This is a genomic window from Streptomyces sp. NPDC002886 (assembly GCF_042888445.1).
GTDB lineage: Bacteria > Actinomycetota > Actinomycetes > Streptomycetales > Streptomycetaceae > Streptomyces.
The window spans coordinates 337,603-451,233 of sequence record NZ_JBIAPV010000004.1 but is presented as its reverse complement, the minus strand read 5'-3'; the positions used below and the strand labels follow the sequence as shown (position 1 = coordinate 451,233).

Here is a 113,631-nt window from a genome sequence, read left to right as displayed (position 1 = left end):
TCGACCTGCTGCGCTCCACCGACCTGACCGGCGGGCCGACACAGCCGGTCGTCGTTCTGGTCAACATCGCCCCGCGCGACGGACATTGGCCCAACGGAGTGCCGTTCTGCTACTTTCGTCACGGGCAGCACCTGGTCATCAGCACGGTCAACCACCGGGTCCTCGCCCCGCTGGTGACCTACCTGGGCCTGGAGGAGGTCCAGGTCACCGATGTCCGCGAGGTGCTGGAAGCCGCCGCGGCAGGCTGGGCCGAGCTGGCGGACGCCGAGGTCGAGGAGATCGTACGGACCCAGTTCCGCAGCCTCTGGTACGTGCCCCTGCTGGCCCGCTGGCTCGCCGACGGCCGCTCGGTTCCCGCGCGCCCGCTGACGGTGCGTCCGCCCGTCGAACAGGAAGTGCGGGTCGCGGTCGTGGACAACTTCGGCAATTGCAAGCTGGACCGGCCGGCCGTCGAACTGCCCGGCTACGACGGCGCGCGGAGCCTGTCCGTCCACAATCGGCGCGACGGCCGCAGTGTCCGGGTGCGCTGTTACGACCGACTGCCCGACGTGCCGCTCGGCGAGCCCGGAATCACCATCGGAAGTTCCGGCATCGGCTTCGCCGAGCTGGTGGTCCGCGGCGGCTCGGCAGCCGAACTGTTCGGTCTGCGCCAGGGTGACCAGGTATTCCGTCTCACCAGCTGACATGTTATCGCCGCGTTACCCAATGACGTCCGTCGAGATTGACACCGCGCTCCACCAGCCGGAATGCTGAATCGCATGTCCGGAACCATCCCGCTGGTACGCCGCCGCCACGTGGACAACGTGCGCTGTGCCGCCGATCTGTGTCGCTGAGCGCACGGCAACGGCCCTTTTCCGTACCCCCTTTTCGGACCCCTTCTAAGGACCTTTCATGTCCCGCACCCGTACCCGTATAGCCATAACGGCATCCGCCGTCGCCGTCGTCCTGACCGCCGCCGCCTGCGCGCCCCAGCCGGTGAGTCCCGCGGGAGCCGCCGGATCCTCCGGCCCCAACTGCACGACCGGCAGTTCCAGCCTCCACAAGAGCGGGCAGTTGACCGTCGCGACCGATTCCCCGGCCTACGCGCCCTGGTTCGACAGCAACACCCCTTCCAACGGGAAGGGGTTCGAGAGCGCGGTCGCCTATGCGGTCGCGGGCAAACTCGGCTTCGGCCGCGACCAGGTGAAGTGGGTCGTCGAACCGTTCGCCCATTCCTACGCCCCCGGGCCGAAGAACTTCGACTTCGACATCAACCAGATCTCCATCACCCCGCAGCGCGCACAGGCGGTGGACTTCTCCACCAGTTACTACACGGCCGACCAGGCCATCCTGACGCTGGACAACTCCGCTTTCGCGAAAGCCACTTCGCTCGGAGAGCTGAAGGACGCCAAGATCGGTGTCCAGGTGGCCACCACCAGCTACCAGGCAGTGCTCGACCAGCTCAAGCCCTCGCGCACGCCGAGCGTCTTCAACACCACCAACGACGAGGTCAACGCGCTGAAGAACGGCCAGATCGACGCGATCGTCACCGACCTGCCGACCGTGTTCTTCCTGGCCGGGTCGGAGCTCGACAACGCCAAGATCGTCGGCCAGTTCGGCTACGCGGGCGGCACCCCCGAAGAGTTCGGCCTGCTCCTGCCCAAGGGCAGCGGGTACACCGCCTGCGTGAACGAGGCCCTGGGCGCGCTCAAGGCCGACGGTACGCTCGCCAAGCTCACCGCAGAGTGGCTGTCCGCCTCGGCGAACGTCCCCGAGCTGAAGCCGTAGCGCGGCGACCGTGAACCTCGAGAAGACGGCCGTGCCGCACGAGCCGGCCACCGCGCCGGCCGACACCTACCGACCGAGCGAGCGCGAGCGGGAGCGGGAGCGTTTCCGCCGCTCCCGCAAGCGGCGCCACACCTGGACCGCCGCCCTGTGCACCCTGCTCGGCCTGGCGGCCATCGCGGCCGCCGCGGTGTCCTCGCCGGGCTGGGAGCGCGTCCACAGCCTGTTCCTGGACGGCACCGAATTCCGGGAGTCGTTCCCCGAACTCCTGCGGGCCTTCTGGCTCAACATCCAGATGTTCCTCATCGCCGAGGTGCTGATCCTGGTCCTGGGGCTGCTGATCGCCCTGGTACGGGTGACCCGCGCTCCCGGCCTGCAGCCGCTCCGGCTGGCCGCGACCGTCTACGTGGACGTCTTCCGCGGCGTTCCCACCCTGCTGCTGGTCTTCCTCGTCGGATTCGGCCTGCCGGCACTGCAGTTGCAGGGCACGCCCTCCGAACCCTGGGTGCTCGGCGTGATCGCCCTGGTCCTCTCCTACAGCGCCTACGTCGGCGAAGTACTGCGCGCCGGACTGAACTCGGTGCACCCCGCGCAGCGCAACGCCGCGCGGGCGCTGGGACTGAACGAACGCAAGACCCTGCGGTACGTGGTGCTGCCACAGGCGGTGCGCAACGTGCTCCCGCCCCTGCTCAACGACTTCATCGCACTGCAGAAGGACACCGCGCTGGTCGCCGTGCTCGGTCCGCTGGAGGCGCTGCGGGCCGCGCAGATCAAGGCCGACTACGACTTCAACTACACCCCGTACCTGGGAGCTGCTCTCTTGTTCATCGCGGTCACCATTCCGTTGACCCGCTTCGCCGACCGGCTCCAGCGCCGGGCGGCGCAGCGTACCTGGGCGGAGACGGGCCGATGAGCCGACCACTGCTGCGGATCCGCGGCGTGCGCAAGCAGTACGGGTCGCGCCTGGTCCTGCGCTCGATCGACCTGGACGTCGCCGAGCACCAGGTCGTCTGCCTCATCGGTGGCTCGGGCTCGGGCAAGTCGACCCTGCTGCGCTGCGTGGACCTGCTGGACGTCGTCGACGACGGCACCGTCCACTTGGGCGACAGGGAACTGACGGACCCCGCACTGGACCCCAATGAGGCCCGGAAGCGGATCGGCATCGTCTTCCAGGCCTACAACCTGTTCCCGCACCTGAGCGTGCTGGACAACATCACGCTCGCCCCGCGCCAGGTCCACGGCGTCCCGCGCAAGCAGGCCGAGGAGTCGGCCCGTGAACTGCTGGCCCGGCTGGGACTCGCGGACAAGGCGCACGAACACCCCGACCGGCTCTCCGGGGGGCAGCAGCAGCGCGCCGCGATCGCCCGCGCACTGGCCACCGAGCCGGAGCTGCTCCTCTTCGACGAGATCACCTCGGCCCTCGACCCCGAGCTGGTGGGCGAGGTTCTGGACGTGGTGGCGGACCTCAAACAGCGCGGCCTGACCATCCTGATGGCCACGCACGAGATGGGCTTCGCCCGGCACGTCGCGGACCGGGTCTGCTTCCTGGAGGACGGCGTGATCGTGGAACAGGGCACCGCGGAGCAAGTGCTCACCGCTCCCAAGGAGCAGGCGACCCAGCGCTTCCTCGCCCGGGTCCTGGACCGCACCTGAAGGCCGCCGCGGGCCGGTCGGGTCGCGGGGTCTGACACGGATGAATGAACCACCGGGGGGCCTGGCCGAGGCTCTGGAGCCGGAGTTCACCGGACCCGATCCGGAAGCGCTCCGGCCGGCCTCCCCGTTGGCGGCCTGCCCGCCAACTGTCGGCCAGGAACCGACGAGTTCGAGCCGTTGACCTCGCGGCGCGGGCCCGGCGGGGGAGAGACGCCCGATCAGGGGCAGGCGAGCACTCCGACAGCTTCGACGTCCGAAGGAGAACGGCCATGCTGATCACTGTCAGTCGCTCCGGAGGGTTCACCGGTGTGGGCAAGATGCGGAAGATCGACACCTCCGTCCGGCGGGACGCCGCGGAATGGGAGGGCCTCGCGCGGCGCGCCGTGCGGCCGGTCGCGGACGGTTTCCACTACCGGATCACGATCGACGGCCAGGCGGTCGAACTCGACGAGGCGGGCTTGACCGACGACCAGCGCGAACTGATCCGTGCGGTCCTCGGCGAAGAGGCCTGACCGCTCCGCCGGCCGGGCTCCCGCAGACCCGCCGATCGGCCGGTGAGGCCGGCCGAAACTGGCCCTGCGTGCGTGGGCGCGAAGGCTCCGTGGCCCGCCGAGCGGGTCACGGAGCCGTGCAAGGAGGAAATCCCAGGTCGCTCCGCGTCACCCGGGCGCGATGCGCCAGTCTGCGGGCGGCGTGCACACTGCGTCGCGCCAGGCAGAGCTCCCCCGCCGAGACCTGGCAGGTCGGGCACGGCTCGGCGAACGCGCCGTGCCGGAAACGGCGGTGCGTCTCGTAGGCGGCGTCCAGCATCGCGTCGAGCGCCGAATGCGGGAGACCGGCGGCTGTACGGGCGGCTGCGTGCACCGGCCCCCGCTGGGTGGCTTCCAGGGTCGGGGTGGTCCTCATGGACGGGTCTCCTTGTGCGGTGGGGAGTCGCCAAGCATTCATGCTGCTGTGGCTGCCGGAGTCGATGCGGCGGTGAGCGCGGCGGCGGCCATCGCCCAGGCGGCCGCGGCTCGGCCCGCGATGTCCGGATCCGCCCGCAGCCGGATGGTGCGCACTCCGCTCTCGGTCATGTGGAAGGGCGGCACGGACACTCCTCGTCCTCGCGATCACCTCGGCTGGGTACCGCGCGGATGCCCGGGTCTCGGACCGGTATGCGCGACCTTCACGGTCGGGCCTGCGGGCCGGAGGGTGTGTGAGCGTCTTCGGCCGGCTGAAGGGGACTCGGCGCGCCCGGGTCGGACGTGGGCGCATGGAACGGGCGGCGCCGGACACACGAGTGTCAACTGGCCCGAACGCAAGGGTAGTCGGGCCGCCGTCGCTACGTACGCCAAGGAGCGAGACGCCATGCCACTGACATTCCGCAAGAGCTTCAGGATCCTGCCGGGTGTCCGGCTCAACATCAACCGCAAGTCGTGGTCGATCACGACCGGTGGCAAGCACGGCCCCCGCCGTACGCACAGCAGCACGGGACGCCGGACCACGTCGTGGGATCTGCCCGGCCCCTTCGGCTGGCGCAAGACCAAGACCCGCCGCGGCTGACCGACCAGGTGCGCCGCAGCCTCCGCCGCGGCCGGGGCTCAGGGAAACGATCAAGGGTGCCGGGCGTTTGGAAATCTCCGCACGGTGCAGACGCTTGCTAACACCAGCTTTATTCACCGAGGTAGGAGACGCATCATGGGCATTCTGGCCTGGATTCTCATAGGGTTGCTCGCGGGCATCATCGCCAAGGCGCTCATGCCGGGCAGAGACCCGGGCGGCATCATCATCACCATGCTCATCGGCATCGCGGGCGGTCTGCTCGGCGGCTGGCTCGGCAAGGTCATCTTCGGTGTCGACTCCATCGACGGCTTCTTCGACCTCTCCACCTGGATCGCGGCCATCGTCGGCTCCCTCATCCTCCTGGTGGTCTACCGGCTGGTCACGGGAAACAGGCGCCACGCCTGACCGGCGCGTCCCCTTCGTACGGAAACGGCTCCCCCTCTCCCGAGGGCGGGGCCGTTCCGCGTTTCCCGGACGACGGACGACCCGGTCACGACCGACCACGATCAGCGCCATCGGTCTGGCAGGGGGAGGATGAGACGGAAGGACTCATTGCGGCTGTCCCGCGTCGCGACCGGCGCAGAGGGGAGAGGGTGATGGGACGAGACGGTGTGCGAAGTGCGTACGAGCTGGTGTTCCCCGGCGTGGCCGAGGGCGGACCGGACATCGTGCGGGTGACCGTCACGGACCGGACGGGGCCGGGAGGCAACCCGGTCTACGAGGACCCCACAGGCATCATCCAGGCGGAGATCAGCGAGCGGTCGGAAGTGCGCGTGCTGGCCACCGGGGCCGGTCAGGAACCGGTTCAGGGGGTCACGGCCCGGCTCTTGTCCGGGTGACTCCGTCACCCCTCCGGGCGCCGGGCTTCAGAGGCCGGGGACGCGCACCGCGAACAGGACGGTGTCGTCCTGTGCCTCCTGGGGCCCGATGGCGTCCAGGAGTGAGCGCAGCAACGCGTGCAGCCGGATCCCCGACGGGGCCGTGGCGAGTTCTCGGGCGAGCCGTTCGACGTTCTCGTCGATGTCCGTGCCGCGTTCCTCGACCAGCCCGTCGGTGTACAGCAGCAGCGTGCTGCCCGGCGCGAGCGAACGGGTTCCGCAGGTGCGGGGCCGGGGCGGCAGGGCGTGGTGCAGCAGGACGTCGTGCTCGGTGAGGCTTTCCACGCTGCCGTCCGGGCTGAGCAGGAGCGGGGCGGGATGGCCGGCGTTGCTCCACTTCAGGTGCCAGTGACCGTCTGCCACCGGACGGATGTGGGCATGGACGGCCGTGCCGCTGGCAGGCAGGTTCAGGCGTCGGCAGGCCCGTTCGAGGGCGCCGAGGGCCTGTTCCGGCCCCTGGCCGGGGTGGTCGTGGTCCGCCTGGCGCAGCATGCTGCGGACCTGTCCCATGAGGGCGGCGGCCCGCATGTCGTGTCCGGTGATGTCGCCGACCGTGAGGGCCAGCGCCCCTGTGACGCCGCTGCCCGGTACGCGGGGCAGCGGGTAGGCGTCGTACCAGTCCCCGCCGACCATGTCGTCGCGAGCGGCGGGCCGGTACAAGGCGGCCAGCTCCAGACCGGGGGTGTCGGGAAGGTCGGTGAGCATGGCCCGCTGGAGCTGGCTGGCCGCCGTGACACGGTCATCGAGGTGCAGTGCGCGTTCGACCGCCTGGGCGGTGTATCCGGCGAGCGTGGTCAGCACCGCCCGTTCGTCCAAGCCGATCTCGTGCGGGGTGTCCCACGCCAGCACGAGGGCGCCGAGTATGCCGTGCGTGCCGCGCAGGGGCAGGCAGGCGGCGGTGTGGAGGTTCAGGGCGTCCCATCCCGGGCTCGCCAGGGTGCCGGAGAGGGCGTCGGGGTCCGCGTGCGACCCCGTGACCACCACCATCCGGTTCTCGCGCACCGCTCGCGAGACCGGCCAGTGCGAGGCGAGGGCGAACCGCTCGGGAACGCCTCCGGGGTGGGCATCGCCATCGACGGGACTCGGCACGCGGTGGAGCGTCCCCCGCCGGAGCATGAGCAGGTCGACCCGAGTGGGCTTGAGATCCCCGCTGACCAGGTCTCCGACCCGTTGGCGTACGTCGTCCAGGCCGCGGGTGTCGGCGAGGTCCTCGGAAGCCCGCAGGAGCAGCTTCGAACGGCTGAGCAGCTCGTGCACCCGGGAGGCCTCTTCCTCGGCCGCTTCGCGCGCCTGACGCCCGATCTCGCTGCGCACCCGCATCCGGGCCTGTGCGCTGCACGCGGCGGCCAGGTCCGAGAGGTCCCGTACCTCGTCCTCGCTCCAGACCCGGAGGTCGGGGTCCATCACGGAGAGGACGCCCAGGAGCTCGCCGGAACCCCCGACCAGCGGGACACCGGCGAACGAGAAGGGCGCGGAGCCGTCACCGGCCCTCGACAGGAACAGGGGCCGCCCGTCCTCCGCGACGCGACGGCAGCACTCCAGTACTGCCTCGTCGGGTCTCGCTTCGGGCGGCCAGCATTCGGGCAGCACGCCGGCGGCCTCGCCGGACGGTTCCAGCCGTACGAGTCCCAGGGGGACCGCGAGCACGCGGGTGGCGAGCCGGGCGAACCGATTCAACCGTCTTCCTTCCCACGCGTCCCCGGGGGCCGGGCCCGCCTCCCTGACCTGCACTCCGCAGGCCAGGGCACCATCGTAGGCCCGAGCGGCCGGGGTCGCGGCAAGCCGTGCGGCCCCTTCCCGGCCGGGGCCTCACAGGCCGGGTTGTCCCGGAGGCGGCCGGCGCAGCAGCTCGTCGTGGAGGAGCCGGCCGACGAGGGCGCCGCCGAACACGACCACGCCGATGCCGACGAGCCAGGTCTGGAGGACGAGGACGGTTCCGAAGGGACCGTAGGTGACGGCGCCGGACGCGATCAGCGGCGAGAAGACGAGCCGGGAGAAGACCCGCAGCCCGAGCAGCCCGAGCATGGTGGCCACCGCCCCGGGGAGCAGGGCGGTCCACGCCACCCGGCCGCCGAGGAGCAGGCGCTGGGACCACCAGAAGAAGAGGGTCCCGATCGCCACCGTGACGAAGCCGCGGGCCGGGGACTCGCGCCACGGCGGGGCGATCGCCGAGAGGAAGAGCACCCCCACCAGCACGACGAGCCACAGCACGTGACGCCACCGGGCCCGCCAGCCGGCCGGAGGCAGGTCCCAGACCCGTTCGTATCCGCTCTGCAGCATCGTGCCGAAGGACAGGCCGAATACGGCGAGCAGCGCGAGGCCGAAGGCGGTCGTGGTCCGCCAGGCCTGGCCGGGCAGGGCGAAGAGCCGCTCGATCTCGGCCCTGGCCGCCGGCGATACGCCGAGTCCGTCTCCCAGCCACTGCGCGAACCCCTGCCCGCTGCGGGTGTCCGCCGCGGACACGACGATGAGCAGCGGGACCAGGGTCAGGAAGCCGAGCGCCGCGAATCCGAGCGAGCGTTGCCACAGGGCGACGTCCCGGACGTGGACCCAGCGGCCTCCGGCCCGCGCGCGGCGGCCGACGCTGCGCATCCGCCCGAAAGGCGACGGCCGACGGGCCCTGCCGGACCCGGTCATCTCGCCGGCGCACGCCCGGATCCGCCGCCACCGCCGCTCCGGCCGGATCCGGGACATCCGCTCAGGGACGTCGGCGGCGGGCGCGGTGACCTGGACGGGTGGGCCGGGGGTGAGGTGTCGGGCATGGCCGCTCCAAGTGCTGCTTTCACGGTAGAACGCTCCCGACCGGGAATCCACCGCGGGGACGGCATGCGGCATCCACGTGTCCGGGCGGTCAGGCCGGGCATACGCGGACCGGGGACGACAGCCGCGTGACGGCCGGTCCGACCCGTCCGGCCGGACCAAGGACGGGGCGACCGCGCCGCACGAACACAGTGAGCCGATGGTCAGGGTGAGGCGAAAGTGAAGATGACGGGAGAGGCCGAGAGCGATCCTCGGTGTGTGGGTATGGGTGTGGGCGTGCGCGGCCCGGTCATGGGCCAGCGGCGCCGACTCGCCCTGGGCGGTGTCCGGGGCGCGGTCGGCAAGGGCCGTGACTTCACCCGCCGGACCTTGCGGGACTGGGGGTGGGACGGGCGGGAGAGCTCCGAGGACGCGCTGCTCCTCGTCTCCGAGCTGGTCACCAACGCCGCCCTGCACGCCCACGGCTGCGAAGAGCTCGTACTGACCTCCGGCGAGAGCCTGCGGATCGAGGTGCGCGACGGAGCGACGGAACTGCCGCGTCCCGGAGCCGTGCGCCGCCCGGGCGTCCCCGGCGGGCACGGCCTGCACCTGGTGCGGCGGCTCTCGGACCGCTGGGGCTCGCAAGCCCACGAGCACGGCAAGGTGGTCTGGGCGGAGATCGAGTCCTTCCGCCTGTCGGACGGGCTTCGGGACCCGAGCGCACCGACCTCCGGGCCGCCGCTCGGGCAGGGGATCGCCACCGGGGCGCCGGCCGACGGCCTCACCTAGGTGGTGCGGGGGCCCTCCTCACGCAGGAGCGTGCCGAGCGGGTCCTCCTCGACGGGATCCGGGCCCGTGCGGCACGCACGAGGGTGGGCGCCGGAGCCGGTCATCGACCGGTGGGCCTGCCGGATGTGAGCCGGGATGCCTCGATCTCCGCCCAGACGGCCTTGCCGTGCTCGTGGGCTTGCGCGCCCCAGCGGTCGGACAGGCGCTCCACGATGTGCAGGCCGTGACCGCCCGGGATGCCGCGCTGTGGGGCAGGGTTGCGGCTGGGCAGTGTGGTCGTGCCGTCGTAGACCTCGATGCGCAGGTTCTCCCCGGCCGTGAGCACGAGCTCGTGACAACCGTCCGCGTGGAGGGAGGCGTTGGTCAGCAGCTCGGACACGAGGAGCAGGGCGTCCTCGGAGGTCTCCGTTCCGTCCCAGCCCCAGTCCCGCAGGGCCTCGCGCGTGAACTCGCGGCTCTTGGCCACGGCGCCGCGGACGCCGGTCAGGGCGAGCCTGCGGCGCTGTCCTACGGCGGGAAGGCCCGCACTCGACGGATCACCCGTCTCAGGTCCGATGATCTCCACCGAGGTCTTCCACCCCCATGTTGGCACTGGTCTGTTCTCCCTGGCCCCGCACCCTGACAGTCTAGGTGACCGCCGTTCTCACGGCGTTGCCACGTGGAGCCGCAGGGTGAGGCCCGTGGCCGCCTCGCTGACGGCCAGGACGAGATCGCCTCGCCGGGCCGGGGCCAGGCCCCGTCCCGCGCGTCCACCCCTCGGCGTACGCGCGCACCTCAGCCAGATCTCCGTGGCCGTAGCGGAGGCGGGGTACGTCGCCCTCGGGCTCGGGCAGGGGGCGGTCGCGGTCCGCGGACACCTCCGGCGCGTCGGCGTATGCGGGGCTCGGCAGGTCCGATTCACCCTCGGCGAAGTCCCGCAGGGCGGCCAGGATGCGGCCGGGGTTGCGGCCCAGCTCGGTCATGTCCGTCCACGTGACGCCGTCGGCGTCCCCGTCGAGGCTCTCCCGCAGGACCTCCAGGCGCGGCCCCGGTACGGCGACCAGCACCGGTGCGCCGGCGACCAGGGACGCGCGTACGAAGCCGCCCACCGCGGCCACGTACTCGGGTGGGTCCCGGTAGAGGAGGGCGCGGCGGACGAAGGCCCCGGGCCCGGCGGACCCAGGAGTGGTGATCATGCTGCGACCTCGATGCTCCGGCCGTTCCCGTAGCGGGTGGGCGGTCGGCGGCATCGAGGTCGCCGGGTTCATTCCCTACTCCGTGAGCATGCCGGCGCGCAGCCGGGCCAGCGTGCGGGACAGGATGCGCGACACCTGCATCTGGGAGATGCCCAGCTCGGCACCGATCTCGGCCTGGGTCTGTTCCTGGCCGAAGCGCATCCGCAGGATGAGCCGGTCGCGTTCGTCCAGCTGCCCCAGCAGGGGCGCGAGGGTGTGGAACTCCTCGAAGAGTTCCATGCCGGGATCGAGGGCGCCGTGGCGTTCCGCCGCCGGCCGGGCACCGCGGCCCGCCGAGGACGCCTCGTCGCTGTCGGTGGTGGCGTCGAGGGAACTGCTCGTGTAGCCGTTCGCGGCCACCAGCCCGTCGATGATCTCGTCCTCGGACAACTTCAGGTGCTGGGCCAGCTCCTTGACCGTCGGCGCCCTGCCCAGGTCGTCGCTCAGGGCCTCCTGGGCCTTGGCGAGCTCCGTACGCAGCTCCTGCAGCCGGCGCGGTACGTGCACGGCCCAGGTGGTGTCGCGGAAATGGCGCTTGATCTCACCGATGATGTAGGGGAGGGCGAGGGTGGAGAACTCGACCTCCCGGTCGAGGTCGTAGCGGTCGATGGCCTTGATCAGGCCGATCGTTCCGACCTGGATGACGTCCTCCATGTCGAGACCCCCGCCGACCACGCGGGCCCTGAAACGCCGCGCCGCGAACTGCACGAGCGAGAGGTTCATCTCGATCAGGGTGTTGCGCGTGTACTGGTACTCGCGGGTCCCCTCCTCCAGCGTGCGCAGCCTCGCGAAGAAGTGCCGCGACAGCTCGCGGGCGTCGGTCGGCGCCATCTCGCGGGCGTTCTCGACTTCGATGTGGTCCATGGCCGGCGTTGGCGCCCCCACGGTGTCCCGGTCCGAAGCCGGAGCTCGTACGTCGGTGGCACGAATGGGTCCTGCGACGGTGGCCGCACGCGACATGGTGGCCACTCCCTCCCGGTTGACTGATCAGCTGCCCGGGCTCGTGTGCCCCGGATCATCGGTCCTACACCCTTCGCACGGCAACTTCTTCGATTTCCGTACCGTGCCGTGCGTCCGGGGGCCGTCCGCAGCCGCGGAGGCCCTTTCCGATCGAACGACCAGGCATACTCCCTTGACGACGACGTTACAGGTGGCGAGCGGGGAGGCGGGCATGACCGGAGCAGGAGACGAGTTGCAGTCAGGTGTGGTCGGGGAGAGCTATCCGGCGGGGACCGGGTGTGTGGTGGAGGCTCGGGGAGAGCTGGACCAGGACACGCTGGCCCCGCTGGAAGAGGCCCTCACCTCCGCCGCGGACCGGTACCCGCTGGTGGTCCTGGACGCCGGCGGCATCACATTCGGCGACTCCTCCTTCCTGAACCTGCTCCTGCGGCTGCACCACCTCACGAACCTGCGCATCGCCGCCCCCGGCGAGCAGTTGCGCCGGCTCTTCGCCGTGACCGGCGCGGATACGGTCCTTTCCGTCCGCGCGAGCGTCGAGGACGCCGTAGGGGCGTGAGCGCGCACGTCCCCGGGCCACCGGTCCCGGTGCGGCGAACCACGGGTCCGCCGGTGGTGCGCGCGGGCTTCCGCCGGCACTACCGGCTCTTGCGCCCCCGCCGAGCACGCTCGAACTCGGCTACGTCCGACATCCAGGGGCCGTGCTGTCCGAGTGCGGCGCAGCCGCCGCGGAAGAAGGCGCTCACCAGCTTCCGGTAGCCGCCCATCCCGTCGACCAGGCCGTACTCGACCCGGTACTCCGGCTCCGCACCGCCTTCGCCCTTGCGGAGCGTCGTGACACGGGCGATGGAGTCCGCGTAGAAGTGGAGCTGGATCCCTTCGCCCAGCTCCTCGTCCTCGATGGTGAACACCTCGTTGTCGGCGGCGGAGCGGTCTGCGACGAACTCCCAGAACTCCGCGGCGGCCGTGCGGGGGCCGTCCCGTCGCCACTTCTTCTCGACGCCCTTGTCGTCGGTGAACGACAGGGCCGTCTTTCTCGCGCTCCCGTCGGAGTCGGAGCAGGAGCCGGAGTCGGCGTGGTGGCCGGTGGCCTCCTCGTCGTCCTCCATCGGGGCGTTCCTGGAGCGGTCCGCGGCCTCCGAGCACATCAGGAAGCTCACGGTGCGCACCGCGTCATCGACGAGCTCGGGGTGTGCACGGCGCACGGCCGCTTCGACCGTCGTCTGCATCCGGTTCCAGTCGCGCTTGTCCGTGGCGTGCTTTCCCCGTCGCGGATCGCGGCCGATCCGCAGGGCGGCGCACGCCTGCTCCGCGGCGGCGATCACCCGCATGACCTCGGGCAGCAGCGCGGGGTCGACGGCGTCGGGCATCCGTCGGGGAACGGTCGAGCCGTGCAGGTACTGGCCCGTGTACCTCAGGATCGCGGCGTCGAGCGGCCCGAGTACCGTGCCGCGCCGGGCGCGACGCCGGTCCGCGTGGTGCTCCTGGGCTCGTTTCCCGTTCGACGTCTCCGTCGCCGCGCGCATCGCCGCGCACACCCGACCGCGCTCGAGCAGACCGATGTCGGCCCCGTGGGCGATGAGCCGGCTCCTGTCCCACGGGATGTGCCGGAAGAGCGCGTCGACGTCCGCGGGCGCGGCGAGGAGGATCGGGTCCAGGAGCGCGACGGCGGCGTTCTCGTCGAGCCGGCCCCTGGTTCCGGAGGCGTCGCACAGCGGAAGGACCGCACTCCACAACAGCAGGTGTCGGGCCAGGTCCTCCCGGATCACCGCGAGATGGGCTTCGCCGATCGGGAACGTGAACGTGCGGGGATCGTGGTTGGCGTCGGCCCCGGCACCGAGCGTCAGCTTCAGCTCGCCGTCCTCGCGGATCACGTTCGGTATCCAGCCGCTCCGGCGGGTGAAAACCATGTCGCTCATGTACTCACTCTTCCTGGGAACGGTACGGGCCGGCGCCGCGGTGATGTCGCGGACCCACCCCGTACCAGCTGTTCACGACCACCGTGCGCATTCGGCGTCAAGGCGTGGGTCGGTGCGCACCCAGACTTCGCCCCCGGCGGCCCCGTCCGGGGCGTCGACCCGTTCGATGCCGAGGAACTCGATCAACTTGAGGAGTTCGGCCCGTTCGGCCCGGTCCTCGTCGATACCGTGCGAGTCGAAGAAGACGTAGTACTGGTCGCTCGGGTCCACGTAGCCCGAATCCGCCCAGATGCGCGCGACTTCCCCGATCGCCGCCGCCTCCGTCGTGATGGTGGCGGCGCGGGCGGCACCGCGGGTCTCCGGTGACGCGTCGAGGTCGGCGGGGTCGGGGAACCACTGGCCGAAGTGGTCGAGGCCGGCGAATCCGTTCTCGAAGAACAGCATCGCGCTCGGAAGGTAGCGGTTGCCCCTGTCGACCCGGAGGTACTCCGACCGGGGGCCCGCATCCTTGATCCGCGAGATCACACCTTGCCCGGGCATGAGTACCAGACTCTGCCCCGACGCTGCGTCGTTGATGGTGTAGGTCTCGGAATCCCGGTCACGGAAGAACGCGGAGAACGCCATGTAGGCCTCCTGAGCGTCGGCCACGGAGGCCTGTTGGTCGTTGCCGTCACCGACGGCGAAGACGAACTGCTTCGGTCCGGGCTTGTAGGGGCGAGCCATGAGCGTCCTTCGTTCACGTGTGTGACAGCTCCGACAGCGTAGTCGCATCAGAAACGGACGGACCCGGCGTTCGTCGAGCGCGCGCGGCATGGAGGAGCCGCCGTACGTGGTCGAGAAAATCGATTGCGCTTGCCCGGCCCGGCGAGTGGCAAACACATGGGACTGGAGTACATGTTTCAGGTGGGGTCGGGCAAGAGTGCTTTCGGAGGTTGATAAACATGGTTCCCCTGCTTCTCGTTCTTCTGCTGATTCTGATCCTCGTCGGTGCGGGTTTCGCCCTGAAAATTCTCTGGTGGGTCGCGATTCTGGTTCTGGCACTGTGGCTGATCGGTTTCGTCGCCCGTCCGAAGGGCGGCAGTGGGCGCTGGTACCGCTGGTAGACACCCCGGCATAGGTGCGGCCGTGTCGTTGTGAACACGGCCCTGATTCGAATCCAGACGTGTGGCGGAACAAAAGCGGGGCATCAGCGGTTCAGGCCGAAAGCAAAAAGGCCGCCCTGTGCGCCGTGAACGCCACGCGGGAACCGCCGGGAATTCACTTTCCTTTCCGGTTCCCGATTTATCGGAGGAGTTGTTTCGCGTGACTGAGAATGTGTGGAGTTACAAGTCGACCTCGGGCCACCTCGCCGGCGCTGATCTGACCGGCTACAAGGTCGAGGCGGCCGACGGCGGCATCGGCAAGGTGGACAAGCACTCCGACGAGGTCGGTGACGCCTACCTGGTCGTGGACACCGGGGTCTGGATCTTCGGCAAGGAAGTGCTCCTGCCGGCGAGCACGGTGACCCGCGTCGACCCGCAGGAGAAGAAGGTCTACGTCGACCGGACCAAGGAGCAGATCAAGAGCGCTCCCGAGTTCCACCGCGACCGGCACCTCGGCAACGCCGGCTACCACGAAGAGCTCGGCTCCTACTACGCGAGCGGTGTCCCCTTCGGCGGCCGCCCCTTCTGACCCGCGCCCATGCCGACGGGCCCGCCCCCACACGGGGGGCGGGCCCGTCGGCATGACGGGACCCGGGCGTTCCCGTGGGGCGACGCCCCGGGCGCCAGTGGTAACAGATCTACGGAGCGTCCCAGTCGAGGCGCAGGACGGCGAGGTCGTCGGTGTGCCGGCCGGCGTTGAGGGTCTGGGCCTCTTCGATGAGACGGTCGACGAAGGCGGCGGGATCGGCCGGAGGCAGGCTTTCGATGAGGCCGAGCAGCCCGTCGACTTCGAGTCTGCCCGGAGCGTCGCCGTTGTGTCCTTCGGTGAGCCCATCGGTGTAGAGGGTGAGCGAGCCGGAGCGCGGCAGCGGGATGACGGTGGGTTGCCAGTTGCCGATCTGCGGGGCGACGCCCAGGGCGATGCCGTGGGTGGCGCGGAGTTCGTGGGTGCCCTGGCTGGTCGTGAGGAGGGGCCCGTGGTGGCCGGCGAGGTGGAGGGTGGCGGTGCGGGCGTTCTGGTCGAGGGTGAGGAGGGCACAGGTCGCGAACAGCGGGAGGCTGCCGCGTTCGGCGACGAGGAGCCGCTCCATGAGGTGGAGGAGTTCGGTGCCGCGGTGTCCGCCGAGGACGAGGGAGCGCCAGCCGATGCGCAGGCACACGCCGAGGGCCGCCGCGTCGGGGCCGTGTCCGCTGACGTCGCCGACCACGGCGTGCAGTAGCCCGTCCTCCTCCACCACGTCGAGGAAATCGCCTCCGAGGAGAGCGCTCTTGGCGCCGGGCAGATAGCGGGTGGTGACGGCTATGGCCGACGTGCCCAGGATCGGCTGTGGCAGCAGGCCGCGTTCGAGGCGGGCGTTCTCTTCCGCGCGGAGGCGAACGGCCTGGGCCTCGGCGCTGACGCGTTCGGTTTCGCTGCGGTAGACGGCGTAGCGGACGGTGCGGTGCAGCAGGTCCGCGTCGACCTTGCCCTTCACGAGGTAGTCCTGGGCTCCGGCGGCCATGGCGTCGGTGCCCGCCTGCGCTTCGGACAGTCCCGTCAGGACGATCACCGCCGTGTGCGGGGCCAGGTCCCGCACGGTGGTGACCGCCTTGGTTCCGGAGATGTCCGGCAGGTGCAGGTCGAGGAGGATGCAGTCGACGGGTCCGCGGGTGAGCTCGGTGCGGGCGTCGTCCAGACTCGTCCGCGTGATCAGCTCGAACCGGAGCCCGGTGTCCTCGAGGAGTTCCTCGACGATGAGGGCGTCACCTTCGTCATCCTCGACGAGGAGGATGCGGTACGCCGTCTCGACGGAGCCGGTACGTGTTTCGGTCACGGCCGCGGCTCCGTGCCGGCGCGAGTGGCCTCCGGCATGCCGGACGGGCCGGGATTCCGCGGGGGCTGGGGTGCGAGGGTGAAGGTGACGCGGGTGCCGTCGTGGTGCTCGGGGTCGACGGCGATAGTGCCGCCCTGGAACTCGACGATCTTCTTGCACATGGCCAGGCCGATGCCGCTGCCGCTGTAGACGTCTTTGGTGTGGAGCCGCTGGAAGATCACGAAGACCTTCTCGGCGTACTCGGGGGCGATGCCGATGCCATTGTCGGTCACCGTGAACCGCCACAGGTCGTCCTCCCGGGCGGCGGTGACGTGGATCTCGGGGGCGTGTCCGGGGCGGCGGAACTTGACGGCGTTGCCGATCAGGTTCTGCCAGAGCATGCCCATCTGGGTGGGGTTGGCGGCGATCGTCGGCAGGGATTCCGAGGTGATCGTGGCACCGGACTCCTCGATGCTCACCTCCAGCGACGACAACGTCCGTGCGAGCACCCTGTTCAGGTCGACTTCCTCGTGGTCGTGGTGGACCCGGCCGACGCGGGAGAAGTCGAGGAGGTCGTTGATCAGGGTCTGCATGCGGTTCGCACCGTCGACGGCGTACTCGATGTACTGGTCGGCCTTGGCGTCGAGCTGTCCGCCGTAGCGTCGTTGGAGGAGCTGCGTGAAACTGGACACTTTTCGGAGCGGTTCCTGCAGGTCGTGGGAAGCGACGTAGGCGAACTGTTCCAGCTCGGCGTTGGACCGCTGGAGGTCGACGGCCTGGGCGTCGAGACGTTGGCGGGCCTCCTCCGTGAAGGCGAGCTCTCGGACGAGACGCCGGCGCATGAAGTCGATCTCCGCACTGAGGCGCCGCAGGTCCGCGGGGCCCGTCGGGGTGATGGGGTGGTCGAAATCACCGGCGGCGATGGCCCGGGCGTCCGACCCGAGCTGTTCCAGCGGTGTCGTGATTCCCCTGCGCATCCCCTCGAAGACGAGGATCGCCAGAAGGGTGATCACCGCGGCGATCGTGAAGAACAACCAGTTCCGCAGGGCCATCGTGGCCATCAGGTCTTCCCTCGCCTTGGCCCGCGAGGCACGCAGCTGCTCCTGCTGGGCCACCATGGACGCGCGCACCGCGTCGAAGGTGGTCTTGCCCTCCGCGGCGCGTTCCGCGACCAGCGGGGAAGCCGAGCCGGCCGGCGAGGCGGCGATCGGCCGGGCGATCCGCTCCTGCCAGGTCTCCACCGCGCTCTGGACGGCATCCAGGTCTGCGAGGCCGGCGCGGTCACCGCGCAGCAGCTCCCGCAGCCGTGCGGAGTACTCCTGCTCCTCGGAGATCCCCTTGCGGTACGGCTCGAGGAAGTCGGTGGCGCCGGTGAGGCCGTAGCCGCGGACTCCGGTCTCCTGGTTGAGCAGGGCGGATTCGAGCCGGAAGGAGGTCGTCAGCGCGGGGGAGCGGGTGTCCACGAGATCCGTGCTCAGTGAGGCCGTACGTCCGAGCACCCATGCTCCGGTCACCCCGAGCAGGATCAGTACCGACGAGGCGGCCGCCACTCCCGAGCGCAGCCAGCGCCGGGTCGTCCACGTGGCGAACTTCCGCGCGCGCGGAAGTTCTGGATCGCCGGTCATGCTGTGAATCCCTCCACGAAGAGCCGCCCAGGAAGGAGCGCGGCCCGCACACTCTAGAGGGAGGCCGACAACTCATGTTGTCGCGGGTAGATCTTGGGCCTAAGGTGCCCGGTATGCCTGGCAAGAACTTCGTTTTGCGGACTGACCCGCAGGAGACGGCCGCAGTCGTGGACGCGGCGGTCGGCGACCTTGCCAGACGTCTCGCCCTCCAACTGCTCCAACCCCCCCACGGTCCGGTACCGCGAGGGTCATCCCCCCAGGAGTCTTCGCCGCAGGGGCAGGCGAGGGCGCTGGCCCTGCTGCACCTACTGGATCACCTCCAGAAGGCAACGGAACGCCTCCAGCAGGAGGCGGCCGGCGCGGCGGCCCGCGCGGGAGCCGGATACCCGCAATTGGGCTCCGCATGCGGGATGACCCGACAGGGTGCACGGCGCCGCTGGCCGGGACTCTTCCACCACACCGACGAAGCACCCATGGAGCATCCGATGATGACCACCCCCGCCCGGCCCTTCGACGTTCTCCTGGTCGAGGACGACATGGCCGACGCCCTGCTCATCGAGGAGGCCCTCTCCGAGCGCGGCGCCCGCAACCTGGTCCAGGTCACCGACGGCGTCGCCGCTCTGGAGCACCTGCGTGCCCCCGACAGCGTTCGCCCCGATCTGATCGTCCTCGACCTCAACATGCCCCGCATGAACGGCCGGGACCTGCTCCGCATCCTGAAGAACGACGAGGCCTTCCAGACCATCCCCGTGGTCGTCCTCACCACCTCCTCCGCACCCGACGACGTCGTCGGTGCCTACAGCGGGCACGCCAACGCGTACGTCACCAAGCCGGTCAACCTGGACGAGTTCGAGAAGGCGGTCCAAAGCATCGACGCCTTCTACCTCGATACCGCGACGCGTCCCCGCAGCTGACGCGCGAACCGGCGGTCACGGTGGGATTCCGGGCGCCGCCGGGGCAGGCGTGAGGGCGAAGACGGGAGAGTGAGAACGGGACGGTGGGAACGGAGGGAAGAGGAGCTGTGATGCCAGGATCATCGGGTCCCGGGCCGGGCCTCAGGTCCGCGGAGGCCCGGCAGGCCGCCCGGGAGGTTCTTTCCGCCGAGGGCGTGGCGGAGCGGGTCCTGGACGACGTGCTCACGGTGGTGGCCGAGCTGGTGACCAACGCGATCCGTCACGCGGGCGGCGTCACCGGCTTCCGTGTCCTGCGTCTCCCGGACGCCGTCGCGGTCGAGGTCTCGGACGCGTCCCCGCTCCTGCCCTGTTCGCCGGGTACACCGGTTTCGGTGCCGGGCGGGTTCGGCTGGCTCCTGGTCAACAAGATCGCGGACCGTACGGAGATCCGGTCCGGCCGTGACGGAAAGACGATCACCGCCTACCTCCCCCTCGGCGCCCCGGCCGCTTAGCGGACCGGCCCCCGTGCGCGCGACGGCTGTCACAGGTAGCGGCGAATGGGGAGCACCGCGGTCTCCCGGGCGCGCTGCAGTACCGAGCGGCGCTTCCAGCGGTCCGGACGGATCAGCTCGCTGGACTTGAGGTCCTCGTCGTAGTGCGCGTCGAGGACGGCGGTGAATCCGGCGTCCATGACGGCCAGCATGACCTCCTCGTCGTGATCGAGGGAGCGGCGGTTGAAGTTCGTGGAGCCGACCAGTGACACCACGCCGTCCATGGTCATCACCTTCGCGTGCATCATCGTCGGCTGGTACTGGAAGATGCGCACCCCAGAGGCGGTCAGCGCCTCGTAGTGGTGCTGGCCCGCGAGCTGGCACACCCGTTTGTCCGTATGGGGCCCGGGGAGGAGGATCTCGACTTCCACGCCGCGGCGGGCCGTGGCGCAGAGCAGGTCGACGAAGTAGGTGTCGGGGGCGAAGTACGCGGTGGCGAGACGCACCCGCACCTCGGCAGACTCCAGGATGACGCGCATCAGTGTCTGCATGTCCTGCCAGCCGAAACTGGCCGAGCCGCGAACCACCTGCACGATGGCGTCCCCGCTGGGCTCGTGGCTGACGAACCGGTCGCGCTCGTCGAAGAGTTCCGTGTGACATTCGGCCCAATTCTGGGCGAAGGCGGCCGCGATGCCGTCGACGGCGGGCCCCTGGACTTCGACGTGCGTGTCCCGCCACTCTTGGGGGTTGCGCGCGTCGCCGCACCATTCCTCGGCGATGCCGACGCCTCCGGTGAAGGCGGTCCGCTCGTCGACCACGAGGACCTTGCGGTGGCAGCGGTGGTTCTGCTTGAGCGGCGAGAGGAGGAGCGGCTTGCGGAACCAGGCGACCTCGACTCCGGCCTCGGTCATCCGGTCCAGGAGATCCTGCTCTATGAGGCGGCTGCCGAATCCGTCCAGCAGCAGCCTCACCCGCACTCCCGCACGGGCCCGGTCGGTCAGCGCTTCCGCGAACCGCCGTGCGATGTCGCCCCGCCAGTAGACGAAGGTCATCATGTCGACCGTGTGCCGGGCACTGCCGATCCCGTCCAGCATCGCGGTGAAGATCGCGTCCCCGTTGCGCAGGGGCCGCACGCTGTTGCCCTCGGTCGCGGCGATGCCGATGAGCCGTTCCAGACGCCGGCGTATGCGGCGGATCCGTACGTCCGCGAGATCGCTGTCGCCGGTCGCGGCCGCCGGAGCGCCGATCCTTTGCACACTGTCAGTCATACCGGCACTCCTCGATCGGGTCATTGGCGCTCAGGACCCTAGCCGATGGCCCCGAAGGTTCCGATGCCGGAACCCCGGAGACAGTCCGCCCCTCGCCCCGTGCATCATCCGGCCCTGACGGGCCAAAAGCGCCTCATGAAAAGAAGTCGCGGTCCTTCGCTGCGCGGTGCGTGGCCGTTGCTCCTCCTCCCCGCCCAGGCCGCCCTCATGGTGGGTCTGGGGCGGCTGGTCACTGGGCCCGCGGCCCGGCGCTCGCCGCTGGCGGACGAGGGGTCGGCCGGCCGGGACCTCGTGGAACGCCGCGGCCAGGTCGGCAACGGCGTATCGGAGTTCTTCTCCCTGCTGGCCAGTACGCAGGTGGTCATCGGAGTGACACTGGTCTGCGTCGTCGGCCTGCTCGTGCTTCCCCGTCTCCCGCTGCGGACCGAAGCGCTCTTCCTCGGCGCCTCGGTCGCCGTGCAGTCGGCGGTGTTCCTGTTCGTGACGGCCCTCGTCGACCGCCCCCGTCCCGACGTACCCCACCTGGACGTGGCGCCTCCGACGTCGAGCTTTCCCTCCGGACACACGGGGGCGTCCGTCGCTCTCTACGGGGGCCTCGCCGTCATCGCGGTGCTGCGCATGCGCGGGTCCTGGCGCCACGCCGTGGCGGGGGCCCTGCTCCTGGTGCCGGCGGCCGTCGCGCTGGCGCGGATGTACCGGGGCATGCACTACCCCAGTGACGTCGTCGGCGGCCTGCTCAACGGAGCGGCGACCCTGCTGATCGTCGGGTTCGCGCTGCTGCACGGGCGCGAGTCCCTTCCGGAACGGGCCCGCGCACAGCGGCCCGGACCGGCGGCGGACCCCCGGACCGAGGGTCCGGTCATCGTGGTGCGCCACCCGCACGGCTGCCCCGACGAACTCGCCGACCGGCTGGGCGCCGTGCTGCGCGGCCACGGCCACCGGAACGTGCGCTGGATCCTGACCTCCGCCGAACGGGCCTGCGGCAGTCTGGCCGAGGACCTCACCGCGGTCCGGCCCGCCCTCGTGGTGGTCTGCGGGGGCGACGGCACCCTGCGCGCCTGCGCCGACGTCCTGGCGGGCAGCGGGATCCCGCTGGCCCTGGTGCCCTGCGGCACCGGGAACCTCCTCGCGCGGAACCTCGGTCTCCCGATGGACCCGGTCGCCGCCCTCGACGAGTCCCTGGCCGGCGACAGCCACGGGATCGACGTCGGGCGGGTCCGGGGTGACGGTCTGGCGCCGACCCGGTTCACCGTCATGGCCGGCGTCGGGTTCGACGCCGCCATGGTCCGGGACGCCTCCCCGCGGCTCAAGTCGCGGATGGGCTGGGCCGCGTACGTCCTGTCGGCCGTGCGGCACCTGAACGATCCCGGTGTGCGGCTGACGGTGCGCATCGACGGCGGCCGCCGGCGGCGGCGCCGCGCACGCATGGTCGTCATCGGAAACGTCGGCACCCTCCAAGGCGGCCTGCCGCTCCTGCCGGCGGCCCGGCCGGACAGCGGACGCCTGGAGGTGGTGCTGTTCGACCCGCAGGGCGCGGCCGGATGGTTCACCGCGGCCGGCCACCTCGCGTGGCGCCTGCTGGGCCGCGGCGTGCCGGCGCCCACCGGAGCGGGGGGCGTGAACGGGACCGGGCCGCAGACCGGGCGCAGCGAAGCCGGGGGAGCGCTGGAGTACTTCTCCGCCACCCGGATCGACATCCGCTGCGCCGCACCGCAACCGCGCGAACTCGACGGTGATGCCGTGCGCGACGGCGTCCGCCTCACCGTGGAGGTCGAACCGGGCGCCCTGCGGGTGTACCTGCCCCGCGTGCCCGGGGCTCCGGCCGCCGCGGAGGAGGCGGGTGCACCCGCCGATCGCGCCGCGCCCCTTCCGGCGGCTCCGGGCCCGACGCCTTGAGGCGCGGCAGCAGGTCAGGGCGGGTCCGGGAAGGATCCGCGGGTTTCGCAGGCTCTCCGAGAAGGCAGGAACGCGATGGGTACGGCCCGACGGGTACCGCAGCAGCACGACGTGAGCGGTGAGGAACTGTCCGCCGACGAGGCGTGGACGGCCCTACGGCGCTACGGTGGCTGGCCGCTCGCCCGGGACTCCTTCGTGCGGTTCCGCTACGCGGACGGCTTCAGCCACGCCCGCGCGCTCGCTCTGCAGACGGTCCTGTCCATCGTCCCGCTGGCCATCGCCGCCGTCGGGCTGTCCGGCGTCCTGCACACCGAGGAGGCCGGCCGCGTGGTCGAGCTCACCATCCGCGGGCTCACCAGCGGCCCCGGGCAGGCCGTCGTGGACGATGCGCTGAGCGAGAGCAGACGTCATGCGGGCGACGGCGGCCAGGCCGCGCTGTGGCTGGGCCTGCTGTTCTCGCTCGTCAACGTGACCACGAGCCTCTGCCAGGTCGAACGGGGCGCCAATCGGATATACGGGAACGAGCGGGACCGGCCCTTCCTCAAGAAGTACACCCGCGGCCTGGTGATGTCGGCGCTCGCGGGACTTCCGCTGGGACTCAGTTTCATCCTCACCGTGGTCGGCACCCACCTCACCCGCGCGCTGGGCGAGGTCTACCGGCTCTCTCCCGCCACGGTGCAGGCCTGGGAGTGGCTGCGCTGGCCCGTCGGCGTCCTGCTCGCCGTCCTCGCGACCAGCGCGATCTTCCGCCTCTCCCCGCGCCGCCGTCAGCCCGGATACACCTGGCTGGCCTTCGGGGCCGTCGTCTACCTGGTGCTGTGGAACCTGGCGACCTGGGCCCTGAGCCTGTACATCGGCGAAAGCAGTTCTTTCACCAGCGTCTACGGGCCGCTCAGCGCGATCGTGTCGCTGCTGCTCTGGTCCTACCTCACCTCGGTGGCGCTCTTCCTCGGCCTCTCCTTCGCCGCCCAACTGGAAGCGGTGAGAGCGGGGAAGCGGGAGCCGGTCACGGCCGACCCCGGAGTCTGACCCCGTTCCGGTCGCCCTCCTCCCTCACCGATTTCACCCCCTCCGCATCCCGTTCACCCAGCCCGTTCGTCGGCGGCCGGAGGCCCGCCACCGGACCACGAGAGGAACCCGCCACCATGGCACGGCGCATCGACAGTTCCCGACGACGGACGCCACGGAGCCTGCTGACCCGGCACGCCGGGCCGGACGCCACCTTCGGCGCCAGGCTCGTGCTCGCCGTGACCGCGACCGCGCTGGCCTCCGTGCCCTTCGCGCTCGCCCTGGTCCTGGTCGAGTCCCAGTGGCCTCCGCTGCACCGGCTGGACCGGGCGACCGCCGAGCGCCTGCACACCGCCGCCCTCGCCCACCCGGACGGAGTGCTCTTCCTGCGCGTCCTCTCGGACTTCGTGTGGGATCCGGTGACGATGCGCCTGCTGGTGGCCGTGCTCGTGGCATGGCTCGTGAGCCGGCGGGCCTGGCGACTCGCGGCCTGGGCCTCCGTCACGGCGGTCGCCGGCGGCCTGATCGGGCTCCTGGCCAAGACCGCCGTCGAGCGGGCACGTCCGCACCTGCCGGATCCCGTCGCCCACGCGCCCGGCTTCTCCTTTCCTTCCGGACACGCGATGACGGCCACCACCTCGTGCGCCGTCCTGCTGCTGGTCCTGCTGCCCCTGGTGCCGCCCAGGTGGCGCCCCCTGCCCTGGGTGCTCGCGCCCGCCATCGTGGTGGGCGTCGGCTACACGCGGGTCGCCCTGGGGGTCCACTGGGTCAGTGACGTCGTCGGCGGCTGGCTCCTGGGGATCGCCGTGGTCACCGCGACGACCTTGGCCTTCGAAGCCTGGCGGGCCGACACCGGACGACCTCGCGCGATGGTGACCGAGGGCCTTGAACCGGAACTCACGGGTCCCGAGCCCGAAGCGCACCCGGCAGGTCCGGAACGGTAGGGGCCCGTCCCGGGTCAGGCCCCCGCCGCGGGGGCCTGCCTCGCCCGCTCGGCGTTGAACTGGGCTCCCGCGAGCAGGGCCAGGTTCGCGAACCAGAGCCAGATGACGAAGACCACGATGCCGGCCAGCGACCCGTACACCCGGCCGTAGGTGTCCAGCTCCGTGTAGAGGGTGAAGAGTGCCGAGGCGGCCAGCCAGAGCACGGCCGCCAGTACGCCCCCGGGCAGGCCCCGGCGGGTGCCCCGGCTCTGGGCCGGTCCGGTCCGGAAGAGCATCAGGACCAGCAGGGTGACGACGGACAGGAGGACGGGCCAGCGCAGGAGCGCGATCCCCTCGGCGCTGGCCCCGCCCGTGGAGTGGGCGAGCCAGCGGGCCAGCGGTCCGGACACCACCAGCCCCACGGCGCCGACGAGGAGCAGGACGAGCAGCAGCACGGCATTCATGATCAGGGTGTGGGCGGCCCGGAGCGCGGGCCGCGTGTCCGGCACCTGGTGCATCGCGTGCAGGGCGCGGCGGAACACCGCGAGGTAACTGCACGCCGACCAGAGTGCGCTCACTCCGCCGCTGATCACCAGGGCCCAGATCGAAGAGTGCTCGGCGCCGAGGCCGCCGAGCGCGTCGCGCAGCACCTGCGCGGATTGGGGCGGTGCGTACGAGGTGAGGTCGGTGATCAACCGGTCCCGCATCGCCCCGCCCAGCAACCCCACCAGGGACACCGCGATGACGAGCGCGGGCAGGAGAGCCAGTACGGAGTAGTAGGTGAGGGCGGCCGCGTGATCGGCGAGGTTGTCGGTCCAGACGCGGACGGCGGTACGTCGCAGCTCGGAGCGGGTGCGCATCCCGAGGGCCGCCGTGGGACGGCGCTCTCGGCGCGCTGCGCTGCGGGGGATGTCGGTCATGCCCCGCGCGTGCCCTGCGGGACCCTCGGCATGCGCCCGCGGGGAGGCGGACCGGACGGGCGCGCCGCGGGAGTTCGCGGAGCAGCCCTTCGGCGGGGTCCTCGTACGGGCCGACTGCGAACGGCAAGCCGAGCAGCCGCAAGCCGATCAGCCGCAGGGCGGTCGGCGCGCGACGAAGGCCGGGCTCCCGCCGGGCCTCACGGTGCCGGTGCCTGCGCGGCCGGGGCGTTGTGCGGGGACCGCGGGTGGCACCCGGCGCGGGGGCCGCCGTCCTCGGTGCGCGGCCAGGGTCGCCCTTCGACGGCCTCGGCGCTGCGGTTGAGGCGGACGAGGGCGTCCTCCAGCTGCCGCACTTCCTCGGGGGACCAGTCGGCGACCACTCGGGCCAGGCAGGACTGGTTGACCTCGCGGTCTTCGGTGAGCCGGCGCCCGCCCTCGTCCGTGATGCGCAGCTTGCGGGCCATGCCGCCGTCCGGATCGGGGACGCGCTCGGCCAGTCCGCAGCGGAGCAGCGCGGCCGTCTGGCGGTTCACGGTCGAGGTGTCGAGCCCGAACGCGTCCGACAACTGCCCGATGGACATGGGGCCTTGTGTGTCGATCCGGCTGAGCAGCAGGTACGCCGACCGCTCCAGGCGCTCGGGGTCGCGATCGCGCCGGGCCAGCACCTGGTGCCGCGCGAGCAGCATCAGCTCCCGCTCCAGTTTCTCCAGCACTGCGCCTCCCCGCTCCTTGCGACGTCCCATTGTCGCGGACGCTGCAATATGCATGATACATAACGTGTGTACTATGCACTTCTCGTCGTCATCCGGCGAGCCGCAGCTCAATCCGGAGGACCCGCATGACCGTCACCACGTCCACCGCCTCCCGCGCGGCCGAGATCCTGTCCCGGCCCATCGAACTGAACGGCCTGACCGTCCCCAACCGCATCGCGATGGCGCCGATGACGCGGATGTTCTCCCCCGGCGGCGTGCCCGGTGAAGACGTGCGGGCGTACTACGCCAGCCGGGCCGCGGCGGGTGTCGGCCTGATCGTCACCGAGGGCACGTACGTCGGTCACGACTCCGCCGGGCAGAACGACCGGGTGCCGCGGTTCCACGGCGAGGACCAGCTGGCGGGGTGGGCGAAGGTCGCCGAGGCCGTGCACGCGTCGGGCGGCACCATCGTGCCCCAGCTGTGGCACATAGGCATGGTGCGCAAGCAGGGCGAGGCGCCGTACGCCGAGGCCCCCGCCGTGGGGCCCTCCGGCATCCGCGTCGACGGCACCGAGGGGACCGGCAAGGCGATGACCCGCGCCGACCTCGACGACGTCATCGGGGCGTTCGCGGACGCGGCGGCGGAGGCGGAGCGGATCGGCTTCGACGGTGTCGAACTGCACGGCGCCCACGGCTACCTGATCGACCAGTTCCTGTGGGAGCGGACCAACCGCCGCACCGACGCCTACGGCGGCGACGCGGTGGCCCGTACGAAGTTCGCCGCTGAGGTCGTCGCCGCGGTGCGCGAGCGCGTCGCGGCCGACTTCCCGGTGATCTTCCGCTTCTCCCAGTGGAAGCAGGAGGCCTACGACGGGCGGCTCGCGCAGACGCCGGAGGAGCTGGAGGCGATCCTGGCCCCGCTGACGGCGGCCGGCGTGGACGCGTTCCACGCCTCCACCCGGCGCTACTGGATCCCGGAGTTCGAGGGCTCGGACCTGAACCTGGCGGGCTGGACCAAGAAGCTCACTGGCCGGCCGACCATCACCGTCGGCTCGGTCGGCCTCGACGGCGACTTCCTGCGCGCCTTCGCCGGCGAAGGCGCGGCACTCGGCGACATCGACAACCTCCTGGACCGCATGGAGCGGGAGGAGTTCGACATGGTCGCCGTCGGCCGGGCGCTGCTCCAGGACCCCCAGTGGGCGGCGAAGGTCCTGGGCAACCGCTTCGACGAGCTCGAGCCGTACGACGCGGCGGCGCTCAGGTCGCTCAGCCGGTAGCCACTGGCCGTTTGGCTTTTGGCTTTTGGTTTGTGGCCGGACGATCCCGTCCGCACGGCCGGCCCGCGCATCTAGGAGCCGGTCGTGCCGTCGAGCATCTCGCGCAGGATGTCCAGGTGGCCGTTGTGCCGGGCCGTCTCCTCGGTGAGGTGGAGGAGAATCCAGCGCAGGTCGACGCGCAACCCCTTGCGGACGGTCTCGGCCCGCTGGTCCAGGGGCGCCGCGGCGACCAGTTCGCGGTAACGAGTGCTCTGCTCGGCGTATTCGTCGAGGAGCTGCGCCAGCGGGAAGTCGACGGCGATCCGCATCTCGCGGTCGGGATCTTCGTCGGTCCAGGGGCCCTGGTCCTCCTCGCCGAGGAAGATCACTTGGAACCAGTAGTACTCGACCCAGCGCAGGTGGTTGATCAGTCCGCTCAGGGTCATCAGCGGTGAGCCTGGCAGGAGCGCCTTGCGGGCGTTCTCGGCGGAGACGCCTTCGCACTTGGCGAGGGCGGTGCTCCGTGCGTAGTCGAGGAACGTGGTGAGCTGGGTGCGCTCGTCCCACGCGGGAGGTACGTCGTCGATTCTGGTCATCCCGCGAAGGATCACCGATCGACGCGATGGGTGTCGAGGCATTTTCCGACGGGGCCGCCCGCGCCTCCCGGCCCCGTCCTCTTCCCCGCCGCGCCCGTCAGGGCTTCAGGCCCGCCCGCCTGAGGGCGATCTCGGACAGATCGGCGATGACCTGCGGGTCGCCGCGGCGCCAGGCGTCGGCGAGGCCGCCCGCGGGGGTGGGGATCGCGGCGAGGGCGCGCGGCGGTCCGGTGAGGGCGCGCAGGGCGAGCAGGTCGGCGCCTCCGGGTGCGTCGAGGAGGTCCCGGATGGTGGCGCTGCGGCGGATCCAGCGCACGCGCAGGGGAAGCCACAGCAGCAGGACGAAGGCCACCGGGAGGACGATCAGGGCGAGCGTGGCCAGGTTGGCCACCTGGCTGACGACGTCCTGCAGCGACCGTCCCGCGTCGGCGAGTCCGACGCCGGCGTCGGCCGCGGACCGGAACGGCTTCCTCAGGAGGTCGCCGACGAGCGGCACGCCGGAGGCGGTGTCGCCGGCTTCGGTGAGGGAGTCGGCCAGGCCTTGGCCGGAGCTTTCGACCTTCCGTCCGGGTTCGGCCAGCCGCATGATCGCGCCGCGGACGGTCAGGGCGAACGTCACCGCGGCGGCGATCAGCAGGACGGCGAACAGGTCCGCGAGGATCTGCCGGTTCCGCCGCGCGGGGGTCTGGGCGTAGAGGCGCATGGGCATGGGCTGCTCCTGTTCCGGCGCCGGCGGCAGGGGTCGGCCGGTCGCTCGACCGTATGCCGGACTCGGCCGTCAGCTGGTGTCCCGTCGGTGTGCGGCCGTGACACGTCGCCGAGTTGGCGCAGTGTCCCTACCCCGACGCCACCGGCGGAACCGGCGGACTTGCCGGTCCCGTTCCGAGCGACCGGGTCCGTACCGGCCCCGGGTCAGCCCTCGGCGGGAACCGCGGCGAACACGGGGGCGCCGACGGCCCGGTCCAGGCGGTATCGCCTGAGCGACCGGTCGAAGCGGGCGCGGCTGCCCGGCCGGACTCCGCGGAGGTCGGCGATCAGCGCACCGTCCGGCACCCGGGCGGCGAGGCGCGCGACGACCGGGTCAGGGCTGCCGCGCAGTGCGGCCGCGGGGTGCAGCGGCAGTTCGGGGCCGTCCAGTTGCAAGAGGTCCCAGAAATCGTCGGCGTACGGCTGGACGCCCTCCTCGAAGCCGGTCTCCTCGACCAGTTCCTCCGCCGTGCCGATGAGCCGGTCGAGCCAGTGCGGCAGCGAGTCGGCCTCGACGTGGAGGCCGCCCTCGCGGTACTGCATCAGGACCTGGCCCCACCGGCCGTCGGCCTCGATGTCGACCCGGGTGACGCCGCCGCCCCCGTCGTCGGTGACCAGCCAGTGGGGGTGCGGCAGGCCGTGGTCGTGTCACCGGAGATCATCCGGCCACGCTACAGCCGGCCCGGCCCGGCCCCGTGTCGCAGCCGGGGGGGGGCTCCGCACCGGGCTCGCGCCGGCGCGCCGGTGGGGTTTCACCTGGTCGGGTCAAGCGAGGGCGGGTGGCTGCCGCGAATGGCCCAGCATCGGGACACCGGGCGGGCCGGACATCGGATGAGAGGCCTAACGTCGCTCGCAGAGACATCGGTGCGCGCGGCTTGTGGAGGTGTCATGTCCCGTCGAGGCGGCCTGCTGGCGGGCGTCTGCGCGACCACGGTCGCCGTCGGCCTGCTCCTGACCGGGGGCGCCCGGGGCGGCCCGACGCCGCCGCGGCAGGACTCCGGCGCACATGCCGGGAGCGGGGTCGCGGTGGGTGCCTACCTGCACTACGGATCGCCGGGCGTCGAGCGGATGCAGGGGCTCTCGCGCTGGCTCGGGGGTACGGAGCTGCGTGCCGGGCACACCTACCTGCCGGGCGACACCTGGGCGAACATCGAGGGGGCGCCCGATTCCCTGCGGAGCTGGGCGCGGTGGCGCAACGCGAGAGCCGACCGGCTGTTCGTGCTGAACGTGCCCATGCAGGAGCGCAACGAGGCCCGCTTCCCCGACGCCCGGGTCGCCGAGCTGATCCGCACCGGCGCGCGGGGCACGTACGACCACCACTTCCGGCGGCTGGCCGAGCGCCTGGTCGACCTCGACGTGCCGGACACGGTGATCGTGCTCGGCTGGGAGATGAACGGCTTCGACTACACCCACCGGTGCCGGCCCGATCCCGAGAACTGGAAGAAGTACTGGCGGCGCATCGTGGCCGCCATGCGCTCCGTCAAGGGGCAGGACTTCCGTTTCGACTTCGCCCCCAACCGCGGCGGGGACGCGATCGCGTGGACCCGCTGCTACCCGGGTGACGACGTGGTCGATGTCGTCGGAATGGACTCGTACGACCAGGAACCCGGCCGGACCTTCGACGAGCAGGTCACCCAGCCCTACGGGCTGCGGCACCAGGTCGATTTCGCCAGGGCGCACGGCAAGGAGACCTCCTACCCCGAGTGGGGGCTGTTCCGGCACGGAGACAACCCCGAGTACGTGCGGCGCATGCTGGAATGGATCAAGGAGACCGGGCCGCTTTACCACAGCATCACGGACTTCTGCCCGCACGGAGTGTGGCAGTGCGGGCAGAATCCGCGCTCCTCGCAGGTGTTCCGGGATCTCCTTTCGGGTCGCAGGGCGGGGAGCGGCTGGGTGGCGGGTGCGTGGCAGGGTGGAACGCATGCCCTCACTCCTGCTCCGCATCGTCGGTCGAGATCTCCCCGGTCGTGAATGCGGCGGATACCGGGACGTCCATGTCGCCGTGCAGCGCGGGCGCGAGCCCGAAGGAACCGTTCCCGGGGACGCCGCGGAGGCGGTCTGGGAGTTCGCCGTGGAGGTGGTCGCCTCACCGGACGGGACCCGGGACTTCCGCGGACCTCACGTCCACGGGCGGCGCGGGGGCCGGTTCCTGTACCTGACGTGGGGGGAGCTGCGGGACGGTGGGGCGTTCACGATGTTCCGCCGGGCCAAGCTGCTGCTCGACGACCTCCCGCCGCAGGTCATCGAACGGGGCGCGGCGGAAGCGGAGCTACGCCTGACGGACCGCTGCGGGATGCCCGTGTGCGCCGCGGTGCGCCCACCCGGGGTCATCTGGAGCTGAACGGATACGGAGTCGTGTGGCCCGGCTACCGGACGGCATCGCCGGACGCATCGGCCACCGGGCGTAAACCCGTGGATCTACGCCCCCGCGCCGTGTACATCGGTGAGCCGATGCCGCCCCGGAGGGCACGTGACAGCGTTCCCCTGTGCCCACGGACCTTCCGTCGAGGCATGGTTGACGATGCGTCACCACAGGAGGGGACCATGACCACGCCCATGACCAGGCCCGTGTCCACGCCCATGACCGACCCCATGTACGCGCCCGTGAACACCACACCGTTCATCCCCCGCGAGGGCATGACGCGCCGCCGCGTGCTGGGAGCCGCGCTGGCCGTCGGCGCCGCCGTACCGCTCGTCGCCGCCGGCCCCGTGTGGGCCCACCCGGCAGGGTCCGCCGCCGAGGACCCGAAGCGGCTCACGCTGCCCGCGCCGACCGGGCCGCATCCCGTGGGCACGGTCCAGCTGCACCTCGTCGACCGGTCGCGCCCGGACGCGATCGCGGGGCCCGGCAGGTTCCGCGAGCTGATGGCCACCGTCTGGTACCCGGCGCGGGACGTCACGCGGTACCCGGTGGCGCCCTGGATGCCGGCCGGGGCCTTCCAGGCGTTCCTCGACGACGTCGGGTTCGGTGATCTGGCCTCCCTGGGGCCGCTCACGGCCGGCCACGTGGGCGCGCCGGTGCTCCGGTCGGGCCGCCGGCTGCCCGTCGTCGTGTTCTCGCACGGCGCGCGCAGCCACCAGGGCGACCACACCGTCATGGTCCAGGAGTTCGCCAGTCACGGATACGCGGCCGTGACGATCGCGCACCAGTACGACACGTACACCGAGTTTCCCGACGGCCGCGTCGCCGTCCCGCTCCGCGACGGGCGGGCGCCGACACTGCCCGGGGACTACGCCGCCGACCTGCGGTTCGTCCTCGACTGCGTCGAGCGGATCGCCGCGGGGTGCAATCCGGACGTCGACCACAAGAAGCTGCCGGCCGGGCTGCTCGGCTCGCTCGACCCGCGACGCACGGGCGCCTTCGGCTGGTCGAAGGGCGGGACGGCCACCGCCTGCGCGACGCTCGCGGACGAGCGCATCCGGGCCGGGCTGAGCCTCGACGCCCCGATGGAGATGAAACCGCCGCTGGCCGGCCACCTGGACCGGCCGTTCATGATGATGTCCGCGGACTTCGGCCGGGCCACGCACCCCGCGGTCGCCGCGTTCTGGTCGCTCCTGCGGGGCCGGCGGCTGGATCTTCGGGCCGAGGGAGCCGTGCACATCTCCTACGGCGACAACGAGGCGCTGTTCCCGCAAGTGGCGAAGCTGTACGGGTGGACTGGGAAGCAGCTCCAGGACACGATCGGCACCCTGGATCCCGACCAGGCGGTGCGGATCCAGCAGGCCTATCCGCTCGCGTTCTTCGACGAGCACCTGCGCCGCCGTCCGGGGCACCTGCTCGACGGACCGTCCCCGGCCTTCCCGGCGGTGACGTTCCTCCCCTGAGTCCCCGGGACGGCGCCGCCGCCCCGGAGAAAATATCTTGGGAGCGGTGTCGATCCGCCCCCGTCCCGTTCGTCGTCATGGTGTGTGGCCACCCGCCGCACGAGGAAACGACAGGCCCGACAGGGCCTGGGAGGAGCCCGACCATGAAGTACATGCTGCTGATCAACGCTGGTGCGATCGCCGAGGACGGCGGGGCCGCCGAGTGCACCGTCGAGGACTGGATGGTCTACGACAAGGAGGTCAGGGAGGCCGGGATCTGGGTGTCCGGGGAGTCGCTCGCGGACCTGGTCACCGCCACGACGGTGCGGGTCGGCGAGGACGGCACCCGGGCCGTCACCGACGGGCCGTTCGCGGAGAGCCGCGAGGTCCTCGGCGGCTTCTACGTCATCGACGTACCGGACCTGGACGTCGCGCTGGACTGGGCCGCCCGCTGCCCCGGCGCGCGCGGCAGCGGGTCGGTCGTGGTCCGTCCGATCGCCGATTTCGGGGTCTGACGTTGAGGGACGAGGGAACCGGGGACGAGAGGATCGCGGACGAGGGAACCGGGGACGAGGGGATCGCCGGGCGCGAGCCGTCCGACGGGTCCGTCGACCGGTCTTCCGCCAGGTCCTCCGTGGAGGCGGTGTTCCGGGAGGAGCGCGGCCGGCTCCTCGCTTCCCTCGTCCGCCGCTTCGGCGACCTCGACCTGGCCGAAGAGGTCACCTCGGAGGCCGTCGAGGCGGCTCTGGTGCACTGGCCCGTCGAGGGGGTTCCCTCCAGGCCCGGCGCCTGGCTGCTCACCACGGCCCGGCGCAAGGCCGTCGACCGCCTGCGCCGGGACCAGGCGTACGCCGCCCGGCTCGCCATCCTCCAGGTGGAGGCGGAGCGGGCCGACCCGGCCCCGCCCGCGGACACCGACGGCGGGCTGCCCGACGAGCGCCTGCAGATGTTCTTCACGTGCGCCCACCCCGCGCTCGCGGCCGAGGACCGCACGGCGCTGACCCTGCGCTGCCTGGCCGGTCTGACGACGCCCGAGGTGGCGCGCGCCTTCCTGGTGCCGCCCGCGACGATGGCGCAGCGGATCGTACGGGCCAAGAGGAAGATCCGCGAGGCGCGCATCCCCTTCCGGGTACCCGGCTCCGACGAGCTGCCCGAGCGCCTGCCCGGAGTGCTCCAGGTCGTCTACTCGGTCTTCACCGAGGGGTACGCCGCCAGCTCGGGCCCGCTGCTGCAACGGCTCGACCTGGCCGAGGAGGCCATCCGGCTGGCGCGGATCCTGCACCGGCTGCTGCCCGCCGAGCGGGAGGTCGACGGCCTGCTCGCCCTGATGCTCCTGATCCACGCCAGGCGCGATGCCCGGACCGGCCCGGACGGCGAGCCCGTGCTGCTCGACGACCAGGACCGCGGCCGCTGGGACCGGTCGATGATCGAGGAGGGCCGGGGCCTGGTGGTCCGCGCGCTGACCGGCGGGCCACCCGGCCCGTACGGGGTGCAGGCCGCCATCGCCGCTCTGCACGACGAGGCCGCCGACCTCGCCGGCACCGACTGGCCGCAGGTCGTCGCGCTCTACGACGTCCTGCTCGCGCTGGCTCCGTCCCCCGTCGTCGCGCTGAACCGGGCGGTGGCGGTGGCCATGCGCGACGGCCCGCAAGCCGGCCTGACCCTGCTCGACGGCCTCGCCGGCGAGCAGCAGCTGCGCGGCCACCACCCGTACCCGGCCGCCCGCGGGGACCTGCTGCACCGGCTCGGCCGGCTTACCGAGGCCGCGGCGGCCTACCGGGAAGCGCTCGACCTGGCCGGCACCGAACCGGAACGCGCCCACCTCCGGCGCAGGCTGGCCGCGGTGCTGCCGCCCGGGCCCGATGGCGGTTCCGGTTCCTGACACGGACTCGTCGGGGGTCGTACGGGGTCATACGGGGCCGCACAGGGCGGTGACCTCCTGCTCGGCGGCCGACGGCGGGCGGGTACCTCGCCCGGCACGGCCTTCTTACCCACGACGGACGGTCGGCAGTGCTACAACTGGTTTGTGACCTCTCCTTGTAACCCGTACCGGGGACGTCGGTGCGGTCACTGAGCGGCAATCGCCCGCGAAGCGTCGCCCGGCAGGTCTTCGTCCTGCAGGTGGCGGTCGTGGTGCTGCTCGCCGCCGGTGCCGTGCTGGCGCTGGTGCTCCAGTCGCGCCACGACATCGACCGCGAGGCCCGCAGCCGTTCCGTGGCGGTGGCGGAGACCTTCGCGCGCTCGCTGGGGCTGCAGGAGGCCCTGCGCTCACCCGACCCCTCCGCGATCCTCCAACCCCTCGCCGAGTCGACGCGCAAGGCCACGGGGGTGGACTTCATCGTGGTGATGGACACCGAGGGGATCCGCTACACCCACCCCCTGCCGGACCGCATCGGCAAGCGGTTCGTGGGGACGATCGCGCCCTCGCTCGCCGGTCACGTGTACACGGAGAGCGTCGACGGTCCGCTGGGCAACGAGATCCAGGCCGTGGTGCCGGTGTTCTCCGACGACGGCCGGGTCGTGGCACTGGTGTCGGCCGGCCTCACCGTCAAGAACCTCACCGGAGCGGTCGACCGGCAGCTCCCCGTGATCCTCGGTGTCGCCGCGACCGGCCTCGCCCTGGCCACCGGGGGAGCGGCACTGATCAGCAGACGCCTCCGGCGCCAGACCCACGGCCTGGGCCCCCTGGAGATGACCCGGATGTACGAGCACCACGACGCGGTGCTCCACTCCGTCCGCGAGGGGGTGCTGATCACCGACGGCACGGGGCGGCTGCTGCTCGCGAACGACGAGGCGAAGCGGCTCCTGCGGCTTTCCCCCGGTGCCGAAGGGGCCCTCATCCGGGACCTGCCCGGCCTCGACCGGCAGGTGTCCGAGCTCCTGCTGTCCGGTCGGGAGGCCACCGACGAGGTGCACGAGGCCGGCGACCGGCTGCTGGTGATCAGCCAGCGGCCGACCCGGACCGGCGGCGGACCCGAGGGCGCGGCCGTCACCATCCGTGACTCCACCGAGCTGCGCGTGCTCAGCGCGCGGGCCGACGCGGCCCACAGGCGGCTGAAGCTGCTGTACGACGCCGGGACCGGCATCGGCACCACCCTCGACGTGGAGCGGACGGCCCAAGAGCTCGCCGACGTCGCCGTACCGCGCTTCGCCGACTTCGCCACCGTGGACCTGGCCGAGACCGTGCTCCACGGGGACGAGCCCGACCCGGACTCGGACCTGCGCCGTACCGGGGTCAGCGGCATCCGCGACGACTCGCCGCTCTATCCGCGCGGCAGGCTGATCGACTTCCTGCCCTCCACACCGCAGGCCCGCGGTTTCGCGAGCGGCCGGGCCGAGGTGGTGGCCGACCTGGCCGACGCGCCCGGCTGGCACGCCCAGGACCCGCGCCGGGCCCGGGAGATCGTCGACTTCGGGATCCACTCCCTGATCACGGCCCCCCTCACGGCCCGCGGGGTCACCCTCGGCGTGGCCAACTTCTGGCGCTCGCGCAAGCCCGAACCCTTCAACGAAGACGACCTCTCGCTCGCCGAGGAGCTCGTGGCGCGGGCGGGCGTCACCATCGACAACGCCCGCCGCTACACCCGCGAGCACGCCCTGGCGGTGACGCTCCAGCACAGCCTGCTGCCCCGGGAGCTGCCCGAGCAGAGTGCCGTGGAGGTGGCGCACTACTACCTGCCCGCCCACTCCGGGGTCGGCGGCGACTGGTTCGACGTGATCCCGCTGCCCGGCAGCCGGGTCGCCCTGGTCGTGGGCGACGTCGTCGGCCACGGACTGCGCGCCGCGGCGACCATGGGCCAGCTGCGTACGGCCGTCATCAACTTCTCGTCCCTGGACCTTCCCCCCGACGAACTGCTGGCGCGCCTCGACGACCTGGTCCAGTACATCGACCAGAGCGGGGAGGGCGGCGTCACCGACGGCGAGCTGATCGGGGCGACCTGCCTGTACGCCGTGTACGACCCGGTGACCCAGCGGTGCACGATGGCCCGCGCGGGGCACGTACCCCCCTTCGTGGTGCGTCCCGACGGAACGGCGGAGATGCCCGACCTGCCCCCGGGCGCACCGCTGGGGCTGGGCGGGTTCCCCTTCGAGTCGGCGGAGCTGGACCTGAGCGAGGGCTCGCAGCTGGTGCTCTACACCGACGGCCTGATCGAGGACCCGGGCCGCGACATCGACGAGGGCCTGGAGCTGCTCCGCTCGGCCCTCTCCCACGCCGGCCCGGGGCCCCACGAGACCTGCCGCGCGGTCCTGAAGGAGCTGATGCCGGTGCGCCCGCGGGACGACGTGGCCGTCCTCATCGCGCAGACGCACGCGCTGGGCGCGGACCGCATCGCCGACTGGGAGGTGCCGTTCGAGCCGACGGCCGTGGGGGGCGTGCGGGCCCGCGCGGTGAAGAAGCTCGACGAATGGGGCCTGTCCGAGCTCGCCTTCGGCACGGAACTCGTACTGAGCGAGCTGGTCACGAACGCCATCCGGCACGGCAGCGCACCGGTCCGCGTCCGGCTACTGAACGACGGCAGGCTGCTGACCTGCGAAGTCTCCGACGGAAGTAGTACCGCACCCCACCTGCGGTACGCCGCTACCACCGACGAAGGGGGTCGGGGGCTCTTCCTGGTGGCCCAGATCGGCGGCCGATGGGGCACCAGGTACACGCCCACCGGGAAGATCATCTGGTCCGAGCAGCCGCTGCCGGAGCACTGAGCGGTCGGGCTCAGGTCAGGCTCCGGCGTACCGCGAGGGCGGCGACGTCGTCCTCGAGGCGTCCGCGCCTATAGCGCAGGAGATCGCGGTGAAGGGCCGTGAGCAGTTCGCGGGGCGGTGTCGTCGGCTGCCGGAGCATCCAGCTCGCCAGGGGGAAGAACTCGCCGTCTCGGGCGCGGGCCTCGGCGATCCCGTCGGTATAGAGCAGCAGCAGGTCGCCGGGTGCGAAATCGTGGCTGTCCACCGTGTAGTGATCGCCGACGAGCTCCGCGAGGCTGATGAGCGGCGAAGGATCCGCGGACTCCAGGACGCGGAGCCTCCCGCGGTGCAGGAGCATCGGCGGGGGATGTCCGCAGTTCAGGATGCCGATCCGCCCGCCCTCGTGCGGGATCTGGACGAGAAGGGCCGTGGCGAAGCGCTCCATCGCCCCCTCCGGTGGGAAGGCGGCGTTGTAACGGGTGCTGCTGGCGTCCAGCCTGCGGGCGACGTCGACCAGCTCGGTCTCGCCGTACGCCGCCTCCCGGAACGCGTTGACGATCGTCGCGGCCGCCCCCACGGCCGGAAGGCCCTTGCCGCGCACGTCACCGATGAGCAGTCTGATCCCGTACGGCGTGTCGACCACCTCGTAGAAATCCCCGCCGATGCGGGCCTCCGCCGCCGCCGCGAGATACAGGGACTCGATCTCGATGGTGCCCAGGCGGTGCGGCATGGGGCTCAGCACCACCTGCTGAGCGGCGTCGGCGACGAGCCGCACCTGGAAGAGGGTGCGCTCCCGCTGCAGCCGGACGTGGCTTCCGTACGCCGCCGCCACGGTGACCGCGATGATTCCCGCGGCCGTCCACCAGGTTCCCAGATCGGGGAAGACGAGGCTGAGGCCGATCATCAGAAGGAGACAGGCCGTCCCGAGCAGGACCGTGGGGAGGACCGGCCACATGGCGGCGGCCAGGGCCGGCGCCGCGGGGAGGAGGCGGCTGAAGGCCATGTCCGGCGGAGTCGTGTAGGCCAGGGCGGCGATGACGACGGTCAGGACGACCGGCGACAGCCGCACAAGCCTTCCCGGGCCTGGGCGCCTACGGCGCCACGGTGGTCCAGACTCGATCACAATTGTCAGGGTATCCACCGAACGGAGGCACGGCGCGCCGACGGACCGGTTCGGCTGCCCGCCCCGTCGGCCCCGCCCTGGTCACGGGATCCGCGTCAGGCGCCGGCGGACGCGCGCCGGACCGCGTCGAGGGCGCGCCGCACGTCATCCTCGGTCGTCGACCCGTGCCTGCGGTTCCCGTCCCCGAGAAGGTACGGCTCGCGGTGGCCTTACCAACTCCTTTGCGGGGGCCTACCTTTGAGGCATGGAAACTCGGCATCCCGGCCCGCTCTCGGACGTTGTGTCACCCGTGGCAGCCGGATCGCGGCTGCTGTTCGTGCCCAGCCGGGCCCGCGAGCTGGCTCGCGCGCTCGGCGGGAGCCTCATGGTCCCGCCGGTGGCCGCGGCCCCACTCCTGCTGGCCGCTCTGGTGGCCGCCGTGGTCTCGGGGAACTCGTTCTTCTGGGGCTGTCTCTGGGTCCTGCTGGCGCTCACGGCGGTCGCGGTGAGCGTGCTCGCCGTGGCCATGGTGTTCGTCACGGTCTCCACGACGGTGCGGTGGGTCGAGCTCCGCCCCCTGGGAAGTCCGGCCCAGGTCGTGATCGCCCGCTTTCTGCGTTCGTCGACCATGGCGATGGCTGATCTGCAGAGAGTCGTCGTCATCGAGCGAGTCAGTCTGGGGCAGCGAAAGTCGATCAAGGTGGTGCTGCACACCGGCAGCGAGAGGGTGGAGTGCGAACCGGCGCCGTCCGCACCGTTCTCCCGGGTCGACGCACAGGCGCTGACCGGCTGGTTGACCGAGCAGCTCGGCCGGTTCCAGGTGACGGTGGAGCGTCGGACGGAGGTCAAGCGGGACTTCCTGCGTCCGGACGAGTGGTGGACCCCGTCCCACACCGCCGAGCTGTGGCGGGTACCCGTCGGCGAGGTCGACGCCATAGCCGCCCAGCGCGGCGTCGAAGCCCATCGGTACACGCCCCGGGCACACGCGATGTACAGCCCTGCCACTTCGGTCACCGTCTACGACCCGGGCCGGGCCTACGAGGTCGCCGAAGAACTCCGCGCGGAACGCGCCGCCGGCCGGGCCGCCGACAGCACGACGGCCCCCGGCCCGGCCGGGGACGACGCGACGGATTCCCGCTGAGCCGGTCGGGAGGATCCTGACCCGGCTCGGAGACCGCGGAGCCGTCAGGGTGGGGGCAGGCTCTGCTCGGACCAGACGGTCTTGCCCTCCACGGTGTAGCGGCTGCCCCAGCGGTGCGAGAGCTGGGCGACGATGTACAGGCCGCGACCGCCCTCCTCGTGGTTCCTCGCGCGCCGCATCCTCGGCTGCGTGTTGCTGGAGTCCGAGACCTCGCAGGTCAGGGTGTCCGCCCGGATCAGCCGGAGCCGCACCGGGCCGCCGGCGTGGCGAATGGCGTTGGTGACCAGCTCGCTGACGATGAGCTCCGTGCTGAAGGCGAGCTCGTCGAGGTCCCAGGCGGTCAGCTGATCCAGGACGAGACGGCGCGCTTCGCCGACGATCGCGGGGTCGGCCTCGAGCACCCACGTCGCGAGGGAGTCTTCGTCCACCATGCGGGTACGGGCCAGCAGGAGCGTGACGTCGTCCCTCAGGCGGCCCGGCGGCAGCCCCTCCACGATGTCGTGCCGCGCCCGGCGCAGCGGCCGGCCGAGTACGTCCGTACGCAACAGGCGGTCCGCCAGGTCGCGCATTCCCTCGTCGACGTCGCCCTCTCCGCGTTCGATCAGGCCGTCGGTGTACAGGGCGAGGACGCTCCCCGGCGGCAGATCGCGTTCGACCGGCTCGAAGGGCCAGCCACCGACCCCCAGGGGCGGGCCGGGGCTCAGCTCGACGTACTCCACGGTTCCGTCCGGGCTGACCACGGCCGGAGGCGGATGCCCGGCGCTCGCCATCACGCACCTTCCGGTGACCGGGTCGTAGACGGCGTACAGGCAGGTGGCGCCGGCCGGTCCGATGCGCAGCAGCGTGCCCGCGTCGCCCTCGTCCGCGTCCTCGCTGTCGGCCTCGGCGACGACCTGCAGGACCATGTCGTCCACGTGCGCCAGCAGTTCCTCCGGTTCCAGCTCCAGGTCCGCCATCGCGCGTACGGCGCTGCGCAGGCGACCCATCATGGCCGTGGCGTGCAGCCCGTGACCGGTGACGTCCCCGACCACCAGGGCGACACGGGCCGACGACAGGGGGATGACGTCGAACCAGTCGCCGCCGACTCCGCTCTCCGCGTCGGCGGGCAGGTAGAGGCCGGCGGCCTCCAGCGCGGGCGTCTCCGCGGTGGCCGGGGGCAGCAGGCTCCGCTGCAGGCCCACGGCGGTACGGCGCTCCTTGGTGTACCGCCGCGCGTTGTCCACGGCCACGGCCGCACGGGCCGCGATCTCCTCCAGGAGCGCGAGGTCGTCCTCGTCCAGCGGGGGCGATTCCCCCGTGCGCCAGATGGTGATCCTGCCGAACCCGATGCCCCGTGCGCTCAGCGGCGCCGTCATCGCCGAATGCGCACCCGGCACGGCAGTGGCCCACTCCGGCGCCGCGTCGTCCTCGGGTCCGGGCCGGGGCTGGGGCTCGGGCTCGGGCTCGGTGGAGCGGGTCCCGAAGCCGGTGATCAGCTCCCCCCGGCACTCCCGCGCCGCGGGCGCGGCCGGACCGGCCGCCGCGGGAGGAGCCGCGAAATGGACCGTAGCCGTACGCAGCACGTCCGATTCCGCTCCCGCCACGGCCATCCGGATCAGCGGCTGCGCGGGATGCCCGTCGGCGGCCGGCTCACCGCCGGTCAGAACGGTCTCCGAGAGATCCACCGCGGCACAGTCGCCGAACGCGGGCGCCAGGATGCCGACCAGGTCCTCGACGGTGCGCAGGACGGACAGTGAGCCGCCCAGGGCCCCGGTCGCCCGGTACAGCAGGTCCAGGCGTCCGCGCGAGCGCTCGTGGTCGGTCACGTCGGTGAACACCGACGCCACGCCCATCGTCCGTCCGTCGGGCGCCTGCAGCCGGAACGCCTGGATGGTCACGAACCGGCCGCCCCGGGGATCGTCCAGCGTGCGCGCGGTCGTGTTGAAACCGATCAGGGGGATCCCGCTGCGCAGGACCCCGCGCAGCCGGTCCTCGATGATCCGCGCGTCCTCGGCCCACAGGAAGTCGCCCAGGCGCCGGCCGTGCAGGTCGACGGGGACTCCGGTGTAGGGCAGCAGGTGCGTGTTCGTCCGGAGCAGGCGCAGGTCCGCGTCGAAGAGGGCGAGGCCCACTCGGCTCTGGAGGAACAGTTCGTGCGTGAAGGCGTGGTCCTGCCGCCATCGGGCGGCCTGTTCCAGGGGCGAGCCGAGGACGAGGCAGCGGGCCGTGTCCCCGCCCTCCTCGCCGACCAGCGGGACGACGCGGAACTCGATCTCCAGGGTTCGCCCGGAGCCGTGCCGCAGGGTGGCGCGGCCCTCCCACCCGTCCCGTCCCGCCTGCTCCCGCCGCCCGCCCTGCGCCAGCACCGCTGCCCAGCCGCCCGGGTCCGCCAGGAGGTCCCGCGCCGGCCGGCCGCACACCTCCGTCGACCGGCGCTCCAGGAGGGCTTCGGCGGCCGGTGTCCAGGCGACGATCGTCCCGGCACCGTCCAGCAGCGCCGCGGCCGTGTTCGTGACAGCGAAGGGATAGTCCTGGTTGCCCTCAGTGGCGCGCATGCGTGCCCATCTCGTCCGCCGGTCCCTCTGTGCCCATGCTGGTCGATGTCCGGAACGAGGGCCAGAGGCGCTACGCCATCCGGTACGGGCCCTCAGGCGAGGTCGAACCGGTCGAGGTTCATCACCTTGTCCCACGCCGCCACGAAGTCCCGTACGAGCTCCTCCCCGCCGTCCCGGGACGCGTACACCTCCGCTACTGCCCGGAGCTGGGAGTTCGAACCGAAGACGAGGTCGACCGCGGTCGCGGTCCACTTGACCTCGCCGGTGGAGCGGCTGCGGCCCTCGAAGACGTTCTCGGCCGTGGCCGAGGCCCTCCACTCCGTCCCCATGGCGAGCAGGTTGACGAAGAAGTCGTTGGTCAGGGTTCCCGGCCGGTCGGTCAGGAGCCCGTGCGCGGCGCCCCGGAAACCGGTGTCGAGCGCGCGCATGCCGCCCACCAGAACCGTCAGCTCCGGCACGGTCAGGGTCAGCATGAAGGCGCGGTCCAGGAGGAGGGTCTCGGGCGACAGCTTCTCGCCGGGCCGCAGGTAGTTGCGGAACCCGTCGGCCGCGGGTTCGAGCACGGCGAAGGACGCCACGTCGGTCTGCTCCTGCGAGGCGTCCGTGCGACCCGGTGCGAAGGGGACCGTGACGGCGTGCCCGGCGTTCCCGGCGGCCCGCTCCACGGCCGCGCACCCGCCCAGCACGATCAGGTCGGCGAGGGAGACCCGCACTCCACCGCCTGCGGCGGCGTTGAAATCCTGCCGGATCCGGTCGAGGGTCCGTACGGCCTCCGCCACCTCGGGCAGGTCGTTGACCGCCCAGTCCTTCTGGGGAGCGAGCCGGATCCGGGCCCCGTTGGCCCCGCCCCGCTTGTCGGTGCCGCGGAAGCTCGCCGCCGACGCCCAGGCGGTGGTGACCAGTTGGGGGACGGACAGTCCGGAGGAGAGGATCCGGGCCTTGAGGTCGGCGATCTCCGCGCTGCCGACGAGGGCGTGATCCACGGCGGGTACGGGGTCCTGCCACAGCTGGGGCGCGGGGATCCACGGCCCGAGGTAGCGGGAGAGGGGTCCCATGTCACGGTGCAGCAGCTTGTACCAGGCCTTGGCGAAGGCCTCCGCGAGCTTGCCGGGGTTCTCGTGGAAGCCCTTCGCGATCGGCCCGTAGACCGGATCGAGCTTCAGGGAAAGGTCCGTGGTCAGCATCATGGGAGCGTGCCGCTTCGACGGATCGTGGGCGTCGGGGACGGTGCCCTGGGCCGAGGGGTCAGTCGGGGTCCACTGGCGCGCGCCGGCCGGGCTCGTCGTCAGCTCCCAGTCGTACCGGAACAGGTTGTCCAGGTAGCCGTTGTCCCATCGTGTCGGCTCGGAGGTCCACGCCCCTTCGAGCCCGCTCGTGATCGTGTCGGGACCCGCGCCGGTCCCGGCCGCGTTCTTCCACCCGCAGCCCTGCTGCTCGATCGGCGCGGCCTCCGGCTCCGGACCGATGTACTCGGGGCTGACGGCGCCGTGGCACTTGCCGAAGGTGTGGCCGCCGACGATGAGCGCGACGGTCTCCTCGTCGTTCATCGCCATGCGCGCGAACGTCTCACGGATGTCCTTGGCGGCCGCGATCGGATCCGGGTTTCCGTTGGGACCTTCCGGGTTGACGTAGATGAGTCCCATCTGCACGGCTCCGAAGGGACCGGTGAGTTCCCGGTCACCGCTGTAGCGCTCGTCGCCGAGCCAGGTGTCTTCGGTCCCCCAGAAGATCTCCTCCGGCTCCCAGATGTCCTCGCGCCCGAATGCGAATCCGAACGTTTCGAATCCCATGGATTCCATGGCGCAATTCCCGGCGAAAACCAGAAGATCGGCCCACGAGACCTTACGGCCGTACTTCTGCTTCACCGGCCAGAGCAACCGGCGCGCCTTGTCGAGACTGGCGTTGTCCGGCCAGCTGTTGAGCGGGGCGAAACGCTGTGCGCCCGATCCGCCACCGCCCCGGCCGTCGGCGATGCGGTACGTGCCCGCGGCGTGCCAGCTCATCCGGATGAAGAGGGGACCGTAGTGGCCGTAGTCGGCGGGCCACCAGTCCTGCGAGGCCGTCATCACCTCGAAAACGTCCCGCTTCAGCTCCTCGACGTCGAGGGCCGAGAACGCCTTCGCGTAATCGAAGCCCGCACCGAGCGGATTGGCGCCGGGGGACGGCTGGTGGAGCACTTGGAGGTCCAGCTGGTTCGGCCACCAGTCCCGGTTCGTGCGGGGCCGGGCCGGCCCGGGGGTGGGGGAGGGAATGGCTGGGTTTTCGCTGTCGCTGCCGGACACGTCCGTCCTTCTTCCTTTTCCGATTCGATGCGTCCGTATGGTTTCGCACGGCGAGCCGGAGCGGTGTGAGAACACGCGGAGCGCGATTCTCGAAATGGCCTGATGCGCTCCGCGGGGGAAGGGAAGCCGGGCCTCGGCTACCGGGACCTGCGGGCGTGCAGGACGTACGCCTCCAGGGGGAGGGGGGTGTGGTCGACCAGCTCCAGTCCGGCGTCGGCGAGGAGACGGGCGTAGTGCTCGCGGCGGCGTTCGCGACCGCCGACGTTGCACATCATGTGGAGGTCCCAGGCCGTGGCCAGCGAAGGGGAACCGTCCTCGGGCAGCAGCCGTTCGACGATCAGCAGGTCGGCGTCCGCGGGCATGGCGCGGGCGCAGTGGCCCAGGATCTCCCGGCACCGGTCGTCGTCCCAGTCGTGCAGGATGCGGGAGAGGACGTACACGTCGCCGCTGTGCGGTACGTCGGCGAAGTCGCCGCTGAGGTAGTCGCACCGGGCGCCGCAGCCGGCGGCGTCGAGCGAGCGGCGCGCGGCCTCGACGGCGTGCGGGCGCTCCAGGAGCATGCCCCGCAGCGTCGGGTGCGCGGTCAGGATGCGCCCGAGGAGTTCGCCGTTGCCGCCGGCGACGTCGACGACGGTCCGCGGGGCGGGGGCTTGGGCCGCGGTGGTGATCACGGGGTGGGCGGGGAGCGGTTCGAACATGCGCGAACTGGCCGCCATGGAACGGTCGAAGAGATCGGCGAGTTCGGGGTCGCGTGCGAAGTGGTCGAAGTGGTTCTCGCCGAAGAGGTGGTCGAAGGCGGGGCGTCCGGTCCGTACGGTGTGGTCGAGGGCGGCGAAGGAGCTGTAGAAGGGGCCCGCGTACATCAGGGCCAGGGGGCGCATCGTGTCCGGGGAGTCCGCGCGCAGCAGGGCTCCCAGGGGGGTGAGGCGGAAGCTTTCCTCTTCCTCGGTGGTCTCGGCGGTCTCGGTGTGTGGGGCGTGCGCGGCGCGCTCCGCTGTCACGGCGCCGAGCATCGTGAGGTAGCGCAGGAGCGTGGCGAGGTTCTCGGGTCGGGTGGCGGTGCGCCGGGCGAGTTCCCGGGTCGTGGTGGCCGCGTCCGGGTCCAGGGCGTCGGCAAGGCCCAGGCGGGCGAACGAGGCGAGTGCCTGGGTGGTCCATGCTCCGGTGAGGAGGCGCAGCAGCGCCTCGGCGGGCCGGCCCGCGTCGGGACGCCCCCGCGGGTCCGCGCGGAGGTGGTCCTCCAGGGCGTCCCGGTGGTCGCCGGGCGTGTAGAGCTCCAGGCGGCGGTAGCCGCACGCGCCGGCCGCGGGGGTGGTGAAGTAGAGGACGGTGCCGTCCTCGTGCGGGTTGTACCCGCCGCCGTCGGGGCGGGCGCCGTGGCGGGCGAGCACCGCGCACAGGCCGCGCAGGACCAGCGGGTCCGGGTGCTCCAGTTCGAGGGCCAGGTGCGCCTCGTGGCCCCGGGCGCGTTCGTGCGCCGCGAGCGCTTCCAGATCCGAGTGCGCGGGCACCGTGAGGGCGAATACCTCCACCGCGCGGCTCTCTCCGGCCGGGCCGTGGACGCGGGGCCGCAGGATCCGGACGTCGAGTTCCGCCAGGTCACGGCGGTGGCGCCGGGCGAGCCGTTCCCGTACGACGACGCTGGGCTGGGACGGGGTGTCGACGGCGAGCCCGCAGTCGGCGAGCCGGCGGCGCAGGTCCTGCGGGTCGGTGGGGAAGAGCAGCAGGCCGGCGTGGGCGAAGCGGCAGTGGGGGGCCAGGGACCGCAGTTCGGGTCCGCGCAGACCGGGCAGCAGGAGGGGCAACAGGGTGGCGGTGTCGTGTTCCCGCACGAAGGCGACGGCCGCGCGCAGGCGGGCCGTGTCGTCGGTGGGCATCGTGGCGGGGGGAACCATCGTGGCGTGGGGAAGCATCGTTTCGCCTCGGGGCGGCGATCCGGCGGGGAGCGTCGCTTCGGCGGGGAGGGTCGTCGTCATCGCGGAGGTTCCTCGGGCGGTGCGGGGGCGGATGCTCCGGTGGAGCGGGCATGGTCGATGGACCGGCTGTGCGGGGGCGGGGAGGGGGAGGGGGACGTGGGACGGCGGAGGCCCGGGGAAGGGCGGTGGTCATACGCCGACGTAGTTCTCGGCGAACCAGTCCTGGTGGGCGCGGGAGGTACGCAAGGAGTCGAGGCGGGCACGCCGCAGGGAAGCCTGGAAGAACGATCCGGCTGATTGCTCCGGGCCCGGGATCGCGTGCAGCAGGCCGGTCATCCACTGGGTGAACTCCTGGGCGCGCCAGATGTGCGCCAGGCACTGCGCGGAGTATCGGTCGAGGGCTGCGCCGTCCCCTCCGGCGAGGGTCTCGGCGAGTGCGCCGCCCAAGATCTCCGCCTCCAGCACGGCGAGGTTCGCGCCCTTCGCGGCGGCCGGCGCCGTCAGGCTCGCGGCGTCGCCGGCGAGCAGGAGCGAGCCGTGGCGCAGCGGTTCGACCACATCGCAGGCCAGGTCGACGACCCCGCGCTCGATGATCGGCCCCCTGTGCAGCGGACCGTGTTCCGCGGCGCGCATCCGCAGGTCGAGTTCGTCCCAGATCCGCTCCTCGGACCAGGCGTCGGCGGGGGCGCCGCGCCGGTACTGGAGGTAGTACCGCGTGACCTGCGGGCTACGGGCCATGTGGCCGGCGAAGCCGCGGTCGTGGACGGCGTACCCGACGGCGTCGAGGCTGGGCGGAGCTTCGGCGAGCAGGCCGAGCCAGCTCACTCCGTGGTCGTGGTGGTGGCGGACCGCGTCGGGCGGCAACGAGCGGCGGGACGCTCCGTGGCGGCCGTCGCAGCCGGCGACGTACCGGGCGTCCCATCGCGTGGGGCTGCCGTCCGGCTCCCGGGTGGTGACGTACGGCCGGGGGCCGTCGGCGTCGTGGACGGCCAGTGCCTCGGTCGCGAAGTGGATCCTGCCACCGGCGTCGAGGTAGTGCGCCAAAAGGTCCGTGACCAGGTTCTGCTGCGGGTAGACGGTGTGCTGCTCACCCCGGCCCAGGGAGCCGTAGTCGAGGCGGAAGCTGCCCTCCCCGGTACGGAACTCGCACGTGCCGTGCGTACGGCCGTGCCGGTGCAGCCCCTCGGCGAGGCCGTGCCGGTCGAGGATCCGTACGGTGTTCGGCGCGAGGAAGCCGGCCCGGGCCCGGGTCTGGACGTGCGAGCGGTCGGCGCGTTCGAGAACGACGCAGTCGATCCCGGCGGCGAGGAGGAGGTTGGCGAGCACCAGGCCGGCGGGGCCGGCACCGAGCACGACCACATCGGCCGAGGCGCGTAAGCCTCGACAATTCTGACTCTCTGTCATAGCGCGGGAATCATAAGCACGGAAAAACCCGAGGAAGATCACTAGCCACCCACATGCAGCAATAGGGTGAAAATCATCGGATTCCGCGCTCGCCAACGGCGAGAACGGCACCGGTGGCCGGGATGGCGCGCTAGCGGGTGGCGAGCCGCTCCAGCAGGGCGGCGCTCCGTGCCAGCAACTCCCTTTCCTCATCGGTGAGTTCGGCCTCGATGGCCTGAGCCAGCCAGCCGGCCCTGCGGCCGCGCTCCGATTCGAGTGCGGCCCGCCCCGCGTCCGAGAGCTCGACCAGCGACTTGCGGCCGTCCGTGGGGTGCGCGCGGCGCGTGATCAGCTGCTGCTCCATGAGGAGCCCCACGGCACGGGCCATCGACTGGGGACGCACGCGCTGATCGGCGGCGAGGTCGCTGGTGGTCATGGCGCCGTCGCGGTCGAGTGCGCCGAGCACGGCGACCTGGCCCAGCGGGATGTGGTCCTCGTGTTTGACGCGTCGGGTGAGCTTGCCCATCGCGGTGCGTAGTTCGGCGGCGATGGCGGCGGCTTCCGGGGTGGGCATAGGGCACTTTACCCCGTTGGTCAGCAAACCTGTGCAGCTGACCTGCGCACCTGGCCTGTGCAGTAAGGCTGTGCAGTAAGGCTGTGCAGATTGGCTGTACAGCAAAACTGTGCAGCCTTGCTGTATGGTTTGGCTTGTCGGGCTCAGCGCCAGCGTTGTCGCAGCCGGGGCCGCGGCAACACGACGACGGGGAGGGACTCCCATGTCCGCACAGGCAGTCGGAACCACCGAGATCACCGCCGCCATCATCGAGACCGTGACCGCCCGCCGGATCATCGACAGCCGGGGCAACCCCACGGTCGAGGTCGACGTCGTCCTGGCGGACGGCTCCCTGGGCCGCGCGGCCGTCCCCTCCGGCGCCTCCACCGGCGCCCGGGAGGCCGTGGAACTGCGCGACGGGGACTCCGCGCGCTGGCACGGCAAGGGCGTCGATCAGGCGGTGGCCCACGTCAACGGGGAGATCGCGGCGTCCGTGCGCGGCCGGGACGCGGCGGACCAGGCCGGCCTCGACGCCGCCCTGGTCGCCCTCGACGGCACCGCCACCAAGGCCCGGCTCGGAGCCAACGCCGTGCTCGGCGTCTCCCTCGCCGCCGCGAAGGCCGCCGCGGCGGCCCGCCGCCTGCCCCTCTACCGCTACCTCGGCGGCGCCGACGCGCACCTCCTGCCGCTGCCGATGATGAACATCGTCAACGGCGGAGCCCACGCCGACAACCCGCTGGACTTCCAGGAGTTCATGATCGCGCCCGTGGGCGCGGACACCTTCGCCGAAGCCGTCCGCATGGGCAGCGAGGTCTTCCACACCCTGCGCCGGGATCTGCTGGCCGCCGGTCACTCCACCGGAGTCGGCGACGAGGGCGGGTTCGCGCCCGCGCTGCGTACCGCCGAGGAAGCGCTGGACTTCGTGATGGCCGCCATCGAGCGCACGGGCTACCGCCCCGGCGCGGACGTCGGCCTGATCATGGACCCGGCCTCGTCGGAGTTCTTCCGCGACGGGGTCTACGACTACGCGGGCGAGGGAGTGCGCCGCACGCCCTCCGAGAACGTCGACTACCTGGTCAAGCTCATCGACAGCTACCCGATCCTCTCCATCGAGGACCCGATGGCGGAGAACGACTGGGAGGGCTGGCGCGAGCTGACCGCGCGCGTGGGCGACCGCTGCCAGCTGACGGGCGACGACCTGTTCTGCACCAACGAGACGCTGCTGCGCGAAGGCATCGCCACCGGCGCCGGCAACTCGATCCTGATCAAGGTCAATCAGATCGGCACGCTGACCGAGGCGCTGGCCGCCGTGGCCACGGCCCACCAGGCGGGCTGGACGGCCGTCATGTCCCACCGCTCGGGCGAGACGGAGGACACGACCATCGCGGACCTGGCCGTCGCGACCGGATGCGGTCAGATCAAGACCGGCTCGCTCTCCCGCTCCGACCGCACGGCGAAGTACAACCAGCTGATCCGGATCGAAGAGGAACTGGGCGGCTCGGCACGCTACGCGGGCCGCTCCGCGCTGAGCCGGGGATGAGCGGCCGCCAGGCCGTGAGCGGGGCCGCGCGAGGGTCGTAGGGCGTCCGTTCGGGTGGCGTTGTGCCCTCGCGGGTGGTAAGTGCGCCTGGAAGTTGACCGGTCCGTGCTGTGCTGAGGCCACGGCCCGAGGGGGTCGTACGCGGGCCCGCCCGCTGTTCGCGGCAGGTTCGGCCCCAACAGCGAAGGAGGACTGATGTCGCGCTACCCGAAGGACCGGCGAAGGCGGAGCAGGATCGGTCAACTGCTGCTCTTCGTCATGGTGTTGACGGTTCCGCTCTTGGACGTATCCGGGGCCCATGCCGCCGCGGTGCACTCCAAACAGGGCCCCGACTGGGATGCCATCGCCCGCTGTGAATCCGGCGGGAATTGGCGGGCGAACACCGGCAACGGCCATTACGGCGGACTGCAGTTCACCCAGTCGAGCTGGAAGGCGGCCGGAGGCCGCAAGTACGCACCACGCGCCGACCTCGCCACGAAGTCGGAGCAGATCGCCACGGCGAGGAGGCTCGCCAGGATCCAGGGAATGGGGGCCTGGACCTGCGCGCGCCGTAGATGAGGGGCACGCTCCGACAGGGCCGCTCCACAGCCCCTGTCGGAGCGGCGCGCACGCGACTTCGCGCCGGCCGGGTCGGTGCCGGCGTAGAGGGTCTCCGCGGCGGGTGCGCCTCCCCGCCGACCGTCGGCCGCGCCCCCGGTCTGTGGGTCTGTGAACCATGGCTGACCTGCTGTTTCATCCGGAATGCAACCGGGGTGGGGGTATGTCGTGCGGATGCGGGCCCCGGTGCCCTGTGTCAGCTTGGTACGAGTGGGGGCTGGACCGCGGGGGGCGTCTTCCCCGAAGGGGTGCATCACAGATGAACCGACTTCTCGCCACGGCCGTGAGCACGGCCGCCGCAGCGCTTCTCGTGGCCGGCGGGGCCGCCTCGGCCTTCGCCGCGGCGCCCACCGACGACGCGACCACGAAGCTGTGCAGCAGTCTGACCGAACTCAAGGCCGACAACGCGAAGTTGCGTGCGCTCGACCCGGCGACAGCCACCAAGGACCAGATCAAGGACGCCCACAAGGCCGTCCAGGACGACTGGAAGACCGTCGCCGAGTCCACCGCGCAGTTCAACGCCGCCCAGAAGGACGCGGTCAAGAACGCGACCAATGACGTGAAGAAGACGTACGAGGACCTGCCCGGCGACACCACCGGCGCGGAGGTCCTCGCCAAGCTCACCCCGGACCTGCAAAAGCTCGACGCGGCCGTCGCGAGCGCCCAGACCGGCCTGCAGTGCGGCTGACGCGGGACTGACCTGGGGCTGGAAGCACAGGGCTGACACGGACGCACCGCCGGGCGGACCGGTCGGGGTGCGGGCGGCGCGCGGTAGGGGCGCCCCGCCCGCACCCCGAACGGCCCGCCCGCCTGCCGCACCGGCACCGCCCGCCGGCCGTCCCGGCAGATCGCGGGCCCGTCGGGTCAGCCGCAGGCGGCCGTCAGTGCGGCGGTGAACTCCCCGGCCAGTTGGGTGATCACGGGGAGGTCGAAGGCCAGCGCGTTGTACTGCAGCCAGCACCGCAGGCCTCCGTCCGGCTGCTCGACCACGGTCAGCTCGGGCACGCCCAGGTCCCCGCCCGGCAGCGGCCAGGGCACGGTGCTTCCGCGGGGCAGTTCCCAGGGCGCGCAGGTCAGGCCGGGCAGTTGGGCCGGCGCGGCCCAGGCCTCGTAGCGGAGCCAGGCAGCGAACGGTACGGACGGGCTGAACTCGGCGAACGGGTACAGCTGGTGGTCCAGCGCCTCGCTGTACGTGGTCCGCAGCCGGTCCACCAGTTCGGCGAAGCCGGGCCCCCCGCTCGCGTCCACCCGGAGCAACAGGGACTGTACGAAGCAGCCGACCGTCCGCTCGGAGTCCGGGCTCGGGCGGCCGGGCACCGGGGTCATCACCACCAGGTCGGGACGGCCGCCGCGCCTCGCCAGCAGTGCGGTCCAGGCCGCCGTCACGGCCAGGAAGGGGGTCGCGCCCAGCTCGGCCGCCCTGGCCCGCAGGGCTTCGGTCAGCGGCGCCGGCACCTCGAACTCGTGCGCCTGCGTGAGGACTTCCTCCACCGCCCGGCGGCCGTCGAACTGCTCCAGGGCCTGCGGCGCCCCGGCCAGCGCGGCCGCGAAGTGGGCCCGGGAGGCCGGCCAGTGCGCGTTCGCCCGGTCCACCAACTCCTGGTAGCCCGGACCCGAACGGGCCGGCGGGGCCGACCGGCCGCGCCGCAGCGCTGAGTAGAACACCCCGAGGTCGGCCAGCAGCACACCGACCGACCAGCCGTCGGAGACCATGTGGTGCACGGCGACCAGGACCACGTGGTCGGTCTCCGAGCGGCTCACCACCAGGAGCCGCGCCATCGGGTCGACGGCCAGGTCGGTGAGACGGTCGCGTTCGGCCAGCAGCAGGGCGTCCACCTCCGCGTCCGAGGCCCCCGGGGCGTGGGTCAGGGTGATCCGCACCCGGGGCTCCTCGTCCAGGACCGCCCGCACGACCCCGTCGCCCGCCGCCTCGAACCGGGTCCGCAGCGCCGGATGGCGCCGGACCGCCTCGGTGAGCGCCAGGCCGAGCGTTTCCGGCTCCAGCCGGTCGGTCACCCGGAACAGCGCCGTCACCGCGCCGGCGTCGCGGCCGGGGGCCTCGGCCATCCAGCGGAAGAAGTTCTCCTGCTGCGAGGTGAGTGCGATCGCGTGCGGCTGCGCGCGGAGCGCGGCCAGGTAGGGCGTCACCGTCTCCGTCCCGGCGGACGCGCCGCCGGAGGCGGCCGCACGCCGGTCGGGGTGCTCCACCCATGCGGCCTGGGAGCGCAGCGAAGGCCGCTCGAAGACCATGGCGGTGCCCGCCCGGACCCCGAACTCGGTGCTGATCCCGGCGGCGAGCTGGACCGCCCGGAAGGAGTCGCCGCCAAGCGCGAAGAACTCGGCGGCCACGTCGGTGACCGGCCGTCCGAGGAGCCGCCGCCAGAGCGCCGCCAGCCGAAGTTCCGTCGGGGTGGCCGGGGCGACCGCCGGACCGGTGGGCTCGGCGGGCGCGTCGAACAGGGGGCGGAGCCGGTGCTTGACCACCTTGCCGCTCGGATTCCTGGGCAGGCCGGCGGCGAGCAGGATCCGTACCGGCAGTTCGGGCCTGCTGAGCCGGGCGCTCAGGAACAGCCGCAGCTCGTCCAGGTCCAGCCCGCCGGGCCCGGCCACCACGACCGCCACCGGGACGGAGCCCATCACGGGGTGCGGCAGGCCGAGCGCGGCGGCGTCCGCGACCGCCGGGTGCTCGTACAGCACCTCCTCGATCCGCAGGGTGGAGACCTTCAGCGCGCCGCTCTTGATGACGTCGCTCTCCCGGTCGACCAAGTACAGGTAGCCGTCCGCGTCGAGGCGGCCGACATCGCCCATCCGCACCCAGCCGTCCCGGAACACCTTCGCGCCGTCCCCGGCGGGACCCAGGTAGCCGCGGGGCGGTCCGGGCTGGCGCAGCCAGACCTCGCCGACCTGACCGGCGGGCAGCGCGCGTCCGTCCGCGTCGAGGATCCGGAGGTCCCGGGGGTCGGAGGGGCGGCCCAGCGAACCGGGGCGGCGGGTGTCGACGACGGTGGAGATCTGTGCGGGCGAGGCCTCGGCCGAGGTGTAGGTGTTGACCAGCGTCGCGCCCGGCAGCGCCGCGGCCAGCGCGGCCGCCACCGGCACGGGCAGCGCGGCGGCGGAGGAGTTGACCAGGAGCAGACTGCTCAAGTCGTACCGGCCGGCGGTGCCCGCGTTGATCAGTTCGATCGCCATGGAAGGCACCAGGAAGGCGGTGCCGACCCCGAACTTCTCGACCGCGATGCCGAATTGGTCCGCGTCGAAGCGCGGCAGGCTGAGCGTGGTGGGCGCGGCCGTCAGCGCGCCCAGCAGCATCACCTGGCCCGCGTTGGTCCCGATCGGGAAGGCGTGCAGGGCGTGCCGCGAGTGCGCGTAGGCGCGGCGGCGGGGGCGGACGGCCAGACCGGCGGTGAGGTTTCCGTGCGCGGCGAGGACGCCCTTGGGCGCGCCGGTGGTGCCGGAGGTGCCGATCACCTGGGCCGGGTCGGCCGGGCCGACCCGGTGCGGCGGGCCGGCCGGCGGCTCGGGGTGCGCCGCCAGCAGGGTGTCCAGGTCCAGCTCGGTCAGTCCCGGGACGGTGGCCGGTTCGCCGTCCCGCAGGACCGTACCGGCTCCGGCCAGCGCGGCCAGGGCGGCGGCATCGGCCCCGGACAGGTCCTCGCGGACCGGGACGGGCACCCCGCCCGCGTACTGGACGGCGAGGAAGCCCACGGCGTACCGCTCCCAGCGCGCGTTGGCGAACCGCAGCAGCACCCGGTCGCCCGGTCCGATCCCGGCGGCGGCCAGCCCGACGGCGGCGCGCAGCGCCTCCTCGCGCCAGCGGCGGTAGCTCAGTTCCCCGCCGCCGACGACCTGCAGGGCCACGTCGTCGGGATGTTCGGCGGCCCGGGCGTCGAGGAGCTCCGGGACGGTCGTCGCGGTGGGCGGCACGGTGGTGGCGATGGCGGTCTCCGGTGCTGTTCGGTGGGAGGTCCGGTCAGCAGGGTCGAGCCCTGCTGCCCGGCGGTGCGTCTGATGGCCGTGCGTCTGACGGCGGTCCGGTGGAGCGGCCGTCCGGTGAGGCGGCGCTCCGGTGGATTGGCGGTCCGGGCGGACCGGTCCGGGCGGACCGGTCCGGTCCGGGGCTTCGGCGGTGGGTCAGTCCAGCCGGCCGGCCGCCTCCTCCTCGCTGAGGGCGTCGATCTCCGCGATCAGCAGGGCCTCGATCCGGGCTGCCAGGGCGGCCGGGGTGGGGCTCTCGAAGACGTCGCGGATCGACACGTCGAGGCCGACGCCGGCCCGGATGCGAGCGGCGACCCTGGTGACCAGGAGCGAGTCACCGCCGAGGCTGAGGAAGTCGTCCAGCACGCCGACCCTCGGTACGCCGAGCACCTCCTGCCAGAGGTCCACCACCAGGGCCTCGGCATCGGTACGGGGCGCCAGGTACCCGGTGCCGGCCCCCGCCGGATCCGGGTCGGGCAGCGCCGCCGCGTCGAGCTTGCCGTTGGCGGTGAGCGGGAGGGCGTCGAGCAGCACCACGCTGTCGGGCACCATGAAGGCCGGCAGCCGCAGCGCCAGGTGCTCGCGCAGCTCGCCCGGCCGCGGCGCGGCTGCCGGGGACCGCTCTCCGGCGGCCGGTCGCGGGACGGCGTACGCGATCAGCCGGCGGCCGTCCCGGACGAGCACGGCCGCCAGGCCGACGGCCGGATGGGCGGTGAGGGCGGCCTCGATCTCGGCGGGCTCGATCCGGTATCCGCGGATCTTCACCTGGCCGTCGGCCCGGCCGAGGAACTCCAGCTGTCCGTCCGTGCGCCACCGGGCGCGGTCGCCGGTGCGGTACATCCGGCCGTGCGGGGCGTCGGTGAACGGATCGGGGAGGAAGGCCTCCGCGGTCAGCTCGGGCCGGGCCACGTAGCCGCGCGCCAGGCCGGCGCCGCCGATGTAGAGCTCGCCCTCGGATCCGGCGGGCAGCAGGCTGCCGCGTTCGTCCAGGAGGTAGAGCCGCACCCCCGGGAGCGGACGGCCGAGCGGAGGGCGCTGCTCGAGGGCGGGGCGGCCGGCGGGGCCGTCACCGGGTCCACCGCCGAGGCCGTCACCGCGCTCGCGGGACCGCTCTCCGGCGAGCTCGCCCGCGGTGACGATGACGGTGGCCTCCGTCGGGCCGTACGTGTTGACCAGCCGGACGGTGTCGCCGTGCCGCTCCCGCCACCGGGCGAGCGTGGCGGCCCGCGCCTCGGAACCGCCGAGGACCACCAGACGCAGCGCCGGCGGCCACGGGGCCTGGTCTCCGAGCGAGACCAGTTCCTCCCAGTACGCGGTGGGCAGGTCCAGTACGGTGACGGACCGTCCGGCCCCGCCGCGCAGCAGGTCGGGCAGCATCCGGCCGCCTCCCGGCAGCAGGACGACACAGGCGCCCGAGGTGAGGGCGGGCCAGATCTCCTCGGCGTGGGTGTCGAAGCCGATGGAGGCGAACTGGACGATCCGGTCGCCCGGCCGGAGGCCGTAGCCGTCCGGTCCGGCCATCCACCGGACCCGCTCGGCCAGGGCGGCGTGCTCGACGGCGACGCCCTTGGGGGTGCCGGTGGAGCCCGAGGTGTAGAGGACGTACGCGAGGCCGTCCGGGGCGGTCCCGGGCAGCGCGGGATCCGTGCTCCCGGCCCCGACGCCGGGGACCGCCGACCGCCCGTCTGCGGTGTCCGGTTCGCCGACGGCCAGCACCGGGATTCCGAGGTCCGGCCGCTCGCCTCCGGTGAGCAGGAGGGCGGCGTCCGCCTCGCAGAGCATCAGCCTCTGGCGCTCGGCCGGGTGCGCGGGGTCCAGCGGCAGGTAGCCGGCGCCGGCCTTCCAGATCGCCAGCAGGGCGGTGACCAGTTCCAAGGACGGTTCGATCCGGACGCCCACCGCGCGGCCGGCCACCGGGCCCAGCCTGCGGGCCAACTCATCCGAGGCGCGGTCGAGTTCGGCGTAGGTCCGGACGCTGCCCGCGCATTCGAGAGCGGGCGCGTCGGGGCGGGCGGCGACCTGGTCGGCGAAGCCGCGCAGGATCGTACGGGCGTCGTCCCCGGCAGCGGGGACGACGGGTCCGGCGCCGAGGGCGAGCAGCGCGGCGCGCTCCTCGCCGGACGGCAGCCAGTCGCCGTGCAGCCGGACCGTCACGTCCTCGATCGCCCGGCCGAGCAGGTCGCTGACCCGGCGCGCCAGGGCCTCGACCGTGGCGCGTTCGAAGAGCTCCCGGTCGAAGCAGAACGAGAGCGTCATCCCCCCGTCCGGCGTCCGCCAGCTGTCCAGCAGCAGATCGGTCTTGGCCCGGTCGAAGCCGGAGTCCATGTCCGCCGTACGGACACCCGCGGGCAGCGGGGTCCGCCCGTCGGCGCCGGCCAGCTCGTACTGGCTCTGGTGGACGAACACCGCCTGGTAGAGGGGGCCGACGCCGGGCAGTACGGGCAGCCCCAGTTCGGCGGCCACCCGCTCGACCGGGACGTCCTGGTGGCTCAGCGCGGCCATCGTGGCGGAACGGACCCGGCGCAGCACGGCGTGGAAGTCGGGGTCGCCGGTGAGGTCCGCGCGGATCACCCCGGTGCGGGAGAAGTACCCGAGGAGGGCTTCGTGGGCGGTCTCGTTGCGGCCGGCCAGCGGGGTGCCGACGGCGAAGTCGTAGGTGCCGCTCCAGCGGGCCAGTACGCACTGGTAGGCGGCGAGCAGCACCATGAAGGGGGTGCAGCGCTGCTCACGGGCCAGAGCGTCGAGTCCGGCGACGAGCTCGGGACCGAGGGCGAGCTCGGCGAAGCCGGCCGGATGGGCGGGCTCGGCGGGCCTGGGGTGGTCCAGCGGCATCCGCAGGGGGCCGACGCCGGTCAGGCGTCCGCTCCAGTAACGGACCGCCTCCTCGGCCGCTCCGCCGTCCAGCCGGGTCCGCTCGGCGAGCGCGAAGTCGCCGAACTCGAGCTTGAGCTCCGGCAGTTCGGCCGGACCCTCGCCGGTCTCCTCGCGGTACAGCGCGAGCAGCTCGCGCCACAGCACGGTGAACGACCAGCCGTCGGAGACGATGTGGTGGACCACCACGCTCAGCGCGTGCTCGTCGTCGCCCGCGCTGACCAGGACGGCCCGCAGCGGCGGGCGCTCGCTCAGGTCGAAGGGGGCGTTGACGAAGGGGGCGCAGGCCGCGGTGAAGGACTCCTCCGTGGCATCCGGTATCGGGACCAGGGTGAGCTCCACGTCCCGTACGGGCTCCACGAGCTGGACGGGCTGCTCGCCGTCCAGGGCGAACCGGGTGCGCAGCACCCGGTGCCGCTCGGTGAGCCGGGTGAGCGCCGCGCCCAGCGCGCGCGGATCGATCGGACCGCTCCAGCGCCGGTTCAGGTACATGTTGAACCCGGCGTCCTGGGGCCCCAGTTGCTGGAGGAACCAGAGACGGCGCTGCTCGTCGGTCAGCGGGTGGCGGGCGATCGGGGCGGGTGAGGCCGGGGAGGCGAGGGCGGCGGGGGAGATCGGTGAAGTCATCGGTTCGTCTCGCTCTTCGTGCGGGCCTGCAGGGTCTCCAGGCCGATCAGGTCGTCGGACTCGGCGTCCGGGACTTCCCGGTCGAAGCGGGCCAGGACGGGAATGCAGAGGCTGATCAGGACCAGTACGGCCATGGCGAGGCCGAACACCAGGTAGAGCAGGCCGATGCCGCGCCCGTCGCCGGTGCCGATCAGCGCGCCGACGCTGGAGGCCAGTGCGCCGCCCTCGTCCATCAGGGGCTGGAGCAGCTCGGGCCCGGCCGGGGCGACCAGGGCGAAGCCGATCGGCAGGGTGGACCAGGCGACGAGGGTGTTCACCGCGATCACCCGGCCGTGGAAGCGCATCGGCACCTTGGTCTGGATGACCGTGGCGTAGATGCCGTTGAGCAGCGCCAGCCCGTAGGTCATGCCGAACGCGCCGACGGCGACCACGGCCACCGAGGGCCGCAGGCCGGTGACGACACAGGCCGCGGCGAGACCGAGCGTGGCGAACAGGACGCCGCGCAGGCGCATCCGGCGCGGGCCTCCCCAGATCAGCAGGGTGAGGCCGCCGAGGACGGCGCCCAGGCCGGCCGCGGTGGAGACCCAGCCGGCCGCGGCCGTCGAGGAGAAGGAGAGCACGAGCGGGGTGACGAGCAGGAACAGCGGGGAGAGGAAGATGTTCAGCGCCGCGAACCAGAACAGCATGGCCCTGAAGTGGCGGCTTCCGAGGGCTCGTTGGAAGCCCGCACGGATCTCCGCGGCGACGCTCTCGCGCCGGGTGGCGGCCATGACGTCGGGGAAGCGCACGGCCAGGGTGACGCCGGTGGCGATCAGGTAGCTGACGACGTCGAAGACCAGGATGCCGCCGAGGCCGACCACGTGCAGGATGCCGACCGCGATCAGCGGAACGAGGAACTGGGCCAGGCCGAGGGCCATCTGGACCACACCGTTGGCGCGGCCGAGGAACCGCTTGGGCACCAACTGCGGCACCGCCGAGCCCCATGCCACGCGCTGGAAGGCGAGCGCGGCGGAGAGCAGGGAGATCATCACGTAGCAGTGCCAGATCTCCAGCGAGCCGCTGAGGTACAGCACCAGCAGCGCCGCCTGGGTCAGACCGGCCGCGATGTCGCCGCCCAGCATCACCCGGCGGCGGTCGCCGCGGTCGACGATGGCGCCGGCCAGCGGGGCGGCCACGATGCCGGGCACCAGGCCGAAGGCGGCGAGCAGGCCGAGCTGGAACAGCGAGCCGGTCTGCAGGTAGATCCAGATCGGCAGGGCGAACTCGGTGAGCGCCGAGCCGATCATCGAGAGCTGCTGGCCGGTGGCGATGGCCAGGAAACGGCCCATGGTCGGCCGGACGGGCGGGCGCGGGCGGGCCCTACGGGACTTCCACGGGCTCCCGGACCGCTCCGGCTCCTCCGACGGCCCGGGATCCGGCGCGGAGCGAGGCCCGGCGTGCGGCCCGGCGTGCGGCTCCGTCGCGGAGGCGGGTTCCGTCCCCGCCGCGTCGCGGGACAGCCCGGCCAGCCACCAGGTGGCGTCGGCGGTGCGTGCGTGGCGCGCCTCCTCGCCGGCGGCGATCGAGCGGTGCACCCCGGTCACGATGCCGGCCAGTTCCTCGGCGCGGTACTTGAGGTAGAAGTGCCCGGCCTCGTCCAGGACGACCACGGCGGCCGTACCGGTGATCCGGTGCCACTCGCGGAACCGTTCCTCGTAGAACTCGGTCGCCGGATCGCGGTCACCGCACACGGCGATCACCGGCGCCGTGATGGCGCCGCCCTCGCTCTCGTACAGCTCGCCGAAGTAGCGCTCGGCGCCCTTGGTGCCGACCCGGCGGTTGTGCACGATCAGCCTCAGCTGGTCCTCGTCGACCTCGTCCACGTCCAGGCCCGCCGAGGCCAGGGCGTTGATCATGCCCTGGTCGCTGCGCAGCCGGGCGGCCAGCTCGGCGAACCGCTCGGCCAGCGCCGCGCCGCGGCCCCTCGGGCGGGCGAAGGGGAAGATGCCTCCGAGGTGGACGGCGTCGATCTCCCGCCCGGCGGCCTCCACCCGACGGGCGATCTCCACGGTCAGCCGGACGCCGACCCCGCAGTGCCCGTAGAGCACCAGGGGTCCCGGGACGGTGGCGACGATCTCCTCGGCGCAGAGCCGGGCGACCTCGTCGATGTCCATGGCCTCCTCGCCCAGTTCGTGGCCGGGGACGGCGATGGAGTGCAGGGCCCAGTCCGCGGGCATGGCGTCGGCGAGCGGCTTGTAGATCAGTGCGCTGCCGCCGCCGTAGGGGGCGCAGACCACACTGGCGGCCGCCTTGCGGCGCTCGGGGGTGAGCAGGTGCAGCAGTCGGCGCGGGCCGCGGTCGGCCTCGGGCGTGGCCACCAGTTCGGCGAGCCGGCGGACCGTCGGGTACTTGAAGAGGTCCATCACGCCGACCGGTGTGGCCAGGTCGGGGAAGGCCCGGCGCATCCGGGCGACCACCTGGGTGGCGAGCAGGGAGTGGCCCCCGAGCTCGAAGAAGTCGTCCAGCGCGCCGACGCGGGGGAGCTCCAGCAGGTCAGCCCACATGGCGGCGATCACCTGCTCGGCGCCGTCCTCGGGGTCGACGTGGGTACCGGCGGCCGGGCCGTCCGCGGGCGCGGGCAGCGCCTTGCGGTCGACCTTGCCGTGGGCGAGCAGCGGCAGTCGCTCCAGCACCACGTACCGGGCCGGAACCATGTAGTCCGGCAGGACCTCGCCCAGGGTGGCGCGCAGTTCGGCGGCGGTCGGCGGTTCGCCGCCGGCCGGGCGTTCCAGGTAGGCGACGAGGTTCTGCTTGACCCCCTCACCGCGCGCCAGGACCACCGCCTGGGTGACGCCGGGCAGGGCGGTCAGCGCGGCCTCGATCTCCCCGGGCTCGACCCGGTAGCCGCGGACCTTGATCTGGTCGTCGCCGCGGCCGAGGTAGTCCAGGGTCCCGTCCGTGCGCCAGCGCGCCAGGTCGCCGGTGCGGTACATCCGCGGGCCGCCGGACGAGAGGGGCGACGGGTCGCCGGACGGGTCGCCGGACGGGTCGCCGGACGGGGCGGCGTACGGGGCGGCGTACGGGTCGGGCAGGAATCGCTCGTCGGTCAGGTCCGGCCGGCCGAGGTACCCCCGGGCCAGCCGGTCCCCGCCCAGGTACAACTCACCGGTGACGCCCGGCGGAACGGGGTTGCGGGCCTCGTCCAGCACGTAGCAGCGCGCGCCGGCCAGCGGACTGCCGATCGGGGTGTTGCCCGGAGCGTCCAGGCCGTCGGCGGTGACCTCGTGGACGGTGATCCCCACCGTCGCCTCGGTGGGTCCGTAGTGGTTGAACACCGCGCAGCGGCCCAGTGCGGCGATGCCCGCCGCCCAGGACCAGCCGCTGGCCTCGCCGCCGAGGACCAGGGTGCGGCGCGGCAGCAGCCGCTCGATCGGCGCGTCGGCGGTCAGCGCGGCCAAGTGGGAGGGCGTCATCTTCAGGTGGTCGATGCCCGCCCGCTCGATCTCCGCGGCCAGCTCCACGCCCGCGATCCGGCGGGGCAGCAGGTGGACCCGGCCGCCGGTCGTGAGCGCCAGGTAGAGCATGGTCATGCTGAAGTCGAAGGAGAGCGACTGGAGCAGCCCGTAGGAGCCCCCGGGCTCGATCCGCAGCCGCTCGCGGACGCCCGCGAGGTAGTTGAGGATCTGCCGGTGCTGTACGGCGACGCCCTTGGGCGTGCCGGTGGAGCCCGAGGTGTAGATCACGTACGCCAGGTGGTCGGCGCCGGAGACCTCCTCCAGCGGCGCCCCGTCCCCGTCCGGGGTGTCGTCCGGGTCGGCCCCGTCGTCCGTCAGCAGGTCGGCCGCCGGGTGGTCGCCGAAGCGCGCTCGCAGCACGGTGTCGGTGATCAGGACCTTGGCCCCGGCGTCGGCGACCAGGTGGGCGAGCCGGGCGGGGGGCTGTTCCGGGTCGAGCGGCAGGTAGCCGCCGCCGGCCTTGAGTACGGCGACCAGGGCGACGGCCAGTTCGGCGGACTGCTCCAGGCAGACGGCGACCCGGTCGTCCGCTCCCACGCCCAGCGCCCGAAGGCGCCTGGCCAGGGCGTTCGCGCGCCGGTCGAGGTCGGCGTAGGTCAGCGTGCGGTCCTCGAAGACCAGCGCGGGCGCCTGCGGTGTCCGCGCCGCCGCCTCGGCCAGCGCCCGGGTGAGCGTCGCGGGACCGCCGTCCGGCAGCGCGGGACCGGCGGCCCAGGCGCCGAGTACGTCCGACCGCTCGGCCGCGCTCAGCAGCGGGAGCCGGTCGACCGGCACCGCGGGGTCGGCGACGCCCGCCGCGGTCAGCAGCTCGAAGCGCTCGACGAGGCGGTCGACGGTGCCCGCGTCGAAGAGGTCGGTGCGGTAGGTGAGCAGACCGTACAGGCCGCCGTCCGGCTCCTCGCGCATGTAGAGGGCGAGGTCGGCGTGGGTGGTGGTGGCTTCGTAGCCGAAGCCCTCGGTGTCCAGGCCCGCCGCGGGGGCGGTGGCGCGGTCGCCGTAGTTCTGGAAGGCGAAGGAGGTCTGGAAGACGGCGGCGCGGCTCACGTCGCGTTCGACCGCGAGATCGCTGACCATCTGCTCGAACGGCACCTCCTGGTGCGCGTACGCGTCGAGCGTGGTCTCGCGGACCCGGCTGATCAGCCGGCCGAAGTCGAGATCGGCGGAGAGCCGGGCACGGATCGGCAGCATGTTCACGAACGCGCCGACGACGCCTTCGAGTTCATGGTGGAGACGGCCGGCGACGGCGGAGCCGACCGCGAAGTCGCGCTGGCCGGAGTGCCGGCCCAGGAGGGCCTGGAACGCGGCCATCAACACCATGTACGTGGAGGCGCCAAAGGACCGGGCGACCTCGGCGACCTGGCGGGAGAGTTCGGGGCTCCAGCGGAACTCGGTCGCGGCGCCGTCGAAGGTGAACAGCGGCGGGCGGGGCCGGTCGGAGGGCAGTTCCAGGGCCGGGACGCCGTCGAGTTCGTGGCGCCAGTGCTCACGGGAGGCGGCGAGCCGTCCGTTCTCCAGACGGTCGCGCTGCCAGGCCGCGTAGTCGCCGAACTGAACCGCCAGAGCGGGGAGTTCGCCCGGAGTGCCGTGGGCGTGGTGGGCGTAGCGGAGGTCGAGCTCGCGGTTGAGGAGGTCGATCGACCAGCCGTCGCAGATGATGTGGTGCATCACCAAGGCCAGGACGTGGTCCTCCTCGGCGATCCGGACCACGAGAGCGCGCACCAGCGGGCCGGTCTGGAGGTCGAAGGGTTCGGCGATCAGGGCGCCCAGCTCGGCGGCGGCGCGCGCCTGCGGGTCCGGGTCCGCGGCGGCGTCCAGGTGCCGGGCCGCGAACGGCGCGGGCTCGGAGACCCGGACTTCGGCCGTGCCGGCCTCGGTGGTGGCGAAGGTCATCCGCAGGCTCTCGTGCCGGGCCACCAGGTCGGTCAGCGCGGAGTCCAGGGCGGTTCGGTCGAAGGGGCCTCGGAGCCTGCGGGCCGGGGCCAGCGTGTAGGCCGTGGAGCCGGGAGCGAACTGGTCCATGAACCAGAGCCGTTCCTGGCCGCTGGAGAGCGGCGGTGCGGTGTCCGCCGGGCGGGGGTCCACCACCCGGGCGGGGGCCGAGGCGCCGCGCAGCCGCTGGCTGAGGAGGGCGCGCTTGGCTGCGGACCAGTCGGTGGGCAGGTCCTGGGTATCCGTCATCGAGTTCCTGTTCGGACGTGCGGCGGGGGAGTCGGAGGGTGCGGACACGGCGGGGCCGACCCCGCGACCGGCGTACCGGGCGCGGGATCGGGTCGAGGGCGGCGTCCTACTGGAGTTCCCTGACGGCGGCAGCGATGCCGGCCGGGGTGGGGACGTCGAAGAAGACGTCGAAGTCGAGTTCCACGCCGAGCGCGTCGCGGATCCGGACGGCGATCTGGATCACCGTCAGAGAATGCCCGCCGAGGTCGAACAGGTCGTCCTCGGGACCGACGTCGGGCAGGTTGAGCACCTCGGCCCAGATCCGGCGGACGGTCGAGGTCGTCTCGTCCTCGGCGTGAGCTTCGGTGCCGGCCCCGGCGGACTGCGGCGCCGGGGTCTCGCGCGGCGGGGGCACGGGCAGGGCCCGCCGGTCCAGCTTGCCGTTCGGAGTGAGCGGCAGCCGCTCCACGGTGAGCCAGCGCTGCGGCACCATCGCGGCCGGCAGGGTGCGCGTCAGGTGCTCCCGCAGGTCGGCGGGGGCGGGCGCCGGGGCGCCGGCGGCCGGGACCAGGTAACCGGCCAGGAAGGGCTCGCCGTCCTCCTCGGTGCGGACCGCGACGGCGGCCTGGGCGAGGGCCGGGTGCTCCAACAGGGCGGACTCGATCTCGCCGAGTTCGATCCGGTGGCCGCGGATCTTGACCTGGTCGTCGATGCGGCCGAGGAAGTCGAGTTCGCCGTCGGCCGTCCAGACGGCGCGGTCCCCGGTGCGGTAGAGCCGGGCGCCGGGCGGACCGAAGGGGCTCCGCACGAACCGCTCGGCGGTGAGTTCGGGTCGGCCGAGGTAGCCGTGGGCGACGCCGTCCCCGCCGATCAGCAGCTCTCCGGGAATGCCGAGCGGGGTCGGCCGCAGCTGCTCGTCGACGACGTAGGTCTGCGTGTTGGCGATGGGCCGGCCGATCCTCACCTGCCGGGGATCGGCGGGGAGTTCGGCGCAGGTGGACCAGATGGTGGTCTCCGTGGGCCCGTACACGTTGAACAACCGGGCCGTGTGCGACCGCAGTTCACGGGCGAGCGGCAGCGGCAGCGCCTCACCGCCGGCCAGGCCGGTGACGGCGCCCAGCGCGTCGGCGGGCGGCGCGCCGGCCCCGCTCACCGCCGTGAGCATCACCCGCCATCCGGACGGGGTGGCCTGGACGTGGGTGACGCCCTCCGCCGCGATCAGCGCGAGCAGCCCGGGGCCGTCGACGGAGAGGCCGTCCGGAGCCAGCACCAGGCGGCCGCCGGTGATCAGCGGCAGGTAGAGCTCCAGCGCGGAGATGTCGAAGGAGAGCGAGGTCAGTCCGAGCCAGGCGTGCTCGGGGCCGGAGCCTAGCCGGTCGGCGAAGGAGGTGAGCAGGTTGACCAGCGCCCGGTGGCCGACCTCGACGCCCTTGGGGCGGCCCGTGGAGCCGGAGGTGTACAGGACGTACGCCACGTCCTGCGGCCCGGGGGCGGCCCCGGGGGCGGCCCCGGCCGGGTCCTGCGCCGACCGGGCGGGGACCCGTAGGACCGCGGGGGCCGCGGCGGCCACCACGGGCGCGGGCTCACGGTCGGCGAGCACCACGACGGCTCCGGAGTCGCGCAGGACCAGGGCCAGGCGCTCGGCGGGATAGCCGGGGTCCAGCGGCAGGTACGCCGCGCCGGTGGCGAGGACCGCGAGCAGCGCGGCGGGCAGGTCGGCGGTGCGGTCCAGGTGGAGGGCGACCAGATCACCGGGACGGACGCCTCCGGCAGCCAGGACATCGACCAACTGTGCGCTACGGAGCATCAGTTCGCGGTAGGACAGGTGGCGGCCGGAAGCAGTGACCGCGATGGCCTCGGGGGTGGCGGCGGCCTGGGCGCGGACCAGGTCGAGCACGGTCCGGTCGGCGGGATAGGGGTGGTCGGTGGCGTTCGGGGCGGTGGTGACGGCACGGAGCTCGGCCGCGTCCAGCAGGGGAAGGTCCACCAGCCGGGCCCCGGGGGCGGCGACCGCGCCCGCGAGCAGGGTGCTGTAGTGACCGGCGATCCGGCGGGCGGTGTCCGGGGCGAGCACGGCCGGGTCGTACTGGAGGCTGAAGTCGATGCCGCCGCCCGGGGCGCCGTCCGTGCCGGGGGCTTCGACGGCCTGGAGGTGGAGAGTGTTGCGGGCGGTGCGGTTGTGCACGGCCCAGGTGACCCGGGCGCCGGTGCCGGCGAATTCCGGGTCCTGGCCGCGCCGGCGGTAGCCGAGCGAGACCGCGCTCAGTCCGACGCGGGGGCTCAGTCCGGGGACGGCGGTGCCGAAGGGCACGCTGCGGTACGGGTAACCGGCCCGCAGCTCGGCACGGACGGCCCCGGCGAAGTCGGTGAAGGTCCGTGACGCGTCGCCCGTCGGCGCGTGGACCGGCAGCTCGTTGACGAACAGCCCTATTTCTTCGGCGAGTTCGGGCGTCCGGGTCGAGAACGGGATGGAGACCGGCACCGCTTCGCCGCCGTACCGGCGCAAGAGCCCGTGCAGGGCCGCGAGCAGGAACTCGAAGACGGTGGTCCCGGCGAGGGCGGCCGCGGTGGCCAGCTCGCCGGCCTCGGCGCCGTCGAGGCGCCACTCGACCGCCTCACCGGCCCCGGCGACGGTCGGGGTGCGCACCGCTCCGGGCAGTACCGGGTCGGTGGCGGCGGCCCAGCGCGGGCCGAACCACTCGGCGGCGCCCCGTACGGTGCCCGGATCCGGGGCCGGTGCGGTCGGTGCGGTCCGCGCGCCGCCCGGCACGTCCGCCGGATCCTCGGTCGGGGCCAGGGGCGCCGGGCCGTACGCGGCTGCGAGGTCCCGGGTCAGGACGTCCTTGGAGTTTCCGTCGAAGACCGCGTGATGGACGGTGACCAGCAGCTCGGCGCTGCCGTCGGCGCGTCGGTGCAGGGTGAAGCGGCTGAGCGGTCCGGTCTCCAGGGCGAACGGGCGAGCGGCCTCCTCTTCCAGCGTCTTCTCCAAGTCGGCCTCGTCCGAGGGTGCTTCGAGTCGCACCAGTTCGGGCCGCCGGGCCGCTGGTTCCTGCCAGACCTGGCCTCCGTGCTCCACCAGCCGCGCGGCCAGGGCCGGATGGCGCCTGATCACCACGTCCACCGCGCGGGCCAGCGCCTCCGTGTCGATCCGGTCGAAGGAGATCCGCACCGGCATGTGGAAGGCCTCGCGGGCCAGTCCCAGCCGTTCGGTGAGCCAGACGCCCTGCTGGGCCGGCGAGGCCGCCGTGCGGTCGGGCAGGGGGAGTACTTCGGACATCGGCGGCTCACTTAGGACGTCGGAGCAGGGTGGCGGAGCAGCACGGGTGAACGTGCGGACGCGCATGGGGCGCGGCCTGCCGCACGGTGGGGCCCTGGTCACCAACGGCCGGCCGCAGCAAGCGGGTTTGGTGACGCAATGGGCCACGGTGTGGCGTCCGGTCCTCCCCCGGGGACCGGCCGACGGCCGCAAACGGTCAGGACCGCCGGACGTCCGGGGATATCCCGGGACGTCAGGTGCCTCACCTCGGGCCCCCGCCCGATGAAGACAATTGGTCCAGACCTGTCGAGAGATTCGCACAACGCCCATGGAGCGTCAAGGGGCGTCCATTGCCCGGATTCGGCTGCCATGTGCGGTCGATCTGTACCGGAGTCCTCCCAAACATCCTCCCGGTTGAACATGTTTGACGGTTGGTCACCTTCCGTTGGTTGGCTGGATGACGCCGTAGTGGTCCACGGGGGAGCGGGCCGCAGCGCGCAGGGCCCGATCCGGTCCCGGTGGCGTTGACGGTGCGCCGCGACCGGGCTGCGCCAGTGGACCGCTCTTTGCTTTCGGGACGACGGGAGAGAATGCCGCGGCGGCCCTCGGCCTTCTCGCGGCGCCCTCTTCCGCCCCGTTCGGCCCGGACGGGCCGGCCGCGCGCCTTGGTCTCGACGTCTCTCTACTGAAAATTCCGTCAGTAGGGGTTGTGTGAGGTGAAAAGCCGCCTCAGGCTCTACATCGCAGGCCCGGTAGTCGAGATCGAGACATTGGCATCGTCGGTCGGGGCTGCGACTCCCCGCGTTGACTTGCTTGTAGGGAACATGCGACTTGCCCATTGACTGGAATTTCAGTCAGTCCCTACGGTGAGCGCAGCCTGATCGGCTCTGGAGGGGCGAGGCGGCTCAACAGCCGTGCGCATGCCCGTATATGGGAGATCAAATGGGAACAATCGCCTCAGAGGTATCGGATTCGACACCTCCTGCGGGCATCGAGGTGCACTCGATCGACTGGGTGCCCCTCGAGGAACGGCACGGCAAGCCTTCGAGCGTCGGGGCCATCTGGTTCGTGGGCAGCCTCAACCTCACGGGCCTGGCGACCGGCGTCGTGACGCTCTCCATGGGGGCCTCGCTCCTCTGGACGGTGGTCGCCACGGTTCTTGGTTCGCTCTTCGGAACGTTCTTCATGGCGTTCCACTCGGCCCAGGGTCCACAACTGGGCCTGCCCCAACTGGTGCAGTCGCGACCCCAGTTCGGTTACCTGGGCGCCGCGTTCACCGTGTGGGTTTTCGCCCTCGTCAACTACGTGGCCTTCAATACGTCCGACGCCCTGCTGTCCGGGCAGGCGCTGAACACGCTCACCGGCATACCGAACGGGCTCGGCTACGCGCTGGCCGCCGTGGTGGCGGCCGTCATCGCCCTGTTCGGATACGAATGGATCCACCGGCTGAACAAGTGGCTCACCTGGCCCTTCGTCGTGATCACCGCGGCGATCACCGGGGCCGCGCTGTTCGGCGGAGGGCTGCCGGACGGTGTCTGGGACGCCGGCCCGTTCGAACTCGCGCCGTTCATGCTCGTCTTCGTCTTCGTCGCGGGCTTCCAACTGGGCTGGGCGCCGTACGTCTCGGACTACTCGCGCTATCTCCGGCCCGACGTCCCCGTGCGCAGCACCTTCTGGTGGACCTACCTGCCCAGTGCGCTCTCCGGGATCTGGGTGTTCGTCCTCGGCGCCGTCGTCTCGGCCGCCGCCCCCGAGGGCACCGACCCGGTGACCGCCCTGAAGCTGTCGGCGGACAGGCTCTTCAGCGGGTTCGGCACGGTCGCCGTCGTCGTACTGCTCATCGGGCTGCTCTCCATCATGGCGATCAACCAGTACGGCGGCAGTCTCACCATGATCTCGATCGTGGACTCCTTCCGGCCGGTCAAGCCGACGCGGATCATCAGGATCGCGACGATCGGGATCATGATGGTGGCCGTCGGGACGGTTTCCATCCTCGTCGGCATCGATCAGTTCAACTGGTTCTTCGCCAACGTGGTCGTGGTGCTGACGTACTTGTTCATCCCGTGGACGGCCATCAACCTGGTCGACTTCTTCTTCGTCCGACGCGGCCAGTACGTCGTCAAGGAGATCTTCAACCCGAACGGCATCTACGGCCGATGGGGATGGCGGGGGAACCTCGCGTACGTGATCGGGCTGGCCTTCATGGCGCCCTTCATGGTCATCACGGGCCTCTACATCGGCCCCGCCGCGGAATCCCTCGGTGGCGTCGACTACTCGATCTTCGTCGGCCTGCCGGTGTCCGGCGCCCTCTACTGGCTCTTCGCCCGAAGCCTCGACCTGGACACCGAGCGCCGGATGGTCCGGGAGGAGGGCCTGCTCGACGAACTCCACTGATCGCCATGACGGACCGACTCCGTAGACGAACTCCACTCTGCAACTCCACTGAGCAACACCGTGCCCGCACGCACAGAACTGCCATGAAAAGGGAGCACCACGTGAAGACTGAGCACGACGGCCAGAAGCCGGCCATGAGCCGCCGAAGCCTCCTCGCCCGCACCGGAGCGGCCGCGGCCGCGCTGGCGGTGGGCCCGGTCCTCGGCGGTATCCAGCCCGCCATGGCCGCGTCCTGGCGCGTACCCGGGGAAGACGAGTCGCACAAGCGGACCTGGATGGCCTGGCCCTCCAGCTCCACGATCTGGGGCAGCACGCTGTCCAAGATCCAGACCGACATCGCCAAGCTCGCCAAGGAAATAGCCAAGTACGAGCCGGTCATCATGTGCGCAGACGGCTCCTCGGCCGCGTCGCAGGCCAGGAGCTTGTGCGGGTCCACCGTCACGGTGATCAGCTCGGTTCCCGTCTCGGACTGCTGGATGCGGGACACCGGCCCGCTGTTCCGCGTGGACGACGCCGGCGGCCTGGACTCCATCGGCCTGAACTTCAACGCCTGGGGCGAGAACGCCACGACCTTCTACGGCATCCCCGCCTCCGCCTACAACAAGGACCGCGCGGTCGAGCAGAACGTCGCCGCCTACAACGGGACTCCTTTCGCCAGGACTTCCGTGGTCGGTGAAGGCGGCGGCGTGGAGTACGACGGCGACGGCACGCTGATGGCGACGGAGAGCTGTTGGCTGAACTCCAACCGCAACCCCGGCAAGACGCGGAGCCAGATCGAGGCGGAGCTGCTCGCCAAGTTCGGCGCCACGAAGATGATCTGGCTGCCCGGTGTCACCGGAGAGGACGTCACCGACGGCCACATCGACGGCACCGCCCGCTACATCAAGCCCGGTGTGGTGATGGTGCAGTTGGCCGGTGCGGTGCGGCCGGCCGTCTGGACCGCCAACGCCAACGCCATCCGCAACGTGCTGGTGAACGCGACCGACGCCAGGGGGCGCCGACTCCAGGTCCTCACCATCGAGGGCCCGGACACCCTGCCGCGCATCTCGCGGAGCAAGCAGGCGGCCTTCCTCAGCTCCTACATGAACTGGGCGGTGACCAACGATGCCGTAATTACCACCCAGTTCGGCGACACCGCCAAGGACGCGGCGGCCAAGGCGGCCATCTCGGCCGCCTACGGCAGGCCCGTCGTGCAGCTCAACCTCGACAACCTCTACGGCAACGGGGGCGGTGGCGCGCACTGCGTCACGATGCAGGAGCCCAACCGCTAGGCAACGGGCCCGGGTCTCACGCCCGAGACCCGGGCCGGCCGTCCCCGCTCCGAGCGGGGACGGCGTTCCGCGGCCCCGTCGGCCGGGATACCGCAACCCGGAATGGCTCGACGACCCGCGCTTGGTGTTCGTCCATCATTCCGTTTCCCCTTGCGCGCGGGGCGCCCGAGGGGCGTTGCGAGGTGTCTTGTACGTGTACAGCACTCCGTTTTCCCCCGCCGAGGCCAGAGCCGCGCGAGCCCGCATGGGTCTGACCCTGGTCCAGGTGGCGGCCTCCATGACCTCCTGTGGCACTCCGGTCCACCCCGTGTTGGTCCAGGGGTGGGAGCAGGGCTGGAACGCGCCCTCCGACCAGCACCTCTTCGCGCTGGCCGATGTGCTGTGGTGCGACACGGTCACCCTCATGGGCACCGCGCCGAGGACGCTCGTCGAGTTCCGGTTGGCTCGCCGGGTCGGTGTGGAACGGCTGGCGTACCTCCTGGGCATGGATCCCTCCGAGTACCGCAAGGCCGAGTCGACCCGGCAGTGGCGTGGTGATGCCCGGCAGACGCGCGCTCTGGTCGAGATTCTGGGGGTGTCACCGCGCGGACTGATCGGAATCACCGGCCGCGGCGCCGAGTTGGAGGAGCTCCTTGGGGCGGGGATAGCCGGGAGATGGAAGGCCCACGTCGATCCGGTGGCGGAGATCGTCGCGGTGGACCCGACGAGCGTCGGCGATGCGCTGCGGATCATGCACGGGGAGTTCTACAGATTCTCCGAGCGGTACATGGGGCACCTGGCCGCCCGCAACGACGCCTCCAGGCTCAAGGAGATCGCGGCGGAGCGCGCGGCGTATCTGCGCCGACTGCCCGACCGCTTCTGGGAGTTGGTCGGCGAAGACGACTAGCCGGGGGGGGAAAGGGGGGATGGGGGGCCGGCGGCGCACGCCGGGACAGCGGGCCGGGGCGGGTGGGGAGTCCGCCGCGGCCCGCTGTCGCGGTCTACCGGACCGCCGGGCTGCTGGTCGTCTACGGAGCGGTGGCCGCGCAGAAGGCCAGCACGTGCTGGAAAGGGGCCCCGGCCCAGTGGCGGCCGGACGCGTCAGCCCACCGGCGTGAAGTCCTGCGAGGCGATGTACCTGGGGCGGCGCACCGGGGCGGCGAAGGGCTTCACGGGTCGGTTCTCGACGCTGTTGAAGACGAGGAACACGTTGCTGCGCGGGTAGGGCGTGATGTTGTCACCCGAGCCGTGCATCGCGTTGCAGTCGAACCAGGTGGCCGAGCCCGCCTTGCCGGTGAAGACCTTGATGCCGCAGGCCGAGGCGAACTTGGTCAGTGCCTCGTCCGACGGGGTGCCCGCGTCCTGCATCTGGAGGGACTTCTTGTAGTTGTCCTTCGGCGTCGCACCGGCACAGCCCAGGAAGCTCCGGTGGGAGCCGGGCATGATCATCAGGCCGCCGTTGCTGGTGTAGTTCGGCGTCAGGGCGATGGACACCGACACGGTGCGCATGTTCGGCAGGCCGTCCTCGGCGTGCCAGGTCTCGAAGTCGGAGTGCCAGTAGAAGCCGCTGGCCCCGAAACCGGGCTTGACGTTGATCCGGGACTGGTGCACGTACACCTCGGAGCCCAGGATCTGCCGCGCGCGCCCCACGACGCGCGGATCGGCGGCGAGGGCCGCGAACACCTCGCTGATCCGGTGGACTTCGAACACGGAGCGCACTTCCCGGGACTTCGGCTCCACGATGGACCGGTCGTCGGCCAGCGTCGAGGGGTCACGGAGCAGCCGGTCCATCTCGGCCCGGTAGACCTCCGTCTCCTCGGGCGTGATCAGTTCGTCGACGGACAGGAAGCCGTCGCGCTCGTACCTCTCCAGCTCGTGGGCCCACACCGGGCCCGGCGTGCCGGGCTCGGACCAGACGACGGGGTCCACGCGGCCGGTGAGCACCTCCTCGGAACCCCGGGTCGGATACAGGTCCTTCGCCGTGCGTGTGGATGCGTAGGTCATGGTGGTGCCTGCCTCTCCTCTCTGTCCTGCTCTGCTGTGCGTGCGGCCGCGTGACTCAGCCCTGGCCGGGCTCGGTGAGCAGCGGGTACACGCCGTTCTCGTCGTGGTCCTCCCGGCCGGTGACGGGCGGGTTGAAGACGCACAGGCAGCGGAAGTCCCTCTTCACGCGGAGGGTGTGCCGTTCGTGGCCGTCCAGGAGGTACATGGTTCCCGGCGTGATCGTGTGGGTCAGGCCGGTCTCCTCGTCCGTGAGCTCGGCCTCTCCCTCCGTGCAGACCACGGCCTCCACGTGGTTCGCGTACCACATGGACGTCGTGGTACCGGCGTACAGGACGGTCTCGTGCAGGGAGAAGCCGACGCGTTCCTTGGCCAGGACGATGCGCTTGCTCTCCCAGGTACCGGATGCCGCCCTGACGTGGCGGTCGGTTCCCTCGAGGTCCCGGAACGAGCGGACGATCATGGTGGTGTGCCCTTCGTGGTGGGTGGCGGAATGCCGGGGGTCAGGCGGTTTCGCGGACGGAGCGGGCGAGGATGTCGAGGCCCTCGTCGAGTTCGTCGCCGGTGACGGTGAGCGGCGGGAGAAGCTTCACGACCTCGCTCTCGGGACCCGAGGTCTCCACGAGGAGACCGTGCTCGAAGGCCTTCCGGCACACCGCCGCCGCACGGTCCTTGTGGCCGAACTCGACGCCCCAGACCAGTCCGCGGCCGCGGTACGTGGCACCCAGCCGGGCGTGTTCGGCGCACAGTTCGCGCAGCGCGCCCTCGATGTGCTTGCCCTGGGCGAGGGTCCCCTCGCGCAGGACGCCGTCGGCCCAGTAGGTCTCCAGGGCGGCCGTCGCGGTGACGAAGGCCGGATTGTTGCCGCGGAAGGTGCCGTTGTGCTCGCCCGGCTCCCACAGGTCCAGCTCGGGCTTGAACAGGCACAGGGACATGGGGAGTCCGTATCCGCTGATGGACTTCGAGAGCGTCACGATGTCGGGCGTGATGCCCGCCTCTTCGAAGGAGAAGAACTCACCGGTCCGGCCGCAGCCCATCTGGATGTCGTCGACGATCAGCAGCATGTCGCGGCGCCGGCACAGGTCGGCGAGCGCGCGGAGCCACTCCGCGCGCGCCACGTTGATCCCGCCTTCGCCCTGGATCGTCTCGACGATGACCGCCGCCGGGTGGTTGAGGCCGGATCCCTGGTCCTCCAGCAGGCGCTCGAACCAGAGGAAGTCGGGTACCCGGCCCCCGAGATAGTTGTCGAAGGGCATCGGGGTGCCGTGCACCAGGGGGACGCCGGCACCGGCCCGTTTGAAGGCGTTGCCCGTGACGGCGAGGGAGCCGAGCGACATGCCGTGGAAGGCGTTGGTGAAGGAGACGACCGACTCGCGGCCCTTGGCCTTCCGTGCCAGCTTGAGCGCCGCTTCGACGGCGTTGGTCCCGGTGGGCCCCGGGAACATCACCTTGTAGTTCAGCGCGCGGGGTTCGAGGACGTGGGACCGGAAGGCCTCGAGGAAGGACCGCTTGGCCGTCGTCGCCATGTCGAGCCCATGCGTGATCCCGTCCCGCTCCAGGTAGTCGAGGAGGGCCCGCTTCAGAACGGGGTTGTTGTGCCCGTAGTTCAGGGACCCGGCGCCGGCGAAGAAGTCCAGGTAGGCGGAGCCGTGCTCGTCGTACAGCCGGCTTCCCGTGGCGCGCTCGAAGACGACGGGCCAGGCGCGGCAGTAGCTGCGCACCTCGGACTCCAGGGTCTCGAAGACGGACAGGACCGGCTCGGTCATGGTCAAGGGAACTCTCCAATGAAGGTGGGGTTCTGGGTGCCAGGCGATGAATGCGGGGGCGCGACCCCCGGTGTGTTCGGGCCGCGCGCTCAGAAGGAGAGCGGCCCGATGCGGTGCAGGACCTCCGGGGCGTATCCGCGGTCCGGGAAGTCCTCCGGAGCGAACAGCACTTCGCGCGTGAGCGTGGCGCCGTGCCGCGCGGCGTACGAGGCGAACAGCCGCTCCGACGCGCGGTTTCCGGGAGAGATGGTGGTTTCGAGGGAACTCAGTCCGTGCTCCGCGGCCACGCGGGCGGAGAGACCGTCGAGCAGGGCCCGTGCGATCCCCAGACCCCGGACGGATTCGTCGACGGCGATCTGCCAGACGAGCAGGGTGCCCGGGCTTTCGGGCCGCAGGTATCCGCTCACGAATCCGACGGCACGCCCGGAGGCGTCCCGGGCCACCGCGGAGGTGCCGGCGAAGTCACGGCACCAGAGGAGGTAGCTGTAGGCCGAGTTGAGGTCCAGCGTCCCGGAGTCGCGGGCGAGGCGCCACAGCAGGCGGCCGTCACCTGGGCGGGGACGGTCGATGCGCGTCGTCGGGGTGGACGGTGCGGTCGGGGTGTTCGGCGGTGTCTTCCGGTAATGGGCCAGTTCTGCATGAGCGGTCATGCGGGCCGAAGCTACCGAGGGTTGGATCGGATTGCACGGACCCAAGGGGTTACGGGGAGGACGTTGTCCGTGATATATGGAAACGCCTCCCCGAGGTGATGAAACTACCTGCAACGCGCCTGGCTTACCGTCCTAAATCCCGCCATTTCCACCCCACCCTCGGTTTTATAACGAGCGGGTAACGTCTTTGCTCCGTCTCATATGTGCCCCTTGAATGTGACGCCTTCCTCGGCGGACCGGGGTTTGGTTCCCGGCTGCGCGGTTAGAAGGTGTCCGGTCACAAGGAGGCTGCCGTGAGGGTGAGGGTCTGTTCGGCCGAGGTGCGGGCGCCGCCGACCGGGCTGCCGGTGGTGTCGGTCCACGCGCGGGTGGGCGTGGTCTCGGCGAGGCGGCCGGACACGTCCGAGAGGCCGATCACGAGTCCGCTGTAGCGGTTCACGAGCCGATGGGTGCCGGTCGGCCGGCCGTCGGCCGTGAAGTTCGGGATGACGAACCACTGCTGTCCGACGGAGGGCCCGCTCTGCGGTGCCTTCGTCACGGTGGGTTTGGCCGCCCAGGCGCGCCCCGCGTTCGCCTTCGAGTCGACGCCGAGGAGGTGACGGGTGGAGGCGTTGGCGATGCGGTAGGAGCCGTCGCCGTTGGGGGTGAAGATCCACCGGCTGAGGGCCGAAGCGCCCGCGGTGGGGCTGGAGGTGGTCGCCGTACTGCCCTGCACCTGGGTGAGGTGGCGGCCGGTGGCGCCGGCGATCGTGTAGGACCTGCCCGGATCGACGGCCGTGGCGGGCGCGTTCGTGTCGATCACGGTGTCGTAGTACTCGCCGTCCGCGCCGCCCGAGCAGAAGAACGAGCAGTACGACCGGAACGTCTTGCCGACGACGGTGGACCCCGTCTTGTTCACGGAGTCCAGGACCCACCGGTACCAGGAACCGGTGCGGTACGCGCCGGAGTCGCCGGCGAGGCGCCACTTCTGGGTGGCGAGGTTGTCGGTGACGTAGAAGCGCTGCGGCTCGCTGCCGTCCTGGTTGACCGCCTCGGGCTGGCCCACGTACAGCCCCAGGTAGGCGTTGTAGGCGATGTTCATCGTCAACAGGTCTGACTTGGCCGGTAGTTCACCGGCCGCTTGCTGCTCCTGGACGTTGCCCGGGTTCGACGGGTCGTAGTCCTTCGCCACGGGGGTGTACCCGGTGGTGTGGGTCGCGTCGACGGGCTCCATGTTGCTTTCCAGCCCGCCCGTTCCGGGCTGGGACCACGAGCCGTCGTACCACTTCTGCCACGAACCGGGCGCCATCTTGCCGGACATGGGCGCACGGGCGACGTGCGCCCGGCTGCCCGCTGTCCACGGTCCGGGGACGCCGCCCTTCGGAATGACGCGGGAGTTGTAATAGACGTAGAAGTAGCCGGAAGCGGTGTCCACGAACAGTCGGGCGTCACCGTTGCCGTAGTGGTACGTCTCGTGCGGGAAGGCCGCGGTGTCGCCGCGCCGGGTGCTGTAGGGCGAGGTGAGCACGTGGTCCTTGATGGCCCACGTCCTGCCCTGGTTCCTGGACACGGCGTAGTCGATCGCGTCGTAGTGCAGGCCGTCGCCGAAGGGGCGCGGGGTGAACTCGTTGTGGACCAGCCCGTACCAGTCGCCGGTGTCGGGATCCACCCAGACGCCCATCAGGTCGCAGTAGTTCTTCTGCGCGTAGTGGGTGGTGTCCGGGGCGTAGGTGGCCTCGCGCCCGGTCGGGCCGTTGTTGCAGCGCCACGTGGTGTCGTCGTTGCGGTCGTTGGCGTTCGCCGGATCGACCGCGGTGCTCAGCGAGGCGGACCGGGTGGCCGAGTCGAAGTCCTTGCCGGTGTAGAAGGTCCACTTGCGCGGGTCGTTCGCCGCGTACAGGGCGTGGGCCGACTGGTAGTAGAACGCGCCGTTCTTGTCGATGTACGTGGCGGCGGGGGTGTCGTCGGGATGGGTCCAGGGACCCTTCGCGCCGATGGAGACGGTGTACGTGGCGGCGGGGGACTGGGCCGATGCCGGGGCGGTGGCCGGTGTGCCGAACAGGACCGCGGCAGTGGCGGCGAGCGCGATGGCGATCCTCGTCGCGGGAGGGGCTGACACGGGTACTCCTCTCTGCTCACAACAGGGCGTCAATTAATTTGAATAGAAGCCGAATTAATCAACGAGTGTCAAGGACCGTCACAGAGATCGCCACGACCCCGCGTCGACCCGACGCGGTGAGGTGAGGGCGGGCCGGGCCCGCTGTACTCGGGCCCGCCCTCACCGGTCGCCTTCGATCAATCCTGGGGAAGGTGGTCGGCGACCAGGGCGGCGAAGTCCTCGGGGGTGAGGATGCGGATGCCGAGCTCCTCGGCCTTGGCGCGCTTGGAACCGGCCTTCTCGCCGGCCACCAGGAGGGTGGTGCGCTTGGAGACGGAGGACGAGGCCTTGCCGCCGGCGCGTTCGATGAGCTCGTTCATCTCGTTGCGCGAGAGGGCGGCGAGGGCGCCGGTCATCGAGCCGGTGACGACCACGGCCTCCCCGGCCAGCGGGCCGGCCTCGCCCGCTGCCGTGGCCTCCTCCCCGGCCTCACCCGCGGGGGCGGGGCGCTGGGGCTCGGTGACCTGGGTGCCGACCCGCTGGGCGGTCAACTTGTCGAGGAGCGGGCCGAGTTCGAGGAGTTCGGCGGCGACCACGCGGGCCTTCTCGACTCCGATGCCGGGGACCTCGGCGAGGGTGTCGGCGTCGGCGGCGCGGATGGCGGCGAGGGAGCCGAAGTGGGCGGCGATGCGGCGGGACATGGTGCGGCCGGTGCCGCGGACGCCGAGGGCGCAGAAGACCCGGTTGAGGGGTTGGTCGCGTGCGGTCTCGAGGGCGGCGAGCAGATTGTCGGTGGAGGTCTCGCCCATCCGGTCGAGGCTGAGGAGTTGGTCCCGGGTCAGGGTGAAGAGGTCGGCGATGTCGGCGACCAGGCCGGACTCGACCAGTTGGACGGCGCGGGTGCCGCCGAGGCCCTCGATGTCGAGCTGGTCGCGGCCGGCCGCGTAGATGACGGAGGCTACGGCCTGGCAGTTCCGGCCCCGGACGCAGCGCCAGCGCTGCTCGGAGCTGTCGATCTCGTCGCCGCAGCGCGGGCAGGCGACGGGGAAGACGATCGGAGTCTCGGCGCCGGTGCGCTGGTCGACCAGCGGGGCCTCCACACGCGGGATCACGTCACCCGCTCTGAAGACGTAGCAAAGATCGCCGATCATCAGGTCGCGGCGGGTGATGTCGGCCGGGTTGTGGAGGGTGGCGTAGGTGACGGTGACGCCGTCGATGACGACCGGTTCGAGGACGGCGCGCGGGGCGATGATGCCGGTGCGGCCGACGTTCCACTCCACCTCCAGCAAGCGGGTGACCTTGTGCTCGGCGGCGAGCTTGCGGGCCACCGCCCAGCGCGGGGCGCGCGAGCCGCTGCCCGCCTGGTGGCGGTCGGCGGCGGTGTCGGCCTTGACGACGACGCCGTCGATACCGAAGGGCAGGGCGCTGCGCAGGGCGGCGATCGCGTCGATCCGCTGCTGGGCGTCGTCCAGGGTCTCGCAGCGCAGCGGGGTCGCGGCGGTGCCGGCGGCCGTGTTCGCCCCCAGGGCGGCCAGCCGGGCCAGCAGGCCGCTGTGCGAGAGGTCGAGGTCCAGGCCGATGGCGTCATAGGCGAAGAAGGTCAGCTCGATCCGGTACGGGCGGTCCTTGGCGCGCAGGGTGCCGGCCGCGCCGCTGCGCGGGTGGGCGAAGGGGGCGGCCTCGTGGGCGATCCGGATCCGGTTCGCCTCCTCGAACTGGGCGGTCGTCAGCAGCACCTCGCCGCGCAGCTCGACGTCGATCGGCTCGCTGAGCACGGCGGGCAGGCCGAGGATCGCGTCGGCGGCGTGGGTGATGTCCTCGCCGGCCAGGCCGTCGCCCCGGGTGAGCATCTGCACCAGCTTGCCGCCCCGGTAGCGGGCGGCCATCGCGAGGCCGTCGAGCTTGGGCTCCACGCACCAGCCCGCCACCGGGCGACCGAGCCGGCGCTCCAGGCCGGCCGCCCAGTCGGTGAGCTCGGTGGCGTCGAAGACGTTGTCGAGGGAGAGCATCGGGACGGAGTGCGGCACGTCGCCCTGAACGGCGCCGCCGGCCACCTTGCCGGTCGGGGAGTCGGGCAGCACCTCACCGGGGTGGGCGTCCTCGTAGGCGGTGATGGCACGCAGCAGCGCGTCGTACTCATCGTCGCCGAGCGGCGTGGAGCCGTCGGTGTAGTACGCGGCCGAGGCGGCGACGGCGGTGGCCACCGCGTCGGCGTAGGCGTCGGCGGAGAGCGGGGAGGAGGTGGTTTCCGTCATGAGAACATCATTCTGACCAGCACTGACAATCCGAACGACCGGTTCCGCATCGGCGGCAACGCGCCGGGGCCGCGGTCCTGTTTCCGGCTCGGGGTCGGCTCCTGACGGCGCCGCGGGCGCGGCGCCGTCGAACAGCGGCAACTCACCGTCTTCGGCGAGGACTTGGCGGGCAGGAGCTGCCCGCGCCGATCGAGCACGCCGCCGGTCGCGGCATGCTCGACATCGACGGCCTGGGCAAGGAGTACGTCAGGGCCTTCGTCGAGTCCGGTGACGTGACCGCCGGGCGTCACCTTCGCGGAACGCGTCGCCTACTGCCCGGCCGACAGCCGACCTACTGCGGCTGCCCCTGACCGGTCGCCGTCACCGCCGCAGGACGCGGTCCGTGGCGAGCGAGGGGTCGACGAGGATCTTGGCGTGCTCCTCGGGGTCGGCCAGTGCCTCGAAGGCGGTCGCGACCCCTGGCAGCCCGACGCGTCCGGTGAGCAGGTGGGAGGCGTCCAGGGTGCCGTGGGCCAGTGCGTGGAGGGTGTCGCGGAACTCCAGGGGCGTGTACCCGACGGCGAACCGCAGGTCGAGCTCCTTGTTCACCGCGAGGGAAGGGCGCAGGGTGTCGGGGCCCATGCAGACCCCGACGACGACCACGCGGGAGTGCAGGGGTGCGGCGGCCAGGATGCCGTCGAGCATGCCGGGTACGCCGACGCATTCGAACACCACGGGACGTACGGGCCGGGTCGCGCCGATTCTCTGCAGGGCGCGCCAGGAGGTCCACCACGGCAGGGGGAGCCGGGCCAGGCCTTCCAGGGCGTCGATGCCCGCGTTGTACTCGTCGGGCATGGTGGTCATGAAGCCGTGCCGGGCCGCGAGGCCGTCCCAGGGGGACGCGACGGCGGGGTCGACCACGACGTCGGCTCCGCACTTCGCCGCCAGCGTCCGGCGGCCCGCCGAGTAGTCGCTCGCCACCACGGTCGCGGTCCCGCGGGCCTTGAGCACGGAGATCACCGCGAGACCCACCGGGCCGCAGCCCAGGACGACCGCCACGTCCTTGCGCGTCACCTCTCCGCGGTTGACCGCGTGCCAGGCCACGGCCATCGGTTCGGTGAGTGCCGCGAGGTCCGCCGGCAGGCCGTTCGGGACGGGCAGGGTCAGGGCCTCCTGGACGACGACGAGTTCGGCGAAGCCGCCCGGGGCGTGTGCGGACAGGCCGACACCGTCGACCTGTCGGCCGCGCCGCACCAGGGGGACCGTGACGACCGGTGTGCCGGGCCGGATGGTGCCGGCGCACCACGGGCCCCGGTCGGCCACTTCGCCGAAGATCTCGTGTCCGAGCACGACCTGCTGGCCGGAGCGGGCGTAGCGCGGGTAGCCGCACAGTTCGAGCGAGTCGGCCAGCTCGTCGGCGTGCAGGCGGCTGTGCAGGTCCGAGCCGCAGATCCCGCAGCGCTTGACCTCGACCAGCAGCTGGCCCGCTCCGGGCCGCGGGACGGGCAGGTCGACGACCTCCAGCCGCCCCCGGGTCAGGCTCACGGCCCTCATGAGGCGTCCTTGGCGGGGCCCGTGGCGAGGCGGTAGGCCCCGGGCTTCCACCGGACCGCCTGACGGCGGTACCGGAAGGTCCAGTCCGGATAGATGGTCGCGTTGCGTCCGTTGGCGTCCCGGTAGAAGCTCACGCAGCCGCCGAGCTCCCACACCGACTTCGCCAGCTTGCGGTCGAGGTCCGCGTTGTAGGCGTCGTGCGTGCGCCGGTCCACCTCGATGGAGGTCGAGCCGGAGACGTCGAGCGCGCGGACGGCGTTCTTCACGTGCTCCGCCTGGGCCTCGATCATGTAGACCATGGAGCTGTGGCCCAGGCCGGAGTTGGGCCCGAGGAACATGAAGAAGTTCGGGAAGCCGGGCACGGACACCCCCAGGTACGCGCGCGGAGAACCCGCCCAGGCCGAGCTCAGCAGCTCCCCGTCACGGCCGCGCACCTTTTCGGCGAAGGGGATGTCGGTGACGTGGAAGCCGGTGCCGAAGATGATGGTGTCCACCTCCCTCTCGGCCCCGTCCGCGTCGATCACGCTGTGCTCGCGGACCTCGCGCAGCGCCCGGGGAACGAGCTCTACGTTCTCCTTCTGCAGCGCCGGATACCAGGCGTTGGACGGTACGACGCGTTTGCATCCCAGGGCGAAATCAGGCGTCAGGGCCCGGCGCAGGGCCGGATCTGCGACCTGGCTCCTCAGATGCCGGCGTGCCAGGCGTTCGACGAGGCGCATCAGCCGGGGGTGCTTGGCGAAGCCGAGCACCAGCAGCTCCTTGGCCACGTACGCCTTGGCGCGCTCGGCCCGCTGCAGGCGGGGCCGGGCCCGGAACCCCTCGCGCTCGGCCTCGGGGATCGGCCGGTTGTCGTGCGGGGTGATCCACGGGGCGCTGCGCTGGAACACGTACAGCCTGCCGACGCGGTCGGCTATCTCGGGGACGTACTGGATGGCGGAGGCGCCCGTGCCGATCGACGCCACACGCTCCCCGGTCAGGTCGTGGGCGTGGTCCCACCGCGCCGAGTGCATGATCTTGCCGCGGAAGCGGTCGATGCCCGGCACGTCGGGGAGCCTGGGCTCGGTCAGCGGGCCCATCGCGCTCACCAGCACCCCGGCCGTCCAGCGGCCCTCGCTGGTCTCCACGTGCCAGAGCTGTTCCGCCTCGTCCCACCGGGCCTCCAGGACCTCCACTCCGGTGCGCAGGTGCGGTCGCAGCCCGAACCGGTCGAGGCAGCGCCCCAGGTAGGCCTGGATCTCCGGCTGGGGGGAGTACGTCGCGGTCCAGTCCGGGTTGGGCGCGAAGGAGAACGAGTAGAGGTGGGAGGGGACGTCGCACCGGCAGCCGGGGTAGGTGTTGGAGTGCCAGACGCCCCCGGGCTCCGGTGCCCGTTCGAAGAGGAGGAAATCGGAGAACCGTGAGGCGAGCAGGGCCCGCCCCAGCCCGATTCCGGAGAAGCCACTGCCGACGATGAGGACCCGGACGTGCTGGATCACGTAGGTCGTCCCTTCCGCGTGAAGTGTTGGTGAGGTGTGGCCCAAGCACGAACCCAAGCCCGTGCTCGACCAAGTGGCGCTTTCTCAGGGCGTGTTCGCCGCGGCGAGCATCGCTTCGCGGTCGCCGCGGACGGATCTCGACGCCAGGAGCATCCCGGCGGCCGCGACGCCGAAGGCGAGCGGGACGGTGAGCGTCAACGCCGTCCGCAGGCCGTGGGCCGAGGCTTCGGACGCGGACGGCGCACCACCGGCCAGGGCGTCGGACAGCATGCCGACCAGTACGGGTCCGCCCGCTCCTCCGAGCAGGTAGCCGACGGCGAACAGCAGGCCCAGGGCGCCCGAGCGCTGCTCGGGCCGGATGACGTCGGAGACCACGGGGACGGCGGCCGCGAGGTAGACGATGCCGAGCAGGTAGCCCAGGCTCAGGAACACCACGAGCTGCCACAGCGCCCCCCGGCCCGCGAGGAGTCCGGCGAAGGAGAACACCGCGGCGCCGGCCAGGCTGAGGGCCGCCGCCCGGACCCGCGCCTCGGGCGATCGCCGGGCGGCCCGGTCGAGGAGCAGGCCTCCGGCGAACAGGCCGATGAGGCCGGTCACCCCGACCACGACGCCGCCCACCAGGCCGGCGCCGACGAGGGAGAGGCCGTAGTACCGCTGGAGAACGGGGGTGAGGAAGGTGCCGATGGCGTAGGCCGCGAAGTTGTACCCGGCGAACGCGAGGAGCATGCCGTACATCGACCGCACCTTCAGCAGCGCACGCAGGGTGCCGCCCCCGCGCCCGCCCGGCGGGTCGGCGGCCACCTGTACGTCGCCCACCGGGTCGGCGGCGCCCCGCCCGGGCTCGCGGATCCGCAGCACGAGGAGGGCGACGACGAAGCCGGGCACAGCCGCGATGAGGAACGGTGCCCGCCAGCTGTCGAACGCGACGGCGAGCCCGCCGGCCGTGAGGAAGGCGAGCAGGGTGCCGACCGGGAATCCGAGCATGAACAGCGAGTGGGCCCGGGAGCGGCGCTCGCTCGGATAGAGGTCCGACAGCAGGGACCCGGTGGCGGGCGCGTAACTGGACTCGCCGACACCGACGCCGACCCGGGAGGCGAAGAACCCCCAGAAGCTGGTCAGCAGTCCGCCCGCCGCGGTGAAGGCGCTCCACACGAACAGGCCCCAGCCCGCGACGGCCGCGCGCGGGACCCGGTCGGCCAAGCGTCCCAGCGGGACCCCGGCGAGCGCCGCGACGAGCACGAACGCCGAGGCGAGAATCCCGACTTGTGTGTCGTCGAGCCCGAACTCGTCCTTGATGGGCTCCAGTACGACCGACGGCAGGGCCCGGTCGTAGAAGTTGAGCAGGTTGCCCACGAACAGCAGACCCAGCACGTAGCCCGCCCGGGAAGGCGGTGCGGCCGGGCGGTCCGAGGACTCGGGCGGGGTGAGGGAGCGTGCCACAGGAGAGGTCCCTTCGACGGTGAAGAGCGCTCGATATGGCAGCCGGAACAAGGTCGCCACGAGCTCCGCCACAGTGTCGCCGCGGTGATTCTTGCGGGCTACGGAATTCGCACCAGCATGCGGGCGACAACTTTGTTCTCCGGAACAACATCCGTGGATAGCCTGACGCCATGGAACCCGAGACGCCCACGGCCTGGCCGGTACGCCGGCGGATGCCGGACCTCGCCGCACTCGACGGGCCGACGCGCGCGGCCGTGGCCGCCGCCGTCGCGCGCCTGAGCACGCTGCACGAGGTCTTCGCCGACCGGTTCCTGGTGTCGGTCCGCAGCCATGTCCCCGGCTACGCGGTCCTCTCGGACGAGGACATCCGGGCCTCCGCCCGACGGTTCATGGACATCCTCGTCTCGGAGCTGACCTCGCTCCGGGTGCCCGACGCCGCGCTGCGCGAGATGCTCGGGCGCTACGCCGTCGAACGCGCCGCCCGGGGAGTTCCGCTCGACGTGCTCGCCATCGGCTACCAGCTGGGGTCGCGGGAGATGCTCGTCCTCCTGGACGAGGTCGCGGCCGAGGTGGACCTGCCCGCCGACCTCTTGCTGGCGGTCCACGACAGCACCTGGGAGTTCTCCAACGAGGCGTCCGCCGTGTTCGCCCGGGTCCAGCACGACCTGGCCGTGGAACGGGCCCACTTCGATGCCGAACGCCGCTCGGCCTTCGCGGCCGGCGTGCTCGGCGGCAGCCTCCCGGCGGAGCGGATCAACCGGGACGCACACCTCTACGGGCTCGCCCCGCAGGCCCCCCATCTGGCCCTCGCGGCGCGCGCGGTGTCCGCCGACGAGGCCGACGCGGTCCGCCGCGCCGTCGCCGCGGCGGTCCGCGTCCCGGCGGACCGCCTGCTGCTCGCGCAGATCGGCCCGGACCTCGGCTTCATCGTGCCGAGGGCGCCGGAATCCCTCGCCGGCCACCTGGTGGCGGTCGGTCCGCCCCTTCCCCTCGACCGCCTCGCCGCCGGCTTCGAGGAGGCGGCCCTGGCGCTGGAAACCGCCCTGCGGTTCGCCATGTCGGGCCTGGTGCGCCTCGCCGATCTCGGGCCGCGGCCCCTCGTGCTGTCCGGCGCCCGCACCGCCGAGGGTCTCGCCGTACGCCACCTGACGCCGCTCGACGCCGCGGGCCGGTCGAACGCCGACATCGAGGAGACCGCGCGGACGTACCTCGCCTGCGACCAGAACGTCCGTGAGGCCGCCCGGCTGCTGGCGGTGCACCCGAACACCGTCCGGTACCGGGTGAACCGGTTCCAGCAGCTCACCGAGCTGGACCTGGGACGTACCGAGGACCTGGTGACCGCGTGGTGGCTGCTCAACCGGCGACGGGGCTGAGGCGGGGGAAAGGCCGGCGGGCGTGACCTTCAGGGTCCCTTAAGGAGGGTCTGCGCATGCTCGGTCCCCCTCCCCGACCGATCCAGGACCCCTCCTCATGATTCGCTCGTTCAAGCGCCGCGCGCAGGACTCCTCCCGCCCGCAGGACCCCTCCCACCGGAATGCCCCCTCCCACAGGCTGGCCTCCGCCGTGGCGGCCGCACTGATGCTGACCGCCCTCACCGCCTGCTCCTCCCTCAACGGGGTCGTCGCACCGGCCACCGTCCGCGCCGCGGCGGCTCACTCCGTCGGCGAGCACGCCTCCGGACCCGTGGACTGCACCGTCGCCAAGTGCGTGGCCCTCACCTTCGACGGCGGCCCGAGCGAACCGACCCCGCGCCTGCTCGACTTCCTCAAGCGGGAGAAGATTCGGGCCACGTTCTTCCTCCAGGGGAAGGGGCACACCGACACCTATCCCGACACGGTGCGCCGCATGGCGGCCGAGGGGCACGAAATAGCCAACCACACCTGGTCGCACGAGGACCTGACCGAGCTGAGCGACGACGCGATACGCGCCGAGATGGAGCCGGTCCAGCGGGACATAGAGAAGGCGACGGGCCGCGCGCCCACCCTCATGCGGCCTCCGGGCGGCGCCACCGACGACAGGGTCTCGAGGGTGATGAAGGAGCTGGGACTCGCGCAGGTCCTGTGGAGCGTCACCGCGAAGGACTACGCGACCACCGACACCGCACTCATAGTGAAGCGCGTCCTCGACCAGACGAAGCGGGACGGGATCATCCTGCTCCACGAGCGGTACGCCGGCACCATTCCCGCCGTCCCCACGATCGTCAGTGAACTCCACGACCGCGGGTACACCTTCGTGACCGTCTCCGAACTCCTCTCGCCGGCCCACCCCGAACCGGGCAAGGTCTACCGGCCGTGACCCGCGCCCCTACCGGGGCAGCCGCAGGAGGAACGCCGCTCCCCGGTCGGCCGGGACGACGGCGAGGGTTCCCCGGTGGTGCTGGGCGAGGTCCCGGGCGATGGCGAGGCCGAGTCCGCTGCCGCCGGTGTCACGGGCCCGTGCTTCGTCGAGGCGGGTGAAGCGCTCGAAGACGCGCTCGCGGTCCGCCGCGGAGATCGGGGCGCCGTCGTTGTGGACGGTGCACTCCACCCATCCGGGCCGCGGGGTCAGTGTGACGGTGACCCGGGTGTCGGCGTGCCGGGCCGCGTTGTCGAGGAGGTTGCGCAGCAGGCGCCGCAGCTGGTCGCGATCGCCGTGCAGGGTGACGGACTCCTCGGGGGTGTCGAGGACGAGCTCCGCGGTGGCCCCGGGCCGGGTGTGGGGGAGTTCGATGAGGAGTTCCCGGACGAGCTCGGTGAAGTCCACCACTGCCCGGTCCGGCATTGCTTCGGAGGCGTTGTCCAGTCGGGCGAGGGTGAGCAGGTCGTCGACGAGGTACTGCAGTCTCGTCGTGGCCTCAAGGGCGTCGCCGAGGGCGGCGGGCCGCCCGGGACGGGCCACGGCGACCTCGAGGACGGTACGCAGGCCCGTGACCGGGCTGCGCAGTTCGTGGGCGGCGTCGGCGATGAAGCGGTTCTGGCGGCGGGCGTGGGCGTCGAGGACGTCGAGGGTGTGGTTGGTCGTGCGGGCGAGCCGGGTGATCTCGTCCTCGGCCGCGGGGACGGGGACACGGGTGCCGGAGCCCGGCTGGTCGACGGTGGCGAGGCGCGTACGGATGGCCTCGACCGGCCGCAGGGCGCGGGTGGTCGCCACCCAGGCGGAGAGGGCGACGAGCAGGGCGGCCAGCGGGACCGCGAAGCCCAGGGCCGGGACGAGTGCGTCGGCGGACCGGACCGCCTCGGACCGGGTGATCGCGACGTAGACGGTGTAGCGGCCGGCCTGTGGCGTCGACGGAACGGGGGCGGCGGGGGAGCGGACCTCGATGCTGGTGCCGGCCATGTCGACGGTCTGCCCCGCCAACTCCGCCGCCTGGGTGAGGCAGCCGGGGACGGGCTGCCCGGTAGAGGTGTGGGAGGGGGTCTCCCGGCAGGAGGGCGCCGGGTCGCCGAAGCGGACCGACCGGACGGTCGCCCACGCGGGCCGCGCCGACGCCGGCGCGGCCGTGAGCTTCTTCACGGCCTCGGGGAACGCCCGGGGGAGCCAGGAATCGAAGGGGCCGTCCGGGCCGATGATCAGTGTCGGTGAGTCGGAGAGGATGTCGCCGACGGCCTGCCGGTCCCTGGCCTGGACACCGGCGAACTCCAGGGCGGTGGCGCGGGACTGCCCCAGGGCGCGGCCCCGCGCCGCGTCCATCTCGGTGGTGTACACGTGGTGGTGCAGCCACCACGCGCCGGCGCCGGAGAGCACCAGGGCGGCCGTACCCGCGGCGAGGGCCGTACGGGCCCGGGTGGACAGCCGCAGCCACCACGCGGACATCCGGGCGGGGTTGCGGGGAGCGGCCTCAGGCATGCGCGTCGTCCAGCCGGTAGCCGTGTCCCCTGACGGTCACGATGCTCCGGGTGCCGTAGGGCTGGTCGATCTTGCGGCGCAGGAGGCTGACGTAGACCTCCACGATGCTCGCCGAACCCCGGTAGGCGATGTCCCACGCCTCGCCGAGGATGGTCTCCTTCGACAGCACCCGGCCCGGCTCGCGCATCAGGCACTCCAGTACCGCGAACTCCTGGCCCGTCACCTCGATGCGCTCGCTCCCGCGCCCGCACGTACGCGCCTGGGGGTCGAGCCACAGGTCGCCGGCCCGCAGTACCTCCGGCTCCCCGGAGCCCGCGGTCTCCCGGGCGCTGCGGCGGATCAGCGCGCGCAGGTGCGCCGTCAGGACGAGCAGGGAGAACGGCTTCGTCAGGTAGTCGTCCGCCCCGATGTCCAGTCCGTGCGCCTCGTCGAGCTCCCCGTCCCTGGCGGTCAGCATCAGCACCGGGGTGTCGACACCCAGGGCCCTGAGCCGCCCGCACACGGCGAACCCGTCCAGCGAAGGCAGCATGACGTCCAGGACGATCGCCGCGAACTCGCCCGTGGCGCCGAGCTCCACCGCGGCCAGGCCGTCGGACACGAGGGTGACCGCGTACCCCTCGCCGCTCAGACCCTCCCGCACCGCGCCCGCGATCAGCGGATCGTCCTCCACCAGCAAAATGTCCACGATGTCAGCATGCCACCCAGGAGCCCGTGCCCCCCGCGACCAGGCCTTCAGGAACGGCTAAGCATGAACTGCGCACAGTGGGGAACGATCCTGCCTCCGCCACCGAAGGGCCCGGCGCCGCATGCGTATTTCCTTCCTGCTCCACAATGCCTACGGCATCGGAGGAACGATCAGGTCGACGTTCAACCTCGCGTCGGCACTCGCGGAACACCACGACGTGGAGATCGTCTCGGTCCTGCGCCACCGGGACGTACCGACCATGGGAGCACCTCCCCGGGTCCGCCTGACGCCGCTGGTCGATCTGCGCCCGGGCTCCCCGGACTACGACGGCGAGGACCCGCGCCACGCACGGCCCGCCAGGGTCTTCCCCCGCGCGGACGGCCGGCACCGGCAGTACAGCCGGCTCACCGACGAGCGCGTCGGCCGGTACCTGTCGGCGCTCGACGCCGAGGTGATCGTGGGGACCAGGCCCGGCCTGAACGTGCACATCGCCCGACAGGCCGGGCGCGCCGGAGTCCGCGTCGGACAGGAACACCTCGCGCTCGCCAACCACGGCCGCCGCGTCCGCCACGAGATACGCCACCGCTACCCGCTCCTGGACGCACTCACCACCGTCACCGAGGCCGACGCGCGGGCCTACCGCCGGTTCGGCCCGCCGTTGATGAGGGTGGAGGCCATACCGAACGGCGTTCCCGCAGCCTCCGTGGAACCGGCCGACGGCACCGGCAAGGTCATCGTGGCGGCGGGCCGGCTCACCCCGGCCAAGCGGTACGACCTGCTCGTACGGGCCTTCGCGCAGGTCGTCTCCGACCACCCGGACTGGCAGCTGCGCATCTTCGGCAGCGGCGACGCCACCGGCAACGAGAAGGCCGGCCTGTCCACGCTGATCGGAGAACTCGGACTGAGCGGCAGCGCCCGGCTCATGGGCAATGCCGACCCGTTGGAGCCGGAGTGGGCCAAGGGGTCCATCGCCGCGTCCACCTCGGACCGGGAGTCGTTCGGCATGACCATCGTCGAGGCGATGCGCTGCGGCCTCCCCGTCGTCTCCACGGACTGCCCGGTGGGGCCGCGCGAGATCATCGCGGACGAGGTCGACGGACGCCTCGTCCGCCCCGGTGACACCGACGCCGTCGCCGCCGCCCTGCTCGAACTCGTGGCTGACGAGGAGCTGCGCCGGCGCATGGGCGCCGCGGCGCTGAGGAACTCGGCCCGCTTCGACCCGGCGTACGTCGCCGAGCGGCATCTGGACCTCTACCGGGAACTGCTGCGACGCGGCCCAGGCCGGCGCTCGCTCGGCCCCGTACGGGAAGCGGCGCACCGCGCGAGGGTCGCCGCGATCGACACGGCGCAGGCCCTGCGTTCCGCCGCCGGGGGAGTCCTGAAGAAGGAGCGCGGGGCGGGGGCCTTCGAGATGGACGCCGCGTCGTCGGGTGGGCGCGGGCTTCGACATTCCGGCGATGCCGTGGATCCGGCGGACCAGGCATGATCCCTTGTCGACGACCCTTCCCGACGACGAAAGTGCGCATCATGCCGACCACCATCACCGTCCGGGAAGTCCGTGAAGCGGACTTCCCGCAGTGGCGCGCCCTGTACCGCGGCTACGCGGACTTCTACCGCGTCGAGCAGACCGAGGAGGCCGCCGAACGCGTGTGGTCGTGGGTGAACGACCCCGCCCACGAGGAGAGCGCCCTCGTCGCCGAGGACGCGGACGGCCGGCTCGTCGGCCTGGCGCACTACCGGCCCTTCGCCCGGCCCCTGTCGGCCACCACCGGCGGGTACCTGGACGACCTGTTCGTCGACCCCGCCCACCGCGGCTCCGGCGCCGCCGACCAGCTGCTCGCGGCCTTGCGGGAGATCGCCGCCGAACGGGGCTGGAGCGTGGTCCGCTGGATCACGGCCGACGACAACCACCGCGCACGGGCCAAGTACGACCAAGTGGCCACGCGTACGATGTGGGTCACCTACGACATGGCACCGGGCAACTGATCGAAGCCGGTGCTCCACGGCCGCGGAGCACCCGGGCGTCAGCTTCCGGCGGAGAGGTTGCCCGACAGGACCGGGATGTTGTCCGCGATGTGGGAGAGGGCCTCGTCGCCCTTGGCCTGGGTGGAGTTCTCGGTGCACTGCTGGTTCTGCGGGTTGGACAGGACGTTGACGTCCTGGACGCCCACGTTCGCGAGGATGGCGACGAGCGACTGCGCGTTGACCTTGACCGGCAGGCCGATGCAGGGCTTGTTGGCCGTCCCCTGGATCACGGAGAGCTGCGGGCTCTTCTCGCCGTGCGTCTTCTGGTTGCCGTAGGCCTGCACGGCACCGTTGCCGTTGACGGTGTTGATCCCGTTGTCGTTGCCGATGGCCATGGCCGGAGCGGCCATGGCGGCGCCGGCGCCGATGGCGGCGGCGGTGGTGACAGCGGTGACCATCATCTTCTTCAGCATGAGCTGGAAATCCTTCGCTGGATCGGGTCGGTACCCGTCGGGTGGTTCGCCCTGGCAACGCCTGAGCGGGGCACACGTGGCGGTAACTCACCCGTTTGCACGACGGATTCGCTCAGAACCGGCAGCTCGGAGCCGTCGGAGTGCCGAGGCGCCGGGCGTCCATCCAGGCGATGGCATCGTCCAGCGGACCGTCGCCGATGGTGTGGCCCTGGTCGGCGTAGTAGGCGAACTCCAGGTTCACGCCCTTGTCGCACAGCTCCCGGGCAAGTGTCTGATTGAGGTTGCTCAGCACGTCGTTGCCGCCCTGCGGCAGCAGCACCGGGACCGTGACGACGACCTCGCCGGTGGCGCTCCTCTTGAGAGCGGCGTTGAGCGGCCCCAGGTCGGCGCCGGGCCGCAGGATGTCCGAGGCGGGCGGAAGCCCGGGGTCGGCCGCCATGCAGGGCCGCGTCCAGACGCGGTCCGCGGCGGCGAGACCGGCGGGGGTGAGGAGTTCGGCGGGCCGGACCGCCGGGTCGGCCGCCGCGGCCCCGTTGACGAGGAGCAGGAAGACCTCGGTGTACGCGGTGGCCGTCGCGTCCTGCTGGGCGAACAGGGCGGGCATCCACTCGAATCCGACGGCCGGCGCGTTGGCGACCACGCCCTTGAGGTCGACGTCGGGGGCGTACACGGCGGCGTGGTGCGCGCTCCACAGTGCGGCGTGCCCGCCCTGTGATCCGCCGTAGAGGAGCGTGGCCGGGCCCGAGCCGGGGTCGATCGCCCGAGCGGCGCGGACGATGTCGAGGGTGGCGTGCGCGGCCGACTCCCCGTCGAGGTAAGGGTGTCTGATCCCGGTCACGCCCAGGCCGATGTAGTCGGGCTGTACGACGGCGAACCCGCGCGCCAGCAGTTTGCCGACCGGACTGGAGTCCTGGAGACCGGCGAAGGCCGGAATGCGGGACGGGGCGCACGCCGACCCGATGCCCAAGGTGCCGTGGTCCACGGCGGCGACGGGCCGCCCACCGGCGGGTGCGGGGCCGTCCGGAACGGTCACCAGCCCGCTCGCGGCCACCGGCTTGCCGTCGGTCCCGGTACTCAGGTACATCACCAGGACGGTGTGCGAGGGCGGCGTCAGTGCCGCCTCCGGCGGCGCGTAGGGGCGTTGGCGGATCACGGTGCCGGGCTTGCCGGGGGGCAGCGGATGCGGAGGGTCGTAGAACGCGTCGCCCTCGGGTACCGGCGCGGACGCCGTACGCCCCTCCGGGCTCCGGTCGCCGCCGTCGCGGGTGCAGCCCGACAGGGTCAGTGCCGCGGCGATCACACCGAGGAGGGCCCGGCGAAGGGCCCGGCGGGGCAGTCTGCCGGAGAGGTGGTGGCTCGGTCCGTGCGTCAAGGAGGAACTCCTTCGCGTACGCGGCTGCGCGGCGGCCGTCCGGCGCCGAGCCAGGGGGAGTCGGGGAGTGCGGTCAGGCGGGGGGCGGGTCGTGCCCCTCGTCGGCCGGCGCCCCGGGAAGCGGGGTGACGTCCAGGACCAGCGCGACGATGGTGTCGATGACGCCCCCCATGTCCACGCCGGGGTCCAGCAGCCACTGGTGCTGGATGCCGTCGGCGGCGGCGAGGGCGAGCCGGGCGATGGCCTCGGGCTCGATGCCGGGGCGGATGCGGCCCGCGCGCTGCAGTGCGGTGAGGCCGTCGCACAGGGCGATGAGGATGTCCCCGCGCACTTCGAAGAAGTCGCGCGCCGGGTGGCCGGGGAAGCCGGACGCGGCCGCCATGCTCACGTAGAGGCGCACCAGACCGGCGACGTCGCCGCTGCGGCGCAAGGTGGCGGCCATCGGCGAGATGGGGTCGGTGCGGGGTTCCCGGTCCGTCCGTTCCCTGTCGAGCCTGTCGCGCTCGGCCAGGGCCCAGATCAACAGGCCCTCGCGCGAGCCGAAATAGCGCAGGACCCCGGCCTGGGACATGCCGAGCCGGTCGGCGATCTCCTTGATCAGCGCACCCTTCTCGCCGATCATCGCGAAGACCTCCAGCGCCACCGCGAGGATCTCGTTGCGGCGCTGCACCCCTTTCGCGTAACGACCGCGCGGCGTACGGATGTTGTCGAGCCGTGCGGCGCGCTCCGGGTCCATCCGCGAAACGCTAGTCGAGTTCACTTTTAACGTCTACGCTTCCCGCGGTTCGATCGGTGCCAGCGGGCGAGGGGCAGAAGGCGCTCTGCGCGATGCTCTGACCCGCTACCCCGCGCACGCGCGCGCCCGGCCCTCCCCGGGGAGGGGGAGGGCCGGGCCGCCGTGCTCGGGGTGCGGTGGTCAGGAGACGAAGCAGAGGGACTGGCCGGTGCCGAAGCCGTAGCAGTCGATGCGGCGAGAAGTGCTGCCCGTCAGACCGGAGTTGTCGGTCACCGTCAGCTCGGCGGTGTAGCTGCGCTGCCCGGCCGGGTAGCGGTGGGCCACGGTGGCTCCGGTGCCCGTGGCCGAGTCGCCGAACTTCCACTTGTACGAGGCGATCGTGCCGTCGGAGTCCTTGGAGGCCGAGGCGTCGAAGGAGCAGTCCTGGTACCAGCAGGACACCGAGAACGCGGCGGTCGGCGGCGTACCCGCCGGCGGCTGCGTCGTCCCGGCGGTGACGGGCTTGGTGACGGTGGCGGTGCGGCCGGAGTCGTCGGTGACGGTCAGCTTGACCGAGTAGGTGCCGGCGGCGGCGTACTCGTGCGAGGGCTTGACGCCCTCACCCTTGGCACTGTCGCCGAACTCCCAGGCGTACGAGGCGATCGAGCCGTCCGGGTCCTTGGACGCCGAGGCGTCGAAGGCGCAGGAAGCGGCCGACGTGGAGCACTGGGCGGTGAAGTCCGCGACCGGCTCACCCGGCTGGGTGGGAGCGCCGAGCTTGGTCACGTTCAGGAACTTGTTGGGGGAGTTCGTGCCCGCCCCCGTCACCACACCCGACTGGGCGTTGTTCACCAGCGCGTCGCGCACCTGCTGCGGAGTGGCGTCGGGGTGCGCCGAGAGGTAGAGCGCCGCCGCTCCCGCCGTGTGCGGAGTGGCCATCGAGGTGCCGCTCATCGTCTGCGTGCCCCCGCCCATCTTGGTGGAGACGATGGAGCCTCCGGGCGCGAACAGGTCGAGGCAGGAACCGTAGTTGGAGAAGCTGGAGCGGGCGTCGTTGCTGTCCGTGGAACCGAGGGTGATGGCCGCGGGCAGCCGTGCCGGACTGGTGTTGCAGGCGTCCTTGCTGTCGTTGCCCGCCGCGACGGCCACCGGGATGCCCGCGTTGATGACCCCGGCGACGGCGTCGTCGAGCGCGCGGTCGGCGCTGCCGCCCAGGGACATGTTGACGACGGCCGGCTTCTTCGCGTTCCTCGCGATCCAGTCCATGCCGGCCGCGATCTGCTCCGTGGAACCGGAACCCTGGCAGTCGAGCACGCGCACCCCGACCAGCTTCACGTTCTTCGCGACGCCGTACGAGGCGCCGCCCACGGTCCCCGACACGTGCGTGCCGTGCCCGTGGCAGTCGGCGGAGTCCGCGTCGTTGTCGATGAAGTCGTAGCCCGAGGAGGCGCGGGAGCCGAAGTCGGAGTGCTGCCGGTACAGGCCGGTGTCCGCGATGTAGGCGGTCACCCCGGTGCCGTCGTTCGGGTAGGCGTAGGAGCCGTCCTTCGCCCCGTCGACGCGGTCGATGCCCCAGGAGGGCGGGTTGGGCTGGGTACCGGAGACGTGGAAGACGGTGTCCGCCTGGACGTAGCGCACGCCCGGCGCGGCCGCGAGGCGGCGGGCCTGCGCCGGGGTCGCCTTCACGGAGAAGCCCTTGAGGGCTGCGGTGTAGAGCTGACGGACCGCCCCTCCGTGACGGTCCGTCAGCGTCTTCGCCTCCCCGGCGGTCTCGGCCGTGGCGGCGGCGCGCAGGGAGGGCGCCCCGTCGAGGACGACGAGGTACCGGCCGCTCACCGTGTCCGCCGCGCCCTCGCCGAGGACACGGCCCTCGGCGGGTCCGGCATGGGCCTGGGTGACGGCGCCGAACAGGCCGAGGACGGTCGCGGTGGCGGCACCGAGACATATGGCCCCGAGCCGGGTGCTTCTTGCCGCACGCTGTGCACGCATCCAACTGCTCCTACTGATCGGGTTCCTGGATGCCCCGGCGTGGGGGCCGGGGCACGGGGATCACCCTCGTGACACCCGGGGGAGCGCGGCAATCCGTATCCGGGTCCGTAGGAGTACCTATTCACCGCCGTCACGCCCGTCCCGGCCGCTACGGAGTACGTACCTCCGTGCGGCTGCTGACCTTCAGCTTGCGCAGCACCTTCGCCACGTGCTGCTCCACCGTGCGCGGCGAGAGGAACAGCAGCTCGGCGATCTCCCGGTTCGTCCGGCCCGAGGCCACCAGCCGGGCCACGTCCGCCTCCCGCGGCGACAGCCCCTCCCCGTACCCGCCCCGGCCGCGCCGGGCCGTGGTCACGTGCCCGCTCCCGCGCAGCGCCCGCCGGCACCGGGCCGCCTCCCGCACGGCTCCGATGCGCTCGAACTCGACTGCCAGCAGTGCCAATTCACCGGAATCCGGTACGCATTCCAGGGCCGACTCCACGGCCTGCGCCGCACTGTGCGGCCGCCGCAGCGCGGCGAGGGCGTCCGCCGCCCGGCGGTAGTGCGCCGCGGCCTCCCGGGTCTCCCCGGCCGACCGGGCCACGGCCGCCCGGCACAAGGGCAGCGCCGCCAGCGCCAACGGGTGGTCGCGTCCCGCGATGGCCTGCGCGTACTCCCCGGTCAGCCGCTCCGCGTCGGCGATCCGGCCCGCCCGGACGTACGCGTCCACCCCGGCCGCCGCCAGCTCGGAGGCCCAGCCCCAGAGCCCCTTGTGCCGGACCCGCGCGAGCCCCCGGTCGGCCTCGGCGCAGGCCGCGGCGGCCCGGCCCCGCGCCAGGTGGATGCGTACCGCAGCGGCGCCCGCGGCGGCCAGGACGGGCGAGGCCGCGTTGTCCGGATCCCCCAGGGCGGCCGCCGTGAGGTGCTCCCCGGCCTCCTCCCACTCCCCGTGCGCGGCGCCGAGGAGCCCCAGCACCAGCCGCGCCTCCGACTCGATCCCGGAAGCGCCCTGGGCCGCCTCCCACACCTGCCGCGCTCGCTCGCCGAGCCCCTGCCAGCGCCCCTGGCTCCACTCCAGGCGCAGCACGGTGGCGTCGATGATCCCGCGCAGGTACGGAGCCCCGCACGCGGCGGCCATGCGGTCGCCCTCCCGGCGGAACAGCTCGGCCTCCGGGTCCTTGCCCAGCCAGGCCGCGGCGTCCGCCAGGTTCCCGCACATCCGGGCCAGCTCCAGGCGCCCGGCCCGGTCCGCCGCGCCCGCGATCAGCAGGGCCTCGGCCTCGCCGCGGACCGCCCCCTCACCGAGGGCCATCCGCAGGACCAGGTGGTTGCCGCGCACCGCGAGCCGCAGCGCCTCGTCCCCGTGCGCGGCGGCTATCCGCTCGGCGCGGGCGATCCACTCCAGGTAGACCGGGTACGGTTCCCCGCCCCAGGTCGGCATGGCGAGCCCGGCCATGCCCCGGGCGGCGCGGGCCGGCCGCTCGTGCAGCTCGGCGACGGCCCGGGCGGTGTCCGCCCGCCCCTGGCGGTGGTCGCCGGCCTGGTTGTTCAGCAACAGCCCCAGATTCAGCCGGATGTCCCCGCGCACCGCGTCGGGCAGCGCCGCGCCTTCGTCGACCACCCGGCGCAGCAGGCGCGCGGTGCGGCGGTGGGTGAGCCCGATCGTGGCCGCGCGGCTGAGCCGCAGCGCGAGGCGGGCGCAGTCCTCGGCCGGCAGCCCGGGATCGTCGAGGAGTCCCTCGAGGAGTTCCACGGCGAGCGCCGTGTCCCCGATCTCCCGGGCGTGCTCGGCGGCGTCCTCCGCGTAGCGCCGCCACTCCCGCACGGCCCCCGCCTGCCGGGCGTGGTAGGCCAGCCGAACGAGCGGAGGTGCGGGCAGGGCGGCCAGCGCGGTCACGGCACGCAGGTGCAGGCGCCGCCGCTCGGGGCCCAGCAGCGCCTCGTACACCGCCTGTTGGGCCAGTCCGTGCCGGAAACCGTACCGGTCCTCACCCCAGTCGTGGAGCACCCCGGCCCGCAGGGCGTCCCCCACCGCCCCGGCCCCGGCCTCCTCGTCGAGCCCGGCCACGGCGGCGACCAATGCCTCCTGCGCCGGATCGCGCAGCACCGCGGCCGCGTGGACGACGGCCAGGGCCGGCCGGTCCAGGCCGGCGGTCCGGTCGGCCATCGCCTCCTGGAGCAGGGCGGGCACCGCGGTGGGGGCGCCCGGTCCGCGGACGAACTCCTCGAGGACGAAGGGGATTCCGGCGGTGCGCTCGTGCAGCTCGGCCGCCAGCCGGGCGGATACGGGCCCGCCCGTGAGCGCGGCGGCCAGGGTGCGCACCTCGCCGGCGTCCAGCGCCTCCAGCCGCATCAGGAGCGACTCGTGGCCGGGTGCCCTCCGGTAGGCCCGCCCCAACGGCAGCCCGGTGGCCGGCAGATCCTCCCGACGGTACGTCAGGACGACCGCGAGCCCCGGCGGCGGATCCTCGATGAGGAACCGGATCAGGTCGCGGGTGCCGTCGTCGGCCCAGTGCAGGTCCTCGACGACGAGGACGGCCGGACACACGGCGGCCAGCAGCGCCCCCACCGCACGGAAGATCCGGTGCGTCGCGGCGGCCGGGTCGTGCAACGGCTCGCAGGCCGGGGGAAGCCGCTCGGCGAGCTCGGGCAGGTACGGACGCAGCGCCCCGCACACCGGGCTGAGCCCGGCCGGGACGGCGTGCGCGAGGGTGCGCAGCACGTCGAACAGCGGCCCGTACGGGAACGGTTCGCGCAGCGGCGGACAACTCCCGGACAACACCCGCGTCCCGCGGTCGGGCCGCCGCGCGAGGACCTCGCGCACCAGCCGCGTCTTGCCGATCCCGGCCTCGCCCTCGATCAGTACGACGGCGGGCGGCCGGGCCAGCGCGGAACGCATCGCCCGAATCTCCGCATCCCGTCCGACCAGCACCGATGCGCCCGTCCCCGCAGTCATGCGGGTGGAGTCTACGCAGCACCGCAGCCCCCCGGTAGGGGTCCGGGGCCCGCCCGGTCAGGCGGGCCGGCCGACGCGTAGGCGGTGGCCGGGCTCGAATCCGGCAGCCGGCTCGGCGCGTGGGCGCGCTCCCGCGGCGGGATCTCGTCCCCGGCGGGGGGCGCCGGGCCGGTGGGGTGTCACTCCCTCGGTGGGGTGTCACTCCCCGGCGGGGAACGCCTGGTCGAGCGTGGGGACCGCGAGGTCGCCGGATTCCAGCGCCTTCCTGACGTGCTCGACCGGCAGGTAACGGCCCTGCTGGATCGCCGGTGCGATCGTGTCGATCGTGCCGACCCCGACGAGGTGGAAGACCGTCCACGGACTCCGCGACGCGTCCAGCGTCACTCCTTCGCGGATGATGCCCAGGGTCGCCGGAGTCGTCTCCCGGGTTCCGGGAACCCGCTGGTGGGCGGTCTCCACCGCCTCGACCTCGAAGACGGGCCCGCGACCTCCGGGCCGGTACATCACCAGCAGGCGGGGGCGGGCGAGACCGACGTGATTGCTGCTGAGCGGACAGAGATAGGCCTGGTGGGCGGCAAGTTCTTTCTCGGCCCGGTCACTCGCGGGGACGATCACCGCGTGCTCGTGCAGTGATCGGAACCAGTCCACCGCGGACTCCTCCCAGAGGTACCTGCCGCCATTGCGGTGGGTGGGAGGCGCGAAGAGCCCGCCATCGCGGATGAACCGCCGGACGGCCGATGGGCGGTCCGCGTCATTGCTGTTGTGGTGGTTTGCCCTCCGCCGCGGAGACTTCCACGAACTCCACCTGCCCCTTGCCGCTCAGGCGCAGTACGGGGACGGCCTTGTTGCGCGGATTGCCGTTGTTCTGGAAGGAGATGAAACCGCCGGCCCCAGCCACCTGCTGTGCGCCGTCCATCTGGTGGAACATCCGGCCCACGGCCTCGCCGACGACCTGGCCCTGCCAGTGCGCGGCCATCTGGATGCCGTGCGCCGCGGCCAGGACCGCGTCGTGGCCCATCAGGGCTCCGCCGTCCTCACGGGTGTCGTGCGGGAACCATTGCTCCATCAGCCCGCCCGGCTGGAAGTTCTTCGCGGAGGGCGCGGACACCGCCTGCGGCGCCGCGCGGTACATGTCGGGGTGGGCGAGGCCGGTGTAGAGCACCTCGATGCCCGTCTCCGCGGCGCGGGCGAGCTGTTCGGCGTTCAGGTTGGTGGTGTCGTCCCCGGTGAACACGGTGAACTTCTGCTCGGTGCAGCTGCGGTTGGCGAGCGCGTCCAGGAACCGGGTGAGGTGCAGGCCGCGGCCCGCGAAGTAGACGATCTGCGGGCGCTGTTGGCACAACTGCCCCGGCATGAAGTGCAGTTCGTTCTGCCAGGCGCTACTGACGGAGGAGTCGTAGGTCATGTGCTCGGCGACGAGCTTGTGCGTGTCGTCCTTGAACGCCTTGGTGAAGGCGGTGCCGAGGGTGGAGGAGTAGAGATCCCCCTCCGCCACATCCTGGATGACGATGCCGGTGGTGACCCCGCGCCGTTTGAGGTACGCGGCCCCCGCGTACGCCTCGTCCTCGTTGGTGGGGGCGATCCGCACGAAGCCGTTGATGTCCTGGATGGCCGAGCCGGTCATGGTGGCGCCGACCATGGCGATCCCGTTCTCGGAGAAGCGCCGTATGGCGTCGAGGTTCGCCTTGGTGCTGGGGCCGAGACCGGCGACCGCGACGAGCCGGTCCGGGGAATCCTTGCGGGCGACCAGTTCGTCGACGGTGTGCTTCCACTGCGTGGACTTGCTGCCCGGGTTGGCTATCAGCAGCCGGATCTTGGGCGTCGCGGCCAAGTCGCCCTGGTTGTGCCGGTACTGGGCGAGGTAGGCGCCCTGGAGTTCGTGCCGGACGCCCTCGGCGGAGTTGCTGTCGGAGGCGGTGGTGGTGAACGAGGTGAAGTAGGCGACGCTGACGTACGGCTCCTTGTCCGCGTTGGCGACGACCCGGCGGTTCTCCGCCTCGATCTTCGCGCTGACGGCGTCGAGGTGCGGCGCGAAGACGTAGGAGCCGTCGCTCACTCCCACGCACTCGTCGTCCGGCCCCCGTTCGACGACCCCGTCCGCGCACCTGGCCTGGCGTTCCTGGAGCCAGCCCACACCCAGCCAGAGCGCTCCGACGAGCGTGACGGCCGCCGCGGTGGCCAGCGCGACGCGGCGGACGACGTGCAGGGGCCATTCGAGTCTGGGCATGCGCTCAGCCCTCCCAGCCCGGAGTCTGGGGATCGATCCAATTGCGGTACCGCTCGGCCTCGTTGAACAGCGCCACGATGTCGCTCCTGCGGAGTTGGGACAGCTGGGTGTAGCCGTCGGCGATCAGGTTTCCCAGCCGCATGGCGGGGTCGGCGAGCGGATCGCTCCACACCCAGCGGGTGGTCACCAGGGTGTGGATCACGGACTCGGTGTCCACCACGCCCCCCGGCCGGCGCGGGACGAGCCCGGAGAGGAGCTCCAGCGGCCCGCTGTCGGAGGGGAGCCGGTTCGGCGCGGAGGTGATCGCGTCGAACTCGGAGATCCACTGCGCGGCGGGTACGGCGGTGAAGCGCCGGGTCAGATGGGTGGTGACCTCCTCGGTCCGCCCAAGGGCGAGCCGGTGGTACATCTCCTGCACCGGCTTGCCCTGCTCGCGGTAGTACTCCGCGAGCAGTTCGTGCGCGGCCTCCCACCCGTCGGGGCGCGCCGCCAGCCGCCACAAGAGCAGCCGGCGCAGCCAAGGGTGGAGTACGGGAACCACGGCGACGGGCCCGGTCAGCAGCCAGCGGGACCGGATGTCGCCGAACAGGGAGTCGTCGGGGCTGAGCAGCCGCGTGCCCACAGAGAAGTCCCGGGCGGCGGCGCATTGCGCCAGGGCCGCGTGCTGGGTCCCGTCGAAGTCGCGCAGGAGGTGCCCGAGGGCGGTGTCGGCCAGCGTGGCGGAGCGCTCCCCGGTGCGCAGCGGCCGGTCGGGCAGGACGCGCAGCCAACGGTCCTGCCGGGGACCGGAGTCCGGGAGGGGGCCGGCCTGGCGCAGCACGTCGAGCACTTGGTGGACGGCGCGCGGCAGCCCGCCGGTGAGCCGGTGCACGAAGGGGGTGAGGCGGGTCAGCGGGGCGAGGTCGCTGTTGGGGCCGAGCTGGAGCTCTATCCGGATCCGCACCTCGTCCAGATTGAGGTCGCGCAGGCGCAGCGGGTACCACCAGCTGTCCTCGCTGTCGCGGGGAGGCCGGTGGGCGTGCCAGTCGGCCAGGGAGGCCCGGTCGGGACCGCGCAGCTGCCAGGGCCACGAGTCCCCGGTGGCGGGACCCCAGCGGGGCAGCCAGCGGTTGGAGCTGGCGACGACGGTGAGCGGATCACTGGCGTGCCCGGCCACGACGGTCTGGTCGTGCCGGGAGCGCAGTAACAGGTCGAGGAAGTGGCGTCCGTACGCGGTGTGTGAGTTGTCCAGGAGCAGCAGGTAGGAGCGGGGCATGAAATTGCGGGCGGTATTGCGCCTGAGGTCTTCCAGGAAGGCCGAGAAGAGGACGAGGTCGAGCCGCTCCTGTTCGTTCTCGTCGCCCTCGTGGCGCCACAGGTTGAGCTCCACCAGGGCTTCCATGGGGTCCGCGCTGTGGGTCATGGGGTGGCGTCCGTACCAGTGGGCCCCGGTCGTCAGCCGGCTGCCCAGTCTGCCGGCGAGCAGGCCGGGCACGGTGCGGCGGCCGCGCCGCAGGGCGTCCTGGAAGAGGGCCAGCGCGGCGGTGGACGCGCCCTCGGGCATGCCGACCGCGCCCATGCCCACTTCGAAGAAGGCCGCGAGGTAGTCGCCGTGGCGGGCCTCGTTCTCCTCCTGGAAGCGGTCCAGCTGGCGCTGTACCGCACGCCGCCCCTCCGCGAGGTTGCGCATGCGCAGCTCCTGGTCGGAGGCGAGCAGGCCGAGGCTGAGGAGGGGGAAATGGGAGCGGCCGTAACGGGGCAGCTTGCGTTCGAGCTGGCGGGCCAGGAGCCCGAGGGCGTAGCGCGGCAGCAGGGACTGGGCCCCGCCGAAGTTGACGAAGGCGAAGGGGTAGTCAGGCCCGAAGCGCTCCATGAGCGCGCTGTGCGCCTCGCTGGCGCCGCTGCCGGCCGGACCGAGCAGCATGGTCAGGGGCCGTTCGGCCTCCGGGCCCTCCTTCAGGCACGAGTCGACCAGCGACAGGATGCCGCTGCGGCCCCGCAGGCCCATGCCCGTACCCGGCTCCCTCACGTGTGCCCCCCCAGGACGTGCGTCGAGGATGAGAAGCCTGCCATCCGGAGCCGGAGTCAGACAGGGGTTTCCCCTCCTTGGTCCGATCAGTGCGATTCCGTGACCTCGTCGGCTCCGGCCGGCGACTCCATTGCGGCGGCGCGCCGGCTGACGACGAGGGTCGCCGCGACCGCGCTGACGGCGAACGCCGCCACGATGACGGCGGGCCGGTCGAGCCGATGGCGGCTGATGTGGTCCAGGGAGATGCGCCCCGGTCCGGTGACACCGAGACCGGCCGCGACGGCACCGAGCAGGGCCGGGTACTCGAAGCCGCCTCCCTGGGCGAAGAAGCCGGCGGGAGCGTGCACCGATACGGCCCCGGCCATGGCGCCCGCCGCGGCGGCGCCCGCCGCGGGAGTGGCGAGACCCAGGGCGAGCAGCGCACCGCCACCCGCCTCGCCGAGCCCCGCGGCGATGGCGCTGCGCCGGCCCGGGGTGAAGCCCATGTGCTCCATCGCCCGGGCCGTCCCCTCGATACCACCACCGCCGAACCAGCCGAAGAGCTTCTGCGTGCCGTGTGCCATCAGGACGCCGCCTGCCGCCAGTCGCAGGGAGAGCAGTCCGAGGTCCTTGCGGAGGGTGAAGTGCATGGGGCGGCCTTTCGACGGGTCGACGTACGGACGTAGAGACATATGGACGGTGCGAAGGTACGAAGGTTCGACGGTGCGAAGGTTCGACGGTGCGAAGGTTCGACGGGAGGGATCGGCGGAATGTGTTCCACGCCGTCCGCGGCGCCACACCGCACGCGCGCCGAATCCCCGAATCGCCGAGTCCCGCAATCGCGGACGGGGTGGGCGCGCGGTGAGTATCACGCGCAGGGGACCTGAGTAGCGGCGCCGTGGCACCGCGCGACCGGGGCTTGTTCACTGGGGCCATGACCGAGACCAACCCCGCAAGCGCGCCGGGCCCTTCGGCGCCGCGCACGAAGCCGTGCCAGTGGTGCGGCCGCCCCGTACCGCAGCGCTTCCCCGTGGTGCGCAAGCTCCACTGCAACACCGGGCACTGGATGAGCGACGTACGCGCCAACTTCTGGCGCCGCTTCTGGGACAACCTCTGACGGTCATAGCCCACCATGCCGGTAGGGTCGCGGCTGCTAAAATGGGGCATTGCTCGCTATGTGACGCTTTTCGAATGTGCCGCGTCCAGCTTTCGCCTCGCCCTCGCCGCGGTACCCGACCGCCGAGCCCGAGCCCGAGGTGTGATCCGGCATGAGGACCTTCCACGCTGACACGACGCCCGATCCAGCGATCGCGCAGCACCCGGACCGTGTCCGCCGCGCCCGCCGCGCACGGGTCCGGTCCGCCGTGCTCGCTCCGGGAGCGGCGGTGCTCATCGCGGTCTGCGGGATGCCCCTGGCGGCGTCCGGGGCGGCGGCTGCCGCACCTCCCGCGGCGTCCGGCGCGGCCGATCCCGCACCGGTGCCCTCCGGCCCGTCCGCTCCCACCGCCGGGCCGGCCCTCAAGCCCATCGATCCGGCCGCGCTGCGGTCAGCCGTGGACGCGGCGGCGAAGAAGCTGATGGTGCCGGGCGTGGCGGTCCTGCTCCGCACCCCGCAAGGCACCTTCCGCGCACTCACCGGCACGGCCGAACTCGGCAAGGACCGGCCCCCCACCACCGCGGACCACTTCAGGATCGCCTCCAACACCAAGACCATGACCTCGGCCCTGATCCAACTCCTGGTTCAGGACGGAAAGGTCCGCCTCACCGACCCCGTCTCCGACTACGTACCGGGTGTGCCCGGCGGCGCGGGGATCACCATCGCCGAGCTCCTGGAAATGCGCAGCGGGCTGTACAACTACACCGACGCGCCCGAGTTCTCGGCCACCCTCGATGCCGACCCGGGCAAGGCGTGGACCCCGCAGGAGGTCCTCGACATCGCCTTCCGCCACGCCCCGGACGCCGCCCCCGGCACGGAGTACGCGTACGACAACACCAACTACGTGCTGCTGGGCCTCGTCGCGGAGAAGGCCGGCGGCCGCCCTCTCGCCGAGCAGCTCAGGGACCGGCTGTTCACCCCGCTCGGCCTCGCCGGCACCTCGCTCCCGGGCATCCACGACACCTCCCTGCCCGCGCCGTACGCGCACGGCTACATGTACGGAGGTTCCGCGCACGCCATGACCGACGAGCCGTACTCCGCCGACGTACGAGCCGCGGCCCGCTCGGGGAAGCTGAAGCCGCTGGACTACACCCACCAGAACTCCTCCTACGCCACCGCCGCGGGCGGCGCGATCTCGACGGTCGACGACATGGCCACCTGGATCAAGGCGCTCGTTACGGGCAAGGTCCTCGACCCCGCCTCCCAGAAGCGCTGGCTGGACAGCGTGCGGCCCCAGAATCCGGCGGCCCCCGAAGCCCAGCAGTACGGTTACGGAATCGCCTATCAGCGCTTCACCCCGCAGGCCGCGATGTACTTCCACGGCGGCGAACTCCCGGGCTTCAACTCCTTCATCGGTCACGACCCGGACAACGACGTCACCCTGATCGTCTGGGCGAACCTGACCGTCTCGCTCGACGCGAAGGCGGCGGCGATGGCCCTGCTGCCCACGATCCTCAACCAGGTCTACGCGGGGGTCTCCTACCCCACCGTCACCGACCACGACACCCCCGGCCGGTAGCGCCGGGAATCCCGCTGGGCCGCCTCTCGGGTCGTGTTCGTGCACGCATCGGAACGGGAGGGTGCCTACGGTTGGGGCGGCGGCGAGCGAGCAGCCGCGAGCCGGCGGCGTGGAGAGGGGCAACGATGAGGGCGGTCCGCTTCAGCAGGTTCGGGGGACCCGAGGTCCTGGAGATCGTGGATCTCCCCGATCCGCATCCGGGGCCCGGTCAGGTACGTATCGCGGTGCGTGCGGCCGGCGTCAACCCGAGCGACTGGAAGAAGCGCCGGGGCCTGATGGACCAGGAGCTCCCGCAGACACTGGGGTACGAGGCCTCGGGTGTCGTCGACGAGCTCGGCGAGGGCGTCCGGGACGTGGCCGTCGGCGACCGGGTGTTCGGGTTCTCCACCGAGGGAGCGGCGCAGGCCGAGCTGGCGGTGCTCTCCTACTGGGCTCCGATCCCATCGGCGCTCGACTTCCCCGGCGCCGCGGCGCTTCCCGCCGCCATCGAGACGGCCACGCGCGCACTCGATCAGCTCGGCGTCGAGAGCGGTACCCGCCTGCTCGTCAACGGTGCCTCCGGAGGCGTTGGCAGCGCCGCGGTCCAGCTCGCCGCGGCCCGCGGAGCGCAGGTGATCGGCACCGCCGGCCCGGCGAACCACGCGTACCTCCGCTCCATGGGAGCCGAGCCCGTCGCCTACGGCGAGGGACTCCTCGAACGGGTCCGCGCGCTCGCCCCCGACGGCGTCGACCGGGCGCTCGACGTGGCCGGGAGCGGGGTGCTGCCCGAGCTCATCGAGCTCGCGGGCGGCCCGGAACACGTCGTGACCATCGCCGACTTCGCAGGCGCGCAGGAGCACGGGGTGGTGTTCAGCCGAGGAGACACCGGCCGCGCGGTCCACGTACTCGGTGAAATCGGCGCACTGATCGAGTCCGGGTGCTTCACCCTCCCGGTCGCCCGGAGCTACCCCCTCACGGAGGTCGCGGAGGCGCACCGCGCCAGCGAGAACGGCCACACGCGCGGGAAGCTGGTACTGCTGATCGACTGAGCACGCCGACCTTCGCCATGCTGCTCGGTCCTGGCCGGATCCCCGGATGATCCGGCCGACGATGGCGGCGGCCTGCTCCGGGTGCCGCCTTTGACGCAGTGCCCCGCCGGGCTACTCCTGCTCCTCGATCCCGATGGCCTCCTCCAGGTCCCGGTCGGCCTTGCGTCGCGAGCCCTCCTGGCCTTCCAGCAGGGCATTGGCGATGGCGTCCAGCTTGCGCAGGATCGCGTGCTCGGCCCGGCGTTCGGAGTTCTTGAGCAGGGCGAGCAGCAGCAAGGAGACCGCGGCCATGGCGTCCCCGGCGAGGTGCTGCCATTCCATCGGCAGGTGGAGGAGGTGGACGGCGATGAAGCCCGCCACCAGGAGGACGCACAGGAAGGAGAAGAGCGCCGAGCTCGTGAAATTGGACGCGAGCTCCGCCAGCTTCTCGAAGCGGCCGAGCCGCCCCGGTCTGCCCTTTTCGGACGGATGCTCCAAGGTCATACCCGGCGTCTGCCCCGCTACGTCGGGTCGAACCCTCTGCCCGTAGACCGGCCGGCGGGCGGGCGCAGCCGAGTACGGCATATGCGACGAGGGGAGGTTTCGCTTGCTCTCAGCGGGTAGCCGAGGGGCGAAGGCCAATGGGAACCGCTCGATGGAGGCGGCACATGTCTACCAGCACACTCATAGCGATCATCGTCGCGGCCGTTGTCGTGGTCGTGGCGCTGACCCTGATCCTCACCATGCTGGCGCGCCGACGCCACCTGCGCGAGCGTTTCGGGCCGGAGTACGAGCGAACCGTCGAGGAGAAGGGCGGCGCACGGGCCGCGGAGCGCGAACTGCGCGCTCGCGAGCAGCGGCACGACCAACTGGACATCAAGGAACTCCCCGCCGAGCGGCGCCGCCAGTACGCGGACGAATGGACGACCGTCCAGGAACACTTCGTGGACCAGCCGCAAGGCTCCGTGGTCGAGGCGGACGAGCTCGTGTCCCGCTTGATGAGCGAGCGCGGATACCCGGCCGACGAGTACGGCCGGCAACTGAGCCACCTGTCCGTCGAGCACGCGGGCGCACTGGACCACTACCGCTCCGCCCACGACGTCAAGGTACGGAGCACTGACGGGCGGGCGACCACCGAGGAACTCCGGGGAGCGATGGTGCACTACCGCGCCCTCTTCACGGAGCTGCTCACCGACGAAAGGAACCGGTGACATGGAAAAGCGTGCGGACACCGCAGGCCGGAGCAGCGAAGCCGGCCTCACCACGGAAGACCTGGCACATCCCGTGACGGACGACGAGGCGGGGGCCCCGGCGGCCCCGGTATACCCCGGAGAGGCCACCCGGGACCGCCCGCTCGGCGAGACCCCCGAGACCCCCGGGAACCGCGAGATCCCCGAGACCCCCGGGACCCGCGAGGACTACGGGAACCGTGAGGACTACGGGACACGCGAGGACTACGGGACACGCGAGGACTACGGGACACGCGAGACCTTCGACGAGGTCACCCCGCCCCCGGAGGAGGATCGTACGGTCGCCCCCGCCGGAGCGGACGCGCCGCCCGGCGGAGCCATCGAGGGTGACTCCGAGCCGCTCCTCGGCGACTCCGACACGCAGGAGTTCCGGCAGTCGTGGACCGACATCCAAGGCCGATTCGTCGACGACCCCCAGGACGCGGTCAGGTCCGCGGACACCTTGGTGGCCGAAGTCATGCAGACCCTGGCTGGCAGCTTCGCCGCGCACAAGCAGGAGCTGGAGGCGCAGTGGGGCCGGGGCGAGGAAGTGGAGACGGAGGACCTGCGCCAGGCGTTGCAGCACTACCGCTCCTTCTTCAACCGTCTGCTCAAGACCTGAGCCCGGTGGCCCCGCGGTGTCAGAATCCGCCGCGGAGCCGCATCAGGACGGGGCGGCCGTCGGGGTCCACCAGGGCGTGGTGCAGCGGGGTCGCGAGCAGGCGCCGGAAGGTCGGCACCCGTGGAGCGGCATAGCGGCGCAGCCGTCCCGCGGGACGCGGGCCACGGCGCCCGGCCGCGTGCCAGGCGTCCAGCGCGCCGGCGGCTTCGCGGATCCGGTCGAAGGCGGCCGACGGATCGCACAGCGCGTCCGCCGACCGCGCACCGAACGCGTCGAGGTGCTCGCGCATCAGCTCCAGGCGCAACTCCCGCGCGAACGGGCGGGCTCCGTCCCCGAGGCCGCCGGGGTCGCTCGGCGGCCTCGGGTCGGCGGCCCGGTCGAGGACGGAGCAGCTCAGCTCGGAGTCGTGCGTCCAGGAACGCAGGTTGACGTTGTCGGAGCCGACGGCGGCCCAGACGTCGTCGATCACACACACCTTGGCGTGTACGTAGACAGGGGTCCCGGCATGGTTCTCCAGGCCGTACACCGCGACCCGGTCGCCTCCGGCGCGGCGCAGCTCCTCCAGGGCGTTGACCCGTCCGATCAGGTTCATGGGCCCCGTGAGCAGGCCGTCCTGCTCCGGAACGGACGGGATGACGGCGGTCAGCCGTAGCCGGGGACACGCGCGCAGGGCCTGGGCGAAGCAGTCCACGACGCGCGGGGACCACAGGTACTGGTCCTCCACGTAGATCAGCGTCCGGGCCCGTCGCAGCGCCTTGAGGTAGGCCCGGGCGATGCTCCGCTCGCCGTCGGGGGCGAAGGGATAACCGCGCAGCAGCCGGTTCGGGTACGTGCGCAGCACCTGGACGGCGTGCGTGCCGCACGGCGGGGGATCGGGCTCCTGCGGCGGCAGCGGGTCCGCACGGGTGTCCTCCCGGGCCAGCAGCTGGCGCAGGCGGATCAGCGGACTGCGGCTGAGCGGTGCGGGATCCTCCCAGCGCTCGCGGAACACGGCTTCGAGGTCGCCGACGACCGGCCCGCTCAGGGCGAGCTGGACATCGTGCCACGGGGGGTGCGGACCGTACGGGGGAGCGAGGGGCAGCGACTGGCGGTCGCCGCGGTGGTCGGCGTCGTCGTTTCGGTTGTGGCACAGGTCGATCCCGCCGACGTACGCGACATCGCGCTCCGGGCTGCCGGGGTGCCGCAGCACCACCATCTTCTGGTGGTGCGAGCCGCCGGGCCGCACGCGCAGGTCGAGCAGGCACTCACCGCCCGCCGCTTCGATGTCCTCGCTGAGGGACCGGTTCTCCTCCTCGCTGAACCGGAAGCCGTCCAGGTGGGAACGCCACAGCAACCCTTTGACGATGACACCGCGCCCGGCCGCCGCGCCCAGCACGGCCGCGATCTCCGTACCGGGTCCGCGCAGCCGCTCGTCGGGATCGCCGCGCCAGTCGGTGAACAGGAGCAGGTCGCCGGCGCGCATCGCCCGGACCCGTGCGAGGAGCTCGGCGAAGTACGTGGCGCCGTGGACGAGCGGACGGGCCTCGTTGCCCTCGGACCATGCCGACCCGCCCGCCCGGCGATGTTCCAGCCGGGTGGCCGTGTTGCCGCGTTCTCCGGGTGCCAGGAGCCAGTCCGAGGCGGGCATCGTGAGGCCTCCACTCGTGCGGGTACCCGCTTCCCACCCTGGCACTCGGGACGGGGATCCGCACGGCCCGGAAGCCGCTCCGGTACCGCGACGCGAGGGCGATCGATCCCGGACACCCGGCATGAACCCCCGGCGGCCCGGGTGCCGGGGTGCCGGGGTGCCCCGCACGGTCCAGCCTGGAGGGAGTGCTCCCACGCAACCCAAGCGACGACCCGGAGGGATCACACAGTGAACCGACCTCTGCCCGGCGTGCGCGGATGGCTCGGGCGCGTGCGGAAGAGCGCCGCCGGACTCGGCGAGCGCCGGGCCCGTCTGCATGCCCAACGCGAAGCCGAGGCCGAGGCCGAAGCCGCCGAAGCGTGGGAGGGAGGCGGTCCGCCGCAGACGCCGCACGGGCCGGCCGGCACCGGTGCGCGGGATCCCGCGTCCGCAGTGCCCTGGGGGGTGCGGGTGGCCGCCGAGGCAGGTTGGCGGTTCCTGGTGCTCGCCGCCACCGTCTGGGTGCTGATGCGGGTCATCGGCGCGGTACGGCTGGTCGCCCTCGCCTTCGTGGTGGCGCTCCTGGTCACCGCACTGCTCCAGCCGACCGTCGCCCGGCTGCACCGGCGTGGACTGTCCCGGGGCGCGGCCACGGCCCTGACCGCGACCTGCGGGTTCGTGATGCTCGGACTGGTCGGATGGTTCGTCGTCTGGCAGGTGCTCGACAACCTCGACAACCTCTCGGACCGGGTCCAGGAGGGCATCGGCGAGCTCAAACAGTGGCTGATCGACAGTCCGCTGCACGTCACGGAACAACAGATCAACGACATCGCCGACAGCCTGAGCGACACCATCGGCACCAGCACGAGCGAGATCACCTCCACCGGCCTCCAGGGAGTGACCGTCCTGGTGGAGGTGATCACCGGGCTGCTGCTGGCCATGTTCGCGACGCTCTTCCTCCTGTACGACGGCAGGCGCATCTGGAAGTGGACCCTGCGGCTCGTTCCCGCAGCGGCCCGTCCCGGGGTCGCCGGCGCGGGCCCGCCCGCCTGGCGGACCCTGACCGCCTACGTCCGCGGCACCATGATCGTCGCGATGATCGACGCGGTCTTCATCGGTGTGGGCATCTACTTCCTGGGCGTACCGCTCGCGGTTCCGATCGGCGTGGTGATCTTCCTGTCCTCCTTCGTGCCCCTCGTGGGCGCCGTCGTCTCCGGAGCGCTGGCGGTCGTGGTCGCCCTCGTCACCGAGGGGGTCTTCACCGCCCTGATGGCGCTGATGGTCGTTCTCGTGGTGCAGCAGATCGAAGGACACGTGCTCCAGCCGTTCATCCTGGGCCGGGCCGTGCGGGTCCACCCGCTCGCCGTCGTCCTGGCCGTCTCCACGGGCGGCACCATCGCGGGGATCGGCGGGGCCGTCGTGGCGGTCCCGCTGGTCGCCGTGGCCAACACGGTGATCACTCACCTACGGGCCCACCCCGCCCGCGCCGTCCCGGGCGCGGAGCCCCCGCCCCCGCCGTCCTGACGAGAAGGCAACACGAGGCGTCAACCGAGACCGCCGCACGGCGCCGGATCGGGCGGTTGTGGAGGCGCCGCGCGCGTGTGCTCCGGCAGGTGGGGCGTGCCGTTTGCTACACAGCAGAACCCCGCAGACGAGGGGAGACAGAAGCGGAGGAGCGGACGGATGGACCACCCGGCACAGCAGCTCAGGACGCCCGCGGCGCCGACCGCGCCTCCCCGACCGCAGGAGGTACGGTCCACCCTCGCCCGCGCCGCGGGGGTGCTGATGGCCCTCGTCCCCTGCACCGCGGCCAAGGCCCGCCGGATCCTGGCCGAGGTGGCGATGGACTCGGGTACGGCCGCGGGGGAGGCCGCCGAAGCCGTTCTCGCCGCACAGGCCGGCGAACCCCTCTCGCCCGCCGTCGAGGACGCGCTGCGCCATGTGCTCGCCCGGGCCCGCACCCTGCCCGGCCCTCCCGCCGGGTCGTGGTCGCCGCCGGAGCCGGAGGTCCTGCGCCGGCACGTGAACCGGCTGCGTGCCGTCCGCCGCCGCGTGCTGGCCGACCCCGGCGACGCGAGCGTGCGCAGCGAGCTGGAGGAGGCCGCGTACACCCTCTGCGTCGTGATGGGCCGGCGCAGCGCCCACGGCGCACTGCTCGCTGCGGAGGAGCTGATCGCCCTCAACCGGCTGAAGCCGGGGATGCCGGGGATGCCGGCGCGGAGCGGGTGATCAGCCGGCCCCGGCCACGCCGGCCACCCGGGACTACGTGTGCAGGCGGCTGTTGCCCTCCTCGTGCCCGTCGGCGGTGGGCTCGTCGAACCAGTAGTCGCCGGCCGCGAGGTAGCGGAAGCTGTGGGTGGTCTTGGCGGGGAGGGCGACGGTCACGGCGCGCGTTCCGTCGGTCCGGGGTGCGAGGACGTGCGTGCCAGGATGCCAGTCGTTGAACGTACCGACGACGCTCACCGGCCCGGGCGGCAGGTCACCGGGAAGGACGAAGGTGACGTCGGTCGTGTGTTTGCGGCGCTTGCGCTCCAGCACGTACTGCTCCTTCTCGCAGGGCGGGTGCTACCCGCCGACCGGGGCCAGCCTGACGCCCACGGCCCGTACCGGCCCACGACCCGCCGCACGCGCACCCGCGTCACCCGTCCGGAGCGGACCCGGTCGTGTGAGGCGGCGCCGGCCCCGTCGGTCCCGCGAGGCGCGGTGGGCGCGCGGCGACCTGCGGTCGCGGCGCATCCTGTCGGTCGTGTTTCGCGCCTCTGTTCACGGCCGGCGGCACCCTCTTCGTCCTGCCGGCCCTGCGGGCCGGCGACCCGGTGGGGCCCTCCCCGGCCGGCGTCGCCTCAGGCGGGCCAGGTTCCGGTCAGGCGCTTGGCGGCCACCGCGCCGCCACGGTCGATCGCGGCCTTGACCGCGGCGAACACGGCGCCCTGGAGGGCCGCGGCGATGAGGATCTCCCGCCACGTGCGGTCCTCGTCGGTGGCGCTCGGCGCGTCGTCCTCGTGGCCGAGCCGTTTCCAGATCTGCTTGAAGGCCAACCCGGCCAGCAGTCCCCCTGCGGCGCCGAGCGCCAGACCCACGGGTTTGTAGGCGATCTTCGAGGTCTCCACCGCTGCCTCCGCTCCGTTGCCGTTCCCCCCGGCGCCTGCCCCGAGCCGCTCGCGGCTAACGCGCGGAGCCGGGCGGGCAGGTTTACCGGTCGGGTATCAGGACAGACGCGACACGTCAGATGATCGCCAACGATCGGAGTGAGAGCCGTGTCGGGTGAGCAGAAGATGAAGGCCAAGAAGGAACAGGCCAAGGGCAAGGCCAAGGAAGCGATGGGCCGCACCGTCGGCAACGAGCGCCTCACCGCGGAGGGACGCGCGGAGCAGATGAAGGGCGATGCCCGCCAGGCCAAGGAGAAGGCCAAGGACGTCCTCAAGGACTAGCGCGGCAGGGCGACTTCACCAGCGCCCGAAGCACGAGCGGCCACGGCCTCCTTCCCCGGGTACGGGTGACGGAGGCCGTGGCCGCTCCGCGTGCGCCGCGTCCCTCGGCCGGCCGCGGTCTCGCCGGCCGCGCACGTGCGTCCGGCCGCTCCGTGCCGCTCCGGCGGAGCCGCGCGGCCGGTGCGGCACGCCGCCGAGGTGATGGCCTGCTGCGGAACCGGTACACGGTGGAGCGCCCGCCGATGGACGGCGGCCGGGATTCCGATGGGTCGCGCGGCCATGCTCGGTGGGCGCCCTCCGCCTCCGGACGACACGGGCCCGGAGCGTTCCGGGCGCGGCAGGGCACCCACCCCGCCGCGACCCCGATCCCCGGAGCGTCATGTCCGTCCACGCCTTCCTCCGCCGCTCCGCCGAACTGCCCGGCCGGGGCCGGCTCGCGGCCTGCCGCGCCGGTGACGCGGCCGTCGCCGCCGCCCGCCGAGCGGTGTCGGGGGCGCCGCTGCCCTGGCCCCACGAGGGCCAGGCGAGCGTGGAGGTGGAGGGCATCGGCTGCCTCGGCACGGTCGGCGACCAGCGGCCGGTGCCGATCGCCAGCCTCACCAAGGTGATGACCGCCTACGTCGTCCTGCGCGCGCACCCGCTCGGCCCGGGGGACCCGGGGCCCGTGGTCCGCGTGGACAGGGCCGCCGCCCGCGAGTCCGGTTCCACGATCGAATCGGTGGTGCCCGTCGAGGAAGGGCAGGAGTTCTCCCTGCGGCAGCTGCTCGCGTACCTGCTGATCCCCTCGGGCAACAACATCGCCAGGCTCCTCGCCCGCTGGACCGCCGGCTGCGAAGCGGACTTCGTGCGCCGGATGAACGGGGCGGCCGCGGAACTCGGCATGACCCGTACGCGGTTCACCGGCTCCTGCGGTATGGACACCGGGAACACCAGCACGGCCGTCGACCTGCTCGTCCTGGCCCGCGCGGTCATGCGGGACGAGGTGTTCCGGAGCATCGTCGCCACCCCCTCGGTCCGTCTCCCGGGGGACCGGGGCGAGGCGCGCACCACCAACAGGCTGCTCGGCCGGCACGGTGTCGCCGGGCTGAAGACGGGCACCAGCACCCCGGCCGGGGGCAACGTCCTGTGGGCCGCGTACAAGGACGTCGACGGCAGCCGCAGGCTTGTCCTCGGCGCCGTGCTCGCCCAGCGCAGCGGCTGCTCCCCGGTGCGCGCCCGGGCGGCCGTCTGGGCTCACAGCCGGCGCCTGGTCGAAGCCGTACAGCGCGCACCGCTCGACGAACTCGCGAGGCTCGGGCCCTCCGCGCCCCCGTCGCCGGCGCCGCCGAACGCGGTGAACCCGCGGGGAGTGGGTACGCGCACCCATGTGGACACCATCCGTCCCCGGGCGGCCGGCACCGTCGATTCCGGCGGTCGGGTCCGGG

Annotated in this window: 96 protein-coding genes (2 of these 96 cut by a window edge); 45 read left to right on the top strand and 51 right to left on the bottom strand. The window is 72.3% G+C overall.

Going from position 1 to position 113,631, the window contains the following annotated elements; all coding sequences use genetic code 11:
- The 5 genes from ACFYYB_RS20410 to ACFYYB_RS20390 all read left to right on the top strand — a co-directional run.
- On the top strand, positions 1-683 hold the 3' portion of the coding sequence (locus tag ACFYYB_RS20410) for an SAM hydroxide adenosyltransferase (protein ID WP_389436605.1). Its footprint begins 154 nt before the window's first position; 683 of the gene's 837 nt are visible here — the last part of the coding sequence; its start codon lies off the left edge, out of view; it ends in the stop codon at positions 681-683.
- A gap of 208 nt (positions 684-891) precedes the next feature.
- On the top strand, positions 892-1,767 hold the full coding sequence (locus tag ACFYYB_RS20405) for an ABC transporter substrate-binding protein (RefSeq protein WP_389436604.1): 876 nt from the start codon (positions 892-894) through the stop codon (positions 1,765-1,767).
- Between the two features lie 10 nt (positions 1,768-1,777).
- Complete coding sequence (locus tag ACFYYB_RS20400; protein WP_389436602.1) at positions 1,778-2,677, top strand: amino acid ABC transporter permease; 900 nt, start codon at positions 1,778-1,780, stop codon at positions 2,675-2,677.
- Positions 2,674-3,417 carry an amino acid ABC transporter ATP-binding protein gene (locus tag ACFYYB_RS20395; protein ID WP_389436600.1) on the top strand — a complete coding sequence of 248 codons (744 nt, stop codon included), beginning with the start codon at positions 2,674-2,676 and terminating at the stop codon, positions 3,415-3,417. Before ACFYYB_RS20400 ends, ACFYYB_RS20395 begins: the two co-directional genes overlap by 4 nt.
- A 269-nt stretch (positions 3,418-3,686) precedes the next feature.
- Positions 3,687-3,929 (top strand): protealysin inhibitor emfourin, encoded by a 243-nt coding sequence (locus ACFYYB_RS20390; protein WP_389436599.1) that lies wholly within the window; start codon positions 3,687-3,689, stop codon positions 3,927-3,929.
- A 106-nt stretch (positions 3,930-4,035) separates the two neighbouring features.
- Here ACFYYB_RS20390 and ACFYYB_RS20385 read toward each other — a convergent pair whose 3' ends face one another.
- Both ACFYYB_RS20385 and ACFYYB_RS20380 read right to left on the bottom strand, forming a co-directional pair.
- Positions 4,036-4,323 (bottom strand): hypothetical protein, encoded by a 288-nt coding sequence (locus tag ACFYYB_RS20385; protein WP_389436598.1) that lies wholly within the window; start codon positions 4,321-4,323, stop codon positions 4,036-4,038.
- A gap of 38 nt (positions 4,324-4,361) precedes the next feature.
- The gene (locus ACFYYB_RS20380; protein ID WP_389436597.1) at positions 4,362-4,508 is read right to left on the bottom strand and encodes a hypothetical protein; all 147 of its coding nucleotides are present in this window, start codon (positions 4,506-4,508) and stop codon (positions 4,362-4,364) included.
- 259 nt (positions 4,509-4,767) lie between these two features.
- Between ACFYYB_RS20380 and ACFYYB_RS20375 the strand changes: the two genes are divergently transcribed.
- The 3 genes from ACFYYB_RS20375 (at position 4,768) to ACFYYB_RS20365 (ending at position 5,801) form a co-directional block, all read left to right on the top strand.
- Positions 4,768-4,962, top strand: coding sequence for a DUF4236 domain-containing protein (locus tag ACFYYB_RS20375; RefSeq protein WP_389436596.1), 195 nt, complete (start codon positions 4,768-4,770; stop codon positions 4,960-4,962).
- Positions 4,963-5,097: 135 nt separating this feature from the next.
- Positions 5,098-5,367, top strand: a complete 270-nt coding sequence (locus ACFYYB_RS20370) for a GlsB/YeaQ/YmgE family stress response membrane protein (RefSeq protein WP_351381153.1) — start codon at positions 5,098-5,100, stop codon at positions 5,365-5,367.
- 191 nt (positions 5,368-5,558) lie between these two features.
- Positions 5,559-5,801, top strand: a complete 243-nt coding sequence (locus ACFYYB_RS20365) for a DUF6296 family protein (RefSeq protein WP_389436595.1) — start codon at positions 5,559-5,561, stop codon at positions 5,799-5,801.
- 27 nt (positions 5,802-5,828) lie between these two features.
- Here ACFYYB_RS20365 and ACFYYB_RS20360 read toward each other — a convergent pair whose 3' ends face one another.
- Complete coding sequence (locus ACFYYB_RS20360; RefSeq protein WP_389436594.1) at positions 5,829-7,517, bottom strand: SpoIIE family protein phosphatase; 1,689 nt, start codon at positions 7,515-7,517, stop codon at positions 5,829-5,831.
- 132 nt (positions 7,518-7,649) lie between these two features.
- Positions 7,650-8,432 (bottom strand): YhjD/YihY/BrkB family envelope integrity protein, encoded by a 783-nt coding sequence (locus tag ACFYYB_RS20355; RefSeq protein ID WP_389436593.1) that lies wholly within the window; start codon positions 8,430-8,432, stop codon positions 7,650-7,652.
- Between the two features lie 432 nt (positions 8,433-8,864).
- Between ACFYYB_RS20355 and ACFYYB_RS20350 the strand changes: the two genes are divergently transcribed.
- Positions 8,865-9,368 (top strand): ATP-binding protein, encoded by a 504-nt coding sequence (locus tag ACFYYB_RS20350; protein ID WP_389437221.1) that lies wholly within the window; start codon positions 8,865-8,867, stop codon positions 9,366-9,368.
- A 100-nt stretch (positions 9,369-9,468) separates the two neighbouring features.
- Here the strand turns inward: ACFYYB_RS20350 and ACFYYB_RS20345 are convergent, their stop codons facing one another.
- The 3 genes from ACFYYB_RS20345 to ACFYYB_RS20335 form a co-directional block, all read right to left on the bottom strand.
- On the bottom strand, positions 9,469-9,933 hold the full coding sequence (locus tag ACFYYB_RS20345; protein WP_389436592.1) for an ATP-binding protein: 465 nt from the start codon (positions 9,931-9,933) through the stop codon (positions 9,469-9,471).
- A gap of 61 nt (positions 9,934-9,994) precedes the next feature.
- Positions 9,995-10,543 carry a hypothetical protein gene (locus ACFYYB_RS20340; RefSeq protein ID WP_389436591.1) on the bottom strand — a complete coding sequence of 183 codons (549 nt, stop codon included), beginning with the start codon at positions 10,541-10,543 and terminating at the stop codon, positions 9,995-9,997.
- Positions 10,544-10,618: 75 nt separating this feature from the next.
- Positions 10,619-11,446 (bottom strand): SigB/SigF/SigG family RNA polymerase sigma factor, encoded by an 828-nt coding sequence (locus ACFYYB_RS20335; protein WP_389436590.1) that lies wholly within the window; start codon positions 11,444-11,446, stop codon positions 10,619-10,621.
- Positions 11,447-11,753: 307 nt separating this feature from the next.
- On the opposite strand from ACFYYB_RS20335, the gene ACFYYB_RS20330 reads away from it, so the two are divergent.
- Positions 11,754-12,098 (top strand): STAS domain-containing protein, encoded by a 345-nt coding sequence (locus ACFYYB_RS20330; protein ID WP_389436588.1) that lies wholly within the window; start codon positions 11,754-11,756, stop codon positions 12,096-12,098.
- 79 nt (positions 12,099-12,177) lie between these two features.
- Here the strand turns inward: ACFYYB_RS20330 and ACFYYB_RS20325 are convergent, their stop codons facing one another.
- Together ACFYYB_RS20325 and ACFYYB_RS20320 are read right to left on the bottom strand one after the other, a co-directional pair.
- Positions 12,178-13,458 carry a DUF6357 family protein gene (locus ACFYYB_RS20325; protein ID WP_389436587.1) on the bottom strand — a complete coding sequence of 427 codons (1,281 nt, stop codon included), beginning with the start codon at positions 13,456-13,458 and terminating at the stop codon, positions 12,178-12,180.
- Positions 13,459-13,530: 72 nt separating this feature from the next.
- Positions 13,531-14,181 (bottom strand): hypothetical protein, encoded by a 651-nt coding sequence (locus tag ACFYYB_RS20320; RefSeq protein WP_389436586.1) that lies wholly within the window; start codon positions 14,179-14,181, stop codon positions 13,531-13,533.
- 218 nt (positions 14,182-14,399) lie between these two features.
- Here ACFYYB_RS20320 and ACFYYB_RS20315 point away from each other — a divergent pair, with 218 nt between their 5' ends.
- Both ACFYYB_RS20315 and ACFYYB_RS20310 read left to right on the top strand, forming a co-directional pair.
- Positions 14,400-14,561: a hydrophobic protein gene (locus ACFYYB_RS20315; protein WP_389436585.1), complete on the top strand. Its 162-nt coding sequence runs from the start codon at positions 14,400-14,402 to the stop codon at positions 14,559-14,561.
- Positions 14,562-14,760: 199 nt separating this feature from the next.
- A complete protein-coding gene (locus tag ACFYYB_RS20310; RefSeq protein WP_389436583.1) occupies positions 14,761-15,129 on the top strand; it encodes a PRC-barrel domain-containing protein in 369 nt (122 codons plus the stop codon).
- 109 nt (positions 15,130-15,238) lie between these two features.
- On the opposite strand, the gene ACFYYB_RS20305 is transcribed toward ACFYYB_RS20310, so the two are convergent.
- Positions 15,239-16,414 (bottom strand): PP2C family protein-serine/threonine phosphatase, encoded by a 1,176-nt coding sequence (locus ACFYYB_RS20305; protein WP_389436582.1) that lies wholly within the window; start codon positions 16,412-16,414, stop codon positions 15,239-15,241.
- Positions 16,411-18,018 (bottom strand): ATP-binding protein, encoded by a 1,608-nt coding sequence (locus ACFYYB_RS20300; protein ID WP_389436581.1) that lies wholly within the window; start codon positions 18,016-18,018, stop codon positions 16,411-16,413. Before ACFYYB_RS20300 ends, ACFYYB_RS20305 begins: the two co-directional genes overlap by 4 nt.
- A 113-nt stretch (positions 18,019-18,131) precedes the next feature.
- On the opposite strand from ACFYYB_RS20300, the gene ACFYYB_RS20295 reads away from it, so the two are divergent.
- Positions 18,132-18,932 (top strand): response regulator, encoded by an 801-nt coding sequence (locus tag ACFYYB_RS20295; protein ID WP_389436580.1) that lies wholly within the window; start codon positions 18,132-18,134, stop codon positions 18,930-18,932.
- Between the two features lie 110 nt (positions 18,933-19,042).
- A complete protein-coding gene (locus ACFYYB_RS20290) occupies positions 19,043-19,423 on the top strand; it encodes an ATP-binding protein (RefSeq protein WP_389436579.1) in 381 nt (126 codons plus the stop codon).
- Positions 19,424-19,452: 29 nt separating this feature from the next.
- Here ACFYYB_RS20290 and ACFYYB_RS20285 read toward each other — a convergent pair whose 3' ends face one another.
- Complete coding sequence (locus ACFYYB_RS20285; RefSeq protein ID WP_389436578.1) at positions 19,453-20,670, bottom strand: phosphatidylserine/phosphatidylglycerophosphate/cardiolipin synthase family protein; 1,218 nt, start codon at positions 20,668-20,670, stop codon at positions 19,453-19,455.
- Between the two features lie 135 nt (positions 20,671-20,805).
- On the opposite strand from ACFYYB_RS20285, the gene ACFYYB_RS20280 reads away from it, so the two are divergent.
- The 3 genes from ACFYYB_RS20280 to ACFYYB_RS20270 all read left to right on the top strand — a co-directional run bounded on the left by ACFYYB_RS20280 (position 20,806) and on the right by ACFYYB_RS20270 (position 24,518).
- Positions 20,806-22,566 (top strand): diacylglycerol kinase family protein, encoded by a 1,761-nt coding sequence (locus ACFYYB_RS20280; protein WP_389436577.1) that lies wholly within the window; start codon positions 20,806-20,808, stop codon positions 22,564-22,566.
- A 75-nt stretch (positions 22,567-22,641) separates the two neighbouring features.
- A complete protein-coding gene (locus tag ACFYYB_RS20275) occupies positions 22,642-23,595 on the top strand; it encodes a YihY/virulence factor BrkB family protein (RefSeq protein WP_389436576.1) in 954 nt (317 codons plus the stop codon).
- Positions 23,596-23,711: 116 nt separating this feature from the next.
- A complete protein-coding gene (locus tag ACFYYB_RS20270) occupies positions 23,712-24,518 on the top strand; it encodes a phosphatase PAP2 family protein (RefSeq protein ID WP_389436575.1) in 807 nt (268 codons plus the stop codon).
- Positions 24,519-24,532: 14 nt separating this feature from the next.
- Here the strand turns inward: ACFYYB_RS20270 and ACFYYB_RS20265 are convergent, their stop codons facing one another.
- Both ACFYYB_RS20265 and ACFYYB_RS20260 read right to left on the bottom strand, forming a co-directional pair.
- Positions 24,533-25,417, bottom strand: coding sequence for a YihY/virulence factor BrkB family protein (locus ACFYYB_RS20265; RefSeq protein WP_389436574.1), 885 nt, complete (start codon positions 25,415-25,417; stop codon positions 24,533-24,535).
- 197 nt (positions 25,418-25,614) lie between these two features.
- Positions 25,615-26,160: a MarR family winged helix-turn-helix transcriptional regulator gene (locus ACFYYB_RS20260; protein ID WP_389436573.1), complete on the bottom strand. Its 546-nt coding sequence runs from the start codon at positions 26,158-26,160 to the stop codon at positions 25,615-25,617.
- A 95-nt stretch (positions 26,161-26,255) separates the two neighbouring features.
- On the opposite strand from ACFYYB_RS20260, the gene ACFYYB_RS20255 reads away from it, so the two are divergent.
- On the top strand, positions 26,256-27,386 hold the full coding sequence (locus ACFYYB_RS20255) for an NADH:flavin oxidoreductase (protein ID WP_389436572.1): 1,131 nt from the start codon (positions 26,256-26,258) through the stop codon (positions 27,384-27,386).
- A gap of 71 nt (positions 27,387-27,457) precedes the next feature.
- Here ACFYYB_RS20255 and ACFYYB_RS20250 read toward each other — a convergent pair whose 3' ends face one another.
- The 3 genes from ACFYYB_RS20250 to ACFYYB_RS20240 form a co-directional block, all read right to left on the bottom strand.
- Positions 27,458-27,961: a DinB family protein gene (locus ACFYYB_RS20250; RefSeq protein WP_389436571.1), complete on the bottom strand. Its 504-nt coding sequence runs from the start codon at positions 27,959-27,961 to the stop codon at positions 27,458-27,460.
- 97 nt (positions 27,962-28,058) lie between these two features.
- Positions 28,059-28,670 carry a hypothetical protein gene (locus ACFYYB_RS20245; protein WP_389436570.1) on the bottom strand — a complete coding sequence of 204 codons (612 nt, stop codon included), beginning with the start codon at positions 28,668-28,670 and terminating at the stop codon, positions 28,059-28,061.
- 203 nt (positions 28,671-28,873) lie between these two features.
- The gene (locus tag ACFYYB_RS20240; RefSeq protein ID WP_389436569.1) at positions 28,874-29,251 is read right to left on the bottom strand and encodes a hypothetical protein; all 378 of its coding nucleotides are present in this window, start codon (positions 29,249-29,251) and stop codon (positions 28,874-28,876) included.
- Between the two features lie 345 nt (positions 29,252-29,596).
- Here ACFYYB_RS20240 and ACFYYB_RS20235 point away from each other — a divergent pair, with 345 nt between their 5' ends.
- From ACFYYB_RS20235 to ACFYYB_RS20210, 6 genes are all read left to right on the top strand, one after another.
- A complete protein-coding gene (locus ACFYYB_RS20235) occupies positions 29,597-30,682 on the top strand; it encodes a glycosyl hydrolase (protein WP_389436568.1) in 1,086 nt (361 codons plus the stop codon).
- Positions 30,633-31,052: a DUF5990 family protein gene (locus tag ACFYYB_RS20230; protein WP_389436567.1), complete on the top strand. Its 420-nt coding sequence runs from the start codon at positions 30,633-30,635 to the stop codon at positions 31,050-31,052. Before ACFYYB_RS20235 ends, ACFYYB_RS20230 begins: the two co-directional genes overlap by 50 nt.
- 203 nt (positions 31,053-31,255) lie before the next feature.
- Positions 31,256-32,536: an alpha/beta hydrolase family protein gene (locus ACFYYB_RS20225; protein WP_389436566.1), complete on the top strand. Its 1,281-nt coding sequence runs from the start codon at positions 31,256-31,258 to the stop codon at positions 32,534-32,536.
- Positions 32,537-32,679: 143 nt separating this feature from the next.
- Positions 32,680-33,030 (top strand): YciI family protein, encoded by a 351-nt coding sequence (locus ACFYYB_RS20220; protein WP_389436565.1) that lies wholly within the window; start codon positions 32,680-32,682, stop codon positions 33,028-33,030.
- A gap of 62 nt (positions 33,031-33,092) precedes the next feature.
- Positions 33,093-34,397 carry an RNA polymerase sigma factor gene (locus ACFYYB_RS20215; RefSeq protein ID WP_389437220.1) on the top strand — a complete coding sequence of 435 codons (1,305 nt, stop codon included), beginning with the start codon at positions 33,093-33,095 and terminating at the stop codon, positions 34,395-34,397.
- Positions 34,398-34,576: 179 nt separating this feature from the next.
- Entirely contained in the window at positions 34,577-37,216 is a 2,640-nt protein-coding gene (locus ACFYYB_RS20210) for a SpoIIE family protein phosphatase (RefSeq protein WP_389436564.1), read from the top strand.
- 10 nt (positions 37,217-37,226) lie between these two features.
- Here the strand turns inward: ACFYYB_RS20210 and ACFYYB_RS20205 are convergent, their stop codons facing one another.
- Complete coding sequence (locus tag ACFYYB_RS20205) at positions 37,227-38,264, bottom strand: PP2C family protein-serine/threonine phosphatase (protein WP_389436563.1); 1,038 nt, start codon at positions 38,262-38,264, stop codon at positions 37,227-37,229.
- A 298-nt stretch (positions 38,265-38,562) separates the two neighbouring features.
- Between ACFYYB_RS20205 and ACFYYB_RS20200 the strand changes: the two genes are divergently transcribed.
- Positions 38,563-39,438: a hypothetical protein gene (locus ACFYYB_RS20200; protein ID WP_389436561.1), complete on the top strand. Its 876-nt coding sequence runs from the start codon at positions 38,563-38,565 to the stop codon at positions 39,436-39,438.
- Between the two features lie 44 nt (positions 39,439-39,482).
- Here ACFYYB_RS20200 and ACFYYB_RS20195 read toward each other — a convergent pair whose 3' ends face one another.
- From ACFYYB_RS20195 to ACFYYB_RS20175, 5 genes are all read right to left on the bottom strand, one after another.
- A complete protein-coding gene (locus tag ACFYYB_RS20195) occupies positions 39,483-41,972 on the bottom strand; it encodes a SpoIIE family protein phosphatase (RefSeq protein ID WP_389436559.1) in 2,490 nt (829 codons plus the stop codon).
- Between the two features lie 92 nt (positions 41,973-42,064).
- Positions 42,065-44,254: a catalase/peroxidase HPI gene (gene katG, locus ACFYYB_RS20190; protein ID WP_389436558.1), complete on the bottom strand. Its 2,190-nt coding sequence runs from the start codon at positions 44,252-44,254 to the stop codon at positions 42,065-42,067.
- A gap of 137 nt (positions 44,255-44,391) precedes the next feature.
- Positions 44,392-46,149, bottom strand: coding sequence for a methyltransferase (locus tag ACFYYB_RS20185; RefSeq protein WP_389437219.1), 1,758 nt, complete (start codon positions 46,147-46,149; stop codon positions 44,392-44,394).
- Positions 46,150-46,359: 210 nt separating this feature from the next.
- Positions 46,360-47,574, bottom strand: coding sequence for a 4-hydroxybenzoate 3-monooxygenase (locus ACFYYB_RS20180; protein ID WP_389436557.1), 1,215 nt, complete (start codon positions 47,572-47,574; stop codon positions 46,360-46,362).
- Positions 47,575-47,704: 130 nt separating this feature from the next.
- On the bottom strand, positions 47,705-48,127 hold the full coding sequence (locus ACFYYB_RS20175) for a MarR family winged helix-turn-helix transcriptional regulator (RefSeq protein ID WP_389436556.1): 423 nt from the start codon (positions 48,125-48,127) through the stop codon (positions 47,705-47,707).
- A 202-nt stretch (positions 48,128-48,329) separates the two neighbouring features.
- Here ACFYYB_RS20175 and eno point away from each other — a divergent pair, with 202 nt between their 5' ends.
- The 3 genes from eno to ACFYYB_RS20160 all read left to right on the top strand — a co-directional run bounded on the left by eno (position 48,330) and on the right by ACFYYB_RS20160 (position 50,931).
- Positions 48,330-49,646 (top strand): phosphopyruvate hydratase, encoded by a 1,317-nt coding sequence (gene eno / locus ACFYYB_RS20170; protein WP_389436555.1) that lies wholly within the window; start codon positions 48,330-48,332, stop codon positions 49,644-49,646.
- A gap of 195 nt (positions 49,647-49,841) precedes the next feature.
- The gene (locus ACFYYB_RS20165; RefSeq protein WP_327308566.1) at positions 49,842-50,204 is read left to right on the top strand and encodes a transglycosylase family protein; all 363 of its coding nucleotides are present in this window, start codon (positions 49,842-49,844) and stop codon (positions 50,202-50,204) included.
- A gap of 298 nt (positions 50,205-50,502) precedes the next feature.
- A complete protein-coding gene (locus tag ACFYYB_RS20160; RefSeq protein ID WP_389436554.1) occupies positions 50,503-50,931 on the top strand; it encodes a hypothetical protein in 429 nt (142 codons plus the stop codon).
- A 176-nt stretch (positions 50,932-51,107) separates the two neighbouring features.
- Here the strand turns inward: ACFYYB_RS20160 and ACFYYB_RS20155 are convergent, their stop codons facing one another.
- The 4 genes from ACFYYB_RS20155 to ACFYYB_RS20140 form a co-directional block, all read right to left on the bottom strand.
- Positions 51,108-54,167, bottom strand: coding sequence for an AMP-binding protein (locus ACFYYB_RS20155; protein WP_389436553.1), 3,060 nt, complete (start codon positions 54,165-54,167; stop codon positions 51,108-51,110).
- A 207-nt stretch (positions 54,168-54,374) separates the two neighbouring features.
- The gene (locus ACFYYB_RS20150) at positions 54,375-57,716 is read right to left on the bottom strand and encodes an amino acid adenylation domain-containing protein (RefSeq protein WP_389436552.1); all 3,342 of its coding nucleotides are present in this window, start codon (positions 57,714-57,716) and stop codon (positions 54,375-54,377) included.
- Complete coding sequence (locus tag ACFYYB_RS20145) at positions 57,713-63,388, bottom strand: amino acid adenylation domain-containing protein (RefSeq protein WP_389436551.1); 5,676 nt, start codon at positions 63,386-63,388, stop codon at positions 57,713-57,715. Before ACFYYB_RS20145 ends, ACFYYB_RS20150 begins: the two co-directional genes overlap by 4 nt.
- A gap of 106 nt (positions 63,389-63,494) precedes the next feature.
- Positions 63,495-66,644, bottom strand: coding sequence for an amino acid adenylation domain-containing protein (locus ACFYYB_RS20140; protein ID WP_389436549.1), 3,150 nt, complete (start codon positions 66,642-66,644; stop codon positions 63,495-63,497).
- Positions 66,645-67,565: 921 nt separating this feature from the next.
- On the opposite strand from ACFYYB_RS20140, the gene ACFYYB_RS20135 reads away from it, so the two are divergent.
- The 3 genes from ACFYYB_RS20135 to ACFYYB_RS20125 all read left to right on the top strand — a co-directional run bounded on the left by ACFYYB_RS20135 (position 67,566) and on the right by ACFYYB_RS20125 (position 71,174).
- Positions 67,566-69,017 (top strand): purine-cytosine permease family protein, encoded by a 1,452-nt coding sequence (locus ACFYYB_RS20135; protein WP_389436547.1) that lies wholly within the window; start codon positions 67,566-67,568, stop codon positions 69,015-69,017.
- A gap of 101 nt (positions 69,018-69,118) precedes the next feature.
- A complete protein-coding gene (locus ACFYYB_RS20130) occupies positions 69,119-70,288 on the top strand; it encodes an agmatine/peptidylarginine deiminase (protein ID WP_389436546.1) in 1,170 nt (389 codons plus the stop codon).
- 193 nt (positions 70,289-70,481) lie between these two features.
- On the top strand, positions 70,482-71,174 hold the full coding sequence (locus ACFYYB_RS20125; RefSeq protein WP_389436545.1) for a transcriptional regulator: 693 nt from the start codon (positions 70,482-70,484) through the stop codon (positions 71,172-71,174).
- Between the two features lie 194 nt (positions 71,175-71,368).
- Here ACFYYB_RS20125 and thpD read toward each other — a convergent pair whose 3' ends face one another.
- The 6 genes from thpD to ligA form a co-directional block, all read right to left on the bottom strand.
- Entirely contained in the window at positions 71,369-72,271 is a 903-nt protein-coding gene (gene thpD / locus ACFYYB_RS20120; protein WP_389436544.1) for an ectoine hydroxylase, read from the bottom strand.
- A gap of 55 nt (positions 72,272-72,326) precedes the next feature.
- Positions 72,327-72,731: an ectoine synthase gene (locus tag ACFYYB_RS20115; RefSeq protein WP_389436543.1), complete on the bottom strand. Its 405-nt coding sequence runs from the start codon at positions 72,729-72,731 to the stop codon at positions 72,327-72,329.
- A gap of 40 nt (positions 72,732-72,771) precedes the next feature.
- Positions 72,772-74,040: a diaminobutyrate--2-oxoglutarate transaminase gene (ectB, locus tag ACFYYB_RS20110; RefSeq protein ID WP_389436542.1), complete on the bottom strand. Its 1,269-nt coding sequence runs from the start codon at positions 74,038-74,040 to the stop codon at positions 72,772-72,774.
- A gap of 83 nt (positions 74,041-74,123) precedes the next feature.
- A complete protein-coding gene (ectA, locus tag ACFYYB_RS20105; RefSeq protein WP_389436541.1) occupies positions 74,124-74,684 on the bottom strand; it encodes a diaminobutyrate acetyltransferase in 561 nt (186 codons plus the stop codon).
- Between the two features lie 277 nt (positions 74,685-74,961).
- Positions 74,962-76,782: an RICIN domain-containing protein gene (locus ACFYYB_RS20100; protein WP_389436540.1), complete on the bottom strand. Its 1,821-nt coding sequence runs from the start codon at positions 76,780-76,782 to the stop codon at positions 74,962-74,964.
- Positions 76,783-76,958: 176 nt separating this feature from the next.
- Positions 76,959-79,016 (bottom strand): NAD-dependent DNA ligase LigA, encoded by a 2,058-nt coding sequence (gene ligA, locus ACFYYB_RS20095; protein ID WP_389436539.1) that lies wholly within the window; start codon positions 79,014-79,016, stop codon positions 76,959-76,961.
- 212 nt (positions 79,017-79,228) lie between these two features.
- On the opposite strand from ligA, the gene ACFYYB_RS20090 reads away from it, so the two are divergent.
- Complete coding sequence (locus ACFYYB_RS20090; RefSeq protein WP_389436538.1) at positions 79,229-79,366, top strand: hypothetical protein; 138 nt, start codon at positions 79,229-79,231, stop codon at positions 79,364-79,366.
- Between the two features lie 10 nt (positions 79,367-79,376).
- On the opposite strand, the gene ACFYYB_RS20085 is transcribed toward ACFYYB_RS20090, so the two are convergent.
- The 3 genes from ACFYYB_RS20085 to ACFYYB_RS20075 all read right to left on the bottom strand — a co-directional run bounded on the left by ACFYYB_RS20085 (position 79,377) and on the right by ACFYYB_RS20075 (position 83,464).
- Positions 79,377-80,549, bottom strand: coding sequence for a zinc-binding dehydrogenase (locus tag ACFYYB_RS20085; protein ID WP_389436537.1), 1,173 nt, complete (start codon positions 80,547-80,549; stop codon positions 79,377-79,379).
- Complete coding sequence (locus ACFYYB_RS20080) at positions 80,546-82,024, bottom strand: flavin-containing monooxygenase (protein ID WP_389436536.1); 1,479 nt, start codon at positions 82,022-82,024, stop codon at positions 80,546-80,548. The genes ACFYYB_RS20085 and ACFYYB_RS20080 overlap by 4 nt, the downstream gene beginning before the upstream one ends.
- Before the next feature lie 84 nt (positions 82,025-82,108).
- Positions 82,109-83,464, bottom strand: a complete 1,356-nt coding sequence (locus ACFYYB_RS20075) for a spinster family MFS transporter (RefSeq protein ID WP_389436535.1) — start codon at positions 83,462-83,464, stop codon at positions 82,109-82,111.
- A gap of 170 nt (positions 83,465-83,634) precedes the next feature.
- Between ACFYYB_RS20075 and ACFYYB_RS20070 the strand changes: the two genes are divergently transcribed.
- Positions 83,635-84,837, top strand: coding sequence for a PucR family transcriptional regulator (locus ACFYYB_RS20070; RefSeq protein ID WP_389436534.1), 1,203 nt, complete (start codon positions 83,635-83,637; stop codon positions 84,835-84,837).
- A 97-nt stretch (positions 84,838-84,934) separates the two neighbouring features.
- On the top strand, positions 84,935-85,759 hold the full coding sequence (locus ACFYYB_RS20065; RefSeq protein ID WP_389436533.1) for a polysaccharide deacetylase family protein: 825 nt from the start codon (positions 84,935-84,937) through the stop codon (positions 85,757-85,759).
- A gap of 9 nt (positions 85,760-85,768) precedes the next feature.
- On the opposite strand, the gene ACFYYB_RS20060 is transcribed toward ACFYYB_RS20065, so the two are convergent.
- Together ACFYYB_RS20060 and ACFYYB_RS20055 are read right to left on the bottom strand one after the other, a co-directional pair.
- Positions 85,769-87,289, bottom strand: a complete 1,521-nt coding sequence (locus ACFYYB_RS20060; protein WP_389436532.1) for a sensor histidine kinase — start codon at positions 87,287-87,289, stop codon at positions 85,769-85,771.
- Positions 87,282-87,974 carry a response regulator transcription factor gene (locus tag ACFYYB_RS20055; protein WP_389436531.1) on the bottom strand — a complete coding sequence of 231 codons (693 nt, stop codon included), beginning with the start codon at positions 87,972-87,974 and terminating at the stop codon, positions 87,282-87,284. The genes ACFYYB_RS20060 and ACFYYB_RS20055 overlap by 8 nt, the downstream gene beginning before the upstream one ends.
- A 121-nt stretch (positions 87,975-88,095) precedes the next feature.
- On the opposite strand from ACFYYB_RS20055, the gene ACFYYB_RS20050 reads away from it, so the two are divergent.
- Positions 88,096-89,460, top strand: a complete 1,365-nt coding sequence (locus ACFYYB_RS20050; RefSeq protein WP_389436530.1) for a glycosyltransferase family 4 protein — start codon at positions 88,096-88,098, stop codon at positions 89,458-89,460.
- 41 nt (positions 89,461-89,501) lie between these two features.
- Positions 89,502-89,960 (top strand): GNAT family N-acetyltransferase, encoded by a 459-nt coding sequence (locus ACFYYB_RS20045; protein WP_389436529.1) that lies wholly within the window; start codon positions 89,502-89,504, stop codon positions 89,958-89,960.
- Between the two features lie 38 nt (positions 89,961-89,998).
- On the opposite strand, the gene ACFYYB_RS20040 is transcribed toward ACFYYB_RS20045, so the two are convergent.
- The 9 genes from ACFYYB_RS20040 to ACFYYB_RS20000 all read right to left on the bottom strand — a co-directional run bounded on the left by ACFYYB_RS20040 (position 89,999) and on the right by ACFYYB_RS20000 (position 102,287).
- Complete coding sequence (locus tag ACFYYB_RS20040) at positions 89,999-90,412, bottom strand: rodlin (protein ID WP_389436528.1); 414 nt, start codon at positions 90,410-90,412, stop codon at positions 89,999-90,001.
- A gap of 112 nt (positions 90,413-90,524) precedes the next feature.
- On the bottom strand, positions 90,525-91,784 hold the full coding sequence (locus ACFYYB_RS20035) for a lipase family protein (RefSeq protein WP_389436527.1): 1,260 nt from the start codon (positions 91,782-91,784) through the stop codon (positions 90,525-90,527).
- Positions 91,785-91,857: 73 nt separating this feature from the next.
- On the bottom strand, positions 91,858-92,520 hold the full coding sequence (locus ACFYYB_RS20030) for a TetR/AcrR family transcriptional regulator (protein ID WP_389436526.1): 663 nt from the start codon (positions 92,518-92,520) through the stop codon (positions 91,858-91,860).
- 180 nt (positions 92,521-92,700) lie between these two features.
- Entirely contained in the window at positions 92,701-94,488 is a 1,788-nt protein-coding gene (locus tag ACFYYB_RS20025) for a S8 family serine peptidase (protein ID WP_389436525.1), read from the bottom strand.
- A gap of 148 nt (positions 94,489-94,636) precedes the next feature.
- Positions 94,637-97,423 carry an ATP-binding protein gene (locus ACFYYB_RS20020; protein ID WP_389436524.1) on the bottom strand — a complete coding sequence of 929 codons (2,787 nt, stop codon included), beginning with the start codon at positions 97,421-97,423 and terminating at the stop codon, positions 94,637-94,639.
- A 198-nt stretch (positions 97,424-97,621) separates the two neighbouring features.
- A complete protein-coding gene (locus ACFYYB_RS20015; protein WP_389436523.1) occupies positions 97,622-98,071 on the bottom strand; it encodes a hypothetical protein in 450 nt (149 codons plus the stop codon).
- A gap of 103 nt (positions 98,072-98,174) precedes the next feature.
- Positions 98,175-99,650 carry an ABC transporter substrate-binding protein gene (locus ACFYYB_RS20010; protein WP_389436522.1) on the bottom strand — a complete coding sequence of 492 codons (1,476 nt, stop codon included), beginning with the start codon at positions 99,648-99,650 and terminating at the stop codon, positions 98,175-98,177.
- A gap of 4 nt (positions 99,651-99,654) precedes the next feature.
- On the bottom strand, positions 99,655-101,658 hold the full coding sequence (locus ACFYYB_RS20005) for a hypothetical protein (protein ID WP_389436521.1): 2,004 nt from the start codon (positions 101,656-101,658) through the stop codon (positions 99,655-99,657).
- Positions 101,659-101,744: 86 nt separating this feature from the next.
- On the bottom strand, positions 101,745-102,287 hold the full coding sequence (locus ACFYYB_RS20000; protein ID WP_389436520.1) for a DoxX family protein: 543 nt from the start codon (positions 102,285-102,287) through the stop codon (positions 101,745-101,747).
- Between the two features lie 284 nt (positions 102,288-102,571).
- Here ACFYYB_RS20000 and ACFYYB_RS19995 point away from each other — a divergent pair, with 284 nt between their 5' ends.
- The 3 genes from ACFYYB_RS19995 to ACFYYB_RS19985 all read left to right on the top strand — a co-directional run bounded on the left by ACFYYB_RS19995 (position 102,572) and on the right by ACFYYB_RS19985 (position 105,340).
- Positions 102,572-102,754 (top strand): hypothetical protein, encoded by a 183-nt coding sequence (locus ACFYYB_RS19995; RefSeq protein WP_389436519.1) that lies wholly within the window; start codon positions 102,572-102,574, stop codon positions 102,752-102,754.
- Positions 102,755-102,905: 151 nt separating this feature from the next.
- Positions 102,906-104,312, top strand: coding sequence for a serine hydrolase domain-containing protein (locus ACFYYB_RS19990; RefSeq protein WP_389436518.1), 1,407 nt, complete (start codon positions 102,906-102,908; stop codon positions 104,310-104,312).
- A 125-nt stretch (positions 104,313-104,437) separates the two neighbouring features.
- A complete protein-coding gene (locus ACFYYB_RS19985; RefSeq protein ID WP_389436517.1) occupies positions 104,438-105,340 on the top strand; it encodes an NADP-dependent oxidoreductase in 903 nt (300 codons plus the stop codon).
- A 111-nt stretch (positions 105,341-105,451) separates the two neighbouring features.
- Here the strand turns inward: ACFYYB_RS19985 and ACFYYB_RS19980 are convergent, their stop codons facing one another.
- Complete coding sequence (locus ACFYYB_RS19980; protein ID WP_389436516.1) at positions 105,452-105,823, bottom strand: hypothetical protein; 372 nt, start codon at positions 105,821-105,823, stop codon at positions 105,452-105,454.
- A gap of 164 nt (positions 105,824-105,987) precedes the next feature.
- Between ACFYYB_RS19980 and ACFYYB_RS19975 the strand changes: the two genes are divergently transcribed.
- Both ACFYYB_RS19975 and ACFYYB_RS19970 read left to right on the top strand, forming a co-directional pair.
- Entirely contained in the window at positions 105,988-106,530 is a 543-nt protein-coding gene (locus ACFYYB_RS19975; RefSeq protein ID WP_389436515.1) for a hypothetical protein, read from the top strand.
- A 1-nt stretch (position 106,531) separates the two neighbouring features.
- A complete protein-coding gene (locus ACFYYB_RS19970; protein WP_389436514.1) occupies positions 106,532-107,170 on the top strand; it encodes a hypothetical protein in 639 nt (212 codons plus the stop codon).
- A gap of 19 nt (positions 107,171-107,189) precedes the next feature.
- Here ACFYYB_RS19970 and ACFYYB_RS19965 read toward each other — a convergent pair whose 3' ends face one another.
- A complete protein-coding gene (locus ACFYYB_RS19965) occupies positions 107,190-108,797 on the bottom strand; it encodes a phospholipase D family protein (RefSeq protein ID WP_389436513.1) in 1,608 nt (535 codons plus the stop codon).
- A gap of 240 nt (positions 108,798-109,037) precedes the next feature.
- Here ACFYYB_RS19965 and ACFYYB_RS19960 point away from each other — a divergent pair, with 240 nt between their 5' ends.
- Positions 109,038-110,300: an AI-2E family transporter gene (locus ACFYYB_RS19960; RefSeq protein WP_389437218.1), complete on the top strand. Its 1,263-nt coding sequence runs from the start codon at positions 109,038-109,040 to the stop codon at positions 110,298-110,300.
- A gap of 159 nt (positions 110,301-110,459) precedes the next feature.
- Complete coding sequence (locus ACFYYB_RS19955) at positions 110,460-111,005, top strand: DUF5133 domain-containing protein (RefSeq protein ID WP_389436512.1); 546 nt, start codon at positions 110,460-110,462, stop codon at positions 111,003-111,005.
- A 33-nt stretch (positions 111,006-111,038) separates the two neighbouring features.
- Here the strand turns inward: ACFYYB_RS19955 and ACFYYB_RS19950 are convergent, their stop codons facing one another.
- Together ACFYYB_RS19950 and ACFYYB_RS19945 are read right to left on the bottom strand one after the other, a co-directional pair.
- Entirely contained in the window at positions 111,039-111,314 is a 276-nt protein-coding gene (locus tag ACFYYB_RS19950; RefSeq protein ID WP_389436511.1) for an isoamylase early set domain-containing protein, read from the bottom strand.
- A 305-nt stretch (positions 111,315-111,619) separates the two neighbouring features.
- Entirely contained in the window at positions 111,620-111,886 is a 267-nt protein-coding gene (locus tag ACFYYB_RS19945; protein ID WP_389436510.1) for a DUF4235 domain-containing protein, read from the bottom strand.
- Positions 111,887-112,051: 165 nt separating this feature from the next.
- On the opposite strand from ACFYYB_RS19945, the gene ACFYYB_RS19940 reads away from it, so the two are divergent.
- Entirely contained in the window at positions 112,052-112,207 is a 156-nt protein-coding gene (locus ACFYYB_RS19940) for a CsbD family protein (protein ID WP_284716012.1), read from the top strand.
- Between the two features lie 379 nt (positions 112,208-112,586).
- On the top strand, positions 112,587-113,631 hold the 5' portion of the coding sequence (locus ACFYYB_RS19935; RefSeq protein ID WP_389436509.1) for a D-alanyl-D-alanine carboxypeptidase family protein. The gene runs 65 nt beyond the window's last position; the window shows 1,045 of its 1,110 coding nt (coding positions 1-1,045); it begins with the start codon at positions 112,587-112,589; its stop codon lies beyond the right edge, outside the window.

Coding starts and splice junctions, on each gene's coding strand:
- ACFYYB_RS20405 (WP_389436604.1), top strand. CDS start 892: ATGTCCCGCACCCGTACCCGTATAGCCATAACGGCATCCGCCGTCGCC.
- ACFYYB_RS20395 (WP_389436600.1), top strand. CDS start 2,674: ATGAGCCGACCACTGCTGCGGATCCGCGGCGTGCGCAAGCAGTACGGG.
- ACFYYB_RS20390 (WP_389436599.1), top strand. CDS start 3,687: ATGCTGATCACTGTCAGTCGCTCCGGAGGGTTCACCGGTGTGGGCAAG.
- ACFYYB_RS20385 (WP_389436598.1), bottom strand. CDS start 4,323: ATGAGGACCACCCCGACCCTGGAAGCCACCCAGCGGGGGCCGGTGCAC.
- ACFYYB_RS20375 (WP_389436596.1), top strand. CDS start 4,768: ATGCCACTGACATTCCGCAAGAGCTTCAGGATCCTGCCGGGTGTCCGG.
- ACFYYB_RS20370 (WP_351381153.1), top strand. CDS start 5,098: ATGGGCATTCTGGCCTGGATTCTCATAGGGTTGCTCGCGGGCATCATC.
- ACFYYB_RS20365 (WP_389436595.1), top strand. CDS start 5,559: ATGGGACGAGACGGTGTGCGAAGTGCGTACGAGCTGGTGTTCCCCGGC.
- ACFYYB_RS20355 (WP_389436593.1), bottom strand. CDS start 8,432: ATGCGCAGCGTCGGCCGCCGCGCGCGGGCCGGAGGCCGCTGGGTCCAC.
- ACFYYB_RS20350 (WP_389437221.1), top strand. CDS start 8,865: ATGGGTGTGGGCGTGCGCGGCCCGGTCATGGGCCAGCGGCGCCGACTC.
- ACFYYB_RS20340 (WP_389436591.1), bottom strand. CDS start 10,543: ATGATCACCACTCCTGGGTCCGCCGGGCCCGGGGCCTTCGTCCGCCGC.
- ACFYYB_RS20335 (WP_389436590.1), bottom strand. CDS start 11,446: ATGGACCACATCGAAGTCGAGAACGCCCGCGAGATGGCGCCGACCGAC.
- ACFYYB_RS20330 (WP_389436588.1), top strand. CDS start 11,754: ATGACCGGAGCAGGAGACGAGTTGCAGTCAGGTGTGGTCGGGGAGAGC.
- ACFYYB_RS20325 (WP_389436587.1), bottom strand. CDS start 13,458: ATGAGCGACATGGTTTTCACCCGCCGGAGCGGCTGGATACCGAACGTG.
- ACFYYB_RS20320 (WP_389436586.1), bottom strand. CDS start 14,181: ATGGCTCGCCCCTACAAGCCCGGACCGAAGCAGTTCGTCTTCGCCGTC.
- ACFYYB_RS20315 (WP_389436585.1), top strand. CDS start 14,400: ATGGTTCCCCTGCTTCTCGTTCTTCTGCTGATTCTGATCCTCGTCGGT.
- ACFYYB_RS20300 (WP_389436581.1), bottom strand. CDS start 18,018: ATGACCGGCGATCCAGAACTTCCGCGCGCGCGGAAGTTCGCCACGTGG.
- ACFYYB_RS20295 (WP_389436580.1), top strand. CDS start 18,132: ATGCCTGGCAAGAACTTCGTTTTGCGGACTGACCCGCAGGAGACGGCC.
- ACFYYB_RS20290 (WP_389436579.1), top strand. CDS start 19,043: ATGCCAGGATCATCGGGTCCCGGGCCGGGCCTCAGGTCCGCGGAGGCC.
- ACFYYB_RS20285 (WP_389436578.1), bottom strand. CDS start 20,670: ATGACTGACAGTGTGCAAAGGATCGGCGCTCCGGCGGCCGCGACCGGC.
- ACFYYB_RS20280 (WP_389436577.1), top strand. CDS start 20,806: ATGAAAAGAAGTCGCGGTCCTTCGCTGCGCGGTGCGTGGCCGTTGCTC.
- ACFYYB_RS20275 (WP_389436576.1), top strand. CDS start 22,642: ATGGGTACGGCCCGACGGGTACCGCAGCAGCACGACGTGAGCGGTGAG.
- ACFYYB_RS20270 (WP_389436575.1), top strand. CDS start 23,712: ATGGCACGGCGCATCGACAGTTCCCGACGACGGACGCCACGGAGCCTG.
- ACFYYB_RS20265 (WP_389436574.1), bottom strand. CDS start 25,417: ATGACCGACATCCCCCGCAGCGCAGCGCGCCGAGAGCGCCGTCCCACG.
- ACFYYB_RS20260 (WP_389436573.1), bottom strand. CDS start 26,160: ATGGGACGTCGCAAGGAGCGGGGAGGCGCAGTGCTGGAGAAACTGGAG.
- ACFYYB_RS20255 (WP_389436572.1), top strand. CDS start 26,256: ATGACCGTCACCACGTCCACCGCCTCCCGCGCGGCCGAGATCCTGTCC.
- ACFYYB_RS20250 (WP_389436571.1), bottom strand. CDS start 27,961: ATGACCAGAATCGACGACGTACCTCCCGCGTGGGACGAGCGCACCCAG.
- ACFYYB_RS20245 (WP_389436570.1), bottom strand. CDS start 28,670: ATGCCCATGCGCCTCTACGCCCAGACCCCCGCGCGGCGGAACCGGCAG.
- ACFYYB_RS20240 (WP_389436569.1), bottom strand. CDS start 29,251: ATGCAGTACCGCGAGGGCGGCCTCCACGTCGAGGCCGACTCGCTGCCG.
- ACFYYB_RS20235 (WP_389436568.1), top strand. CDS start 29,597: ATGTCCCGTCGAGGCGGCCTGCTGGCGGGCGTCTGCGCGACCACGGTC.
- ACFYYB_RS20230 (WP_389436567.1), top strand. CDS start 30,633: ATGCCCTCACTCCTGCTCCGCATCGTCGGTCGAGATCTCCCCGGTCGT.
- ACFYYB_RS20225 (WP_389436566.1), top strand. CDS start 31,256: ATGACCACGCCCATGACCAGGCCCGTGTCCACGCCCATGACCGACCCC.
- ACFYYB_RS20220 (WP_389436565.1), top strand. CDS start 32,680: ATGAAGTACATGCTGCTGATCAACGCTGGTGCGATCGCCGAGGACGGC.
- ACFYYB_RS20200 (WP_389436561.1), top strand. CDS start 38,563: ATGGAAACTCGGCATCCCGGCCCGCTCTCGGACGTTGTGTCACCCGTG.
- ACFYYB_RS20195 (WP_389436559.1), bottom strand. CDS start 41,972: ATGCGCGCCACTGAGGGCAACCAGGACTATCCCTTCGCTGTCACGAAC.
- ACFYYB_RS20185 (WP_389437219.1), bottom strand. CDS start 46,149: ATGGTTCCCCCCGCCACGATGCCCACCGACGACACGGCCCGCCTGCGC.
- ACFYYB_RS20180 (WP_389436557.1), bottom strand. CDS start 47,574: ATGACAGAGAGTCAGAATTGTCGAGGCTTACGCGCCTCGGCCGATGTG.
- ACFYYB_RS20175 (WP_389436556.1), bottom strand. CDS start 48,127: ATGCCCACCCCGGAAGCCGCCGCCATCGCCGCCGAACTACGCACCGCG.
- eno (WP_389436555.1), top strand. CDS start 48,330: ATGTCCGCACAGGCAGTCGGAACCACCGAGATCACCGCCGCCATCATC.
- ACFYYB_RS20165 (WP_327308566.1), top strand. CDS start 49,842: ATGTCGCGCTACCCGAAGGACCGGCGAAGGCGGAGCAGGATCGGTCAA.
- ACFYYB_RS20160 (WP_389436554.1), top strand. CDS start 50,503: ATGAACCGACTTCTCGCCACGGCCGTGAGCACGGCCGCCGCAGCGCTT.
- ACFYYB_RS20150 (WP_389436552.1), bottom strand. CDS start 57,716: ATGACTTCACCGATCTCCCCCGCCGCCCTCGCCTCCCCGGCCTCACCC.
- ACFYYB_RS20145 (WP_389436551.1), bottom strand. CDS start 63,388: ATGACGGATACCCAGGACCTGCCCACCGACTGGTCCGCAGCCAAGCGC.
- ACFYYB_RS20140 (WP_389436549.1), bottom strand. CDS start 66,644: ATGTCCGAAGTACTCCCCCTGCCCGACCGCACGGCGGCCTCGCCGGCC.
- ACFYYB_RS20135 (WP_389436547.1), top strand. CDS start 67,566: ATGGGAACAATCGCCTCAGAGGTATCGGATTCGACACCTCCTGCGGGC.
- thpD (WP_389436544.1), bottom strand. CDS start 72,271: ATGACCTACGCATCCACACGCACGGCGAAGGACCTGTATCCGACCCGG.
- ACFYYB_RS20115 (WP_389436543.1), bottom strand. CDS start 72,731: ATGATCGTCCGCTCGTTCCGGGACCTCGAGGGAACCGACCGCCACGTC.
- ectA (WP_389436541.1), bottom strand. CDS start 74,684: ATGACCGCTCATGCAGAACTGGCCCATTACCGGAAGACACCGCCGAAC.
- ligA (WP_389436539.1), bottom strand. CDS start 79,016: ATGACGGAAACCACCTCCTCCCCGCTCTCCGCCGACGCCTACGCCGAC.
- ACFYYB_RS20090 (WP_389436538.1), top strand. CDS start 79,229: ATGCTCGACATCGACGGCCTGGGCAAGGAGTACGTCAGGGCCTTCGTC.
- ACFYYB_RS20085 (WP_389436537.1), bottom strand. CDS start 80,549: ATGAGGGCCGTGAGCCTGACCCGGGGGCGGCTGGAGGTCGTCGACCTG.
- ACFYYB_RS20070 (WP_389436534.1), top strand. CDS start 83,635: ATGGAACCCGAGACGCCCACGGCCTGGCCGGTACGCCGGCGGATGCCG.
- ACFYYB_RS20065 (WP_389436533.1), top strand. CDS start 84,935: ATGATTCGCTCGTTCAAGCGCCGCGCGCAGGACTCCTCCCGCCCGCAG.
- ACFYYB_RS20060 (WP_389436532.1), bottom strand. CDS start 87,289: ATGCCTGAGGCCGCTCCCCGCAACCCCGCCCGGATGTCCGCGTGGTGG.
- ACFYYB_RS20050 (WP_389436530.1), top strand. CDS start 88,096: ATGCGTATTTCCTTCCTGCTCCACAATGCCTACGGCATCGGAGGAACG.
- ACFYYB_RS20045 (WP_389436529.1), top strand. CDS start 89,502: ATGCCGACCACCATCACCGTCCGGGAAGTCCGTGAAGCGGACTTCCCG.
- ACFYYB_RS20040 (WP_389436528.1), bottom strand. CDS start 90,412: ATGCTGAAGAAGATGATGGTCACCGCTGTCACCACCGCCGCCGCCATC.
- ACFYYB_RS20030 (WP_389436526.1), bottom strand. CDS start 92,520: ATGGACCCGGAGCGCGCCGCACGGCTCGACAACATCCGTACGCCGCGC.
- ACFYYB_RS20025 (WP_389436525.1), bottom strand. CDS start 94,488: ATGCGTGCACAGCGTGCGGCAAGAAGCACCCGGCTCGGGGCCATATGT.
- ACFYYB_RS20020 (WP_389436524.1), bottom strand. CDS start 97,423: ATGACTGCGGGGACGGGCGCATCGGTGCTGGTCGGACGGGATGCGGAG.
- ACFYYB_RS20010 (WP_389436522.1), bottom strand. CDS start 99,650: ATGCCCAGACTCGAATGGCCCCTGCACGTCGTCCGCCGCGTCGCGCTG.
- ACFYYB_RS20000 (WP_389436520.1), bottom strand. CDS start 102,287: ATGCACTTCACCCTCCGCAAGGACCTCGGACTGCTCTCCCTGCGACTG.
- ACFYYB_RS19995 (WP_389436519.1), top strand. CDS start 102,572: ATGACCGAGACCAACCCCGCAAGCGCGCCGGGCCCTTCGGCGCCGCGC.
- ACFYYB_RS19990 (WP_389436518.1), top strand. CDS start 102,906: ATGAGGACCTTCCACGCTGACACGACGCCCGATCCAGCGATCGCGCAG.
- ACFYYB_RS19985 (WP_389436517.1), top strand. CDS start 104,438: ATGAGGGCGGTCCGCTTCAGCAGGTTCGGGGGACCCGAGGTCCTGGAG.
- ACFYYB_RS19980 (WP_389436516.1), bottom strand. CDS start 105,823: ATGACCTTGGAGCATCCGTCCGAAAAGGGCAGACCGGGGCGGCTCGGC.
- ACFYYB_RS19975 (WP_389436515.1), top strand. CDS start 105,988: ATGTCTACCAGCACACTCATAGCGATCATCGTCGCGGCCGTTGTCGTG.
- ACFYYB_RS19970 (WP_389436514.1), top strand. CDS start 106,532: ATGGAAAAGCGTGCGGACACCGCAGGCCGGAGCAGCGAAGCCGGCCTC.
- ACFYYB_RS19965 (WP_389436513.1), bottom strand. CDS start 108,797: ATGCCCGCCTCGGACTGGCTCCTGGCACCCGGAGAACGCGGCAACACG.
- ACFYYB_RS19955 (WP_389436512.1), top strand. CDS start 110,460: ATGGACCACCCGGCACAGCAGCTCAGGACGCCCGCGGCGCCGACCGCG.
- ACFYYB_RS19940 (WP_284716012.1), top strand. CDS start 112,052: ATGAAGGCCAAGAAGGAACAGGCCAAGGGCAAGGCCAAGGAAGCGATG.